The organism is Trichocoleus sp. FACHB-40 (assembly GCF_014695915.1).
GTDB classification, from domain to species: domain Bacteria; phylum Cyanobacteriota; class Cyanobacteriia; order Cyanobacteriales; family FACHB-T130; genus Funiculus; species Funiculus sociatus.
This window is the reverse complement of sequence record NZ_JACJPF010000052.1, coordinates 57,672-166,426: the sequence shown is the minus strand read 5'-3', so window position 1 is coordinate 166,426 and position 108,755 is coordinate 57,672. Positions and strand designations below refer to the sequence as shown.

General features: G+C 45.5%; 93 protein-coding genes, 2 tRNA genes, 3 pseudogenes, 1 CRISPR repeat array and 1 other annotated feature (1 of these 100 only partly in view). Of the genes and pseudogenes, 44 read left to right on the top strand and 54 right to left on the bottom strand.

Annotated features, from left to right (window positions below):
* Positions 1-301 (bottom strand): annotated as a pseudogene (locus H6F63_RS11900) (IS1 family transposase); the annotation flags it as partial.
* Positions 302-760: 459 nt separating this feature from the next.
* Between H6F63_RS11900 and H6F63_RS11895 the strand changes: the two are divergent.
* From H6F63_RS11895 to nblS, 5 genes are all read left to right on the top strand, one after another.
* Complete coding sequence (locus H6F63_RS11895) at positions 761-2,212, top strand: deoxyribodipyrimidine photo-lyase (RefSeq protein ID WP_190637578.1); 1,452 nt, start codon at positions 761-763, stop codon at positions 2,210-2,212.
* A 440-nt stretch (positions 2,213-2,652) separates the two neighbouring features.
* Complete coding sequence (locus H6F63_RS11890; protein WP_190637576.1) at positions 2,653-3,057, top strand: hypothetical protein; 405 nt, start codon at positions 2,653-2,655, stop codon at positions 3,055-3,057.
* A 313-nt stretch (positions 3,058-3,370) separates the two neighbouring features.
* A complete protein-coding gene (locus H6F63_RS11885; RefSeq protein WP_190637574.1) occupies positions 3,371-7,333 on the top strand; it encodes a DUF2157 domain-containing protein in 3,963 nt (1,320 codons plus the stop codon).
* Between the two features lie 407 nt (positions 7,334-7,740).
* The gene (purD, locus tag H6F63_RS11880; RefSeq protein WP_190637572.1) at positions 7,741-9,021 is read left to right on the top strand and encodes a phosphoribosylamine--glycine ligase; all 1,281 of its coding nucleotides are present in this window, start codon (positions 7,741-7,743) and stop codon (positions 9,019-9,021) included.
* A 198-nt stretch (positions 9,022-9,219) separates the two neighbouring features.
* Positions 9,220-11,211, top strand: a complete 1,992-nt coding sequence (gene nblS / locus H6F63_RS11875) for a two-component system sensor histidine kinase NblS (protein ID WP_190637570.1) — start codon at positions 9,220-9,222, stop codon at positions 11,209-11,211.
* Here the strand turns inward: nblS and H6F63_RS11870 are convergent.
* Together H6F63_RS11870 and H6F63_RS11865 are read right to left on the bottom strand one after the other, a co-directional pair.
* The gene (locus H6F63_RS11870; protein ID WP_190637568.1) at positions 11,208-11,582 is read right to left on the bottom strand and encodes a zinc ribbon domain-containing protein; all 375 of its coding nucleotides are present in this window, start codon (positions 11,580-11,582) and stop codon (positions 11,208-11,210) included. The two genes, nblS and H6F63_RS11870, sit on opposite strands and share 4 nt — an antisense overlap.
* A 150-nt stretch (positions 11,583-11,732) precedes the next feature.
* A complete protein-coding gene (locus H6F63_RS11865) occupies positions 11,733-12,041 on the bottom strand; it encodes a TIGR03792 family protein (RefSeq protein ID WP_190637565.1) in 309 nt (102 codons plus the stop codon).
* Between the two features lie 204 nt (positions 12,042-12,245).
* Between H6F63_RS11865 and H6F63_RS11860 the strand changes: the two genes are divergently transcribed.
* Together H6F63_RS11860 and H6F63_RS11855 are read left to right on the top strand one after the other, a co-directional pair.
* A complete protein-coding gene (locus H6F63_RS11860) occupies positions 12,246-12,569 on the top strand; it encodes a phasin family protein (RefSeq protein WP_190419814.1) in 324 nt (107 codons plus the stop codon).
* A 174-nt stretch (positions 12,570-12,743) separates the two neighbouring features.
* A complete protein-coding gene (locus H6F63_RS11855) occupies positions 12,744-13,289 on the top strand; it encodes an FKBP-type peptidyl-prolyl cis-trans isomerase (RefSeq protein ID WP_190637563.1) in 546 nt (181 codons plus the stop codon).
* 67 nt (positions 13,290-13,356) lie between these two features.
* Here the strand turns inward: H6F63_RS11855 and dnaB are convergent, their stop codons facing one another.
* From dnaB to gloB, 3 genes are all read right to left on the bottom strand, one after another.
* Positions 13,357-14,709, bottom strand: coding sequence for a replicative DNA helicase (gene dnaB, locus H6F63_RS11850; RefSeq protein ID WP_190637561.1), 1,353 nt, complete (start codon positions 14,707-14,709; stop codon positions 13,357-13,359).
* A 167-nt stretch (positions 14,710-14,876) separates the two neighbouring features.
* The gene (gene rplI, locus H6F63_RS11845) at positions 14,877-15,335 is read right to left on the bottom strand and encodes a 50S ribosomal protein L9 (RefSeq protein WP_190444449.1); all 459 of its coding nucleotides are present in this window, start codon (positions 15,333-15,335) and stop codon (positions 14,877-14,879) included.
* A 93-nt stretch (positions 15,336-15,428) separates the two neighbouring features.
* Positions 15,429-16,202 carry a hydroxyacylglutathione hydrolase gene (gene gloB / locus H6F63_RS11840; protein ID WP_190637559.1) on the bottom strand — a complete coding sequence of 258 codons (774 nt, stop codon included), beginning with the start codon at positions 16,200-16,202 and terminating at the stop codon, positions 15,429-15,431.
* 168 nt (positions 16,203-16,370) lie between these two features.
* Between gloB and H6F63_RS11835 the strand changes: the two genes are divergently transcribed.
* The 9 genes from H6F63_RS11835 to H6F63_RS11795 all read left to right on the top strand — a co-directional run bounded on the left by H6F63_RS11835 (position 16,371) and on the right by H6F63_RS11795 (position 26,049).
* Positions 16,371-16,580, top strand: coding sequence for a hypothetical protein (locus tag H6F63_RS11835; RefSeq protein ID WP_190637557.1), 210 nt, complete (start codon positions 16,371-16,373; stop codon positions 16,578-16,580).
* A gap of 82 nt (positions 16,581-16,662) precedes the next feature.
* Positions 16,663-17,493, top strand: coding sequence for a hypothetical protein (locus H6F63_RS11830; RefSeq protein ID WP_190637555.1), 831 nt, complete (start codon positions 16,663-16,665; stop codon positions 17,491-17,493).
* Positions 17,494-17,550: 57 nt separating this feature from the next.
* Positions 17,551-18,717, top strand: coding sequence for a glycosyltransferase family 4 protein (locus H6F63_RS11825; protein ID WP_190637553.1), 1,167 nt, complete (start codon positions 17,551-17,553; stop codon positions 18,715-18,717).
* A gap of 139 nt (positions 18,718-18,856) precedes the next feature.
* Positions 18,857-20,869, top strand: coding sequence for an ABC transporter ATP-binding protein (locus H6F63_RS11820; RefSeq protein WP_190637552.1), 2,013 nt, complete (start codon positions 18,857-18,859; stop codon positions 20,867-20,869).
* Between the two features lie 44 nt (positions 20,870-20,913).
* Positions 20,914-22,113, top strand: coding sequence for a glycosyltransferase (locus H6F63_RS11815; RefSeq protein WP_190637550.1), 1,200 nt, complete (start codon positions 20,914-20,916; stop codon positions 22,111-22,113).
* A gap of 16 nt (positions 22,114-22,129) precedes the next feature.
* Positions 22,130-23,098: a glycosyltransferase family 10 gene (locus H6F63_RS11810; RefSeq protein ID WP_190637548.1), complete on the top strand. Its 969-nt coding sequence runs from the start codon at positions 22,130-22,132 to the stop codon at positions 23,096-23,098.
* Between the two features lie 29 nt (positions 23,099-23,127).
* Positions 23,128-24,099: an Npun_R2821/Npun_R2822 family protein gene (locus tag H6F63_RS11805; protein ID WP_190637546.1), complete on the top strand. Its 972-nt coding sequence runs from the start codon at positions 23,128-23,130 to the stop codon at positions 24,097-24,099.
* Between the two features lie 9 nt (positions 24,100-24,108).
* Positions 24,109-24,996 carry an Npun_R2821/Npun_R2822 family protein gene (locus H6F63_RS11800; protein ID WP_190637544.1) on the top strand — a complete coding sequence of 296 codons (888 nt, stop codon included), beginning with the start codon at positions 24,109-24,111 and terminating at the stop codon, positions 24,994-24,996.
* 15 nt (positions 24,997-25,011) lie between these two features.
* Positions 25,012-26,049, top strand: a complete 1,038-nt coding sequence (locus H6F63_RS11795; protein ID WP_190637542.1) for an Npun_R2821/Npun_R2822 family protein — start codon at positions 25,012-25,014, stop codon at positions 26,047-26,049.
* An 82-nt stretch (positions 26,050-26,131) separates the two neighbouring features.
* Here H6F63_RS11795 and H6F63_RS11790 read toward each other — a convergent pair whose 3' ends face one another.
* The 4 genes from H6F63_RS11790 to H6F63_RS11775 all read right to left on the bottom strand — a co-directional run bounded on the left by H6F63_RS11790 (position 26,132) and on the right by H6F63_RS11775 (position 29,199).
* Entirely contained in the window at positions 26,132-26,758 is a 627-nt protein-coding gene (locus H6F63_RS11790; RefSeq protein ID WP_190637539.1) for a TenA family protein, read from the bottom strand.
* 53 nt (positions 26,759-26,811) lie between these two features.
* Positions 26,812-27,576, bottom strand: a complete 765-nt coding sequence (locus H6F63_RS11785; protein WP_190637537.1) for a pentapeptide repeat-containing protein — start codon at positions 27,574-27,576, stop codon at positions 26,812-26,814.
* 63 nt (positions 27,577-27,639) lie between these two features.
* A complete protein-coding gene (locus tag H6F63_RS11780; protein ID WP_190637535.1) occupies positions 27,640-27,837 on the bottom strand; it encodes a hypothetical protein in 198 nt (65 codons plus the stop codon).
* A 246-nt stretch (positions 27,838-28,083) separates the two neighbouring features.
* Positions 28,084-29,199 (bottom strand): PEP-CTERM sorting domain-containing protein, encoded by a 1,116-nt coding sequence (locus tag H6F63_RS11775; RefSeq protein WP_190637533.1) that lies wholly within the window; start codon positions 29,197-29,199, stop codon positions 28,084-28,086.
* Positions 29,200-29,416: 217 nt separating this feature from the next.
* On the opposite strand from H6F63_RS11775, the gene H6F63_RS11770 reads away from it, so the two are divergent.
* From H6F63_RS11770 to H6F63_RS11740, 7 genes are all read left to right on the top strand, one after another.
* On the top strand, positions 29,417-29,851 hold the full coding sequence (locus H6F63_RS11770) for a lysozyme inhibitor LprI family protein (protein ID WP_190637531.1): 435 nt from the start codon (positions 29,417-29,419) through the stop codon (positions 29,849-29,851).
* A 277-nt stretch (positions 29,852-30,128) separates the two neighbouring features.
* The gene (locus H6F63_RS11765) at positions 30,129-33,731 is read left to right on the top strand and encodes a tetratricopeptide repeat protein (RefSeq protein WP_190637529.1); all 3,603 of its coding nucleotides are present in this window, start codon (positions 30,129-30,131) and stop codon (positions 33,729-33,731) included.
* A 220-nt stretch (positions 33,732-33,951) separates the two neighbouring features.
* Positions 33,952-34,923, top strand: a complete 972-nt coding sequence (gene hemC / locus H6F63_RS11760; protein ID WP_190637527.1) for a hydroxymethylbilane synthase — start codon at positions 33,952-33,954, stop codon at positions 34,921-34,923.
* Between the two features lie 92 nt (positions 34,924-35,015).
* Entirely contained in the window at positions 35,016-36,437 is a 1,422-nt protein-coding gene (gene glgA / locus H6F63_RS11755) for a glycogen synthase GlgA (RefSeq protein ID WP_190637525.1), read from the top strand.
* A gap of 562 nt (positions 36,438-36,999) precedes the next feature.
* Positions 37,000-38,373: a right-handed parallel beta-helix repeat-containing protein gene (locus H6F63_RS11750; RefSeq protein ID WP_190637522.1), complete on the top strand. Its 1,374-nt coding sequence runs from the start codon at positions 37,000-37,002 to the stop codon at positions 38,371-38,373.
* A gap of 717 nt (positions 38,374-39,090) precedes the next feature.
* A complete protein-coding gene (locus H6F63_RS11745; RefSeq protein ID WP_190637521.1) occupies positions 39,091-40,464 on the top strand; it encodes a right-handed parallel beta-helix repeat-containing protein in 1,374 nt (457 codons plus the stop codon).
* A gap of 378 nt (positions 40,465-40,842) precedes the next feature.
* Positions 40,843-41,511 (top strand): glycoside hydrolase family 16 protein, encoded by a 669-nt coding sequence (locus H6F63_RS11740; RefSeq protein WP_190637519.1) that lies wholly within the window; start codon positions 40,843-40,845, stop codon positions 41,509-41,511.
* 76 nt (positions 41,512-41,587) lie between these two features.
* Here the strand turns inward: H6F63_RS11740 and H6F63_RS11735 are convergent, their stop codons facing one another.
* Both H6F63_RS11735 and H6F63_RS11730 read right to left on the bottom strand, forming a co-directional pair.
* Entirely contained in the window at positions 41,588-42,487 is a 900-nt protein-coding gene (locus H6F63_RS11735; protein ID WP_242019682.1) for a M23 family metallopeptidase, read from the bottom strand.
* 80 nt (positions 42,488-42,567) lie between these two features.
* On the bottom strand, positions 42,568-43,872 hold the full coding sequence (locus tag H6F63_RS11730) for a homoserine dehydrogenase (protein WP_190637517.1): 1,305 nt from the start codon (positions 43,870-43,872) through the stop codon (positions 42,568-42,570).
* A 123-nt stretch (positions 43,873-43,995) separates the two neighbouring features.
* Between H6F63_RS11730 and H6F63_RS11725 the strand changes: the two genes are divergently transcribed.
* Positions 43,996-44,208 (top strand): hypothetical protein, encoded by a 213-nt coding sequence (locus H6F63_RS11725; RefSeq protein WP_190637515.1) that lies wholly within the window; start codon positions 43,996-43,998, stop codon positions 44,206-44,208.
* On the opposite strand, the gene H6F63_RS11720 is transcribed toward H6F63_RS11725, so the two are convergent.
* From H6F63_RS11720 to H6F63_RS11665, 13 genes and pseudogenes are all read right to left on the bottom strand, one after another.
* The gene (locus tag H6F63_RS11720) at positions 44,209-44,805 is read right to left on the bottom strand and encodes a hypothetical protein (RefSeq protein WP_242019681.1); all 597 of its coding nucleotides are present in this window, start codon (positions 44,803-44,805) and stop codon (positions 44,209-44,211) included.
* Positions 44,806-44,948: 143 nt separating this feature from the next.
* Positions 44,949-46,388, bottom strand: a complete 1,440-nt coding sequence (gene gltX, locus H6F63_RS11715; RefSeq protein ID WP_190637513.1) for a glutamate--tRNA ligase — start codon at positions 46,386-46,388, stop codon at positions 44,949-44,951.
* 86 nt (positions 46,389-46,474) lie between these two features.
* Positions 46,475-46,548, bottom strand: a tRNA-Asp gene (locus H6F63_RS11710).
* A 177-nt stretch (positions 46,549-46,725) separates the two neighbouring features.
* Entirely contained in the window at positions 46,726-47,955 is a 1,230-nt protein-coding gene (locus H6F63_RS11705; protein WP_190637511.1) for an esterase-like activity of phytase family protein, read from the bottom strand.
* A gap of 153 nt (positions 47,956-48,108) precedes the next feature.
* A complete protein-coding gene (locus H6F63_RS11700) occupies positions 48,109-49,608 on the bottom strand; it encodes a TM0106 family RecB-like putative nuclease (protein ID WP_190637509.1) in 1,500 nt (499 codons plus the stop codon).
* Between the two features lie 330 nt (positions 49,609-49,938).
* Positions 49,939-51,253: pseudogene (locus tag H6F63_RS11695) on the bottom strand (IS4 family transposase).
* 798 nt (positions 51,254-52,051) lie between these two features.
* The gene (cas12k, locus tag H6F63_RS11690; protein WP_190637507.1) at positions 52,052-53,983 is read right to left on the bottom strand and encodes a type V CRISPR-associated protein Cas12k; all 1,932 of its coding nucleotides are present in this window, start codon (positions 53,981-53,983) and stop codon (positions 52,052-52,054) included.
* 171 nt (positions 53,984-54,154) lie between these two features.
* The gene (locus tag H6F63_RS11685; RefSeq protein ID WP_190637505.1) at positions 54,155-55,486 is read right to left on the bottom strand and encodes a hypothetical protein; all 1,332 of its coding nucleotides are present in this window, start codon (positions 55,484-55,486) and stop codon (positions 54,155-54,157) included.
* Between the two features lie 107 nt (positions 55,487-55,593).
* On the bottom strand, positions 55,594-55,908 hold the full coding sequence (locus H6F63_RS11680) for a hypothetical protein (protein ID WP_190637503.1): 315 nt from the start codon (positions 55,906-55,908) through the stop codon (positions 55,594-55,596).
* A gap of 94 nt (positions 55,909-56,002) precedes the next feature.
* Positions 56,003-56,320, bottom strand: coding sequence for a hypothetical protein (locus H6F63_RS11675; RefSeq protein WP_190637501.1), 318 nt, complete (start codon positions 56,318-56,320; stop codon positions 56,003-56,005).
* Positions 56,321-56,963: 643 nt separating this feature from the next.
* A CRISPR array of direct repeats spans positions 56,964-57,809; the repeat unit is 37 nt; unit sequence CTTTCAACCCACCCCAAGGCGGGAGGGTTGATGAAAC.
* A 563-nt stretch (positions 57,810-58,372) separates the two neighbouring features.
* Positions 58,373-58,762, bottom strand: a pseudogene (cas12k, locus tag H6F63_RS11670) (type V CRISPR-associated protein Cas12k); the annotation flags it as partial.
* A gap of 137 nt (positions 58,763-58,899) precedes the next feature.
* A complete protein-coding gene (locus H6F63_RS30495; RefSeq protein ID WP_277876393.1) occupies positions 58,900-59,031 on the bottom strand; it encodes a hypothetical protein in 132 nt (43 codons plus the stop codon).
* Positions 59,028-59,375, bottom strand: a complete 348-nt coding sequence (locus H6F63_RS11665) for a hypothetical protein (RefSeq protein ID WP_242019679.1) — start codon at positions 59,373-59,375, stop codon at positions 59,028-59,030. Before H6F63_RS11665 ends, H6F63_RS30495 begins: the two co-directional genes overlap by 4 nt.
* Before the next feature lie 75 nt (positions 59,376-59,450).
* On the opposite strand from H6F63_RS11665, the gene H6F63_RS11660 reads away from it, so the two are divergent.
* From H6F63_RS11660 to H6F63_RS11645, 4 genes are all read left to right on the top strand, one after another.
* The gene (locus tag H6F63_RS11660) at positions 59,451-59,966 is read left to right on the top strand and encodes a hypothetical protein (protein ID WP_190637498.1); all 516 of its coding nucleotides are present in this window, start codon (positions 59,451-59,453) and stop codon (positions 59,964-59,966) included.
* 168 nt (positions 59,967-60,134) lie between these two features.
* Positions 60,135-60,902 (top strand): hypothetical protein, encoded by a 768-nt coding sequence (locus tag H6F63_RS11655; protein WP_190637496.1) that lies wholly within the window; start codon positions 60,135-60,137, stop codon positions 60,900-60,902.
* A complete protein-coding gene (locus H6F63_RS11650) occupies positions 60,899-61,381 on the top strand; it encodes a type II toxin-antitoxin system VapC family toxin (RefSeq protein ID WP_190637494.1) in 483 nt (160 codons plus the stop codon). The genes H6F63_RS11655 and H6F63_RS11650 overlap by 4 nt, the downstream gene beginning before the upstream one ends.
* 95 nt (positions 61,382-61,476) lie before the next feature.
* A complete protein-coding gene (locus tag H6F63_RS11645; protein ID WP_190637492.1) occupies positions 61,477-61,659 on the top strand; it encodes a hypothetical protein in 183 nt (60 codons plus the stop codon).
* A 64-nt stretch (positions 61,660-61,723) separates the two neighbouring features.
* Here the strand turns inward: H6F63_RS11645 and H6F63_RS11640 are convergent, their stop codons facing one another.
* The 5 genes from H6F63_RS11640 to H6F63_RS11620 all read right to left on the bottom strand — a co-directional run bounded on the left by H6F63_RS11640 (position 61,724) and on the right by H6F63_RS11620 (position 69,919).
* The gene (locus H6F63_RS11640; RefSeq protein WP_190637490.1) at positions 61,724-62,875 is read right to left on the bottom strand and encodes a Fic family protein; all 1,152 of its coding nucleotides are present in this window, start codon (positions 62,873-62,875) and stop codon (positions 61,724-61,726) included.
* Between the two features lie 163 nt (positions 62,876-63,038).
* Positions 63,039-64,523 carry a restriction endonuclease subunit S gene (locus H6F63_RS30965; RefSeq protein WP_190637488.1) on the bottom strand — a complete coding sequence of 495 codons (1,485 nt, stop codon included), beginning with the start codon at positions 64,521-64,523 and terminating at the stop codon, positions 63,039-63,041.
* Entirely contained in the window at positions 64,520-65,935 is a 1,416-nt protein-coding gene (locus H6F63_RS11630; RefSeq protein WP_190637486.1) for a class I SAM-dependent DNA methyltransferase, read from the bottom strand. The genes H6F63_RS30965 and H6F63_RS11630 overlap by 4 nt, the downstream gene beginning before the upstream one ends.
* A gap of 49 nt (positions 65,936-65,984) precedes the next feature.
* Entirely contained in the window at positions 65,985-67,184 is a 1,200-nt protein-coding gene (locus H6F63_RS11625; protein ID WP_190637484.1) for a hypothetical protein, read from the bottom strand.
* A gap of 56 nt (positions 67,185-67,240) precedes the next feature.
* Positions 67,241-69,919 carry a DEAD/DEAH box helicase family protein gene (locus H6F63_RS11620; RefSeq protein WP_190637482.1) on the bottom strand — a complete coding sequence of 893 codons (2,679 nt, stop codon included), beginning with the start codon at positions 69,917-69,919 and terminating at the stop codon, positions 67,241-67,243.
* A gap of 222 nt (positions 69,920-70,141) precedes the next feature.
* Between H6F63_RS11620 and H6F63_RS11615 the strand changes: the two genes are divergently transcribed.
* Positions 70,142-71,269, top strand: a complete 1,128-nt coding sequence (locus tag H6F63_RS11615) for an ISAs1 family transposase (RefSeq protein ID WP_190637480.1) — start codon at positions 70,142-70,144, stop codon at positions 71,267-71,269.
* Between the two features lie 367 nt (positions 71,270-71,636).
* Here H6F63_RS11615 and H6F63_RS11610 read toward each other — a convergent pair whose 3' ends face one another.
* The 3 genes from H6F63_RS11610 to H6F63_RS11600 all read right to left on the bottom strand — a co-directional run bounded on the left by H6F63_RS11610 (position 71,637) and on the right by H6F63_RS11600 (position 74,834).
* Positions 71,637-72,140, bottom strand: coding sequence for a TniQ family protein (locus tag H6F63_RS11610; protein ID WP_190637478.1), 504 nt, complete (start codon positions 72,138-72,140; stop codon positions 71,637-71,639).
* The gene (locus H6F63_RS11605) at positions 72,140-72,976 is read right to left on the bottom strand and encodes a TniB family NTP-binding protein (protein WP_190637476.1); all 837 of its coding nucleotides are present in this window, start codon (positions 72,974-72,976) and stop codon (positions 72,140-72,142) included. The genes H6F63_RS11610 and H6F63_RS11605 overlap by 1 nt, the downstream gene beginning before the upstream one ends.
* Positions 72,977-73,073: 97 nt before the next feature.
* The gene (locus H6F63_RS11600) at positions 73,074-74,834 is read right to left on the bottom strand and encodes a Mu transposase C-terminal domain-containing protein (RefSeq protein ID WP_190637473.1); all 1,761 of its coding nucleotides are present in this window, start codon (positions 74,832-74,834) and stop codon (positions 73,074-73,076) included.
* 543 nt (positions 74,835-75,377) lie between these two features.
* Here H6F63_RS11600 and H6F63_RS11595 point away from each other — a divergent pair.
* From H6F63_RS11595 to H6F63_RS11585, 3 genes are all read left to right on the top strand, one after another.
* A complete protein-coding gene (locus H6F63_RS11595; RefSeq protein ID WP_190637471.1) occupies positions 75,378-76,571 on the top strand; it encodes an aminotransferase class V-fold PLP-dependent enzyme in 1,194 nt (397 codons plus the stop codon).
* Positions 76,572-76,740: 169 nt separating this feature from the next.
* A complete protein-coding gene (locus H6F63_RS11590) occupies positions 76,741-77,823 on the top strand; it encodes a glycosyl transferase (RefSeq protein WP_190637469.1) in 1,083 nt (360 codons plus the stop codon).
* A 14-nt stretch (positions 77,824-77,837) separates the two neighbouring features.
* Positions 77,838-78,254 carry a secondary thiamine-phosphate synthase enzyme YjbQ gene (locus H6F63_RS11585; protein ID WP_190637467.1) on the top strand — a complete coding sequence of 139 codons (417 nt, stop codon included), beginning with the start codon at positions 77,838-77,840 and terminating at the stop codon, positions 78,252-78,254.
* Between the two features lie 8 nt (positions 78,255-78,262).
* Here H6F63_RS11585 and H6F63_RS11580 read toward each other — a convergent pair whose 3' ends face one another.
* Positions 78,263-79,159 (bottom strand): WecB/TagA/CpsF family glycosyltransferase, encoded by an 897-nt coding sequence (locus H6F63_RS11580; RefSeq protein ID WP_242019676.1) that lies wholly within the window; start codon positions 79,157-79,159, stop codon positions 78,263-78,265.
* A 344-nt stretch (positions 79,160-79,503) separates the two neighbouring features.
* On the opposite strand from H6F63_RS11580, the gene H6F63_RS11575 reads away from it, so the two are divergent.
* The 5 genes from H6F63_RS11575 to H6F63_RS11555 all read left to right on the top strand — a co-directional run bounded on the left by H6F63_RS11575 (position 79,504) and on the right by H6F63_RS11555 (position 82,928).
* Positions 79,504-79,728, top strand: coding sequence for a hypothetical protein (locus H6F63_RS11575; RefSeq protein WP_190419875.1), 225 nt, complete (start codon positions 79,504-79,506; stop codon positions 79,726-79,728).
* A 327-nt stretch (positions 79,729-80,055) separates the two neighbouring features.
* Complete coding sequence (locus H6F63_RS11570; protein WP_190637465.1) at positions 80,056-80,430, top strand: Mo-dependent nitrogenase C-terminal domain-containing protein; 375 nt, start codon at positions 80,056-80,058, stop codon at positions 80,428-80,430.
* 54 nt (positions 80,431-80,484) lie between these two features.
* Complete coding sequence (locus H6F63_RS11565) at positions 80,485-81,255, top strand: hypothetical protein (protein ID WP_190637463.1); 771 nt, start codon at positions 80,485-80,487, stop codon at positions 81,253-81,255.
* Positions 81,256-81,446: 191 nt separating this feature from the next.
* Positions 81,447-81,707 carry a hypothetical protein gene (locus H6F63_RS11560; RefSeq protein WP_190424941.1) on the top strand — a complete coding sequence of 87 codons (261 nt, stop codon included), beginning with the start codon at positions 81,447-81,449 and terminating at the stop codon, positions 81,705-81,707.
* Between the two features lie 27 nt (positions 81,708-81,734).
* A complete protein-coding gene (locus tag H6F63_RS11555; RefSeq protein ID WP_190424938.1) occupies positions 81,735-82,928 on the top strand; it encodes a murein transglycosylase A in 1,194 nt (397 codons plus the stop codon).
* A gap of 112 nt (positions 82,929-83,040) precedes the next feature.
* Here the strand turns inward: H6F63_RS11555 and H6F63_RS11550 are convergent, their stop codons facing one another.
* Together H6F63_RS11550 and H6F63_RS11545 are read right to left on the bottom strand one after the other, a co-directional pair.
* Positions 83,041-83,913, bottom strand: coding sequence for a DUF5895 domain-containing protein (locus H6F63_RS11550; protein ID WP_190424936.1), 873 nt, complete (start codon positions 83,911-83,913; stop codon positions 83,041-83,043).
* 455 nt (positions 83,914-84,368) lie between these two features.
* On the bottom strand, positions 84,369-84,548 hold the full coding sequence (locus H6F63_RS11545; RefSeq protein ID WP_190637461.1) for a hypothetical protein: 180 nt from the start codon (positions 84,546-84,548) through the stop codon (positions 84,369-84,371).
* A gap of 161 nt (positions 84,549-84,709) precedes the next feature.
* Between H6F63_RS11545 and H6F63_RS11540 the strand changes: the two genes are divergently transcribed.
* Entirely contained in the window at positions 84,710-86,647 is a 1,938-nt protein-coding gene (locus H6F63_RS11540) for a cation:proton antiporter (protein ID WP_190637590.1), read from the top strand.
* Between the two features lie 43 nt (positions 86,648-86,690).
* Here H6F63_RS11540 and H6F63_RS11535 read toward each other — a convergent pair whose 3' ends face one another.
* Complete coding sequence (locus tag H6F63_RS11535; RefSeq protein WP_190637459.1) at positions 86,691-87,377, bottom strand: cytochrome b N-terminal domain-containing protein; 687 nt, start codon at positions 87,375-87,377, stop codon at positions 86,691-86,693.
* A gap of 285 nt (positions 87,378-87,662) precedes the next feature.
* A complete protein-coding gene (locus H6F63_RS11530) occupies positions 87,663-88,364 on the bottom strand; it encodes an alpha/beta fold hydrolase (protein WP_190637588.1) in 702 nt (233 codons plus the stop codon).
* 27 nt (positions 88,365-88,391) lie between these two features.
* Between H6F63_RS11530 and H6F63_RS11525 the strand changes: the two genes are divergently transcribed.
* The 3 genes from H6F63_RS11525 to rfaE1 all read left to right on the top strand — a co-directional run bounded on the left by H6F63_RS11525 (position 88,392) and on the right by rfaE1 (position 92,109).
* A complete protein-coding gene (locus H6F63_RS11525; RefSeq protein ID WP_190637457.1) occupies positions 88,392-89,111 on the top strand; it encodes a precorrin-2 C(20)-methyltransferase in 720 nt (239 codons plus the stop codon).
* 232 nt (positions 89,112-89,343) lie between these two features.
* Positions 89,344-91,008: a TonB family protein gene (locus H6F63_RS11520; protein ID WP_190637455.1), complete on the top strand. Its 1,665-nt coding sequence runs from the start codon at positions 89,344-89,346 to the stop codon at positions 91,006-91,008.
* A 93-nt stretch (positions 91,009-91,101) separates the two neighbouring features.
* Positions 91,102-92,109, top strand: coding sequence for a D-glycero-beta-D-manno-heptose-7-phosphate kinase (gene rfaE1 / locus H6F63_RS11515; RefSeq protein WP_242019674.1), 1,008 nt, complete (start codon positions 91,102-91,104; stop codon positions 92,107-92,109).
* A gap of 52 nt (positions 92,110-92,161) precedes the next feature.
* On the opposite strand, the gene H6F63_RS11510 is transcribed toward rfaE1, so the two are convergent.
* Entirely contained in the window at positions 92,162-92,746 is a 585-nt protein-coding gene (locus H6F63_RS11510) for a CatB-related O-acetyltransferase (protein WP_190637452.1), read from the bottom strand.
* Between the two features lie 70 nt (positions 92,747-92,816).
* Between H6F63_RS11510 and rfbB the strand changes: the two genes are divergently transcribed.
* Positions 92,817-94,016 carry a dTDP-glucose 4,6-dehydratase gene (gene rfbB, locus H6F63_RS11505; protein ID WP_190637450.1) on the top strand — a complete coding sequence of 400 codons (1,200 nt, stop codon included), beginning with the start codon at positions 92,817-92,819 and terminating at the stop codon, positions 94,014-94,016.
* A gap of 248 nt (positions 94,017-94,264) precedes the next feature.
* Here the strand turns inward: rfbB and H6F63_RS11500 are convergent, their stop codons facing one another.
* From H6F63_RS11500 to rpaB, 4 genes are all read right to left on the bottom strand, one after another.
* On the bottom strand, positions 94,265-95,368 hold the full coding sequence (locus H6F63_RS11500) for an acyl-CoA desaturase (RefSeq protein ID WP_190637448.1): 1,104 nt from the start codon (positions 95,366-95,368) through the stop codon (positions 94,265-94,267).
* 118 nt (positions 95,369-95,486) lie between these two features.
* Positions 95,487-96,026 carry a DUF456 family protein gene (locus H6F63_RS11495; RefSeq protein ID WP_190637446.1) on the bottom strand — a complete coding sequence of 180 codons (540 nt, stop codon included), beginning with the start codon at positions 96,024-96,026 and terminating at the stop codon, positions 95,487-95,489.
* A 69-nt stretch (positions 96,027-96,095) separates the two neighbouring features.
* Positions 96,096-96,767, bottom strand: a complete 672-nt coding sequence (locus H6F63_RS11490) for a cofactor assembly of complex C subunit B (RefSeq protein WP_190637444.1) — start codon at positions 96,765-96,767, stop codon at positions 96,096-96,098.
* An 81-nt stretch (positions 96,768-96,848) separates the two neighbouring features.
* A complete protein-coding gene (gene rpaB, locus H6F63_RS11485) occupies positions 96,849-97,577 on the bottom strand; it encodes a response regulator transcription factor RpaB (protein ID WP_190422928.1) in 729 nt (242 codons plus the stop codon).
* 263 nt (positions 97,578-97,840) lie between these two features.
* Here rpaB and radA point away from each other — a divergent pair, with 263 nt between their 5' ends.
* Both radA and H6F63_RS11475 read left to right on the top strand, forming a co-directional pair.
* A complete protein-coding gene (gene radA / locus H6F63_RS11480; RefSeq protein ID WP_190637442.1) occupies positions 97,841-99,370 on the top strand; it encodes a DNA repair protein RadA in 1,530 nt (509 codons plus the stop codon).
* A 78-nt stretch (positions 99,371-99,448) separates the two neighbouring features.
* On the top strand, positions 99,449-99,913 hold the full coding sequence (locus tag H6F63_RS11475; protein ID WP_190444496.1) for a DUF2141 domain-containing protein: 465 nt from the start codon (positions 99,449-99,451) through the stop codon (positions 99,911-99,913).
* A 304-nt stretch (positions 99,914-100,217) separates the two neighbouring features.
* Here H6F63_RS11475 and rplL read toward each other — a convergent pair whose 3' ends face one another.
* From rplL to H6F63_RS11420, 11 genes are all read right to left on the bottom strand, one after another.
* Complete coding sequence (gene rplL / locus H6F63_RS11470) at positions 100,218-100,616, bottom strand: 50S ribosomal protein L7/L12 (protein ID WP_190637440.1); 399 nt, start codon at positions 100,614-100,616, stop codon at positions 100,218-100,220.
* An 80-nt stretch (positions 100,617-100,696) separates the two neighbouring features.
* Positions 100,697-101,251, bottom strand: coding sequence for a 50S ribosomal protein L10 (gene rplJ / locus H6F63_RS11465; protein ID WP_190637438.1), 555 nt, complete (start codon positions 101,249-101,251; stop codon positions 100,697-100,699).
* Between the two features lie 44 nt (positions 101,252-101,295).
* Positions 101,296-101,475 (bottom strand) — a sequence feature (ribosomal protein L10 leader region).
* Positions 101,476-101,558: 83 nt separating this feature from the next.
* The gene (gene rplA, locus H6F63_RS11460) at positions 101,559-102,275 is read right to left on the bottom strand and encodes a 50S ribosomal protein L1 (RefSeq protein WP_190444499.1); all 717 of its coding nucleotides are present in this window, start codon (positions 102,273-102,275) and stop codon (positions 101,559-101,561) included.
* Between the two features lie 150 nt (positions 102,276-102,425).
* Complete coding sequence (rplK, locus tag H6F63_RS11455; RefSeq protein ID WP_190422940.1) at positions 102,426-102,851, bottom strand: 50S ribosomal protein L11; 426 nt, start codon at positions 102,849-102,851, stop codon at positions 102,426-102,428.
* A 9-nt stretch (positions 102,852-102,860) separates the two neighbouring features.
* On the bottom strand, positions 102,861-103,520 hold the full coding sequence (gene nusG / locus H6F63_RS11450) for a transcription termination/antitermination protein NusG (protein WP_190422942.1): 660 nt from the start codon (positions 103,518-103,520) through the stop codon (positions 102,861-102,863).
* The gene (gene secE, locus H6F63_RS11445) at positions 103,517-103,741 is read right to left on the bottom strand and encodes a preprotein translocase subunit SecE (RefSeq protein WP_190444501.1); all 225 of its coding nucleotides are present in this window, start codon (positions 103,739-103,741) and stop codon (positions 103,517-103,519) included. Before secE ends, nusG begins: the two co-directional genes overlap by 4 nt.
* Positions 103,742-103,997: 256 nt before the next feature.
* Positions 103,998-104,070 (bottom strand) — tRNA-Trp (locus H6F63_RS11440).
* Between the two features lie 91 nt (positions 104,071-104,161).
* Positions 104,162-104,524: a 50S ribosomal protein L19 gene (gene rplS / locus H6F63_RS11435; protein WP_190422946.1), complete on the bottom strand. Its 363-nt coding sequence runs from the start codon at positions 104,522-104,524 to the stop codon at positions 104,162-104,164.
* Between the two features lie 272 nt (positions 104,525-104,796).
* Positions 104,797-105,891, bottom strand: a complete 1,095-nt coding sequence (gene pstS, locus H6F63_RS11430; protein WP_242019672.1) for a phosphate ABC transporter substrate-binding protein PstS — start codon at positions 105,889-105,891, stop codon at positions 104,797-104,799.
* 462 nt (positions 105,892-106,353) lie between these two features.
* Positions 106,354-108,330, bottom strand: coding sequence for an iron uptake porin (locus H6F63_RS11425; RefSeq protein ID WP_190637434.1), 1,977 nt, complete (start codon positions 108,328-108,330; stop codon positions 106,354-106,356).
* Positions 108,331-108,515: 185 nt separating this feature from the next.
* Positions 108,516-108,755, bottom strand: partial view of an alkaline phosphatase PhoX gene (locus H6F63_RS11420; RefSeq protein ID WP_190637432.1) — the 3' end only. Its footprint extends 2,025 nt past the window's final position; the window shows 240 of its 2,265 coding nt (coding positions 2,026-2,265); the start codon falls outside the window, past its right edge — the gene reads right to left on this strand; it ends in the stop codon at positions 108,516-108,518.

Genomic DNA, 108,755 nt, shown 5'->3' with positions numbered 1-108,755 from the left:
TATGTTTGCTTGAAACCTTTACCTGTTGAGGAACTGAAGCATATTTAGTATTAACGTAATCTTGAAGCCATTTTTTAGAAACGCTAGTTACCCTAGCAATTCCTGCTAAAGAATTTTTCTCCAGTAACATTTTGTTAATGTAATCTAACGTATGCTTATCAATGCTCTTATTGTTAGGGTTTTCAACAAATTGCCTGCCGCAATCTTGACATTTATATTTAGGTTTTTTATTGTGAATTCTGCCATTTTTAACAATATGGTTAGAACCACAACGAGGGCAGTCAGGTCTAGAAGTAAGCATAATTACTGAAAATCTTGATGTTTTTTAGGAATTCTAGCATTTAATAGGAGATAAGCTTTAAAAATAGATTTAAATTAATAATTATGCTAATTGTTAAACTAACCGCTTGCCAAGGCAAATAAATAGCCACCGCAAAGTGGAAAATTGAAAGTAGTTTTAGTTTATATATTTACCTTTTCACTACATATTTACCACCACCAAATAATTAACAAGGTATATTGCTGAGATAAGCGATTGGGAAGGGTAGAATGCGGCTTTGAATATTTATTCAAATATAGATTTCGTGATGTTTTTTAACGCTTTAGATAGAAAAGTTACACACAAATTAGATAGCAAAGTTACACACAAATAAAGATTGATTCTGAGGGTTGCATAAGGAATAATTCGCAAGACTGATAACACGCACGTTGCCAGCTTTTAAGCTGAAAGAATAAGCCTCTGAAATAAAAGATTTAATAAATGTCTGACCTGATTTTGTTTTGGCATCGTCGCGATTTACGCATTTCGGATAATATTGGACTGGCTGCGGCACGTAAGCGGAGTCAGAAGGTTGTAGGTGTTTTTTGCCTAGATCCGAATATTTTGGAAAGGGATGATGTGGCACCTGCCAGAATGGTATACATGATTGGCAGTTTGCAGTCACTTAAAGAGCGTTATCAGCAGGCTGGTAGCCAGTTGTTGATTCTGCACGATAATCCGACTCAAGCGATACCTGCTTTGGCTGCGGCTTTGAATGCTAAGGCAGTATTCTGGAATTGGGATGTGGAACCGTACTCGAAAGAACGCGATCGCATTGTTACTGAAATTCTCAAAACAAAGGGTATCGAAGTACAGAATAATTGGGATCAGTTATTACACTCACCAGAAGATATTTTCACAGGTTCCAATAAACCCTACACAGTTTACACTCCTTTCTGGAGAAACTGGAGCAGTAAACCCAAAACCGAACCAGTAGAAGAACTCAAAGATGCTGAAAATTTAACCCCAGCCGAACAAGAAGCAGCGCATCAGTCTGGAGTGGTGGAATTGCCTACAGCAAACAATTTGGGATTTGTCTGGGATAATGAATTGGTGACACAACCGGGGGAAGCTGCGGCGCAAGAAAAGCTGGAAGAATTTTGTGACTCTCATCTGGGCGAATACAAAGAACAGCGCAATTTTCCCGCAGTTCATGGAACATCTCAACTCAGTGCAGCCTTAAAATTTGGCGTTATTGGTATTCGCACAGTTTGGAAAGCTACCGAAACTGCTTTAGAGAACAGCCGCAGCGATGAAGAACAATCTAGCATCCGGGGATGGCAACAGGAACTGGCGTGGCGAGAATTTTATCAACACGCGATGTATTGGTTCCCAGAATTAGCAGAAGGTGCTTTTCGCGAACTTTTACAAAATTTCCCTTATGAAAACAACGAGGAAGACTTCCAAGCGTGGTGTGAGGGGAGAACTGGCTACCCGATTGTAGATGCAGCGATGCGGCAAATGAATGAAATTGGCTGGATGCACAACCGTTGTCGGATGATTGTCGCTAATTTTCTCACCAAAGACTTGCTCATCGATCCGCGTAAAGGTGAAAAATACTTTATGCAGAAGCTTTATGATTGGGATCTTTCGGCCAATAATGGTGGTTGGCAGTGGAGTGCTTCGAGTGGCATGGACCCGAAGCCAGTAAGAATTTTCAACCCAGCTACTCAAGCTCAGAAGTTCGATCCAGACGGTGATTATATCCGGGAATGGGTGCCAGAATTGCGCTCTGTAGATACAGAATATCTGGTTACTGGAAAAATCCCAGCTTTGGAGAGTGAAGCTGTTGGTTATCCTGCGCCAATTGTGGATCACAACAAGCGCCAACGCCAGTACAAGGAACGCTACCAACAGCAGAAAGAGCAGTTTGATAAGACATTAACTACGTAATACTGGCGTTGCATTCACATAGCGTAGGTGGGGTTAAACAACGAAGCCCAGCAAGGCTTATGTGTTGGGCTTCGTTCTAAGGGGTACATCCCAGTTTGGCAAAAATACCAGGACAAAAGGAAATCGCGGTTACGCCAACCCCCCCGCTATCGCTAAAGCGAGGCTAACGCCAACACCTAGGCTTCGCCAACAAGAAGAAAGGGGGCAGAAGTTGCTTCGCGTCTCTTCAACCAAGTCCGCCTGCGCGGACTCAATTAGTCCTGGGTCGGTAGGCTTTGTCTGTGTAGCCAGAGACTGGAAGGCTATAGGCGATTTGCAAATACGGGATACTCCCGGTTTCAAGTTCCCAAACTACTAAGTCTAAAAACTTGCGGCTTTCTGATTTTGTCGGCTTTAATTGGACAGAAACAAGCAATGAGTTTTGTCTGGAGAAATCTAACGTGTCTAAATTGTGCCGCGATCAAGCCAGAGAAGAATTAATCTTGATTATGGGTGCAGGTGTAGCAGCAGGTGTAATAGATATACCGTTTCTGTTCGCAGCTGGGATGACTTTTGCCGAGATAGCTGTTGTAAATCGAATTGCCAGAATTTATGACGTTGATGTTGTCGCCGCAGGCGGAGCATCTGCCTTAGCTGGGGCAGTTATGGTGGGAGGAGGGGCTGATGCGCTGTATAAAATAGCAGTCGAAGTGTCTTCTAATATACCCTTCATTTCCAAACTAATAAAGCCTGCACTCGGAGCCGGAGCAATTTGGAGTTTTGGGGAAGCAGCGATCGCATATTTTGAAACCCAGTATCCCAGTAAAGTGTACAGCTCCCACACCAACGAAGTTGAAATGAACTAGCGCTAAAGGTCGAGCGAAATTTTTCTTATTATCTTTCCTTCCTTGTCCTTTGCCTTTAAAGCGCGATCGCGCATGGCTTCGCTAACGCTAACCCTAATGCGGTTCATTTTTCTTATCCTCTAACCTACATATCCAATCCCCCCAACCCCAAGGATAAATTGGGGGGCTAAACATATACCTAGTAAATATTTAGTGACATGGGATAAAACAACCCTAAGTTATCGGATTATAAAGTGGCACATCAGCACTAGGCAAACCATCTCAATCAAAAGCAGGATTGAGAAAACATAAACGTATTCTATGGGGTCTACTGATGCCTTCTCCACTTGACCGCCCCATTACCATTGAATTAACCGTAAAAGCTTCCCAGCCCGAATTATTAGAAGGACTGGATGTCTGGTTGCGCTTAGGCTTGATTTCTCAGGTTCAAGTCAAGCGCTTGTCTACAAAATACCTTTCCTGTCCCTTACCAGAACTGGAAATAACCACAGCGACACCTCAAGACACAGTATTTGCTAACCCTCCATTTCATGAAGAATCGTCGGATTTAGTTCTACAAACAACTCAGAAGAAACCCCCCAACATTTTAGAAGGGATGTTTCAGTCACTAGTGGCAGAATTAAGCGTCCGCTGGCTGCTGTTTTTAGGTGTGTTTATGGTCGTAGTATCCTCCGGGGTACTAGCCGCAAGTCAATGGCAGAGATTTCCCGCTGCGGGACAGTATGCGGTTTTGTTGGGTTATACCTCAATTTTCTGGGGAGTTAGTTTTTGGGCGCGTCAGCAGCCTAATTTGCAATTAACAGCGCAGACGTTACAAATTGTCACGTTGTTGCTGGTTCCTGTCAACTTTTGGGCGATGGATAGCTTCGGGTTGTGGCGCAATCCCGTGGATTGGATTGTGGTAGCGATCGCAACCATTACTCTCACATTTATTACCTTCCGGTTATTAAAAAATATCCTCCCAACTTCTGGTTTAGGACGCTTACAAAATTTACCTTTTTTAAATATTCTGGGACTGAGTTACCTGCACTGGGGTTGGAAATTTCCAGAATTTCCCCTTATCGCCGTTTATGCAGGAATGGTGTTAACAACCATCGCTACCGTTTATCAAATTCGTTACCGAAAATACCCGCAATCTGGAAGCCTGGGTCTAGACGAACAAAGCCTGTCTGCGCGGGCTATAGAAGAAAATAATAAAACTGGATTCGGTATCAATTTAGCAGCAGGATTAGTAATCTATGCCTTATTGTTGCTGCTGTTTCGGGCAATTTTTGTTGTCAATATCCCAATTACACAATTAGGTTTAGCCCTGGGAATTTGTGGTTGGTTGGTAGCATGGTTATCGCAACAAATGCCGCAGCCAGCAAGAGGAAACAGGAAACAAGAAGATACCCAATTACCAATTACAGATTACCAATTTCCCTTAGAAAATATCGGCGGAGTTTTAATATTGCTAGGCTGGGTAGTTTCGTTAAGGACTGAGTTTCCTTGGCAAGCGACTGCTGTTAGCGGCTTAGGTTTATGGTTCTTTATCAGGCGCTTGCAACGGTTTGAAAAGCGTCAGGATTTGGCAGCAATTTTCGTAATTGGGTTACAGACAATTTGCTTACTTTGGCTATTAGTACCCGCTTCAGTACAAGGGTGGGCGATCGCAACTGGTAGTCAACTCACTGGTTCTCAAAACTCTCCGTCAGCGTTGCTGAGTCTGGCTTGGTTTCCCTACTTGATTTTGATGGTAGCAGTGAGCGATCGCTTATATCGAATGAACAAACCCGATTTAGCCCTTTTTGGTGAACAGTTAGCACTCAGTTTTGGGGCTTTACTAACTCTGCTGAGTTTGGCAAACCCAACATTGCGATCGCTAAATCTACTTTTATCCACCCTAACTCTCTTCGCTGTAACCCAACGCCGTCCGCTCAAAGTTAGTTTAGTTTATCTAACACATATTATCGGCTTGCTGACATTTTGCTCTTTCATTGACCGCTTTTTCCCCTCTTTAAGTCAAGAAATCTGGGCAAGCATTTTGTTAGCTGTGATGGTAGCAGAATGGACGTTTAGCCTTTTAGCTTCACACTCAACATTGTGGCAGCGCAGCGCATGGCACCTTGGGTTAGGACTTGCGGCAATAAGTTATCAATTACTGTTGCCAATTACTTCTTTATCCTGGGATAGCGACATCATTAGCCGCCAGCAATGGAACATTATCTGGTTAGTTACACCCCTAGCTTTAACTGGAGTTGCCAAGCAGACTAGTCAACCACAACGACAATTAGCTAGTTGGCTGAGTGTGACAGCTTTGGGAATGGCACAACTCCTAACCTTCACTTTACCAGGAGCCAGATTAATCAGCTTAGGCGTGGCAACTGGCTTGATGTTAGTAAATACGCGCTATTTGCGGCACCAAGCAGCAGCAATAATTACAATCGGATTTGGCTTAAGTTTCGCCACAATGCTGCTGTGGGAAGGCGTACCAGGAGTAGCGCGACTCTCAGCACCCGGTTGGCTAATTGTAGGAGCGATCGCATCCCTTAGTTTATGGCTCTCTAGCAGCTGGTTGAAGCGCCGTCACGGGACTTTAGCCGCCCTTTACGCAAAATCTGCGGATAGTTGGGCGATCGCGCTGTGTAGCCTAGAAATGGTTTCGCTGACAGTTCACTCACTGTATGTTTACTGGGCGCTGGTTTCCCCATCTGTGAGTGTTCTAGTCGCCGTTATTTTGACAATGGGCGCGATCGCTTATCGCAGTTACTTACAACCCAACAACTGGGCATTTTATGGGCTGGGGTGGTGTCTGGAATTGTTGACTGCCGAGGCGTTGGGCTTTGTCGGGCGTTCGGTGATTAATTTAGCGATCGCCAACATTGCTTTAGGTTTAATGACGCAGCTTTTAGGAGAAATTTGGCGACGGCGATCGCGACTGGAAATCCGCAGTAGCTGGCACATTTTGCCGCTATTGTACGGCGTATTGGGTGCGGTGTTACGCTGGGATACCTTTACCAGTTGGACAGGCTTATCTACACTAGCGATCGCCTTAATTGTCATTGGCGTAGGGCGACGGCAGCAAGAATTCAAACCCCTTGTCTACTTAGGATTACTTGGAGTATCAATTTCTGCATACGAACTCCTCTTCTACCAACTCCTACAAGCATCGGGAGGAGGCTTGGGCGATGGCTTGATTGCCATGTCCGCCCTCGGCACCAGCATCATGTATGCTTATCGCGTCCTCTCCCCGTGGCTGATAAATTACTTACGCCTGACCGCCCAAGAACTGAAAGTTGTATCACATCTGCACTGGGCTTGGAGTAGCGCCTTATTATTATCAGCCATTGCTACTCCCATTGAAATTAACCGCCTTCTAGGATTAGGCATTGGCTTATTTTTGATCAGGTATGCCATCTATCAGGGTAAGCGATCGCCCCTAGATCCCCCCTTACCAACTGTGGCGGGGCGGATCAGCACAGCAGAAACCTGGGTTTATTTGGGTTTATTACAAATCGCTGGTATCCGAATCTTTTGGATTTATACAGCCATCGGACAGCTATGGGCAGGGCCATTACTTCCCTGGAAAGCCCCAATATCCTGCATTTGGGCTTATCTTCTCTACGCTTTACCTTGGGAAAGGTGGGGATGGCCCAAACGACCCTGGCAGCAAGCCGCATACATCCTACCGCTAATTATGCTCTGGGAAAGCAGATTAGAGATTCCCTCAATTGGCTTACTAATCGTAGCGGCGTTTTATGTCTTACTCGCAAAGCTAACAAAGCAAATCCGGTTTACTTATCTGACTGCGGCATTAGTTGATTGGGCTATTTTCCGGTGGTTTTTCGACTTACGACTCACCGATGCCCTCTGGTACATCACACCAATCGGATTATCCCTGCTTTATATTGCCCAAATCGATCCCAACCTGAAGTTGCCAACTCAAAGGGAAACTCGCCACAACCTCCGGTTACTCGGTACTGGCGTAATTTGTGTAGCGGCATTTTTCCTGCATCAAGAAACAGGCATACAGCCGGGAATTTTGAGTATAATCGTCATCTTTGCGGGATTAGCTTTGAGAGTGCGGGCTTTTCTTTACGTTGGTACAGCAACTTTTTTACTGACTGTTTTTTACCAGTTAGTAATTTTTATCTTCGATTATCCTTTTTTCAAATGGGTTATAGGCTTGCTAGTCGGCATCGCTTTTATCTCAATTGCTGCTAACTTTGAAACCCGTCGCGTTCAGCTGAGTTCTCTGCTGCGAAACTGGCTGGCAGAACTAGAACAATGGCAATAGTTGCAACTCATTGCTGATAGTTCATAGTTCCAATACGGTTCGCTTAACGTTGCTTCCAACACAAACTATCCTCCTAAGCGCCAATACGTTTCACTGAAAGCTAAACATCCCAAACCTACTTAGTTAGCCAATAAGCTTCAGCTTACTTTAGCTTCTCGGCGTGAAATTTATTTCCTCTTATCCGTGAGTCAGTGGTATTGAATCCAGTTTTTCGATAATTGCATGGCATAATGGAGTGCATTTGCTTGACTTATACGATTTCAACTTTAGATTTATCCGTTTCAGGAGTTAAATCGTCACTGAGAACAAGCGGCTGGATTGAGGCGCTGCCCCTTGCAGGGCGAGCGTAAAGCCTGCAATACCAGCAATGGTGAAAAAAGTTCAATCTTCAGGAGCGAGAGGCTATAGTGAAGGTTTTGGTGGTGGGCAATGGGGCTAGAGAACACGCTCTCGCATGGAAACTGCTGCAATCCCAAAGTATTCGGCAGGTGGTGTGTATTCCCGGTAACGGGGCTACAGCGGCTCTGGAGCGTTGCCAGAATCTCGCCTTGAGTGTTGATGATTTTGAGGGAATAGGACGATTTGCCCAGGTTCACAACATCTCTCTGGTGGTTGTAGGGCCAGAAGTGCCGCTGGCTTTAGGAATTACAAATTACCTCCAAAGCCAACATGTCAAAGTGTTTGGCCCTACCAAAGAGGGAGCGCAAATTGAAGCGAGTAAGTCTTGGGCAAAGGCTTTGATGGAGGAAGCTGGTATCCCGACGGCGAGATCGGCTGTTTTTACTGAGTTAGAGGCGGCAAAAGCTTATGTGACACAACAGGGTGCGCCGATTGTCGTTAAGGCAGATGGTTTGGCTGCTGGCAAGGGTGTTACAGTTGCGGCAACTGTTGAGGAGGGACTCGCGGCAATTCAGGATTTATTCCAGAGTAAGGTTAAAACCGTTGTGATTGAAGAGTGTTTGACGGGGCAGGAAGTCTCCGTTTTAGCTCTCACGGATGGCTTGACGATTCGTCCGCTGCTCCCAGCGCAGGATCATAAACGGATTGGTGAGGGCGATACTGGGGCAAATACAGGCGGTATGGGAGCTTATTGTCCAGCTCCGATTATGACACCAGAGCTATCCAAACGAGTGCAGCAGGAAATTTTGGAGCCAACGATCGCAGCGTTGAAAAAAAGGGGCATTGATTACCGGGGCGTTCTCTATGCTGGGTTGATGATTACCCCCGAAGGCGATCCGAAAGTTCTGGAATTCAACTGTCGTTTTGGCGATCCCGAAACTCAGGCAATCCTGCCTTTGTTAGAAACACCCCTAGAAGACTTGCTGCTTGCCTGTAGCCAACGGAAATTGGCTCAGCAGCCGCCGATTGCCTGGAAATCGGGAGTCGCCGCCTGCGTAGTCGTGGCGGCGGGTGGTTATCCCGAAACCTATAAAAAAGGTCAGGAAATTACTGGCATTGAGCAAGCTGAGGCAATGGGAGCCACTGTATTCCATGCTGGTACGAGTAGGCGACAGCAACAGGTGGTGACAGATGGCGGTAGGGTGTTGGGCGTGACGGCAGTTGGGGAGAATTTTGATAATGCGATCGCTTTAGCCTACGCCGCTATCAATTGCATTCAGTTTGAGGGGATGTACTATCGCCGGGATATAGGCTATCGCGTCACTACAGCCAGCTCGACCAGGGAATAAAACCTAGAAGCTAGGGGAAGCGTGTAGAATTGTTTGTAACTACCACACAGAAAGGAAATTCCGCCTCTGTTTCTCCTTGTCTCAAGTGAATAAGGCTCGGATAGGTAGAGTAAAACAAAAAAATAGAAAGGCAAAATTAAAAATTCTAGAAAAATTTTTAATTTTCGATTTTAAATTCATCTAGCCCCTAGCCCTACCTTGCTGGCTCTACTGAAAACCATTCGAGAAATCCTAGCTCATTGGTGGTCGGAGTTTACCCTCCAGACCCGTCTGATGGCGGCTGCTACCTTAGTGGTCTCCTTGGTGATGAGTGGTCTGACCTTTTGGGCAGTGAATACGATTCAGCAGGATGCCCGACTGAATGACACTCGCTTCGGGCGCGACTTGGGTCTGTTGCTGGCGGCTAATGTCACCCCTCAGATTGCGGAAAACAATCTGACTGAGGTGGCTCGCTTTTCCCATCGCTTCTATAGCAGCACCTCCAGCGTCCGTTATATGATCTACGCTGACGCAGATGGCAAAATCTACTTTGGCATTCCTTTCTCTGAATCTGAGGTACAAAATTCCCTCACCATTCAGCGGCGGATTCAACTCCCAGAGGATTACGCCGATAATTCCGAGTTGCCAATGGTGCGCCAGCACATAACTCCTGATGGGGAAGTGACAGATGTTTTCGTTCCCCTGATGCACGACGGCAAACACTTGGGCGTTTTGGCAATTGGTATTAACGCCAATCCTACAGTGGTTGCCTCTTCCCATCTGACGAGGGATGTGACGATTGCGGTTTTCATTTCTATCTGGGTGATGGTGATTTTAGGCGCTGTTATTAACGCTCTGACAATTACTCAGCCAATTAGAGAACTTCTTGTCGGGGTAAAAAATATTGCCGCCGGTAACTTCAAGCAGCGAATCGACTTGCCGCAGGGAGGCGAACTCAAAGAACTGATTTACAGTTTCAACGAGATGGCAGAGCGGCTAGAGCGTTATGAAGAGCAAAATATTGAGGAGCTAACGGCTGAAAAAGCCAAGTTAGAGACGCTGGTTTCTACTATCGCAGATGGAGCGGTGCTGCTAGACACCAATTTTCACGCGATATTAGTCAACTCGACAGCGCGACGCATTTTTGGTTGGGATGGCGTTAATGTAGTGGGAAGTAACGTTCTGCATTATCTCCCAGCACCCGTACAAGTGGAGCTGACGCGACCGCTGTATCAAATCGCGGCTGGCGAATGCGATAGCGCCGAGTTCCGAGTGACGCTGTGCCAACCCGCAGACCGCACGGTTCGGATTCTCCTGACAACGGTTCTCGACCAGTATCGGGAGAGCATCAAGGGAATTGCGATGACCGTGCAAGATATTACTCGCGAGGTAGAACTGAACGAGGCAAAAAGCCAGTTTATTAGTAATGTCTCTCACGAATTGAGAACGCCTCTTTTCAACATCAAATCTTTTATTGAAACCCTCCACGAATACGGTGAAGATTTAAGTCACGAGGAGCGGCGGGAGTTCTTGGATACTGCCAATCGGGAAACAGACCGCCTGACTCGTCTGGTAAATGATGTGCTGGATTTATCGCGGCTGGAATCCCACAAGCGCTATCACTTTGATGCGGTAGACATTGCCCAAGCTGTGGAGCAAACGCTGCGTACTTACCAGTTGAATGCGCGCGATAAAGAAATTGAACTGCTGCAAGAGATTCAAAAAGATTTGCCGGCTGTGTTGGGCAATTACGATTTGTTGCTGCAAATATTTGCCAATTTGGTCGGCAATGGGCTGAAGTTTACTCAGCCAGGGGGACGGGTGGCAATTCGCGCTTACCTGCTGGAGCCAAGAGTCACGAAAAGCGCGATCGCTTCCTCACATTCTCAAAATCGCCCCCAATTAGTACGAATTGAAGTCTCTGATACGGGAATTGGTATCGATCAAGAAGACCAACAGGCAATCTTCGATCGGTTTTTCCGGGTGGAAAATCGGGTTCATACCCTCGAAGGCACTGGTCTGGGACTTTCTATTGTCAGAAATATCATTGAAAAACATCACACCACTGTACACTTGGTGAGTGAAGTTGGCGTAGGTACAACTTTTTGGTTTGATTTAGCTGTTTTTAAAGAAGCGACAACAGTTGAGGGCTTGCAACTAATGGAAGGAACACAGGAGATAGAAACCACCGTGACTGCTGAAGTTATCTAGCGTCCCCTGGTAGAATAGAAGGCTACTAATAAACTCACGACGATCAGACTTGCGAACATAAGCAAACCCTGGTTGCGTTGGCACCAAAGCTGAAGCGAGTGCTGCCAGCCGAGTCCGTAGCGCTTTGTGGTCGTTTTGTCAAGTTGTTGAGAGCGATCGCTATAAAGCGTACACTCTTTTGCATAAGGGCGCTTGGCAAAGGTACAAGTATCGTCTTCGTGGTAAGTACAGGTGTCGCACAGATACTCTTCCCCAGTTGCTCGGTGTAAGGGTATGCCAGGATGACCGTAGGCTTTCAGCTCACAGCGACAATAGGGACAGGTAGTTGCTTCGGCTTTAATTAGTTGATGGCACTTGGGACAAGTCGGCATTTATCGCAACAAAGTTATTTTTAATCTAGAAAAAGACCAAATACTTCTGGGCTAGGGCTAGATCCCCCTAGCCTCCCTTAAAAAGAGCCATTGAGGTGATCTCCAAAGGCTGGACACCATCAACCGAAAAGTATTCCTCTAAATCCCAGTTTAAACTTGGGGAAACTTTCGGACTTGATACTCCGCTGAATCAATAATTGGATAGCTATCTCCCATCGCTTGATCAAACTGCTCCTCAACCTGTTGCAAGCGTTCTGAGCTAATGGATTTCCAATGTTCGCGTGTCTCCCAGCGAATCACCAGAGTAACCGCTGTTGGCTCGTTAGGATTGAGCCAAACTTCTTTACCGAGAAACCCCGGACAGGTGGCGAGAAACGCCGTCCAGATTTCGGCATCCTTCTGGATGTATTTTTCCCGGATTTCGGGGGGGACTTCTATCTTCAGCCACTCGATAACCATTTGGGTCTTGCGATCGCTTCTGGGCGAGTATAAATAGCTTTGAATCTGCCTTATGTAATTTTGCCATCATCAAAGCGCGTCAGGTAGGCAGCAGTTGTCGAGAGAATGTCACAGAATAGAACTGTAGGCGGAAAGACGAAACAACATTGCTTTATCGTCTAGGTTCAGCCACTTTTTGAGAGCGACAGGTGACAAGAAGGCACTATGGATAATAACAACTGGCTTAAGCAGCTACTGATGCTCGGTGTGGGTACGACATCTATGGCAGCAGAGAAAATTCGGGAAGTTAGCGATGAATGGGTTAAGGAAGGCAAGATCAACCCTGAACAAGCCAAAGGGCTTGTGGATGATTTGATGCAGCAAATCAAGTCAGATCAGGGTAACTTGGAAGTACAGATGCAACGGCAGATGCGTAATATGTTGCAGGATCTGGGAGTTCCCCGCCAGTCGGAAATGGATGAATTGCGGGGACGCATCGACAGGTTGGAACGTCAGGTGCGTGACATGGAAAATAAGCTGTGGCGGTGATAAAAGCTGATAGGATTTGAGAATCCAACGGGACAATCGATTTTGGATTTTGGATTTTGGATTGAATCTAAAATCCATAGTGCTTTGTGCCTATACAATGGCATCGGCGGCAAAGGAAGTTCGACCTTTGCAAAATCTAAAATTTTGAAGTCTTAAAGGTATGGAGGAAAAATTTTGAGAGAGATTTTAATCAGCGTCGGGGTCATGTTTGCCTGCGTGTTGGTGATAATATTGGCTCAAGTTAGCAACTCTCCACAAGAGGCGATCGCTTCGGAGCTAAATTACTCCTCACCTACACTTACACAAACCCCAAGCAATAACCCAGATGTTGACAGTACAAGGCTTATTACGATGAATACCAACCCAGAAAGTGACGAGAAGGTTACGACAACGCCCTCTGGTCTCAAGTATATTGAGTTAAAAGAAGGCGACGGTGCGACTCCAAAAACTGGTCAGACAGTTGTAGTGCATTATACTGGCACTCTAGAGGATGGCACGAAGTTTGATAGTTCGCGCGATCGCAATCAACCCTTCTCCTTCAAACTCGGCGTCGGACAAGTAATCAAAGGCTGGGATGAAGGACTCAGTACCATGAAAGTCGGTAGTCGTCGCCAGTTAATTATCCCCCCAGAATTGGGTTATGGATCTCGCGGTGCAGGTGGCGTGATTCCTCCCAATGCTACGCTGATTTTCGATGTAGAACTGCTGAAAATTAGCTAAATAAATCTGACGAAACCCGGTTTCAAAATAAACCGGGTTTTTGCTTTGTATATACCAATTTATTGAATCATCCCCGATTAGAAGAGGCGAGATTTCGGAAGCGCGTAAATTGCGGATCAAATAATAACTTTATGGTTCCCGTCGGCCCATTTCGATGTTTAGAAATAATTACCTCAGCAATACCTCGATCTGGTGTATCGGGTTGGTAATACTCTTCGCGATATAACATCATAATTAAATCCGCGTCCTGTTCGATCGACCCCGATTCTCTTAAATCAGACATCATTGGGCGTTTATTATTACGAGCTTCCACACCTCGACTCAGCTGGGATAAAGCGATAATTGGAACGCTGAGTTCGCGAGCTAAACCTTTGAGACTTCGGGTAATTTTTGACAGCTCTTGCACCCGATTGTCGCCGCCGCCCTCCATCAATTGCAAGTAATCCAGCAGAATTAAGCCCAACTCGCCACGCTGTTCCGCTTGAAGACGACGAGCTTGCGATCGCATCTGCATCACAGTCATATTCGGAGTATCATCAATAAAAATTGGCATCTCCGAAAGAGTGCCAAGGGCGCGACTTAAACGTTCCCACTGATTTTGTGCAACTCGCCCAGCCCGCAAATGGTTACTTTCAATCTCAGCCTCACTAGCAAGCATCCGCTGCACTAGCTGTTCTTTCGACATTTCCAGGCTAAAAACAGCTACTGGCAACTTATGAAACTCAGCGATATTGCGAGCAATATTTAAGCAGATAGCTGTTTTTCCCATTGACGGTCTACCCGCCACGATAATCAGGTCGGAACGCTGAAAGCCCCCAGTCATCGCGTCGAGGTCATAATAGCCACAGGTAAGACCGGGTAGCGCTAGATCCTGATGGCGAGTTTCAATATCCTGAAATGTATTTATCAGCGTGTCGGAAATAGGAACCAGACCCTGCTGAGGACGATCTTGGGTGAGGCTGAAAACTTTCTGTTCCGCCTGGTCGAGGATAATTTCCAACTCCGTAGCCGTCTCGTAACCCAACTGAGCAATCTCGCCCCCTGCTTGGATTAACTTACGGCGCAGGTACTTATCTATCACTAGCGCCGCGTACTGGTCGATGTTGACGGCTGAAACCGTGCGATCCACCAGTTGAGCTAACTTTGTTTGTCCGCCAACCTTCTCCAGCAAGCCTCTGTCATACAGCCAACTGGTAACGCTCATTAAGTCGGTGGGTTTACCTTGGCTGTGGAGGGTAAGGGCGGATCGGTAAATCTCTTTGTGAGCAATGAGAGAAAACGCCTCTGGCACAAGCAAGTCAGTTACTCGACCGATGGCTTCTGGGTCTAGCAAAATGCCTCCCAAGATGCTTTCTTCAGCGTCGAGGTTTTGGGGTGGAAGGCGATCGCTTGAAGAATGAAAATTCAGTTCGTGAGCCATAACAGAGGTCGTTTTAACAAGGAGCCGCCACGACTATGATAATGGGGGTTGAGTAGTCGCTGCGATCCGACACCCAACCCCCTTTTTTTGCCTGAAAAAACTGCTTCTACCCACGCGGAAAGTGTAGAGACATTGTATGCAACGTCTTCAACGCCTCTGCACTACGCTTAGCTAGGCACAACCTGAATTTGTACAACCGCTGTGATTTCCGGGTGTAACCTTATTTCTGCCTTGTAGGTGCCAGTCTCTCCGATATCAGGGAGGCTGATATTCCGCCGATCGACTTCCTTACCAGTGGCTTGTTGGATGGCTGTTGCCACTTCTGGAGCGGTGACAGTACCAAAGATGGCATTTTCTTCACCCACCTGCTTAGCAATGGTGAAGCTGCCCACAGCCTCTATAGCAGTCCTCAGCTCTGTAGCTACCTGCTTCTCTTCCAAAAGGCGCTGCCGCTCTTTTTCTCTACGCCGTTCGACTTGCTTGAGCAAGCCGGGAGTGGCAGGAACTCCCATTTTTTGGGGAATTAGGTAATTGCGAGCATAACCGGGAGCGACTTCTACTAAATCGCCAGATTTTCCCAGTTTGCTGACATCTTGATTCAAAACTAATTGCACACGTTTCGCCATAGTCTTTTTTCTGCTACAGACAACAGAAGGAGTAATGATAAGCTAGAACACTCCATCTTACAAAAAGATAGTGAGCGATCGCAATCTTTTAATCTAAAACCGATCCTTCATCCCCCGCAGCCTGGCAAAAGTCTGCACAGGGTCTAGACTTTTCACTGCTGATTGCAGCACAGGAGCGTCCCAGCGCAAAAATGGATTAGTGCGCTTTTCTATACCAAGTTGGGATGGCACTGTCGCCTCAGAACGGCTACGGGCAGCTTTTACTTGAGTCCAGCGGGCTTGTAACTCTGGGTTATCCCCATCTACAGTTAGGGCAAATTCAAGATTTTTCAGGGTGTATTCATGGGCGCACCAAACTCGCGTGCTATCGGGTAAAGCCCGCAATTTGCCCAAGCTAGACACCATCTGCGTTGGCGTGCCTTCAAATAGTCTGCCGCAGCCTCCAGCAAAAAGGGTGTCGCCACAGAATAATTCTCCCGGCTCTTCGGTTGTTGCTGGGGGAAAGTAGTAGGCGATGTGGGCGCGGGTATGGCCTGGAACAAAGAAAACTTCGCCGACTCTACCAGCAAATTCTACCCGCGAGCCTTCCTGCAAAAACACCTGTTGCCCCGGAATTCTACCTTTGTCCTCAGCACCTCCATACACGCAGACACCAGAAAAATGCTGCAAAAGCTGCTGGTTTCCGCCCACATGATCGCTATGATGGTGAGTATTAAAAATCGCTACCAACTCAGTGTCAATTGCTTCGAGGTGCCGCAGCACAGGCTGCGCTTGGGCTGGGTCTACCACTGCTGCTATTTTCTGAATCGGATCGTGGAGCAAAAAAATGTAGTTGTCCGAAAGTGCCGGAATTCGTTGAACCTGCATTCAACACTCCCTCTGTATGAGCAATTATCCCATCGTGGCATAAAATTTATTATTTCTTTACATTATTCTTGCAGTAACTTTAGCTAAATGCCAACCAATATGAGACAGATAATCTTAAATAGAGAATAAAGCGCTACATTGCCTTAAACCAGGAGTGACCAACCACCTATGGCATGGACACGAGATCGTCAGCCAAAAGAGCAAATTCAGCACATGGTAGATCGCATCCTTTCATCTGGTCAACTCAGCCTTAACGAGCATCTTCAGCTGACAACCGCCATCCTCTCTGATTACAATGTTACCGACGGAGAACGTCGCCAAATTAATCGTATATTTGACGAAATTCAGACAGGCAGACTGAAGCTAGTTGCTCGATAGCATTTTAAAATAAGTTTGCCCCCTCCTAAATCTAGCTACCAGTAATATAAATAACCGATTAGAGTTGAAAGCTAAACTAATTATGACATCCCAAACAAAGGGGATTATTACAATTTTAACACTCCTGTATTATTTCCAATACTGCATCCATTTTCTGGCTTCAGTAAGAAAGTTTCATCTAGAACAAATTCTCATTCTAATAGATCGAATTCCCAAAATCTTAGAACCTTGGCTCAAGGTTGACGGTAATGTAATATTGCAACAGGCACTTGCCAACGAAAATACCGTTTTGTCCTCGCGTAAAGCAAAAACTTCCCTATATGAACAATCGCCTTTTGATAAAACAATTTTTATCGATTCAGGTATTTGTTTACTTGCCAATATAAGTGAAATATTTGATTGTCTACACGAAGTAGATACAGTTATAACAGAAGACGTGCAACCTGCTATCACTAAAAACTCAAGCCTCCTGATAGTAAAGCAAGATGTTGTGCCAACTCTTAAATTTCTAGGGCTACCCCTAAAAGAAAATAGTATTCAGCACAATACCGGATTTATTGGCTTTAACAAATCAGAACTTAACAAAAAGCTTTTCGCGAAATTTAAAAATTATTTTGATGAAATTGTTTTCAAAAATCAGGATGTATTGTTGTTGAGATATCAAGGAGCTTTTGCTGCTAAGATGGAAGTAGTAAAGCCAAAGTTGAAAATATTACCAGCCAGTGATAACTTTTTGACTAAATGGAAAGATTCCTATGGTGATGTTACTGAACCAATAAAAGTTCTTCACTGCACTTATCCTGTCCGCCCTCAGTCCGTCAAAGCCGTTATCCATTTATTTTATACTAAGGCGCTTAACATTGCTAAATTTATGCTATCAAATATATCGAATTTAAAACTCCTGCTGTGCTAAATAACACAAGGCAAATGTTCACGACATATTGTTTATTCTTTGTAAGAGAATCCTTATATGAAAGATGTTGGCAAAATTTCATTGTTAGTTTGGAATCTGTCTACGAATGACGGAATAATGCGGGCATCTTTATTAGGAGAAGCGCTCCTAAAACTGGGATACAAAGTTGAAATATTGGGATTTGTTTTTGGTAAAAAATTATACGGGGCAACTCCTTCAAGAATTCCTATTTATGCTGTTCCTGTCACTAGCGATAATATTGACTTCAAGCCAGTCAGGGATATTTTGCAGAAAATTGATGGAGATGTAATCTATGCAATTAAGCCTCAACCTGCAAGTTTCGGAGTTGCACTTTTAAAAAAGCTGTATACGCGCCGCCCGCTGATTGTAGACATTGATGATTGGGAACTAAGCTGGCATGGAGGCGATGAATGGCATTATCGTCCAACCCCCAAACAGCTAGCCAGGGATCTGCTTAAAAAAGACGGTGCTTTGAGACGTCCGGATCACCCTTTGTACTTAAAATTGATGGAACGCTTAATTAGTCAAGCAGATGCTGTCACCGTACACACCAATTTTCTAAAAGAACGTTTCGGTGGTATATCGGTTCCGAACGGCAAGGATATTTCGCTATTTGATCCTGCTCGTTACGATCCAGAGGAAAGCAGAGTTCGCTATGGTTTGTCTGGGTATCGAATTTTGATGTTTCCGGGAGCGCCAAGACCTTACAAGGGTTTAGAAGATGTTCTTATGGCGCTGGATCATTTGAATGAGCCTGATTTAAGACTGGTTATTGTAGGCGGCAGTCCCTATGATAACTATGATGATAAACTCATTGAACAGTGGGGACGCTGGATTATCAAACTGCCTAGCTATCCGGCTGAGGTCATGCCTGAAATAGTAGCCGCAGCTCACATCGTAGTTGTTCCACAAAGAGACACTCCTGCAACTCGCGCCCAGTTTCCTCTGAAATTGACAGATGGTATGGCAATGGCTAAACCTGTTTTAGCTACACGAGTTGGAGATATTCCAGAAATTTTAGGTGGAACTGGTTATCTTGTCGAGCCGAGTTGCCCGAACCAAATCGCCGAAAAGATCCAATGGATGTTCCAGTATTTAGAAGAAGCTCAGCAGCAAGGAAAACGGGCAAGAGAAAGATGTGTAGAATCGTACAGTATTGGTGCAATGGCAAGTATACTCTCACAGGTAATTGCCAATTTATAGTCAATCAACCTTGTTGAGTCTAAAAGGAACATCTGAATATACTTAACAATAATTTATAAATTGGGTTTTGGTCAGACGGTTAGAGAATAAATCAAGTGTCTCTTTTGATTACCAGTAACTTTGTAGCAGGAAGGGCTGTATGTCTTCAAGTAAGCTACTCCTAAAATTTGCTCGCCGATATCCTGCTTGGATTGTCCTAACGATTATTTTGGGCTTTTCTGGGGGATTGTTTAACGGGGTGAGTACAGCCCTAATTGCACCTATAATTTTGAATTTTTTAGGTCAACAAATAGATTTAAAGAGCGGACCGCCGATTCTTAAGTTTATTATGTCGCCCTTTGATGGAGTTCCTAGCGACTATCGGCTGATAGTAATGGCAGCCGCTATTGTGGCGATCATTGTTTTGAAGAACCTTGCGACCTATGGCAGTTCGTTAGTATCGAGTTCTCTGTCGCGGGCCCTCACCTCCGACCTGCGGGAAGCAGGAGTGCAGATGTTGCTAGAGGTGGACTTAGATTTTTACTCCCAGGCGAAAGTCGGCGATCTGATAAATCGTTTGGGTGGAGAAGTCAGTCGGGCTGCTACGGCAATTAGCACCGCACTCAAAATGGTGATCACCGTAATTACAGTGTTGGTGTTTGTGGCTTTGCTGCTAGCTATCTCCTGGCAACTGACACTGGCTTCAACAGTTTTACTGGCTGTAGTTGCGGTAGTCAATCAATACTCGATTTCCCGTGCTAAGTATTTTGGCAAGCAGCTCTCAGAGATGTCTAAAAGTTATTCTATCTCTGTACTAGAAGCACTTAGTGGGATTCGGCTGGTTAAGGCAACAGGGAACGAAGCCAGAGAGTATCAAAGAATTCATGAATTAATTCGTGCTCGCGAAAAAGCTGATTTCCAATCTCAGGCAAACTCGGCGGCTATCGGCCCAGTTAGCGAGGTTACTGGTATTGTTGGTTTGATTGCGATCGTCTTTCTTGGGCGGACTTTCTTTGCTGATGAGATTGAATCTCTTTCGGCAGTGCTACTGACTTACTTATTGTTGCTTTTCCGGTTACTGCCCTTTATTACACAGTTAAATAGCGCACGGGGAGCTTTAGCCAATAGCGCTGCTAGTGTAGAGATAGCTAATGACTTCTTGCGCCGAGATAATAAGCCGTTCATGGGCAACGGTTCTGTAACTTACAAACCTTTGCAAGAAGGGATTCATTTCAATCAGATATCTTTTGGCTACCCCAGTCAGGCGGATATGGTACTAAAGGATGTTGATTTGTACCTGCCAAAGGGAACAACTTTGGCTTTGGTGGGGTCATCGGGTGCTGGAAAGTCAACTTTGGCTGACCTTTTACCGCGATTTTATGACCCAACGATGGGCAGCATTAGCATAGACGGGATTGATCTGCGGGAGTTCGATCTCAAGACTCTCCGAAGAGAAATGGGGATTGTTAGCCAGGATACGTTTCTGTTCAATACCACGGTTCGCAATAATATTGCTTATGCCCGGCCAGATGCCACGGACGAAGAAGTTACCGCCGCAGCGAAACGAGCAAATGCTTATGAATTTATTATGGGATTGCCAAAAGGATTTGATACTCTTATAGGCGATCGCGGTGTTCTGCTCTCTGGAGGTCAACGCCAACGCCTTGCGATCGCTCGCGCTTTAGTGCAAGACCCAGATATTTTAATTCTTGATGAAGCAACAAGTGCGTTAGATACTGTTTCTGAACGCCTTGTACAAGCAGCAATCGAGGAGTTGAGCCGTTCGCGGACTACGCTCGTGATTGCTCACCGCCTCTCGACTGTGCAAAAAGCCAATCAAATTGCTGTGCTAGATAAAGGACGTGTTGTGGAAGTGGGGACGCATAGAGAGCTTTTAAGTAAAGGCGGCTTCTATGCGCGTCTGTACGAAATGCAATTCTCTCAACAGCCTCAAGGTATATCCACCTACCATGAAGAAATCCGTAATCGTCTTTCTTACGAAGCTCGTACCCGCCTTAACTCTATAATTGGTTCCCTGCGTTTACTGGCTGACGAACTAGTAGATACTCCCGAAGAGCAAAATGAATTACTTGAAGAATCTTATAGCTCAGCCATCAGCATTCTCAATACCATCGAGTTTTTTGAAAATAGCGCTAATCTGCCGCTTAAATAACAATGGCTTCCCTTTAATTTGAAGGAATAGTTTTTAAAGCGCCCATGACCAAACACTATATATTCTTTACTAGAAATGTATTACCTCAACCTAATGCAGCTCACCTAGTTCAAGTTGCCCATTCTGCTAATGCAGCCGCCAACTTAGGTTACTCAACAGTTTTAGTTTATCTTCGTAATAGAGAAGACTCTTCCAATCCATTCGAGTTATTTTATCCCTTTCGTCCACAAACACCAACGTCAGAATTGGCAAGATTTTATAATCTTCAAGACAAGTTAAAAGTCGCACCTCTGCCGATGCCGTGGCCCCTTTCTCCAAGAGGTGGAAAGTGGAATAACTCCAGCACAGCAGTGTCGAAGTATTATTTCCCTTTTCATATCCAGCCGTCTACTCAGCTCGTACACACGCGAGATTGGAACTTTGTGAAGGCGGCTATAAAACAGGGTATTCCAGCAATTTACGAACATCACCATCACAACGCCAAGCAATTTGAGCCAGAAATTGTTCGTCATCCCCTATTTCAAATTGCAGTGACAGTGGTGGATACAGTCCGTGAAAGTATGATCCAAAATGGAATGCCACCGGATAAAGTAATTAAACTTCATAATGGATTTAATCAAGTATTTCTCCTCAGGCAGCCAGAAGGGGCTCAGGAATGGCGACAGAAACTGCTAGTGAATGGATGCCAGCATTTAGTTGTCTATTCAGGCGCGGTGAACAAATTTAAGGGCGTTGATCTGCTGATAGATGTTGCCAAGCAATTACCACAGATTCAGTTTGCGATCGCTGGTGGTAATGAGTCACAAGTACAAGCTTATCAGCAGCTAACCAAGGAAAAGGAAACACAAAACGTCACTTTTTTAGGCTACTTACCGCAAAATGAGTTAGCTACTTTACTCCAAGCTGCTGATATCTTGGCGCACCCTCACTGTTCCGGTGAAGCGGCAACTTTCACGTCTCCACTCAAACTTTTTGATTACATGGCATCTGGTACTCCCATCGTAGCCACAGAAATTCCATCGTTGATAGAATTTAAATCTACCAATGCGATCACGCTTTGGTGCGAACCAGATCGTCCCACTCAATTTGCCCAATGCCTTAAACAAGTTTTGGAAACCCATCCCAGAAAACCCGACGGATATTCAAACAGCATAGATTTTGTGAGGCAGTTCTCGTGGGAAAATAGAATTGCCAAAATTCTAAACTACGTAGACGATTCTATGCGTCCATCCCCAGTTAATTAGCTAGGAAGGTAACTTTATGAGTAGAAAAATTGTGGGGATGCTTAGCAGCTATTCAAGTCTTAACCAAAGAGATTGGTTGTGGCAACAAACTCCACATTCTTTAGGAGCTTGGGGTAGCATTCAAATGCTGGCACCAGCAACAGAGCCAGACTTTTTACTGCTGTACAATTTTAATGATTTCCCTAATTTATCCCAAAAGAAGCCGGGGTGGGGAATCTTTAGTCGCTCTAAAAAGCAGCAGGGAAACAGCGAACAAGATATGCTCAAATTGCTGCGGGGAGTTCCCAAAGAACGCATAGTTTCTCTGGTGCGGGAGCCGCCCTTCCCTGAAAAAGAACAGAGAAGAATTGCTGAATACCAAAATGCTCAGCTATACTGTGGCTATGTCTCAGGGCCGGATGACTTTGCGCCAAATCCTGATTATATGCCTGCCATTTGGTATCATGCAAATTCCTTCCGAGATCTGAATGAGATGGGTGCGCCAGAAAAGGAGCGCCCGTGCTGCTGGATAACTTCTGGTATCGACCGAACTGGTAATCATCGCAAGCGTTTGGCTTTTTTGAAGCTCTTACGAGAAAACCGTTTAGACTTTGACTTGTATGGGCGCAATTTACCTGAGTGGGCGGGTGGATATGGACAAGTTAATAATAAATGGAACGTTACCGCACCCTACTACTACAATCTGGCTGTAGAAAACTATGCCGATAATAATTGGTATGTGAGTGAAAAGCTGTGGGATGCTATTTTGGCGTGGTGTTTACCAATCTACTATGGTGGCCCTGCTGCTGATAAATTATTACCACCGGGAAGCTTCCTGAGACTGCCCAGTTTGGATGAAAAAGGGATAGGGTATATTAAGGAAGTGATAGCGACACCTGATGCTTGGTATGAGGCTAAGGAAGCGATCGGCGAGGCACGACAAATCATCTTGCATGAATTAAATCTGCTAAACTGGATGTCCAAATTTGTAGACAAAGCTCTGTAGATTAAAAACCTGATTCTTACTTAGTCACTATGAATGGTATTTGCACACTGGGTAATGACAGGGTTTACGACCAAATAGTTGCTTTGCTCAATAGCATTGAGGTCGTACTAGGTCCCGAAACTCCTGTCTGTATTTATCCGTTTGATGAGCATACAGAGATGATTGGCGCTGAAATTTCCAAGCGACCAAACGTTTTTCTTTACGACGATACAGAATCAATTCAGCGCTGGGATGAATTCATGCAAAGAGTTCGTCCTGATAAAATGGATCGGAGCAAAAGGCTTTATGGCGCTCATCGACGATTTTGTGCATTCGATGGGCCTTTTGACAAATTTATCTATATGGATGCGGATACACTAGTGATGAAATCACTAGATTTTGTTTTTGATAAATTAGATGAATATAATTGTGTAGTATATGATTTTCAGTATGTGCAACCAGAATATGTTTATAATATTAAATCTACAAAATTATTAGAAGTTTTTAATAAAGAAAAAATCAACAAAGAGATATTTTGTTCTGGATTTTATGGCTCGAAGCGGGGAGTTTTTAGCCAAGAGCAAAGAGATTGGTTAATTTCCCAACTTCAAGCAGGAGAATCAGAAATTTTTAAACCTGGCGGTCACGATCAACCAGTTATTAATTATATGTTTATGAGGTCTGGCATCCCTATTTATAACTTTGCCCATCATTGGCCTGAAAGTGAAGTAACTGGATGTACAGTCACGTCTAAACAATTTGAAGAGAAGGATAATATTCTGTATGATAAGGGCAAAAGACTGACATACATTCATTACATTGGAATTTCCCCCCGTGTCCCAGCAGCGGTATGTGCAGGAGAAAATATAGACTTTCCCTATCGAGATATTTTCCTGCACTATCGTTATCTTCATGAACCGGAGAAACGTCCAGTTTTTACAGGTGTTCCAGTACCTTACAACTACAAGCCACGCCCTAGTTTGATGAAAAGAGTGCTAAAGAAATTAAAACTAACTCGTTGAGGAACAGGTATGAGTCGGGGAATTTATATAGTTGCTAATGACCGCGTGTACGATAATGCGATCGCGCTCCTTAATAGTATTCGTTCTTACGATCCCGAAGTACCCGTTTTTCTCATTCCATTTAATGAAGAATATCAGAAAGTCGCCGATACTATCAACAAATTACACAATGTTCAGCTTTTTCCTAACTTAGAGTTTATAGATCAATTTACCAAAAAAATTGGAGAGATATTTGACCGGGATTTTTTAGCCTTACCAAATAAAATGCGTAAATTAGCGGTATGGTTCGGCCCGTTAGATGAATTTCTTTATATTGATACTGATATTATCGTATTCAATAAGATTTCAGATGTCTTAAATAAACTATCTGAAGTAGGTTTTATCTGTTGCGATTATCATCATGCTAACGAAGGCTTGCGGAACATATTTTCCCCCTATGTGAAAGAACACAACATCTTTACTGAAACGGAACTTCAAGACGTTTTTAATAGTGGTCTTTGGGCTTCCAAAAAGGGAGCAATTACAGAACAGCAAATGGATGAAATACTACGCGAGTGTGCAACCCACCGCGAGTATTTCGATTTTACTCAAGGAGTAACAGACCAGCCAATTCTCAACTACATGGTGCTTAAGCTTATTCCCAAACGTTACAATCTTGTTAAAAGTCCAGAAGGAGAGCCTGGTAGTTGGGCTGGTTCTAAACACTTTCAGGAGAAAGACCATGTCCTTTACGATCAGGATAAACGTCTAATATATCTCCATTGGGCAGGTACACCGCTTAAACCGGGTGGTGCATACTGGGACTTATGGGAACATTATCGTTATCTACATGAAGGCAGACCCGCATGGCAGAGAAAACTTCTCCGCCTATTTCCTTTTGTTGCAACGCGCACTTAGGCAAAGGATCAGACAATGACAAATGGTATCTATACGTTTGCTAACGATATGGTTTATGACCAGCTGGTTGCTCTCTTAAACAGCATAGAACTTAATGCTGGTAAAGAAATCCCAGTTTGTGTTATTCCTTACAATACTCAATTAGACAAGATTCGTGCTGAAGTAGCAGCCAGAAAGAATGTCACTCTGTTTGATGATGCAGCCTCTATTGCTTTTTGGGAAGACTTCATTACTCAGGCATGGAAAGCTCACAAAACAGCTCAGAAAGTTTGGCACAAAAAAGGCTGGCCTGAAGTTCGCAGGGTGAATTTTGTTAGAAAATTATGTAGTTTTGATGGAGCATTCGATAAGTTTATTTATATGGATGCAGATACTCTTTTAATGGGACCCATCGAGCAGATTTATCAGAAACTTGATAATTATGAATGGGTAGTCAATGACTTTCAGTATAAGTCTGATATGGATTATATTTTTAACCCGGAAGCAGAGAAACTAATTGAAAAAACTATCGGCTTAGAAAAAGCAAAATCTCAAATATTCTGTGCGGGTTGGTTTGCTTCTAAAAAAGGGGTGTTTAATTCTGTTGAGTTAGCGGATTTATTGGAGAAATTAAAAGCTGGTGAAGCGGAAGTAATGTCATTACGAGGTTCCGATCAACCGCTGTACAACTACCTGGTATCACGTAGTGGCATTTCCTACTACAACTTCGCTTATCACGATCTAGAGCAGGCAACAGGTAGTCACTGGTCTTCTAAATTTGATGTAGTAGATCATGTGCTTTATGACAAAGGTCGTCGGCTTACTTATATTCACTACATGAGTATCGCTTCTTCAGAGTTTACACAGCTTTGTGCTGGTGAAGATATTAATATTCCCTATCGAGATGTGTTTTTGCATTATCGGTATTTGAACTCACCTGAAGAACGTCCCAAGTTGGTTCGTCCAAGTTTGCTGGTTCGCGCACAAAGAAATGCCAAAAGCTTTGTTAGCCAAAACATTGGTAAGATCAGATCCAAATTAGTTAGCACGGGTGTGTTAAAACGTGCTAAATAAACTAAAAAGGTTGCCACAATATCACCTGAATTGATTTAAAAGCTTTCCTCTCAGCCTTGAGCTAGGTTGGCAGGCATTATTATCAAGACTCCACTACCCATGCCGCTTGAAAAAAGTCTCGTTCGCACAACATGGCATAGCGATAAGTTGATGTTACAGATGCTGTGGCGCTGGCGTAGCGGTCAACTAGCTTTTCCAGCTTTTCAGCCAGATGGTCAAATTCTTGGCTGCTGTAGGTGCGAATCCAGTCAGAGTATCGATGGTCTGGAATCCCCTTTTGAGCGAGTTGCTGACCTAAGAAAAGATAAAGACGCATACAGGGTGCCATTGCCACAGCGATCGCGCCAATCTCAGAACCCCAAGCTGTAGCCAGCAGAAAATCAGTATAACGGCGCGTCGCGGCTCCCGGTTCTACCGCCGCTAAGTTTACTCCCCACTCTCGCGCATATCCTTGATGCAGGCGAAGCTCATCCAAAACACCGCCGGCGAGGGTGTGGAAGATGTTAAATGCCTCCGAGTCGGGAGCCTTAGCTGCGGCGATGCTATAGGCACGGGCAAAAGCTTCTAAGAAAAAAGCATCTTGCCCCACGTAGTAGGCAAATCGCTCTTGAGGCAGCGTACCGTCAGCAATGCCCTGAACAAAGGAATGCTTAAGGCAGGCTTGCGCTAAATCTTGATTAGTCTGCCACAAGTCGCTGGATAAGGTCATAAACTGCTTTGAGAATATTGGGCGGGCGATGCCCCTAGCCTACCCCACAAGTCTTACAAAAGCATTTGCAGTAGTAGCGAACCAATCCCTCCCAGGAAGTTCATCAGATTTCCACCGCCGCTACCTGGTTGTTTTGGAGGTGTAGTAATCTCTTTAATGAAAAGTTGGGCGGTTTGGTAGCCCTGCATATTCCCCTGGACTGTAAAAATTTCTGCGGCCCGCTGGGAATCCAGCACCGCCCCTTGGCGATCGCCTGCTTGATAACGAGCTACTCCACGAGCAAAATAGGCGGCAGCAAACTGAGGTTTAAGAGCTAGAGCCTGATTGAAATGAGCGATCGCTCCTCCTTGATCCCCTTTCTGACCTTCTACCACGCCCCAAGTATAGAACTCTTCAGCTGTGGCTGCGTAGTTGGGGATACCTACAGCAGCCTGAAAGTTAGCACCGTTGACATTGGCACTAACCATACTCGCATTAACTAAATAACTTTCTCTCAGGTCAGCACCAGTCAGGTTTGCACCAGTCAAGTTAGCACCAGCCAAGTTGACACCAAACAATGAAGCACCACTGAGGTTAGCACCAGCCAGGTTTGCACCACTCAAATTAGCACGACTTAGGTTGGCACGGCTCAAGTCAGCGCCGCTCAGATTTGCTCCCGACAGGTCAGCTAAAGCAAAACCTGCTCCACTCAAATTGCACTGCGGACATTGTTTAGTTGCCAACAGCTGCCTGAGATGTTGCACATCTTCAGCTATTGCGGGAACTGCTAGGGAAATTGTTGCCAATAATGCTGCTGTTGCGGCGATTTGGGATTTCATATCGAGTCGTACAGCCGTAACGCTCTATTTTCCCCAGCATAAACCATTAAGGAATTCTCTGCGTTATCGTGCAGAATTATTATATCGATCGGCACTTTCCGGAGCCTGATGATTAGCCAGAGGCAAAAGACTGACAATTTGATCTGCGGTTTCTTTCAAGTTGATTTTTGAATAGGTCAGGGGAGCATTTGACCAGCTGTGTCCTAAAAACAGGTTGAGCGAAAATGTCAGCGTGGCGGCTACCATAAATTTTTCTAACATTTCAATCTCCCCTTCCCCTCACCAGATGATTTACATACTGTAAATCTGTATTACTAATATGGTTAATTTATTTTTAAGCTAGGGTGATCGAAACATACAAAAAAACGTGACAGTCTTCTTCCTTAGGAGTGATTTTGGTCACTGACACCAGAAATAGTATTTACAGAGGCGATCGCTACTAGCAAAATGAACCGGGAAAAGAATGCGATCGCCCTCAAAGGCTATTTTTGGTTAATTGTTCCCTACTTACTTAACAACTTGACGTTGGCGTTGTTGCCGCCAAGCAGGGAATAAAGCGCCCAACGTCAATAAGCAAACCGTCGTAGCAGGTTCTGGGACTGAAATATTAAGCGGTTGCGAAGTGTAAGCTATACCGATAGGACGTAATAACTTATTACTGGTGGGTACAAAAATAGAGCCATTATTACCCGGTAAGGGTAAGGGTTCTCCTGTAACTCCGTCATAACGAAGGATTGCGCCAAAGTTAGTATTTATGTCAAAGCCTACAGTGTAGAGAATATCATCAACGCCAAAGGTCAAGTTACCGATGAAATTGCTACTCGGAACTGTCCCCGTGTAATTGGTTGATAAAACATCAATCTCCGTCCCTGTGTTCAAGTCATAACGTCTGATGTCGTTAGCGAAATCACTGACAAAGAGATCGCTATTAGAACCAAAAGCTAATCCCAGCAAACTAACAAAGCCAAAACTGTCTGGTGATGGTGTTGGCTGTTCGATAAATACCGTAGAAGTTTTTGTTTTCAGATCAAACCGCAGCACTTGGCTGGGGAGTCCCGGAAAAGTGGGATTGCCGTTAACAGCAATACTACCCTGAGTAGTGACAAATAGGCTGCCATCAGAACCGAAAAGTAAGCCGTTCGGCCCGTTTAATCCGCCTGGTTGACCATTTCCAGAGGCGAAAACATCAATAAAATCTCCCGTTTTTCCGTCGTAACGCAGGATTTGGTCACTGAGGAAACTACTGACGTAGAGATAACCATCGGGGCCAAACGCATTACCATAAGGACGAAATAAGCCGCCGCCAGAGGCGAAAACATCAATAAATTTCCCCGTCTTTCCGTTGTAGCGAAGAATGGCAGAAGTTTCAGGGGTGTTTCCACTAGAGACGTAAAAGTTGCCATCAGGGCCGAAGTTCAAGTCATCTGGTGCAATTAATCCACCTGTACCAGGAGTGATAAAATCTCCAAGATATGCTCCACTCTGTTCGTCAAAGAGCAGTACGTTGTTACCTGTGGTATTGCCGACTAATATAGCTGCATTGGCAGAAGATAGACCCAGAAAAAAGGTAGTGAAGGCACTGAGAACCAGTGAAGCTTTAAGGACAGCAAGCTTTTCGTACATGGATGGTACACCTTTTTATGATTTATTACAAATAATTTCTACAATATCGGGAAATTACCAGTATAAAAAGTTTTTTCTATACAAATGATGTTTAAGTACAAACCGAACCAAATTCAGAGGAAGCATAAAGACGTAAGCGTATCGCGACCACCTATAAGAGAGCGATCGCATTTGGGTTATGTTATGACTACACTTACACTGAGTTAAAAATTTGGCTATGCGTCAGTTATTACCTGTATTATCCGCGCTCGTAAGTGTAGCAACTCTGATCAGTTTAGGCACTACCGCCCCAGCAATGGCAGATGCAACAACTAATTTAACAGGCGTACACATAGCTCAACGCCCTAACTGTAACAATCCTCAAACTCAAGCAGAAATGAACGCTTGTGCTGGGTTGTCCTACCAAGCCGCTGACAGAAGGCTCAACCAAGTTTACCAGCGACTTCTACCAAAGTTGACAAGCTCCCGCCGCCAGAAACTGATTACTGCACAACAGGCGTGGATCAAGTTTCGAGATAGCAGTTGTGCTTTTGAGAGAAGTGAAGTTGAGGGGGGAACAATGGAACCGATGATTTACAGTGGATGTCTTGCAGAGACGACAAGACAGCGTACAGCACAATTAGAAAGTTATCTTGTTGATACAAATAAGTAAATTGAGAATGCGATCGCACTACTTAAATGAAATAGGTGAGGAATGCGATCGCGGTATTAGAACTTTTTTTGCAACGCTCCTAGCAACTAATCAGATTTTTACATAACTCCAGTTCAGATAAGCTGTTCGTCATTTAAACCTGATTGTCAAGAATTGCCGAATCCTTGTAGTGCGACCATCTTGGTTGGGACTAATAACCAATTTAAAGGAGTAACAGCTTAAAGATATAGATGATGGAGCGACCAAATCTACCAACCAGCAGCTGGAGAATTTGCCAATGCACTACTGTCTCAAATCTCTCAGCCTTGCCACTGCTACTCTACTGCTTTCGCTGATGTCTCCTCTTTTACCGCTTACCTTGAAGTTTGAGCCTCTGGTAGCACAGGCGCAAACGACTCAAGACAGAAAAGCTGAGGCATTGCGGTTGTACCAAGAGGGAAGCCAACAATTCAACAGAGGGCAATTTCAAGAAGCCTTGCAGGCAGCCCAGCAGGCTTTGGTCATTTTTAGAGAAATTGGCGATCGCCAAGGAGAAGCCAATTCTCTGATGGGTTTAGGTGGTGCTTACGGCTATTTGGGGCAATATCAGCAGGCAATTGAGTCTTATCAACAGGCGTTAGCAATTCAACGGGAACTTGGTGACCGCCGAGGGGAAGCGTACTCTCTGGGAGGTTTAGGTAGTGCTTATGGTTCTTTGAGGCAACATCAGCAGGCAATTGAGTCTCATCAAACTCATCAGCAGGCAATTGAGTCTTATAAACAGGCGCTAGCAATTCAACGGGAACTTGGTGAGCGCCGGGGAGAAGCTTACTTGCTACAGAATTTTGGTAGAACTTATCAAATGATGGGGCAACACAAAGAAGCGATTGCAGTTTATCAGCAGTGGTTAACGATTGCGAGGGAAATCGGTGATCGCCAAGGAGAAGCCTACTCTCTAGGAAGTTTAGGTAGTGCTTATGGTTCTTTGGGGCCACATCAGTGGGCACAGGCAATTGAGTTTTATCAACAGGCGCTAGCAATTCAACGGGAACTTAGTGACCGCCGGGGAGAAGCTTACTTGCTACAAAATTTTGGTAGAACTTATCAAATGATGGGGCAACACAAAGAAGCGATTGCGGTTTATCAGCAATGGTTGACGATTACGAGGGAAATCGGCGATCAACGAGGAGAAGCTACTTCTCTGGGAAGTTTAGGTAGTGCTTACAGTTATTTGAGGCAACATCAGCAGGCAATTGAGTTTTATCAACAGGCGCTAGCAATTCAACGGGAAATTAGCGATCGCCAAGGGAAAGCCTCCTCGCTAAGGAGTTTGGGTTGGTCTTACGTTTCTTTAGGGCAATACAGAGAAGCGATTGAGATCCATCAGCAGTCGTTAGCCATTACACGAGAACTCGGTAACCGCCAGGAAGAAGCTCACTCTCTGAGGGAGTTGGGTCAAGCTTATAATGCCTCGGGACAATACAAAGAAGCGATTGAGGTCTATCAGCAGGCGTTGGCTATTGGTCGAGAAATCGGTTACTGGGACCACTCTGCTCAATTGGGTTTGGATAGTGCTTACGTTGCTTCGGGGCGAGATAATCGCTCTCGTCTCTACAGAGATCAGATAGAACACAAACAGCAGTTTTTGGCTGGAGCCAGAGCCAGTGGCGATCGCCGAATGGAAGCCGGTACTCTGGTCGAATTGGGTAAGATTTACACTACTTCGGGGCAATACAAAGAAGCGATTGCGGTCTATCAGCAGTCGTTGGCTATCGTCCGGGAAATTGGCGACCGTAGGGGAGAAGGTTACATTCTGCCTAATCTGGGGGATGCTTACTATTCTCTGGGGCAATACAGGGAAGCGATTGAGATTTATCAACAGTCGTTGACTATTTTCCGGCAGTTTAGAGACCGCCTTCGTCCCTTTGAGCGCCTCAGTGCTCATTATGTGGAAGCCGGAACTCTAGGGAATCTAGGGGATGCTTACTATTCCCTAGGGCAATACAGAGAAGCACTTGAGGTCTATCAGCAGGTGTTGGCTATTGCCCGAGAAGTTGGCGATCGTTTTACGGAAGGCGACAATCTAGGGAATCTAGGGAATGTTTACTACGCCTTGAGGCAATACCCTGAAGCAATTGAGTGTTATCAGCAGTCGTTGGCTATTGCTCGAGAAATCGGCTTTAGCGACGAACCACAAGGAAAATTGCTTAGTTATATTGGTATGGTGCTGGCCCAACAAAACCAGCCAGAACTAGCGATTGTTTTTTATAAGCAATCCATTAGTATTCGAGAAACCATTCGGCGCAATATCCGGGAAGCGCCACAAAAGGATCAGCAGACCTACACGGAAACCGTCGCAGACAGCTACCGCGCTCTAGCTGACCTCCTCTTCAAGCAAGACCGAGTCCTCGAAGCGCAACGAGTCCTCGACCTCCTCAAAGTTCAAGAACTCAACGACTACCTGGACAACGTGCGCGGCAACAACAACACCGCTCAAGGCTTACCGAATCTCCTACCCGAACAACAGACATGGGAGAACTATCAGGCAGTTCTTAACAAAGCGATTGAAATTGGCAAAGAACTCACCCAACTGCGACAGCTGAAACAAAAGGGCATGCTCACCCCTACTCAAGAACAGCGTATCGCCCAACTGGTGAAAGCCCAAGAAACGATTAGGGCAGAATTTAACAACTTCACCCGAAGTCCAGAAGTGCTGGCACTGGTGACACAGCGAAGTCCCGAAACCCTATCTCAGGATTTGCTGCTGCGGATGGGAGACTTCAACGCCTTACAAGATAACCTGAGAAATCTGCAACAAAAAGCAGTCCTCCTCTACCCCTTAATTCTGGATGACCGCCTTGAACTCATCCTCACCACCCCCGACTCTCCGCCGATTCGGCGCACCGTCCAAGTTCCCAAGAAACAACTCAATGAGACAATTGTCGCCTTTCGCAGCGCTTTACAAGACCCCGCAGCCGACGCCAAAACTCCCGCACAACAACTCTACAACTGGCTGATTAAACCCCTAGAAGCCGACCTCAAAGCCGCAGATGCCCAAACGATTATCTACGCACCCGACGCTCAACTGCGTTACATTCCCCTAGCCGCTTTGTACGACGGTCAACAATGGTTAGTGCAACGCTACCGCATCAATAATATTACTGCCGCATCCCTCACCGACCTCAACACCAAACCGCAACGCCAAATGCAAGTCTTAGCCGGTGCCTTTGCAACGGGACGCTACAGCTTCACCGTTGGCGGACAATCCTTTGACTTTGCCGGGTTGCCCTTTGCTGGAACCGAGGTGGAGAATTTAGCCAAAACTATTCCCGCTACAACCCAACTCATCGATAAAGCTTTCACTCCCCAAGTCACTGTTCCTAAAATGGATGACTACACCGTCGTGCATCTCGCCACTCATGCCGCGTTTGTCGTAGGGACACCGGACGATTCCTTTATTCTCTTTGGAAATGGCGATCGCATCACCCTCCGAGATATCCAAAATTGGAGCCTCAAGAACGTCGATTTGGTAGTTCTTTCTGCCTGTGAAACCGGATTGGGCGGAAAACTGGGGAACGGCGAAGAGATTCTCGGCTTAGGCTACCAGATGCAGAGGGCAGGGGCAAGGGCTGTGATCGCTTCCCTGTGGACGGTTGACGATGGCGGGACTCAAACCTTGATGAATACCTTCTATGCAAATCTAAAAAAGAGCAACACCACAAAAGCCGAAGCTCTTCGCCAAACCCAAATCGCCCTGATTACTGGCGATTCTACAGCTTTGGGTCAAGCGCAGGGCATTTTTGCCGTCGAACATGTTCGCAATAGTTCACCTAATGTAAGCGCTCACCTTAGCCACCCCTATTATTGGGCACCGTTTATCCTGATTGGCAATGGCTTGTAGTCAGTAGTTTTATTTGCGGCAAGAATGCGATCGCTCTATCAATTATGCTGTCACTGCTAGACGTAAATCAGCGATGACTGCCTCGCTTCCAGCATCAGGGAGAATTCATATTACTTAACTTAGATTGAGAGCGTTGACATCAAACTCCAGGCTTATTACAGTCACGCCTGCGGTAGTCTAGATAAAGTGACTTTATTTGCTGTGTTCAGGCGATCGCTATATGTCCCCTACAGTTTCCAGTCCTACCCGTACCATCCGCATCGGTTCTCGTAAAAGCCAACTCGCACTCGTCCAGACTTACTGGGTGCAAGCACAACTCCAGAAACACTTTCCAGATTGCACCTTTGAAGTCCACACGATGGCGACTCAAGGTGACAAAATTCTAGATGTTGCCTTAGCCAAGATTGGTGATAAGGGACTATTTACCAAAGAACTCGAAGTGGGAATGCTCAACCACGAGACAGACTTTGCCGTGCATTCCCTGAAAGATTTGCCTACCAACTTGCCAGAAGGATTGGTTTTAGGATGCGTCAGCGAACGGGAAAATCCGGCTGATGCCCTCGTGGTGCATGAAAAGCACAAAGACAAGCAACTCGACACCCTGCCTGAAGGTGCTGTAGTGGGAACCTCTTCCCTGCGGCGGCTGGCACAGATGCGCCACCACTATCCTCACCTATCCTTTAAAGATATTCGGGGCAACCTGAATACTAGGTTGGCAAAACTAGATACTGGCGAGTACGACGCAATTATTTTAGCTGTGGCTGGGTTGCAACGGCTGGATATGAGCGATCGCATCCATCAAGTCATACCTGCTGAAATTTCTCTTCACGCCGTTGGACAAGGCGCTTTAGGCATTGAATGCCGCGAGGGTGACACCGAAATTCTGGATTTACTCAAAGCACTAGAGCATAAACCCACCGCTCAACGCTGCTACGCTGAAAGAGCCTTTCTCCGAACACTAGAGGGCGGTTGTCAAGTACCAATCGGGGTTAATACTCAGATTGACGGCGATACCCTCACCTTAACGGGGATGGTTGCCAGTTTGGACGGCAAGCGGATGATTAAAGATACCGTTAGCGGTGCTGCCAGCGATGCCGAACAACTAGGGATTCAACTTGCCCATCGGTTACGGGAACAGGGAGCTTCTGCAATTTTAGAAGAGATTTTTACTGAAGTCGGACGCGGTCATTAATCCAAAATCCAAAATCCTTGCATCCAAAATCGGGTAGCCGATCCCTAGACTCGGTATGATGTAACAAAATATTTCAGGAAACGCCAGTAATCATGCGAATTCTGTTTGTTGCAGCTGAAGCAGCCCCCGTCGCCAAAGTTGGTGGGATGGGCGATGTAGTTGGTGCCTTACCAAAAATTCTGCGAAAAATGGGGCATGATGTGCGAATATTCATGCCCTACTACGGTATGTTGCCCGACAAAATGGAGATCCCCAAAGATCCTATCTGGTCGGGTTCTGCCATGTTCCAGTCTTTCGACGTTTACGAAAGCGTTCTGCCTGGAACCGATGTGCCGCTTTATCTATTTGGCCATCCTGCCTTCATGCCTCGCCGCATTTATTCTGGGGAAGATGAAGACTGGCGGTTCACCCTGTTTGCCAACGGTGCAGCAGAGTTTTGCTGGAACTATTGGAAACCGCAAATTGTCCATTGCCACGACTGGCACACTGGCATGATTCCAGTGTGGATGCACCAAGATCCCGATATCACCAGCGTCTTCACGATTCACAACTTGGCTTATCAAGGGCCGTGGCGCTGGTATTTAGAAAAAATTACCTGGTGTCCCTGGTATATGCAGGGTCACAACACGATGGCAGCAGCGGTGCAGTTTGCTAACAAGGTGAACACCGTTTCTCCCACCTACGCCCAGCAGATCCAAACTGCGGCGTATGGCGAAACTTTGGAAGGCTTGCTGTCTTTCATCAGTGGCAAGTTATCCGGCATTGTCAACGGCATCGACACCGAGGTTTATGACCCCGCCACTGATAAATACATCGCACAGACTTTCACCATCGATACCCTTGACAAACGCCAAGCTAACAAGATTGCACTGCAAGAAGAAGTCGGCTTAGAAGTTAACAAAAATGCCTTTTTAATTGGCATGGTAACGCGACTGGTGGAGCAGAAGGGCATCGATCTGGTGATTCAGATGCTCGATCGGTTCATGTCGTATACTGACGCTCAATTTGTGCTGCTGGGTACGGGCGATCGCTACTATGAAACCCAAATGTGGCAGATGGCATCTCGTTTCCCAGGTCGCATGGCAAACTACTTACTCTATAACGATGCCCTCGCCCGACGCATCTACGCTGGCTCAGATGCCTTCCTGATGCCCAGCCGCTTCGAGCCTTGCGGCATTAGCCAAATGTTATCTATGCGTTACGGTTGCGTACCGATTGTGCGGCGCACTGGTGGCTTAGTCGATACGGTTTCATTCCACGACCCGATGCAACACGCTGGGACTGGTTACTGCTTCGACCGCTACGAACCCCTTGACCTCTATACCTGCATGGTACGAGCTTGGGAAGGCTTCCGCTTCAAACCCCAGTGGCAGGAGTTGCAGAAGCGGGGAATGCAGATGGACTTCAGCTGGGATACGTCCGCCAAGGAGTATGTCAAACTTTACAACTCCATGTACGGCATCACCGAGGAGCCATCGGGCCCAGTTAAACAGCCTGAGTTAGTAAATACGTAGTCCCAAAAAGCACCCAACAAAAAACCCCCTACTCTAGGGGGTTTTTTGTTGGGAATGTAGTGATCGCGATCCCCACCCCTGACAAACTGGGTGACAAAGCCTTCAAAACCTTGCGATCGCATAGGATGCACTCTTTGTCAGAGTAACGCACCAGTCCTAAAATCTAGTCATAAGTTAAGGTTATCCCTAATAATCCTTGATTTAGGGGCAATAAAAAGCTCTACAAGCGCCATACTTATTTGGGTTACACCTGGTTGGAGCTGGGTAGCGATCGCTTATATATATTGTTTATATGAAGTACAGTTTACGCACTCTTGCTTAGATTCTGTGTAACATTTTTTCAAACGCAAGCGGTGACTACAGAAACAGCCTAAAAATAAAGCCAGTTTTTCTTGAAATTCATCGTTTCTTCCGAAAGTATGCCAGTAGAATCGCGGATCTCAATAGGTATTAACTACAGCTAGGATTTAGCAGACCGATTTTATGAAGTTCTTATGAAGCTTTATAAAATCGCCCAGCAGAGTCATGTCTAGCTTTCTTGTTCTTTTCCGAAGAGGAAAAAATGTCTAAAATACAGTCTTCTGGATCGCGACTGCTGTTGATTCTTGCCGCCCCCGTTATTAGCCTTGGGCTTGCAAAACCAGGACTAGCTATAACCACCTACTACGTTGCAACCAATGGTAGTGATAGCAATTCTGGGAGCCAAAACAGTCCATTTGCCACCATCACCCACGCAGCTACCAAAGCAGACCCAGGCGATACGGTATATGTCCGGGGAGGCACCTACAGGTTTTCTCAAGAACAATACATCGGCAGCATCGGCACCTCCAGCAATCCGATAAGCTACCAATCCTATCCAGGGGAGAAAGTAATCCTAGATGGCTCTCGAACACCAAGCAACACCAACATAGTGAACGTAGCTGGCAGCCATAACATCTTCAAGGGCTTTGAACTAGACAACGCTAAATTTGTCGGAATTGTCTCCTGGGGTGGCAAGAATATCCAAATCCTCAACAACGTCATTGAGGACTCTTACCGCAACGCTATCTTTGTCGGTTACGACAAAAATATGACCACTGCCTCAAACATCCAGATCAAAAACAACACTGTTTACTCAAATTGCCTAGTTAATAAGAGCCGTAACACAGATGGTGGATGGCCGCAAGCTATCGGCAGCAGTATGGCGAGTAACATAACCATCAGCAATAACCATGTGTATGAGAACTATGGTGAGGGAATCGGCATTGTTCTCACCGACGGCGGTGTTGCCTCTGGTAATAAGGTGCATGACAACTACAGCGTGAATCTGTACCTGGATAACGCCACTGACATCACAGTAGAGAGAAACCTCATTTACACCACCAACAATTCGGAATTTTACCGTTACGGTAAACCAGCTAGCGGGATTCAGGCAGCTAATGAACCTTATGGATCTTCCAATCCAGTTAAGGACATCACAATCCGCAACAATATTGTCATCGGGGGCATTACAGGCTTCGCTTACTATTCAAGCTATGGCAACGGTGGGGGCATGAAAAACTTTGTCATTGCCAACAACACGTTTTACAAAGCGGGGCGAGCCATGCTTCTCATCGAAGATGATAAAGGGCATAAGAGTAATCTAATTGCCAACAACATTTTCTACCAAACTGGCGATGGCGAGATGACGGAAATGTCAGACAAAACTAAATCGACATTTCAGAATAACGCTTGGTTCGGTGGCAGTGCGGGTTTTGCTGCGGGTAGCGGCGACGTGAACGCAAACCCGATGTTACTAAATCTGGGATCTACGGTGGCAAGTGACTACAAGTTAAAAGCTGGTTCGCCATTAATTGAGGCTGGTACTAGGCTTAGTGAAGTCCCTAATGATTATGCGGGATCGAGCCGACCGCTAGGGCAACAGTATGACATTGGGGCTTACGAATTTTTTAAGTAGACAAGAATAATTTTTTAATGCAAACGATGCAGAAGTAATCGCTCTCAATGTGCAAAAAGATTTCTTTGCATATTGAGAAGGTTTACGAAAGCGCTCTTTGCATTAAAAAAGCCTGCGGCGGAGTGGAGTCAGGTAGCTTTTTATCTACTCCTAAAAACTTGTGCTGCTGGAAGCGATCGCTACTAAAAAACTTGGAATAAGCCTGCCAAGGAGTGCATCGGACTATACAACTATCAGGGAAGAGGCACACAAAGTTTTACAACCTTGCGATCGCTGAGAATCCTCTGTCTGTGAGTATTATGCCCCAGAAAAGGAATTCCACCATGATTTGAACTAATTGTCAATAGTTGGCAATTTGGTAAAAATAACGAGTGCTAAAACGCTTAAATTCTCTGGGATTATACCTGGCTAGAGTTGGGGTTGCGATCGCTTATCTGCGTTTTTTATCGCTTAGAGCTTGGGTCGTCTTTGCCAACTTCCAAGAAATTATTTTTCCAATGTAAGTTGCAACTACAAAAAGACGCTGGAAATCAAAGGGAGTTTGTACTGAAGTTCATCGTTTCTTTAAAAAGCATGGCAGTAAAATTGCGGATCTCAAGCGGTATTAACGACAGTTAGGATTTAGCAAATCGGTTTTATGAAGTTCTTATGAAGCTTCATGAACACCCACAGCAGAGTAATGTCTAGCTTTCTTGTTCTTTTCCGAAGAGGAAAAAAATGTCTCAAATCAAGTCTTCTGGATCGCGTCTGCTGTTAACTCTTACTGTCTCCATTGTTAGTCTCGGACTTGCAAAACCAGGACTAGCTATTACCACCTACTACGTTGCAACCAATGGTAGTAATAATAATCTTGGAAGTCAGAACAGCCCCTTTGCCACCATCACCCACGCAGCTACCAAGGCAAAGCCAGGCGACACAGTATATGTTCGGGGAGGCACCTACACTTTTTCTAACGAACAATACATCGGCAGCATCGGCACCTCCAGTGCGCCAATTAGTTACCAATCCTATCCAGGCGAGAAAGCAATCTTAGATAGCACTCGAACTCCAAGCAACAGCAACCTGGTGAATGTAGCTGGCACATACAACATTTTCAAAGGCTTTGAACTCAAAAACGCCAAATCTATAGGCATTGTGTCGTGGGGTGGCAAGAACATCCAGATTCTCAACAATGTCATTTACAACTCCTACAAAAACGGTATTTTTGTCGGTTTCGACAGAGATATGACCACAGCATCAAACATCCGGATCATTGGCAACACCGTTTACTCAAATTGCCTGGTAAATAAAAGCCGCAACCTTACTGGTGGATGGCCCCAAGGGATAGGCAGCACTATGGCAAGCAACATAACCATCAGCAACAACCACGTGTATCAGAACTATGGCGAGGGAATCGACTTTGTTCTCACCAACGGCGGTGTTGCCTCCGGTAATAATGTACATGACAACTTCAGCGTGAATCTGTACCTGGACAACGCCACCAACATTACAGTAGAACGCAATCGTATTTACACCACCAACAACACAAATTTCTTCCGTGAAGGTAAACCTGCCAGTGGTATTCAAGCAGCTAATGAATACTATGGATTTTCCAACCCAATCAACAATATCAAAATCCGCAACAACATTGTCATTGGGGGGAATACAGGCTTTGCCTATTTTTCAAATTATGGGAGAGGCGGAGGCTTGAAAAACTTTGTCATTGCTAACAACACATTTTACAAAGCAACACGAGCCATTCTCCTAATCCATAATGATTCTGGGCATACAAATAACCTAATTGCCAACAACATTTTTTATCAAACTGGCGGCGTTGCGATGACAGAAATTCCAGCCAAAACTGGATTAGCATTTCGGAATAATGTTTGGTACGGTGGTAGTGCTGGTATTGCTGGGGGTACTGGCGATATCACCGCGAATCCGCTGCTTGTTAATCTGGGAACTACGGTAGCAACTGACTACAAGCTGAAGCTTGGTTCACCAGCAATTGAAGCGGGTACTACGCTTACTCAAGTCACCAATGATTATGCAGGATCGAGCCGACCTCTAGGGCTGAAGTATGACATTGGGGCTTACGAATTTTTCAAGTAGAAAAGAGCGTCTTAACGCAGAGGATGCAGAAGTAATTGCAAAGGACAAAAGAGTAACTATAACTCTTTGCATACCTTTGCACTTCCTGCGCGGATATTTGCGTTTAAAAAATGCCCTATATTGAGATTCTGCAAAATAGAAATTTATTTCTTATGGCAGATTTATTGGGCAATTTCCGGTAAAAATTAACCAAATTAGAAAGGTTAATTAGACTGTTGTTTGCCGTCGAGAAACCGTTAACTATTTCTAGGCATGAAAAAACAAAGAGTTTTCCTTATTCTGCTTTTTTCTCTATTTTTGGCCGTTTCCATATTTAGTGGAACAGTTTCGGCACAGGGTTCAAAAACCAGAAGCAATCGCAACATTCCTGGCTGGACTATGACCTTTAGCGATGAGTTCAAATCCGGTACCCTCGATAAATCGAAATACGTCCGATACTGGGGTAAACCAAGTACAGGGGGGGCGGTTTCGTGGTGGAATGGAGACTCAGCACTCATCGTACAAGACGGATATTTGCGCCTCAAAATTGCCAAAGAAAACGTAACCAAAAATGGAATTTTGTATCCTTACACTGCTGGGGGTTTTACCCAACTAACAGCACAAACCTACGGGCGTTGGGTAGTTCGGGCGCGTATGCCTCAAGGGGCAGGCACTCAAGGCTACATTTCACTGTGGCGAGAGGACTTTAAATGGCCCCCGGAAATTGACTTTGCTGAAGTCAGAGGAAGCCTGCCTAACGAAAACATCTTTACGCAGCATTATTCAGCAGAAGGTAAACACGAGACTGAAGTTTCTAAGCTGTACGAATCAGACTACACCAACAAGTTTCACGAGTACACGGTGATTTGGGAACCCGGAAAATTGACATGGCTTGTCGATGGCGTGCAAAAGTTTACTACCACACAAAAGTTTCCAGCTTCCCCAATGGTGCTGGCAGTCGGGGATCTTGTCGGTGACTGCGGCAGCTTTTCAGGATGTCCTCAAACAACGAATGTGTTCCCGACTTACTTAGATATTGACTATATCCGCATCTATAAAAAGGCGTGAGATGCTTCTTAGGCGTGCGGGGTTTGGTAATTGGTAATGGGTAATAGGTAAAGTAGCTCTGAATACGCATTACCTACTATCTATTAACAGCTACTGGCCGAAGGAAAGGTTGTGGATCTTGTGCCACCCAGCCTAAATTAGAATTGTAGCGCAACTCAAAATGCAGATGGGGTTGGTCTAAATCAGGGAGTCCTGTGGAACCCACTGTTCCCAGGACATCTCCCTGGTTAACTTTTTCGCCAAGACTTACATCAATTGTGGCAAGGTGGGCATAACGGGTTTGACGACCTCCGGAATGATTAATGACTACTAAATTTCCGTAATTTCCGCGATCGCCAGCAAAGGCGACAGTCCCCGGATCTACTGCCAGCACAGGTGTCCCAGTTTCGGCTAACAAATCTATACCGCTATGGAAAGCCACTTCATTACTAACAGGATTTATCTGCCAGCCATAACCAAGCGCGATCGCTGCCGTTGTGGGTAAGGGATACTGGGCTAGTTTCCGGTTATTAGGTCCAGCGAGACTTGCAGGCGACCAATTTACCCCAGGTACGAATACAACTCTAGGATTTTTCTGGCAACCATTCACCTCATATAGTACATCGGCACGGATTCGGTAGGTTTTGGCTACATCTTCCCAAGTTTGCCCGGTAGGAACTTGGACGCGAATGCCATTGTAGGGAGGAATCAAAATTTCTGCCCCTACTGGTGCTTTGCCTTGTCGTAAAGACGGGTTCATGCCCATGAGGGTAGCAGAGATGAGATTGTATTTACTGGCAATGCTTTGCAGAGTTTCACCAGCGACAACTGTATGACGAGTCACGCGATCTAGGGCTGGCTTTGGGCAAAGTGATTCAGTTCCCCCAGGTGTTCCCTGGATTGACGGGGGGGGTGCAGGGAAAATCTCATCAGCTACAGCTGATTTTTCCGACGCGGCTAGAACAAGGCAAAAAGCCATTCCTACGAAGGTAGGCATCTTGCCCATCCTACAATTTTGAAGGGAAACAGGAAAAAAAAGCCGGAATTTTTGCCTGTCACTTGTTGCCTGTTGCCTATTCATAAAACTCGTAAAATGCTGGGAATACTGTCTATGGTATCCAGGGTGCGAATTTCATCTAGGGCTTGTCTAAAATTTCCTTCTCGGACATCGTGAGTAACGACGACAATTTCGGCAAGTTCGTTGTGAATGCCAGTCTGGACGACGGATTCGAGGCTAACATTGTGGTTGCCGAAACTTGTTCCCAATTTGCCAATTACGCCTGGACGATCCAAGGTGAGAAAGCGGGCGTAAAACCGCGTTACTAGCTCGTCTATCGGCGCGATCGCGCAATAATCTTGATGGGAACAACTTAATAGTGGATGAAGCATCTGCGCGTTGGGAGCGCTTTTCAAAACGGCGGCAATATTTAAAATATCCGACACAACGGCGCTGGCAGTGGGGCCAGAACCCGCACCCCGTCCGTAAAACATTACTTGCCCAATCGGTTCGCCTTCTACGAGGATAGCGTTGTAGACACCACTGATACTGGCGAGGGGATGCGTCTTCGGGACAAGGGTGGGATGAACTCTTACTGACAGAGGAGATGGCTTTGATTCTTCCCCTAGTCCCTGTTTTGCGATCGCTAGTAATTTAATTACAAACCCCAATTTTTCTGCGTAAGCAATATCTGCTGCACTTACCTTAGAAATTCCCTCACAGTAAACCTCTGGCAGTTTAATCCGTCCCCCAAACGCCAAGGAAGCCAGAATCGCTATCTTATCGGCGGCATCTAAACCATCTACATCAGCAGTTGGATCGGCTTCGGCGTAACCTAGTTGCTGGGCATCTGCCAAAATATGGCCAAATTCTCCCCCTTCAGTTTGCATCCGGCTGAGAATGTAGTTAGTTGTGCCGTTAACAATGCCTGTGACCGAGTGAATTCGGTTGACACCTAGCGCCTGCTTCAGGGGTTGAATCACCGGGATGCCGCCGCCTACAGCTGCCTCTAGCATCACATAAACACCCGCCTGATTAGCAGCGGTATAAATTTCATCTCCGTATCGGGAAATTACTGCTTTATTAGCAGTGACTACGTGCTTACCACTGGCGATCGCTTTTAAAATTAGCGATCGCGCTGGTTCCAATCCCCCAATTACCTCCACCACAATATCAATATTTGGATCGCTGACTATACTCTCTAAATCCGTTGTCAGGAGGGCTTCTGGCAGTTGTACAGGTCGGGGTTTGTCAAGCGATCGCACTCCCACTCGATAAATCTCTATTTCCGAAAGCAGCGGATGACGCGATCGCGGATCTAGCAAAATCTCCGCCGTACCCATGCCGACTGTCCCCAGTCCTAATAAACCAATTTTGAACGTCACAGCTCTTTAAACTCAAATTTATCTCATATATAGCCTACAAGCGTTCATCAACATTCTGGAATATTGCTCGCGAAAAATGTGGTTAATATCGCCCAGGTGCCTTCTTGCCAAGCCAGCAAAAATATGCTTAAACAGATGGGTTGGGCTAGTTTACTGATTACAACGGCTGGAGTTCAGGCACCAACAGTGACACTCCCAGCAGTATTAGTTCCGACACTAACAGCAGTAGCTGGAGTTCAGATGTCAGTAGTTACAGCAGTGACTGTCGCAGCAGCGATTTTGGCGGCGGCAGTAGTGGCGGAGGCGGTAGCGGTGGCGACTGGTAGCCGTAGGTAATTAACGCCGGAAGGGGCCTGGATTGAGCAAGTTTACTTCACTAATTTTGATGATGTAGGGGTGAAACTTACTTTTGTCGTAGGAACCCACCCAAATTCCATAAGTACCAGGTTGCCATTGTCCAGCAAGCCCAGGATTTTTCCCTTGATACTCATCGTTGCACCAGCTGCCACCAGGGCCTTTGATGACTATGGTTGTGTCTTCGGGGCTTTGGACTTCGATTGCTAGATAGTTAAAAAACGAAGTCAAAACCACTGTATGGTCAGGCTTTTCGTCTGTAAAACCAACACAAGGCCCGGTGGCGGTTTCTTGGCGACCAGCGATTTTTGCTGCTGACACTTCACCGCCACTGATGCCGCGAATGGTCAGGGGGTCGGGAGAAAACCTGGGGCCAAGGGTCACATTCTCGAATATGGGCGGAGATTGTACTGACTGGGCTTGCACTTTGGAAAGGCTAATTAGCCCAAGTGTTATCAGGGCTAAGCTGGTAATGGTTGCCCTGACAGGCTTCCGTAGTAATCTTTCCCTTAGATTGGGTACGGATTTGTACATCCTCACTACTCTACCAAAGGCACCTTGGTTATTAGACTTATTCATAAATTGGTGTAGTATTTTAGCGGGACGGGGGTTTCAATACCTATTAAGGATTGAAATTAGCAGTGACGCGCCTCTCCCATACTGAGTTCCGCAGAAAAAGGCAAAAAACAATTTCTTTCTGTTGCCTTTTGCCTTTTTACTTTTTACTTTTCCAGCGCTTGGTTTAAGCGCAACTTATCCAGTCCCCGTTGATTCAATATCGCCCAAGATTCCATCAGGTCGGGGCCGTGCAGTTCTCCGGTAAGGGCGGCTCTGAGACTTCGCATCACTAACCCTTTCTTCAGGTTTTTCTCTTTTGTCACCTGTTTGATGATGTCTTGAGCTACCTCTACGCTTAGAGATTGATGATTTTCTAAGGCATTCAGAATCCCAGAAAAAGCGGTATCGCTGCCTTCTTGCTGTAATTGAGTTAGTGCTTCTTCGCTGTAAGCGACGGTTTGGCTAAAGAAAATTCGACTCATCTCGACTGCATCTTGCAACCGAACCAAACTTGCTCCCAACAGGGAAGTCAGCTTTTCTAGCCAAGGGCGATCGCTTACTGGATCGAATTCATACCCCGCTTCTTGCCAATAGGGAATCAACTGCTCTAACAGCTCATCCACTGGCATTTTGTGCAGATACTGACTGTTGAGCCAATTCAGCTTATCCCAGTCAAACTTCGCCCCAGCCTTGTTGACGCGCTCAAAGCTAAACTCTTTAGCAGCTTCTTCCAGGGTAAAGATTTCCTTAGTCGAGTCTGGCGCTGTCCATCCCAGCAACGTCATGTAATTGACTAAAGCGGGAGCAGTGTAGCCCATCTTTTTGAAGTCGAAAATGGAAGTCACTCCATCTCGTTTAGACAATTTTTGTCCGGTTTGATTCAAAATCAAAGGGGTGTGGGCAAATTCTGGTACAGTCGTTCCCAGCGCTTCATATAGCAAAATCTGTTTGGCTGTATTGGCGATATGATCTTCGCCTCGGATGACATGGGTGATTTGCATATCAATGTCATCCACCACTACTGCCAAGTTGTAAAGCGGCTGGCCAATAGGATTATCTGACGCACGCGCAATCACCATGTCGCCGCCAAGATCGCTGGCTTTCCAGCTCACTCTTCCCCGCACCTGGTCATTCCAGGCAATTTCCCTGTCATCATCTATTTTGAAGCGAATCACCGGGCGGCGGCCTTCTGCTTCATAGGCAGTTTGCTGCTCTGGTGTCAGGTTGCGGTGGCGGTTGTCGTAGCGAGGAGCTTCTTTTCTTGCTTTCTGAGCTTCCCGCATTTCCTCCAGTTCGCCTTCGCTGGTGTAACAGCGATAGGCAAAGCCTTTATCTAGCAAGGTTTGAATGGCTTGCCGATAGAGGTCGAGGCGCTTTGATTGAAATAGTGGCCCTTCATCCCAATTCAGCCCCAGCCAGCTCAAACCATCAAGGATGTTCTGAGTATATTCGGGGCGCGATCGCATTTCATCTGTGTCTTCGATTCGTAGGATGAATTTGCCGCCATGATGTCGGGCAAACAGCCAGTTAAATACAGCCGTTCTCGCCGTACCAATGTGTAAATTTCCAGTAGGACTTGGTGCAATCCGAACTCTAACGGTCACAGCTTACTTCTCTTGTTATCTTTCTATATCTGTTCTACCTGATAATAAGCGTAGGGGTGGGTTTATTTCCCCACCCCTACTTTTTACGGGACTGACGGGGCTCGAACCCGCAACTTCCGCCGTGACAGGGCGGTGCTCTAACCAATTGAACTACAGTCCCTTATTTGGCTTCGTTTTTCAAGCCAGAATCTATTATTGCAACTCTAAACAAGTTTGTCAATAGGCTGAAAAAAGATTTTTTAGCCGCAGTCCGGAAGCCTTCCCAAAGCCCGTCCCCGCCTCCGGGGAGGAGGCTTTAAGAAAGAAGAAAGGCTCTCTTTTCGTCAACCGGGAGGGTTCACGAGCTGTGGACGCGGCGCTTGAGTTGGAGTCCGACAAGTGTCAGAAAAGCAAAAGATGCGATCGCGCTCGGTTCCGGAACTTCACGAGGTGATCTGGTCTTGACACCAAAAGCTAGGATCTGAGTGAACTGAGTATCGCTAAAGTTGTTGTCAGCGACAACAATCAACGACTTTCGCCCATCTGCCAAATCTGGGCCAAAGGTCAGACCTTCAATATTATCTAAAGTCAATTTTAATTCCGAGAAATCAAGCAACAGCTCTTTCTTTGCGGTTTTGATGGATTTAATGTCAATCTGGCTGAGGCTGTTAATATTGCTGATGTCAGTAGCTTTTTCTAAAGATACCTCAAACAGCTTAATAGTATTTCCCACTCCCACCGAGAAAGACCGTTCTAAACTGAGGAATGTATTATCATCAACAGCTAGTAAATCAACTAATCCATTAGTTTTAAAATCTGTAGCCGGAATCGGTGCTGCTGCCACTGGCTCGGTTACATATAAAAATTCTGCTACTGGCTTTCCTGCACTCAGGTCGTACTTTAAAATCCGGGAAGGGCTGCTAATATTAATGTCAGCGGCGGCACCATCCTGAAATAGAGCATTCTCTGTAGCTGTAAACAAGTATTTTTGGTTTGGTGTCAGCGTCAGGCTTTCAAAAGATAAATTGTTGCGAATACCACTACTTTTATCGGCAGTGGGAAAGAACTTTTCAGGAACAGGCAAAGCCTTTAATTGCTGTCCAGATAAGGAAAACTCGTTAACGAAGGGATTGATTAATTGATTGGCATCTCCTTCAGAAGAAATAAACACAGTTCCATTGCTAGTAAGGGCTATACCTTCTGGATCGAGACTTAAAGCGGGAAAAGGCTGATTATTTTGATTTAACAGGGTTGTCACTTCTAAAGGAGTTACTTCCCCCTGTTCCAAAACCCCATCACTGATATCGATCTGGAGCGTGTAGAACCTAGCCGGATTAAACTGACTGCGGTCATCGGAAATACTGTAATAAACATTTTTAGTTGGGTCATAAGTAATTCCCGATAACCCTCCCAATTGTGTTTCCTGAAAAAAGGTTTGAGTAGGAAAGGTCGATTGTCCTAAAAAATCTACTCCTGTAATCGTAACCGCCTCAGAGGGATGCGCTGCGATTATGGCAGTGGTGAATCCACCGACTAAACTCAGAGAAATTTTTCTTAATGGCTTCAAAAATCTGGTAGTTTTCTGCATGACAGTATGGTGAAAATGTGTTAAGCAAATCACCCAGTACCTTATCAACATAAAGATAAGATTTTCTTAAGAAGAGGTTATTGAATAGACAGCTATACCAAATCTTTAAATTTATGAGGATTTTGTAAAGGAGTAGGATGGGCAATACCTACTCTACAAATCCTGCAAAAAGTTTACCAGCCAATCTTTAAGGTGATGGGTGGCGCGGCAATCATCTTCGTTGTAGCGAATAATGGTATCAAGAAAAGTGCGATCGCCTGTTTTTAACCATTGGTCATACCAATATATGGACAACTGTCCATTAGCTCCAGGATCGCGCCACTCAAAGCCTAGCCAATGGGCAATTGGTTTGAGGGCGTAACTTTCCACAGGCATTGTCACCGTAGTTGTTACCCACAGATGGATGTCAATAAAGCGGGACAAGATAGTTTCTCTCACCTCTCGCGGCGTGTTGTAGCACTTAGCTAGCCGCTTCACGGTCAGGACTTCGTAATCGCAGAAATGGAAAATGGGAGCTTGAGGATAAGCTGTCACCAAATCTAAAAATTGTTGCCAGATTAAGCCTTCCGAAGCTGGTTGTTCTGCTAAAAAGGGATGAAATGTTTCAGTTTTGGCTTGGCGATCAACAACCAAGACTCCTAGCAGATAGTCAAGATCCAGTCCCGGCTCTGCCTCAATATCAAAATACAATTCTATGGGGGAAGCGAGTAAATCTTTGGGGATAGTAAACTGTTGGGCGGAACTTGTCAAAGGCATTGCTTGATTTGCGATCGCGCATTGCGCTTGGCAAATCAACAATTGTGCCGCCTCTTCCCCCAAAACAGGCTCTAACTCAGTAAAATCAGCATCAGCCAGCAACTCTACACTCGTTAGTCCAAGCGATCGCAAATACTGGTAGCGGCTAGGCGTAACACCCGCAAGTAAAGAGATGTGCTGTTGAGATTTCGCCACGCCATAGCACTCGTTCAACCAAGGACAAAGATTGCACCGATGACGAGAAATAAACACCTCTGGCTCTTGCTCTTGAAGCAGCATTTCGATACATTCAAGGCAAACCGACTGCATCTGAGGCAGGCATTTACTCAAATTTACCGTATAGTGAGGGTTTGGGCGACGCAACATTAACCAAGCTTGACTCGGTAAAACTCCCTGCATAGTTGCCAGTAGCAAAGCGTGATAAGCAGCGACAACTTGATATTCTTGCTTAGGACGCTTACCCAGATGAATGTCAACGGGGACGTAAATCCAATCTCCAAAGATAGACTGTCCTGGTTGTTTAACCAACAAATCGGGACGACTTATTAGAGAAATTCCCGGCGGTAATTGGTAATTGGTTTCCGCCGTTGTCTCGACAAAATACTCCTGTGCTTCCCCAAAATCTGCCAGCAGCACTCCTCGGTAAATTAGTTCAACGCCTTGTTGCATCAATACCTTAGTGGCATTTGCACCTGCGTCCCAATCTCCGTAAGGAAAATTTGGTTTATCATAAGTGCGCCCTGCCAGAATAGTTTGCTGTAGAGCATACCGATCCTGTTGCAGTTTGGCGCGAAAATCATTCTGAAAATCCTGTCCGATAGGATCTCCGTATACATCTAAAAAAGCTCGGCGACTACAGCGTTGGTAGTGCCGCAGCATCTCAACAGTTAGCAGCATAACTTCAAGCTAACAGAGATTAAGCTGGCTGCGTTTCCTGACACAACTTTTTTATCCCAAAAATAGTAGATTGATGACAACCCAATACTTTGCCGTCCTTACTACTGGTCTTTTCTCCCTTGTCCTTATGTCGATTAACACATTATTTGTCGTCGTTAACAGATTAATGTCGTCATTAACGCATTAATGTCGCTTAATGTGGTTTTTAACAAATTCGTGTCGTTGAATTAGTTCCGACAACCGTTAACAAATTAATGTCGTCCAGCGACTTTAATTATAAGGCAGGCGCTCCTTAATTATAAGGCAGGCGCTCCTTTCAACCTATTAGTGTCAACTTAATGTTTCAGCCCAGATGTCAAGCGATTGGGCTTGAAGGAGCCGATGTCGCTGACGCTGGGCTTTGACAAGACCAAAGGACTTGTGAAATTTAACCAAAAACGGCACCAGTGCCTCAGCCCGTCCCTGTTGGCGGGCGCGACTAAAGTGATACAAACTGCGAAATACCATTTCTACAGAAATGCGCTTCTTTGGGTTTGTCCAATGCAACGGCGACTTCGGCACACAGGTCGGTCAAGACCGCATAAAAAATCCAAGTGGCATACATTTGAATCTGCACCCCATTGCTCCCACCTACCCACAGGTAGGCTAAACCGAGCAACCGCTTGGTGAGCAAAAACGCTTCTTCAATGCGCCAGCGTTGGCGATAAACCTCTGTGACCTGTTGAGCGGACAACTCGCTCGGGTCGAGGACATTGGTAAGATAGGTGTGCCAAGTTTTGCCCCACAACACCGAGACTCGACGCACCGGATAGCGACAAGGATTAGAACGATACTGTCCCAGGCAGACGATTTCCGATGCGATGACGCTGCCCGTGGCTGAGGACACGCATCACCTTGAAGGCAGTTTTGTGTCGCCAACGAGTCACAAAGTATTTTTGAGCCACCGTGAACCCATCAAACCAGACAAAGTTGAAGAATCCTAAGTCGAAAATCAGCAAGCCGCCTTTGGGCAACCTTTCAATCAGGGCGTCGCACCAATTCTGGTCGTGGGCGTGAGCATCGGCACTGTACCACGCCCCTACCGGGCGATGGGAAAAGGCTTCAACTATCATCATCATTTTGCCGCCTAATCCTGACGCTGACGCGGGGAGCGAGTCGAGCCTTTTGGCAACCGCTTCTAAGGTCGAGCCATCAGCTAACCACACTGCCCCAAACCTTTGCTGCACAACCTGCCACGCGGGTGGCACCATCACTGCTTGTCTTTGTTGCTGCATTCGCGCTATCACCTGCAAGGGACAGTTGGGCAAATAACTCTGCCGGTAGGGTTCGCAATCGGTTTGACAGCGCTTGTTTGCTGACTGGCTGGGCTTCGACCCACATCAATCCCTCTTGTTCGAGGACTCGTAACACCTCGCTCAGTCCGCTCAGAAAGCCGATACACCAGACTTAACACAATTGCTACCATCACTGGTAAATTCAGCACCCGGTTCCGTAATTGCCGGGTCTTGTCGCTCACCGTTTTGAGATTGGCAAAGCTGCCTGGAGTCAGCCAGTCGCGCAGTCGCGCTTCCATTTCCTCATTGCTTGGTGCAGGCACGGTCACTGCCCGTCTTAAGTCCGGATTGCCATTGCGCGGGTTGCCCATAAGCCCAAAATCAATGCTGCCCTCCTCAGCTTATCCTCAGCTTGAACAACCCCTTGACAAACGCTGCTTTTTCTTAAGTTGTCATCAATCCTTTCAACCCTCCCCTTAAATTTCTGACACTATCTACAATTATTATTCAAATTGCTGGCGCAGCTTCATAACTTCAAAATTGCTGCCGCAGCTCTATAATATTTCAACCTACCTCAAGCCGGGAGGGTTGATAAAACTTGTCAGTGGTATTGTTTGAAATAATTGTATTAGTCTTTCAACCCACCCCAAGCCGGTAGGGTTGATGAAACCGCGCCCGTCTAGACCCTTGTCCAGTAAGGCTTGCAGAAGCAACTCTGGTAAGCCTCTTCAAATTCTTGTTTACTCTTGCCTAAAACAAGAAGATTGATTTTCCTATAAAAGGGTTAGAGCCAGACTAAGTAAGGATTTTCAGATTTTCGTCAGCCTCTTGGGGTTTTCGCCCTAGCTTCGGGTTACAAAAAAAAAATTGGGAGGGTTCCCCCGACGAAGGGGGTGATTCAGTAGCCACCACTGCGGAAATCCGCACCTTTGTTGCCAAAGGCTATTGCCATCAAGCATTACTTCTTATTGCTGGGAGCGCACCTATTCCATCTATAGATAAATATCTACAGACAGCAGCATCAGAAGCGGGCAGCTACCAGGGTACAGAAAGCAAGACTGTCTTACAACAGTCAAACTAACCCAGATTTTTCACAGTACAGCGGCTCTTAAGAGCATGAACTGCGGCGCTATTATTTTTGTATTATATTTTCAAGGTTCAGTATTTGCTTAGATCGCCGCAGCAATGCGACATTGGTAGGCAGAGATCGCTAAATCCCGTGCTTTTTCTTGTGGGCTGCCTTGAAATGGTTGTTGACCAAATTCAACAGCAATTCCAGCCTTAGCCACTTGCGCCTGAATGTTAGCAATCAATCGACCGTAGCTCCAGCGGTGAACCCTGACACGATGCTTTTTGGCATATTCCTTTTGACGTTCCTTGCAACCGGGAATTTGTTGCTCGGCTCTTGCTTGAATTTCGCTTTCTACTATTTCCCTTATATCGCCGAGTTTAGGGAGAACTATACTGCCAGCCGAGTAAGTTTTTGCGATCGCAACAATGGAACCTGCCAGCAATCTGTCTACATACTGTCCCAGCTCGGATTCACTAAACGAGTTTGGTGAACCCCGTTTTTGAGCTTTATGACGTTCGTGGGCGTTACGTTGCTGTTGCTGTCGTTGGCGGTTGATTAGCTTGTAGTTGTCGCCGAGTATCTGTTTAACACTGCGATATGCCAATACTTTGTTATTGGCAGCATCTACCACAGCAACGGTTGCTGGCTTGTCCAAACCAAAGCTAACACCAACGCAGATAGACGGTTGACCCTGATAAAGAGGTTTACTAGGACGAGGAAATGGGTTGCTAATTCTAGCCAGCGTTGATTCCTGGCGCGTGACAAAAGCTTTTTGTTTCTCGTTGAGGTCAGGGTTATCTTTTGCCTTGGTTATGGTTTTGCCAACACGAGTGGCTTTTGCGCTAGCAACTTGTTGAGTTCCTTCGAGCGTCCACAGACGAGTGTCAACTGTACAGTAAAGAATCAGACGATGTACATTCCACGGTTCACCTTTACCAAAGCGTTCTTGCCAATAAATCCGTCCACTTCGGAGAGTAAATAAACTGCTTGAGTATTTGTTTTTACTATTACGTTTAATTTCTTGATCTTGGACAAAGCGTTGGAACCAGTGGAGCTGGCGAGAATCGCAGTATACCTCAAAGGTAAGCTTACTTAAACCATTGAAGCGAACAAAAATGCGCTCTTTGCCCTCTTTGTTTTTTTTGAACCAAATCATATCTTCGCTGGTTTCATAAGCTACGGGAAATGGCACATGGCTTGATTTTCTTAAGAGTCTAGAGTTCCATGCTTTAAATTCATCTTCATTTTTAGGAACGTTAACGGTAGCAGTTTCTAATGCTTCTAACCATTCTTCGCCTGTCAAATCCCGACCTTTAGGTATCCGACTTTCTATTTGTTTTTTAAGACGTTCGATTTCTATTTCCTTGGCGCGCCGACGTTTGGCAAATTCTTTTGGGTCTTCATCATCTGTGCTGACTTGACACTTATTTTTTAACAGGTGGGCAAGGGCACAACTCTCAAGAGTATCTTGCGTCTTGTGGTAAGCCTCGAATAAGATTTTGAACAGTTCAGAGCTTGAAATGTTAGCCTTACCTGTTTTGGTCTTCTTAGTTTTTTTACTATTGGTGAGTTGAGGTTCATTTTGAGGCGATTTGGTTGCCACTGACCTAATAATTTCGGCAGCTTTGCTACGAATCTCATCTAAGCTACAATTACTCTCCTCTTCCAGCTCTACGTCACTTTTGAGCATCTTTAGCCAGCGCTCTTTGCGTTCTAGTTTGGGCATCTGTCGCTGCTGGAGCGCCAGCCAAGACTTGTATATGTACTCCACTAGAGAAGTTGCTGAGCTGTAAAAACGACCGGGTTGACCTACAAAGCGTTCTTCAGTTTTAAGAGACTTACAAAGTTTTTTGATAACATCAGCAGGTAGTTTACCTTCTTCTACCCATTTCTCAAAGTCCAGATGTTTGGGAAGCCGTGACAATAATTCGTTAATAAGCGGCGTGTTTTTATCAGCCATCAGTTCCCATAAGGAGCGACAGTTTTCTTCATCAGCGGCTAAGCGACATTGAATAGTGATAAGGCTCATAAAATTAAGCAGGGCGGCTCTATATAAAGAGAGAACAATACAGATATTCTACCTAATGAAGGAATATAGCGGTTCAAGGTTATGTAAGGTACATTCTCAAAACTGGAAAGCTTGATAATCGGGAATTTTTGCGTACCTCACCCATGTAGTAACCGCTATAAGCTTTTTTAGTTAAGTTTCACGCTTAACAATATGAATGGAATCCTCAATTGAGGTGAGCGCACTCCTAATTTCATCCTTCAATGTCAAAGCTTCTGCCTTTATTCCATCTGCATGAGTGCGTAAATGTGTTAAGTGGGTGTTGATGTTAGTAATGGAATCCATAGCTGTTTGAATCCGCATAAGCTGAGCTTCTATTGCCCGACAGTCAAGCTTAGACAAATTGGATTGTTGAGTAGCTAATTGTTGCCGAACAATTAAAAATTGAATGCCTATAGTCAGTAGATCGTGTGTAGTCGCGACCCACAGACCGTATTCACATTCCCCAATTGCCCAATTACCTATTTCTTGCGCTAGACCGTTAAGAGAACAACTGAGGAAAATGGCAGCATTGGCTTTATGCCTAGCCATCGCTTTATTTAATTGGTCAGCAATCTGCTTACGCCCCCAAGGTTTTGACTCTCGGTTTCGCGCTTCAATGACGATTGATAGTTTTGTTGCTGCTACCGAAGTGGGGGCAAGCTTGATGAGAATATCGCCTGGTTGGTTTTGTTTGGCGACATAATGAACTTCAGCTCCGCTAAATTTTGACCAGGCTTGGGCTTCCACTAAAACGGTTTCTTCATAGCTGGTGCCTTTGGCAACGGTTTGTTGAAGAATTGATTGAGCAACCTCTTTTTCTCGGATTTGTTGACCCAACTTGTCTACTTCATCGGCAAGTGGTTTAATAGCCTCTAGGAGAACTGTTTTAACTGTTTTAGCTAAAGTCCCATTTTCTGCTGTGACATTTTCTAAAGCATTGGTAAATATTGTAGGCACTGAGTTAGATATGTCAGGATTTAACATATCCTTAATTTTATTCAAGGCAGCACCAAGCACTGAAGAACTTTTTGAGGGATCAATATCCTGAGCAAGTAAAACTCTTACCGCATCCACTTGCGTTGTAAGGACAGCTTTAGTCAAATTAATTTCGGCTTTTATTGGGGCTAATACTTGACCATTCTCTGCACCAATTTGACTGACTAACTTTTTCTCAAGGGTTTCAGGTATTGCTCCAACCGCTTTATTAAATTCGCTTAATAGTGTCTCCATTTGCCGTTTAACAAATTCAATCTCAGTACGGTTTTGGACTCTTTGTAAGCAAAATAACCCCATTTCAAAAGCTCTCAGGCAAGTCTGTTCGTATTCATCTGGCGGAATTTGTTGTAGGTAATGGACAGCATCAGGCAGAACAATTTCTAGATCATGGATTTTTATCTGGTTATTCAAAACCGAAATTTTGGCTGGGTATTTAGTAATACTCAAATCAGAGATGGAGTTTTTTCCATTTTTCGCTGTTGCCATTGGTCTACACTCCTAGATTTTTTTTCAGTCGGCTGTTAGCAGCATAAATTTGCATTCGTAATGGAAACAAGGGGTTTTAAGGCGAGTTGGTAGTGAGTCACGATCGGTTATTCAAAGGGGAAGTCCGGTGGTAGGGTGATAATTCCAGTTACAACCAGTTGTTTGAATTGGTTAAGCAGGTCAGCTTGCCGCAAGATCCGGGTAACGTATTTAGGACGGCGCTGAAAGTCGGGCCCCCAGTCTTTGACGGTTTTGGGGCTGGCGCCTGTAATTTCTGCAATCGCATTAATACAAACTTTCCTATAGTTCAGACCCGGTTCTTGAGTGACCCAACGGCGGCAATACTCCATCGGTTCCAGGGGCAACTGGCGGATGCTATCAATCCGATTTCCATTCCAAGGGGAACTCCTCCCTATCTGCATTCTTAGGCGCGGTAAGTGAATTACTGCTTACTGAATCCAAATTAGGGAATCTCTAGTCGCAAAACAATAGTTTTAGTCATGAATCACGACTAAATTATTCTTGAGGATAATCAGCAGGTAGGATTATTTTTCGGATTTGGTTGAGCATATCTGCCATGCGTAAGATATGCAGGACGTAGTTGGGTCGCCTCTCGAAGTTCTGTCCCCAATTGCCGATAGTCCTAGAACTCAGCGCCGTTGCTTCAGCTAGGGCAGTAATGCAGGCTTTTCTATACCCTCGCTCATCTGAGGACATCTCAACCCATCGTCTACAGTATTCCAAAGGCTCCAAGGGCAGGTTACTGAGTGCGTCAATTCTATATTCAGTTGTCTGGCGATTGCTGTCTATTACCCTGCGCCTTCTAAATGCCATTTTTACTCATGATTCGTGACTGTATATTTAACGGATATCATGAGTTGAGATGCGATCGCTTAATTACGAAATGAATTGGCTGGGCAGACCCTACTTGATGCTCGAACAGTCTCAGCCGAATGGATTAATGAGCTATCACAAATCGCCCCTCTGATGCCGAACTCCAAAAACTCGCACAGCGACTGCTTAAACCTGATGGTGAAGCGTGGGAGGAGGGGGAACTGGTGGATATTCGACTGGCGGAGGATTTGAAGCAGAGACGACAGTAGAAGCGTTGGCGATAGGTTAATTGCGATTGTGTCCCAGTTTGGAATATATTCTTTCAACCCACCCCAAGGCGGGAGGGTTGATGAAACCAACTAAACCAGGGGAGCAATAGCATCACATCCGGGTCACTTTCAACCCACCCCAAGGCGGGAGGATTGATGAAACTCGACAGGTTAGTTAGGTGCCAATGGCACTTAACTTTACTTTCAACCCACTTTCCGCACCCTAAAGTGTCACACTACGAATTTTGGCTTTTTGGGTATTTTGGTTTTGCGATCGCAAAACGGGTTTTCCAGTTCTTCGTATCAAAAATAACTCCATTAGGTCGGTAAATCCCGTAAAAACCGATTGTGACAGTAGGGGGTGCGGAATGTGGGTTTCAACCCACCCCAAGGCGGGAGGGTTGATGAAACTCAACGGCGACTGGCTTGCGATAATGAGGAACTAGCTTACTTTCAACCCACCCCAAGGCGGGAGGGTTGATGAAACCGAGTTGAACTGTTGAGCCGCGTTGATGAGGTCGTTCTTTCAACCCTCCCGCCTTGGGGTGGGTTGATGAAACTCAAGCTCCTCGACAGTAGCAATTGCAGTGGCAACTTCCAACCCACCCCAAGGCGGGAGGGTTGATGAAACTTTAATAGAATTAAAGAGCAAATGAATAGCTTCATCTTTCAACCCACCCCAAGGCGGGAGGGTTGATGAAACTTACTTGCTGCTACTTATTTCCGCTACTTACCTCTACTTTCAACCCACCCCAAGGCGGGAGGGTTGATGAAACTTACGATAGAGCCGCACTTGAATTATATAGTGAAGGACTTTCAACCCACCCCAAGGCGGGAGGGTTGATGAAACCACTGTAAGGGAGACAATAAGCAGAGTTTATGAAGTCTTTCAACCCACCCCAAGGCGGGAGGGTTGATGAAACTGTACATACTCTGACCAGTTGGCTCAGTGTAAATATAACTTTCAACCCACCCCAAGACGGGAGGGTTGATGAAACCGCGTATTGATAAATCGCACCCACTGACCGCAGCTTCTACTTTCAACCCACCCCAAGACGGGAGGGTTGATGAAACCCAGCAAGAACCCTTTGGCAAATTGTGTAGTTGCTTTCAACCCACCCCAAGACGGGAGGGTTGATGAAACCTAGCACCAGGGAATTTAAACTTACTCGTGTCCAGATAACTTTCAACCCACCCCAAGACGGGAGGGTTGATGAAACCGCGCCCGCTGAAACACTTGTCTACACAAGCTGACAAATACATTTTTGTCGGCTGATTTTAAATTGCTCATTTCAGCTCTTTCCCAAGGAGAAAGTTGACTGAAGTGAAAGCCTAAAACCAAGACTGGACAAGAGTTTTGAACTACTGACGGCAACTCAGGGATTTTGCCCCCGCTTTGAGCCGTCAAAAAAAATTAGGGAGGGCTCCCCCGAAGGGGACGAGTTCGGAGCCACCACTGCGGGAATCCGCACCCTTGTTAACAAGGGCTAGGGCTTTGGGAAAATTTACCTTCTCCCTCAGCTTCACCCATTTCGCTGGGAGCGCACCTTTCCCGCATACTATATACTCCAGTATTCATACACGGAATTTCTCGACCTATGAAGAAGGTATTCATCGGGCCAGCATCATGGGCGGGTAGCTACCAGGGTTCAGAAAGTAGGACTGTCAAACGAGCAGTCAAACAAACCCTAACTTAATCGCTGTACAGAGGCAATAAGCATGTACAAACGGCGCTATTAATCTCTTATTATATTTATATTGTCAAGGTTCACAATAGGTTGACCTAGCAAGCTGATACTTTACGGTGTTCACAAGCAGCTAGGACTAAATTCTTTGCTTTCTCTTGAGGAGTGTCCCCATGCGGTTGCCGTGCTTTTTCTGTGGCAATCCCAGCTCTTTGGGCTTTAACCTGAATACACTTAGCTAACCTGTTGTAACTCCAACGGTGAATGCTGGCACGATAATTCTTGGCGTAGCAATCTTGACGCTTTTGATAGCCGGGAAATCTTTGTTCGGCTCTGGCTTTCACTTCATTCTCCGCCGCTTCCCGGATATTTCTCAAGTCAGGTAGGACAATACTGCTAGCTCGATAGTGTTTTGCCACTGCCACAATCACTTTTGCCAGCAGTCTATCCACATACTCCCCTTGTTTCAATTCTCCAAAGTTACAGGGAACACCATTTTTTGAGCGTTATGGCGTTCGTGGCTGTTGAAGCGTTGTTGCTCTCGCTGACGCTTGAGTTATTTATACTGAGTCTTTTTCTTTTTAGTTTTCCCCCCTGAATTGGCTTGCTCAGTAATTGCTTAACATCACGGTATACCAGAACTTCGCCAGTTCCACTTGGCTTTAAAGGTACGGGGAGACATCCCTAACTGGCAGGTGGGGTAGAAGAGATGAATTAACTCCAATTCTCGTTGTCCGAGGGGACGAGGAGAGGTCATGAGTTTGTCTCCAACGGCAAAGGTTCGAGGTGTTCTTCCCAGCAGGTATCAGCGACACAGAACTGAGCGCCGGGAGATTCGGGATCTATGAGAATCAGATATTTCCATGCCCACTGGTAGCGATGAGAGGCAAAGGTGTAGAACCGCCCAATGACGATGCCCCTGTCAGTTTCGTCTGTATCAGATAGCGGCTTCCACTGGAGGTGATCGCCATACAGAAAACGCGGTATTGGGGCGCTATCTGGGAAGTTGGGGGGGAGGCGGACTGATGGAGGCGGTGCATCCAAACCGATTAAAGGCAAGTCCGGAATCACGATTGCTGGGGGTTGAGTGAATACAATCAAAAATACGCGATATACGCGATATACGCAATAATAGCAATATTAGCGAAAATAGAGCTTTTGCGAGTTTGTGCGAGAATGAAGCCTGAAACTCCCGTGTATAGCTTATTTGTGGTTGATAAAAGGAAATCTACGAATTATCAGGAGTTGCGGGGTTTTGTCCCTAAGACGCTTTCCTTGAAGTTCAAGGGAATTTGTAAAAGTTTGGGTCAGGATATTAATGTCGGTTTAGAGGAAGCGATCGCTAGCTGGATCGAAAAACAGCAACAGCAGGAAGACTCGCCACTGTCTGAGTCTTCGGTAGTAATGGCTGCATCGCCTGCACCGCTAGCAGTACCCACGATCGCATCTCTGATTGACGAAACTCTGAGTAACCGCGACTGGGCGCTTGGGAAGCTTGCTGCTGATGCCCAAATGCCTGTGGAACGGATTAATGAGTTACTAGAAGGCGATCGCGCCTCGGATGTAGAACTCCAAAAACTCGCCCAACAGCTTGTTAAACCGGATGGTGAAGCATGGGAGGAGGGGGAACTGGTGGATATTCGACTGGCTGAGGATTTGAAGCGGAGGCAAAAACAGAAGCGATCGCGTTGACTATCTTGCTCTCTTGTTGTTTGAGCAGTTTGAGTAGCTGTCGGGGAATTACGCGACCTGATTTTCTGTGTGGTACTGTTCATGAGCCTTTGTTGCGAAAGTCTAACGCTTCACACCAGAAGTTGCCAACTTAACTTAGATTAATAAGGGAAATACCTTGCTTCATAGATGGAACGACAGGAGCTAACCTGGTCTGGAGAACTCCATACGAGCCTGACTGTGGACATTGATGGCTCGTCGCTTCCATTTGACAAGTTCCGTAAAGCACAAGAGGAAATCGCAACCCTACTGCGCGAGGTAGAGCAGAAGCTCGCTGAAGATAAGCGTTCATCTGTAAGTTGGGTTGTCTCATCGATAACAACTGGTAGCGTTCACTTGACGCTTGAAGGCATACCTACAGATGAGGTGCAACCCTATAACATCAATGAAGTTATTACAACAGTCGAGACAGGTCTAGCTAATTTAGAAGAACGTCCAGAGCGACCACTATTCTTTTCTGACCGTGCTTTAGAGAGTGCTAAAGCGTTAGCTGAATTAGTTGGGAAAGATATTGTAGGGATTCAAGTTGGGTCTAATTCCCATAAGGTTAATCTCACTAAACATTTAGTCGCTAATGTAGATGAGTTAATCGGTGCGCGTTATAAAAGTTTTGGTTCTGTAGAAGGTGTGCTTAAGTCTATCACCATACACAGAAGACCAGCATTCAGAATTTATGATTTACTAACTGACAGAAGTGTAGCGTGTTACTTTCCCCCGAATTTTCTTGACAGGATAAAGAATGCTTTTGGTAAAAGAGTATCTGTTTATGGACTGATTCGTTCTAGGGAAGATGGTGAAAAAGTCAGTATAGAAGTTGAAGAGATGGAGGTTTTCCCTAGTAAAGGAGAACTTCCAAGGATTGAAGATGTAATTGGAATACTGGGAGGCGAAGATTGAGCCGTTCATCCAAGCCACTTCATTACTGGGATTCATGTGCATTCTTAGCTTTACTTAAAAATGAAGCTGATAAGATTGATGAGTGCAAACCAGTTATAAAGGCTGCTAATGATGGCAAACTAATAATTGTAACTTCGGCATTAACATTTATTGAAGTTATCAAACTCGAAAAAGGAAAGCCAAAGCTATCTAAGGATGTTGAAGAAAAAATTCGTTCATTTTTTAAGCATGAATGGATTTATATATACGACGTGGATCGAAAAATTGGAGAATTAGCCAGAGATTTAATGTGGCAGTATGAATGGTTAAAACCAAAAGATGCTACCCATCTGGCAACAGCAGTTCAGGCTAAGGTAGATGTTTTAGAAACCTTTGATGATGATCTGCTTAAGCTCTCTGGTACAGTTGGCAATCCTCTCCTACCTATCAGAAGACCGTATTTTCCCAGCCAGTTGGAGCTTTTTGAAGATAATACATAAGGGTTCTGCTGCTTATAAAAAGCCATCGCATCTCTAATTGAAGAAACTCTGAGTAACCGCGACTGGGCGCTTGGGAAACTAGCGGTTGATGTGAAATGCCTGTGGAACGAATTAATGAATTACTGGAAGGTGATCGCGCTTCAGATTTAGAACTCCAAAAACTCGCACAACGGCTGGTTAAACCGGATGGTGAAGCATGGGAGGAGGAAAAACTGGTGGATATTCGACTGGCTGAGGATTTAAAGCGGAAGCAAAAACAGAAGCGATTGTCAGCATGACCCGAAAACCTGCCTAATTTCTCTAACTGCTTAACTGCGGGGTTCTCACATAAGTTCACATAAGTTAATTAGCAGCCGCTGAAATAGCTGGTTCAAAAAGAGCTAAGTAGGGTTCGTATCGGTAACGCCGATTTCGCTGCCAGCCAGTGAACTCACGTAATAGGCCTAATTCTGCAAATTGCTCTACTATTTTACTAGCAGTAACGTAAGCACATTGCAGGTACTCTTCTACCAATCGAACATTAACGATCGGCTGTGCAAAGAGCAAGTCTAGCAAGCGCAATCCATAATTACTACCTCCAGTCAGATGGCCAATTACTTCACGATGTACTTCACGCAGGTCAAGAATGGAACGGGCGGTAGCAGTTGCTGATTGGCTTACCTCATAAATTCCTCGGAGAAAAAACTTTAACCATCCTTCCCAATCTCCATCAGTGCGGATCGCCATGAGTCGGTCATAGTATTCAGTGCGATGGAATTTGAGGTAATGGCTGAGGTACAACAAAGGACGCTGTAGAATACCCCGTTGGCAAAGCAGGAAGGTAATCAACAACCGCCCAATACGTCCATTCCCATCTAGAAAGGGATGAATAGTCTCGAATTGAGCATGAGCTAATCCACACTGGATTAGTACAGGTAGAGATGTTGTATCGTGTAAAAACTTTTCTAGATTGCCCAGTGCTTGATGCATCTCTGAAACTGGTGGTGGTACAAAAGAAGCTTTAGCTAAGTTGCAGCCACTTGAACCGATCCAGTTCTGGCTTTTACGAAACTCACCTGGGGTACGCTCACTCCCTCGTACTCCTTCAAGTAACTTGGCATGAATCTCCTTGATGAGCCGCAAGCACATGGGAAGCTCTTTGAGGCGTTCCAAGCCATAACGCATGGCATTAACGTAGTTGACTACCTCTTGGATATCCTTCGGATGTTCCTGACCATTGGCATCGATTTCAAACTCAAGTACATCTTCTAATGTGCTTTGGGTACCTTCAATCTGTGAGCTGAGTACAGCTTCCTGACGGACATACATGGCTACGAACAAGTCAGGGTTAGGCAAAATGGAGGTAGCTCCATCAAGCCTGCCTAGAGAGCGGTCAGCGTCAGACATCAGGCGGATAAGCTCTGCATCCATTGCGATTGGTGGGTCTGGAGGTAAGGGAGTCGGAATAAATGCCCTGTATCCTTCAACTTGTTTTACATATTGACCAGTTCGCATAATATGACCTAATGGTTGAGGGTCTTATTACAGTCCAATAAAATAAGACTGCAAATGTCACTTCTTATTTTAGTCAAATCCTATTTAGCAAAATAAGAGGTGGCGCTTGCCTCCCTTCTTACCCAGAAACTGGTTCTGTTGTTTTGGACAAGTATTCGGTATCTTATTCTAACCCTGGCAACTCTAGCTGAATTGGTTCTGAGCCTTGCGGTTTCGGCTTCCTGCCACGTCGCCCACCTTTTTTGCCTGTGGACTTCTTTGCGGCTTTGGCTTCCGCTTCTCGTTTTGCCTGTTCTGCGCGAATTTGCTCTAATAACACGGATGCAGGCTCATCGTTGGGGTCTTGGGGAACCAGTTCACCCCGGAAGGCTTTGGCGAGGATGGATTGGGTGAGTTGGTCAACGTAGCCTCTGGCTTTTTGGTAGCGTTGTTCGATTTGGTCAGCAGTTTTGAAGAGGGTTTGGACGCGGCGGACGATTTCTTGTTGTTCGGAAAGTGGCGAAACAGGAATTTTAAGTTGTTTTACTTCCTGACTATTAATATTATTAACTCCACTTGTAGACCTAGCTGGTATTTCAATTTGTAATCGAACATCATAACTAGATAAGACCATATTTAAATAAGTTGGGTCAATTAACTGAGGATTAGGACGCAGCCGAATTAAATAACCTGCATAGGCGAAATCTTTGTCAGCTTTGCCTATAAGTGCTGACTTTCCAACTAATGAGACGCTACCATTTGACCTAATCAATAAAATATCACCTGGAAATAGCTTGAGTTCTTCATATTCTTTTTCGGAAAGTTCTGCATATTTTAAATCAGACTGATCTATAGCTCCCTTAGATACATTAGGAATGCGTAATACAGGAACACCATTTGAATCATAGCTGCATTTTTGAGAGGTTCCATATTTTAAACTTGTGATAACATCGCCAACTGAAACTAAATACCAATTCAGTGGTAACTCACTCGAACTTTCTTTAAGGTTTTTGCGAAAAAGTTCCTCAGCGGATTCTACATCAGGATTATTTTCTCGCCAATCGGCGGTGAGGCGACCGGAACAAGCAGCAGACAGGACGGATTGACGGAAACGCTTGAGGATGCCGGGGATTTTGTCTAGTCGCTCTTTGCAGGTATCGACTTTAGCTAGTAGTTTTTCCAGCTTGGCTACAATGCGGCGTTGTTCGTTGATGGGTGCCAGGGGAATTTTTACCTCTGCTAATTTTGAGGCATTTACATTAGGGACAGCGATGCCTGCTGTAAAGTCTGAAATAGAACGCCAATAACTTTCAGACTTTAAATAAAACTCAATATACTTGGGAATTATCCACTCTAAAGGTTTGAACCTGATTAAGTATGAGGCAAACACGGCATCAACAGGAATTTCCTCAATTCTATAGCTAATTCCGACTGACCCAGCACGGGAAACAAGAATATCATTCTTTTGAATTCTGTACTTTTCTAAATTTTCAGGAACATCAAGACAGAAAGGAACTCGATCCCAGTTAATTCGGCCTGATGAAATATCGGTTGTACGAATATATCTTAAAGTTCCAGTACTACTTGCAGAACAAGTCCAGCCATATTGAGGTTTAGAACATATGTCTCCCAGTGTCGTTCCAGCCCACCCATTAGGAAGATTACTCACTCTTCGTCCTCTCTATCAACTTCCATTAACTGCAAAATATCCCGCAAATCATCCACAACAGCTTCTAACTCAGTAATCGCCTCACTCGCCAAAAATTGCGGCTCAGGTAAACTGTCTCCATCCTCCAAACTTTCATCTTTCAGCCAAGTAATATCAAGCTTATAATCCCGATCCTTAACCTCACTAATCGAGAACTTTCTAAACCGCCCCTCAAGCCCTAAATCAGTTCTGATACTCTGCCCATTTGGATCGTCCCCATAACATTGCTCAAACTCTTCAAAATGCCAAGACGTTAACGGACGATCCTTTTTAGTCACTCCAGGCACATTAGAACGAGCATCAAAAATCCAGACATTTTCTGTAGGTAAACCCTTTTGTAAAAACACCACATTTGCTTTCACCCCTTGCGAATAGGGAGTAAACGTGCCTCTAGGCAACCTCAAAACCGTGTGTAAATTGCAATCTTGCATCAAGATTTTGAATACTTCCCCCGCCTTATCCTCAAATAAGCAATTATCCGGCAAAACCAGCGCCGCCCTACCTCCAGGCTTGAGGATAGTCATAACGTGCTGAACAAAGTTCAGTTGCTTGTTACTCGTCTCAATCGTAAAATCATCCCGATCCGGCGCTTGATTCGCGCCCCGCGTGCCAAAAGGAGGATTAGTTAAAATGCAGTCATAGCGATCGCCCGAATCAGCCTCATAAATCGCATCCCCCAGATAAATCTTGGGTTCCAGCCCTTGCAAAAATAGATTCATCAGCGCCAGTCTACGAGGACGCGGGACTAAATCCTCACCATAATAGGTTTGGGTTTTAATCCGCTTAATGTCCTTACGGTCAAATACCCCACCAGTGATATCCAATAGCCACTGATAAGCACACACCAAAAAACCACCCGTGCCGCAAGCTGGATCACAAATCTTGAAATGAGGGCTACTTAAAGGATTAGGCTTCATCACCCGGACAATCGATTGAATCAGCACCCTTGGCGTAAAATATTGCCCTGCACCCTTCTTACCTTCACTGGCGGCTTTTTCCAACAACCCCTCAAACGCTGCTGCCTTGACATCCACACCCAGAGAACTCCAGTCTTCCTCATCAATCATGGTGATGATCCGCTTGAGATTGACGGGATTATTGAAACGAGGCATCGACTGAGCGAAAATATCACCTAGCAATCCAGGAGATTCCCGGAGTGTGCGGAGTACATCCAGATAATGATCGGTTAATTCGGTGCCTGAGCGTTTCTTTAAACTCTCCCACTCACACTCGGAAGGCACATCAACACCCTTTTCATCCGCCATTTTGAGGAATAGCAGATAAGTTAATTGCTCGATATAGTCGCCATAATCTATCCCGTCATGACGCAGCGTATGACAAAAGCCCCAGAGTTTATTTACAACGTCAGACATAATTGCTTTACTTTACTTTTTTGGCTAGGGTGTTTTACTAAAATACTATTCATGGCTCATTTAAGTTAATTAAATTAATTTCTCCAGTTTCTAAAAGTTTTTCGACTGAAAGTATAAATGGTAGGGGTTTGTCCTTTTTATAGTATATTTGTTTCCAGTTTTTCCATTTACTTAATTCCTCATGTTTCCAACAAACAATTAGAGGGCATTTTTCGTGAGTTTCATAGTGTCTATGACGAGTGTAGTTAAAACTTTCAAATTCAAATTCGACAGAGATTTCTGTTGTTGCGTATATGGTTAAATCTTGATTGCAAATAGCAAAATCAATTATAGCATCAGGAAACCGTGTTCTAATTCCTTTGATTTTCAAAAAATATAGTTGATATTTTAGGGGAATTTCACAAAATCCCAAAAAATCTGAATCTTTAATAGTTAATTTTTTGCTTTTGATTATAGGGAAAATTGTACAAAATAATCCGACTAGCCCTTGTTCATCAATAGGTTTTTTGGAATAAATATCTTCAATTTCTGGAAAGCAACTTGTTTGAATATCCTGCCCCCATATATCTGCCCTTGCGCTCTTTTTTTGTTCACTTTGGCTCTCATAATCTAATATTTCAGTTTTAAGAGAATCTATAAAGTCAAAATCTATTTCGGTGGATTTCTGATTCTCATTGCTTTCACTGTTGTCATCGCTAAAAAGCGATAAATTTTTATTATTGGATTGGTTCTGTAAATGTCTTTGGTGTTTGCTTACTACTGAAGCTATAATTCTTTCAGTATAGGGTATGTTATTTTCTTTATTCTTATTTTCAATTTTCAATAGTTCATTTAATAATTTTTCTATAGCTTTTTCATCCTTTAAACGAATTACTTGTTCTAAGTGTGAAATACCCATTCTTTTGCTTATTAAATTAGGATTTTTTATCCATTTAAAAATTTCCAGTCGTATATCTGTTTGGGCTTTTGATAAACCAATTGTGTCAGATATAAAAATTTCAAACTCCAGAGAAAACATAGCTTCCAAAAGTTTAACACTATAACTATCAGGTAAATGTGTTTTTTCAAATTCTTCTAATCTTTGCTTTTTTAAGTAAAATAAGTTTCTTCCTATTTTCCAAGCTGTTCTTCCTTTTTCTTTATCTTGCTTGATTAGTTTAGTTAATTCCTCTATTAATGAACTATTTTCTGATTCTTCTTGATCGGTTTGAGGAGAAGGAAATTCTTGATTATCATTCACATTATTCATTAACTAATCTCCGAGTATCTAATTTCTGAAATGCCCATCGTAAAATGTTTACTTTCCTAAGCTGCGATCGCAGCATTAATCGCATCAATCAGCGCCTCTAGTCCACCTGAAAAGACTTTTTTTGCCTTACCTTTCCCTCCGACTCGTTCAAAAATCGGCGCATACTCAAAATCATCCATTTCAATGGTGAGATTCTGCACTAAATGCTCTTGGATATAACCTAGCCACTTTAGCTGCTCGTCATTAAACGACTTGCCAACCATAACAGATGCGATCGCTCTCTCGATCCGCTCCGCCGCCGTATAAATTGGCTCATCAGCACGGGCAGCGCATTTCACCATCGAGATAATATCAGCCAGGGCTTTATTGTGTACCAACTGAGTCGCCCTTTGCAGTTCCGGTTCTCGAAACTGATTTTGTCCCAGCTTTTCCCGAAGTTCGTTGAGTGCCTGAGTTTTCCAATCTCGCGGGCGTTCTAGTAAGATAGCGATCGCTTCTATCTGCTCAGGATTTTCTCGCACAAAGCGGCAGAAACTGTCTAGATAATCCTCTGGTTTTTGCCCCCTAATCATCACCTCAGAGGAGACAGTATCCTCTTGCTCGTAAGCGACTAAAAAATTCTGTTTAGCTCTAGGGTAGTTTTCTAACAAATCTTGAAAGCCGTGATCTTGCAGTAAGTTGAGCGTGTTTGTAAAATCCCGCTCAATCCTTTCTGTCAATTCCCCTGCAAACCTGCCCATATCACCATCAGGAATATAATCAGCAAACCGCTCCCTTGCTTCATCACTCATTCCTCGATCAATCCGTCGCAGACGCTTAACCAGAGATTTAAGGTTGTAATCTCGGTCAAGATTCTGGTAAATCTTCTTAATGACCTGCCCAACTGGTACTGGGTCTTTGCGGGGTGGCTCTATCTTTAAATCGATAGTGTTGGCAAAGTATTCAATCAGAGAACCCCCGAAGCAATCAAAGATTTTAAAGTGAGTTTTGTTAATCTCATCACACAGGCGAGTACCTCTACCTAGCATCTGCACCCAGAGAATTCGAGATTTCACTGGACGCATAAACACAACAAATTCCAGACTAGGGATGTCTACTCCGGTACTGAGCATATCCACTGTCACTGCTACCTTGGGTTGAGGACGATTGCGAAACTCCCGAATCTTTTGCAGGGGTCGATCTACACTAGGACTGCCTGTAATTTTCTGAACAAAATCATCCCCCCGCCCAAATACTTCTTTGCAGATGCCAACAATCTGATCCGCATGGGATCTATGAGGCAAATCATTGACTGCAAAAATCAAAATTCTCGGAAAACGCCCCGTTTCTTCCTCATGCCTGTCGGCATATTTGGCAATATCTTCAATGATTTTGCGGTTGCTATCGGGTACTGTAATTTTACGCTCAATATCGGTAGTCGAAAACTCCCGCTCATCTTCTAACTCGTCGTAAATCTCCTCTCCGGTTTCAGTATCAACTACGCCAACCTGTTCCCCTTCCCGCAGAAAAGCTCCATTCATCCGAACATTTGAATAAATGTAAACTGACTCATAATCGACCAGATAGCCATCTGCGATCGCTTCTTCAGTGCTGTAACGGTAGACCACCTCTTTAAATAAAGACAGCGTATTCACCGCTGGAGTCGCCGTCAGTCCAATCTTAATAGCATCAAAATAGTCGAGAGTATTGCGCCAAGCACTTGTCTCTTTAGCGGTATATCCCCGATGGCACTCATCGGCAATAATTAAATCAAAAGCGTGAATGGGAATACTTAATTCTTCTGCATCGCTTTCGTCATCAATATCACCATCTTCTGAGACCTCAACACTTGCTTTACCAAACAGATTGATGGTCATTCGTTGGATGGTGGAGACATAGACAAAGGTATGAGTAGATTGGGGGGCTGTTAGATAGGAACTTGGTAACACTTGGGGGTCAAATGCTTCTTCCTCACCAAAGTCCTCTCGCCGAAACCGCTGGCTATAGACCTCGTATTCTTGATTAAACTTATTTCCCCTCGGCGTGTTGAACGAAGCAAACGTTCTCACTGCCTGCGCTGCCAAGGCTCTGCGGTCAACCAGAAACAGAATCCGTTTGGCTACCTTAGATTCCAGCAACCGATAAATCTGAGCAACCGTGAGAAAGGTTTTCCCGGTTCCAGTTGCCATTGCCACCAGCATGGCGCGTTTACCTTTGACAAGGGCATCTTCAGTGGCAGCGATCGCATTTTCCTGGTAGGGGCGAAGCCTCTCAATTAGCTCAATTGGACTATTCTGTAACCGAGCGTAGCTGGCAGCTTGGTCATGCTCAAACAGTTCTGTTAAGGCATCCGCCGTGTGAAAATTCGCAATTTTACGAAAGATATTCTGTTCGCCTCTGACATCGAGGAAATAAATAATTTCTCCATTCGTGGAGTAGAGAAAAGGAAGTCGGTAGTCTCGCCAATTCCCAATCCCATCAAACGCTGTCCGCGAGTACCGTTTTGCCTGTTCCAAAACATTTTGTGCGCCGACTGACACTTTTTTGGCTTCAATGACCCCCAAAAATCGCCCTTTCACAAATAGGGCATAATCAGCAGGTCCACTAGCTGTAGGGTATTCCTCAACCGCATGGCATTGAAGTGCAGAAGTATCCAGCCCCTCTCGATACTTGATAATATCCCACTTGGGATTGAGCGACCTAAGCTTAGTGTTAATCCGCTGTTGCCTGGTCTTCCACTCCGATTCTTTGCTCATTTGTGCCTACGTCTTGTCTTGTAAAGCCGGAAGTTAAAAGCAATTCAAAGAGCGCGATTGCTTTGCTCCACGCTCTACTCTCTTAGTGTTCCCACTTATTAAGTCGCAAATCACAGCTAACCATTCTGGCAGGGCAAACGCATCTTAATTTTCAGCAGACAAGGAAAGAAGATATGGGTTGCAGAGGCGGAAAATTAGAACGTTGCCGTTGTAAACCTACTCATGAAGCTGAAGCCCAAATACAAGTTGGTTGAGCATCTTAGCGAGATTGACGACCCTCGCATAGAGCGCAGCAAACGTCACAAACTCATCGATATTCTGACAATTGCCATTCTAGCGGTCATTTGCGGAGCAGATAGTTGGGTGGCAATGGAAAATTTCGGACAGGCAAAGTTCAAGTGGCTAAAGCGCATCTTAGAGCTACCGAACGGCATCCCCTCGCATGACACCTTTGCCCGTGTGTTTGCTCGCTTGAATCCTCAACAGTTGCAGCAAAGTTTCCTGGAGTGGGTTCGTTCTCTAGTTCGTCTCAGTGGTGGACAAGTGATTGCGATTGACGGCAAAACCCTACGCCAGTCCTATGATTCTGCGGACGGCAAAGGAGCAATTCATATGGTCAGCGCTTGGGCAAGCCACAACCGTCTGGTGCTGGGACAATGCAAAGTGGATGACAAGTCCAACGAAATCACGGCTATTCCCCAATTGCTCAAAGTGCTAGAAGTGAGTGGGTGTGTCATTACGATTGATGCGATGGGTTGCCAGAAGGAGATTGCCAAACTCATTGTCGAACGGGGTGCCGATTATGTCCTGGCGCTCAAAGACAATCAGGGGAATCTCTTTGAAGATGTCCAGCAGATATTTGCTCAGGCTCAAGCCATTAATTTTGCTGGCATTGAGCATGATTTTCACCAAACGTTGGACAAAGGACATGGACGGGTAGAAATTCGTCGCTGCTGGACGATGGGACAGGTAGAGTTTTTGATCGATGCCGACAAGTGGGTAAAGTTCACCAGCATTGGGATGATTCAGGCAGAACAACGCATCAATGGCAAAATCGAACGAGAAACTCGTTACTACATCAGTAGTTTGACCAGTGATGCACATCGGCTCTCAAAAGCAGTTCGCAGCCATTGGTTAGTGGAAAATTCACTCCATTGGGTCTTAGACTTGGCATTTCTGGAAGATGCTTGTCGCATTCGGAAAGATTATGCACCAGAAAATTTGGCTCTGGTGCGTCATGTTGCCCTCAACCTGCTCAATCAGGACACGACTCTCAAGATTGGCATCAAGAATAAACGGTTGCGGGCGGGTTGGGATGAAGACTACTTGCTCAAGGTGTTGCTCGGATAAGATGCGTTTGCCCTGACCATTCTGGCTTCTGAATTGACTTTCAGCCAGCAATGTGAAATCGATTCTCTTTCAAAGTCTTTGTGGAAAGGTAAAAGGCGATTATTACCATCCTGTGTCCAACAGTTGGACACATCAATCACATTGCTTCTTGAGTGTAAATTTTGTACGAGGTCTAACTGAGATTGAGTTGCTTGCCCAGCCAGTTACGGAAGCTGGAATGATAGAGACTGTAACAGGTTGCTCCACCGATTTGCTGTTGCTGTAAGAATTCAATCCAATTTTCTAGCACTTCCTCTCATCAATGATTCGGCAATTAGAGTGTAGTCAAGCTGAGCTAAGTTAAAAACACGTCACTCGCGATCCCTTATCAAACTCGCTTCTGTCGTTTCGCCATCTTCGCGAAAGGCAGAAAACAATGCAGGCATTCACCGTGTACCCACAACGCAGGGACAGGGAACGGTGTCTCGCAGTTGGTGCATTTTGCTAACAAACGCAACTGATGGCGAGCGCACCCCCATCGCTCCTTAAACTGCCACTCAAGCCGATGATAGGGGTTCTCCCCATAACAAGCTGCACATAACAGAATCGGTTTAGGCTGCATTACCACACCCTGAGAGGGCAGCATTTGATACAGCCTTTCAATCTCAACCCCCACTATAGAGGCTAAAGCCTCTAACTCTTGCCTTGTGGGAAAGGGATTCAAGTAAAACTTTTCCCATCGCCCCACAATCGAACCAATTCCTGCGAGTCTACCTAATTCCCCAGGAGTCAAATAATTATTCCGGCGAAAGCGCCCTAAAAAATGGCTGATACTTTCGCCTTCTAAAGGTTCTACTTGGAAAAACCAAGGTTTATCCTCAACTGTTTCCACTACTCAAATCGCTCCACCACTTCATGCAACGTCACTTTATCAATAGATTTCAACCCTTTCTTTAAAGATAAAATTGCTGCTTTTCTGATTACTTTATCTAATAAACCAAGTTTACCTCCTGTTTTTAGATACAAAAGCTTTAAAGTTTCTTGTCTGTTGAGATTCGATGGCGCTGGTAAGTCAGCAATCTCCCGTTCCCATATTTCTACTATCTGGGGGAATTTCTTTTCCGATATGACATCAAAGCGGTAACACTCTATGAAGCGATCGTGAATATACTCATTTCGCTTGATTAAATTATCTAGTCCATCTGTACCCACAAGAATAATTGAAATCTTTAACAAATCGTAAATACGGGCAATTTCGCTGAACGTATTCAGCTTAAGAAAATTGGCTTCATCAATAATAATCATCTCTACATGAGATTCTTTCAGAACCCGTTGAACCCTTTTTCTAAGTTCGGTTACTTTCCCCGTAGTTGCACCATACTTAAGAAGTTCAAGAATTAATACTAATAATTCTCCTACGGAACAATCTCCAGGGGCTTGCAAATATAAAACGGGTACAATATCTCGCCTACCTGGTTTTTTATGTGGCTTATTTAGAAGCCTGTAAACATCGCAAGTAATAGACTTACCTGTTCGCGGAGGAGCCACAATTCGCCCTGGTTGCTTCGATAGGCGCTGCATATCCAACCATTCATGGATCTGTTGCATATATTCCATTTCTACAACGAGTGGAGTAATTAATCGCTTAATTACTGGTTGCAATTCCTCAGCGATTGGCTCATCCCCCCATAATTTTTGCACCCATTTCTGCAAATTAGTATCTGTCATTATCAGTATTGTCTTTCTTGTTTCATCTTAAACACTAGGAATATCGTTTAGGTAAATTTGGGCATTTGTGAGCAAGGGATATCCAAGAGTTTAAAAACTATTCATCGTAATCTGCACTGAGTTGGTCGAGGTTAAAAACTCTAGGACGTTGCGGTTGAGTTTCAGGCTGTGTTTCGGAAGATTCCACCGCTTCTAATTGAATATTTTTAGGTGACTCGTAAATAGGATGCACTTGAGCTTGTTCTGATTTTTTGCGTTCCTGTCGGCTTTTTTTCTTTTGCTTGATGAAAACATCCCGGTCGCGGACTTCTGCCAAGATAGATTTATTATTAATATCTTTCCCTGTCTTACGCAGTTTACGACTAGCCGCTTTATTATCTTCAAAAGAAAGTTGCTCGGTTTCTAAATCTAGAGCATGGGCAGCAGTTAGAAATACATCTTTCCCCATCTCCGAACGGTATACCCAAACGGTGGTGATATCTCTAGGGTCAAATCGGAGGACTACAGTTTCGCCAGCGTAAACTGGCAGGCTATCACCCCGATACATGATATTTTCAAAGCTCAAATACCCACCTCTGTAGATACTGCGGCGAGTTTTTTTCATCAGGCAGATATCTAATTCCCGCTCCTTAATTACAGGTGGCAAAGCAGGCAATCCTGCATCCCACCGTTGAAAACGAGTCTGATCTTTTGTTCTGGCATCAATGCGCTGATTATACCTATCAACGATGTAGCGCACCAATAGCAGATGTAGCTCTCGTAGCGTTAAGCAAGCTTCTTCCTCAGCTTTCTCTGAGCGTTCCTGCACGTTTGAGCCTAAATATCCGTATAATCCCGCTAGAAAATCAGTATTAATTGTCCCAAATCCCCGTTCTTCTATACCCCCTTCAGAAGGGCGATCACGCAAATGGCACTCAAAGCCAAGTTCAAAAGCAATTTGCTTTACATGCTCCGAACGAAAATCCTTGCCACCATCAGTGAACAAGTTTTCTGGAATGCCATAAGTTCCCCACTCACACTGAAGGTTAAATTCAGAACTGTAGTGCTTGGGTAAAATTGCATGGCGCAAAGCTAAGGCAACAACTTGAGAACTCGGTGCATCGAAGCCTAAATGAATGCCCATGATGCAGCGAGAATAGCTGTCGGTGATTTTGGTTAGCCAAGGACGAGCCAAAGGTTGATCATATTGATCCACCAACATGATGTCTAGTTTTGTATGATCGCACTGCCACACATCATTGCTATGCCGCACGTCCAGAGTTTGCCCATCGCGAGTCTTATGGGATACTCTTGACCCTCGCCACCCAATATTTCGTACCTTCTGTTTCTGTTCTTGTCGGTCAATTATAGGATTAAGAACCCTATACACACTCATGTGGCTAGGGTATTTCTCGCAACCTAGCTGATCCGCTTTAGCTTGTACCCTAATTGCCACCTGAGCTGGAGTCATCTTTTTACTACCTTTATTCCCCTCCTTACCTTTATTCCCCTCCTTAAAGGTTTTAATAATGAAATCTTGCCAGTCAGGATCAATTCGGTAATTGCCTTTATCGGAGCGCTCGGTGTCAGTAATCGCCGATAAACCTTCTTTCTGATACTTGTTAACGAGTCGCTGTACTGTCCGAACCGTTTTCCCCAGTTTGTCCGCTGCTTCCTTCAATTTTTGCCCATAGGTTTTGCGATCGCATGGTGCAATCAGGCTTTGAATCACTTCCATCCTGAACTTTGCTTCGTCTGACAGTTCAGTTGCGATCACAATTTCTTCTGTTACTTCTTTCTGATGGATTTCTTCTCGGTCATTGTCCTCGTCAGAAAGAAAAGATTCAACACCAGGATCTATCAGTGGCATTTCTTCCATAGTCGGGCTTCTATGTCAAGACATGAATTAGTAGCGGTGTAGCATCGCCGAGTTTAAGCGCGACACAGCTAAGTATCAGCACTCTCGTTCTCACCCTACAGAGGTAAAGAAGTAGCTAGACCTAAATACACAGTGCATTTTAGTACATTCGTACCATGCGCTTAAGTAATATCATACTTGTTTATTTCCAAAAAGCGACACTTTATTTGTTAAAGAATGTAGAAAATTTAGAAAAGGTTAATTTCAAAGAAGCGACATCTAAATTGTTAATTTTTTAAATAACGACAAATAAGTTGTTAAAATCAATTTTGGAAGAAAACACATTAAAAACGGCTAAAGCCTTTTAAGGGTAAAGGTTTTAGCCATAATAGCTTCGACGACAATAATTTGTTAAGACGACAAATAATGTGTTATTCGACACCTTAGCGTCTTTGCGGTTCTTTTTTTTATAATCTGAGCTTATCTAGCCAGAAAAGTACAGAATGAAACAACCCTACCTTAAAAGGTGGATAACTCTATAAAGTTATATAGTGACGCAAACTCATGTCCAATTTACAGAAAACCAAGGACTCGCTGGAGAGTCATCGCCAGCAATTTCCAGCCTTGGCGAATAAAGCGTATTTCAATTATGGCGGTCAAGGCCCGATGCCCCAAGCGGCTTTGGATGCAATTTACCAGTCCTATGAATACGTGCAGCGTTCGGGGCCATTTTCCACAGAGGTCAACGCTTGGGTTATAAAGGAGGCGAATGAAACTAGAAGCGCGATCGCCAAATCCCTCAACGTTCCGCCAGAAACTATTACTTTAACTGAAGATGTCACCGTAGGCTGCAATATCGCCTTGTGGGGTATCGACTGGCAAGCAGGCGATCGCTTACTCATTTCTGACTGCGAACACCCAGGCATTATCGCAACTGTACAAGAACTCCAGCGGCGTTTTGGCATCGGAGTTGACTGTTGTCCCCTAATGGCGACATTGAACGAAGGCAATCCAGTAGCAGCGATTAGCGATCATCTGCACCCGAAAACCAAAATGGTAGTGCTGAGTCATCTTCTCTGGAACACCGGACAAGTCCTACCCCTGGGTGAAATTGCTGAGGCGGTACGCCAGCATTCCCATAATCATCAGCCTGTAAGAATTTTGGTAGATGCGGCTCAATCTGTGGGTTCTTTGCCACTAAATCTAACAGAATTAGCTGTTGACTTTTATGCCTTTACTGGCCACAAATGGTTGTGTGGGCCAGAAGGTGTGGGCGGTCTTTACGTACGACCGGAAGCCTTAGAAAACTTAAATCCCACCTTTATTGGTTGGCGCAGTATTGTACCCAGTAAATCTTTACCCTACAGTTGGCAACCGGACGGGCGAAGATATGAAGTAGCAACATCCGCCTATCCACTTTACGCTGGGTTAAGGGCAGCGATCGCGCTACATCAGCAATGGGGAACCCCAGAGGAATGTTATCAACAAATCCGAAATTTGAGTAAATATCTCTGGCAACGTTTAGCTGAAATTCCCAGCATCCAATGTCTGCGAAATGCACCACCAGAATCAGGTCTTGTCTCCTTCAAACTTAAAGACAAACCAAACCATCAAAAGTTAGTAGAATTTTTGGAAACACAAGGCATACTTGTGAGGACAATCAACAATCCAGACTGCGTTCGTGCCTGCGTTCACTATTTCACCATCCCTGGAGAAATTGATCGCTTAATTGAAACAATTCAAGAATTTGATGGCTAATAGCTAATTATCAATTTCCAGTCTGGACTTAATCAATAGCAACCCTAAACCGTTTATGAAATCTTCCCTTTTTCTTCTTTCTCTTTCTAAGTCTCAAAGCACAGGCTCCGCGAAGGCGGTTCATAAACTTTTACAATTCCTGCATGAATTGCCATATTAGCCATTCCCAATGACCCATCCAATTTTATACGTAGCGATCACGAATCACGGCTTCGGCCACGCAGTCCGGGCGGCATCCGTCGCAGCGGAAGTACAAAAACTGTATCCTGAAATTCTGCTAATTCTAGTAACAACAGCACCACGCTGGTTGCTAGAATCTTACATTACAGGAGATTTCATCCATCGCCCCCGTGCTTTTGATATTGGCGTTGTGCAAGCTGATAGTTTCGCGATGGACAAAGGCGCTACCCTGGAAAAATTGCGGGAGATTCGCGCCCAACAAAAATCTATAATTGCTGGAGAAGTAAGTTTCATTCGCCAAAATCGAGTAGGTTTAATTTTGGCAGATATTCCCCCTCTAGCAGCATCAATTGGGAAAGCTGCGGATATTCCTTGTTGGATGCTGAGTAATTTTGGCTGGGATTTTATTTATCGGGCGTGGGGAGGGGAATTTCTGGAAATTTCTGATTGGATTAGCGAATGTTATGCAGGATGCGATCGCTTATTTCGCTTACCCTTCCACGAACCCATGAGCGCTTTTGGCAATATTACAGATGTTGGCTTAACCGGAGGTAATCCCCGCCACAATTCCGACGAACTGCGAGCTAAATTTGGAATTACAGCACCAAGAGAGCAAACTATCTTACTCACTTTCGGCGGCTTAGGTTTGCAAGAAATTCCCTATGACAACTTGCAGCAGTTTCCCGATTGGCAATTCATCACCTTTGACCGAAATTCGCCCGATTTCCCTAATTTACTCAAAATTACAGACCAGTCTTACCGCCCAGTAGATTTTATGCCCCTGTGTGGGCGAGTGGTTTCCAAACCAGGATACAGCACCTTTGCCGAAGCTTTGCGGCTGGGAGTACCCCTAGTGACGTTAACACGAGAGGGCTTTGCAGAAGCGCCCTTGTTACTTGAAGGCATTCAAAATCATGGGTATCATCAAATTCTGAAACCTGCTGAGTTTTTCCAGAGTAACTGGGAGTTTCTGCGTCAGCCTTTGCTTACACCCCGCCAGTCTCAGATGGTAGCAACGGATGGAACGGAAGCGATCGCGCAGACCATCGTCAGCTATTTCCAAAATCGTTAATACTTTTTCCCGCTATGAAGCAATACCAACAGCTGCTTAAATTTCAAACCCCCGGCAAATCTTTGCACAAAATAACGCCCAAAATTCAAGCTATTGTCGCCGATTCGGGCGTACAAACTGGACTTTGCACCCTGTTTTTACTTCACACCTCAGCCAGTCTACTCATTCAAGAAAATGCCGATCCAGATGTTCTCAAAGATTTAGAAAACTTCCTCTCCAAACTCGTTCCGGAAAACAGCCACTACTTCCACAGCACTGAAGGCCCAGACGATATGCCAGCTCATATCCGCACGGCGCTGACTCATACTTCTGAAAACATACCCATTGCCAGAGGAAAATTACTACTAGGAACGTGGCAGGGAATTTATATTTGGGAACATCGACAGCGCAGCCAATATAGAGAGGTGGTTGTTCATATAAACGGGGACTAATAACTGTTTTAAAGTCGGCGATCTATTGCTTGCTCTGGGTGTTCAACAGTGCCACTTTCTACAGTTAATTCCTCGTCAATAGGTAGTAATTTTACAAGCTGTAAAGTCAGGAGAATCAGATAGAGAGGATTGAGCAATAAGTAGCGTTTCCAGAGGCGTTTTGGTTCCTTACAAAGGCGGAACAGCCATTCTAAACCAGCCCATTGCATCCAAGCTGGAGCTTCTGGAATGTTGCCTGAATGAAAATCAAAAGCAGCACCCACAGCAATTATGGGACACTTTAGCTGATAGCGATGCTCAAAAGTCCATGCTTCCTGGCGAGGACAACCCAAGGAAACAAAAACAATTCCTGCCTCAGATTTGCGGATTTCTTCGGTGTATGCGGCATCTTCTTCTGGTGTCAGAGGACGGAAAGGAGGGGAAATAACACCAGCAATTATTAATTCAGGAAACTTTTGTTTAAGCTTAATTTGCAGACTCTCCAAAACTGTTTCTTTGGAGCCATATAGAAAAATACTGATTCCTTTAACAGCAGCTTGTTCGCAAATTTGTAACATCAGTTCTGGCCCTCGGACTCGGTCTGCAAGTACCTCTTCGTCACTATCACGAAGAAGATTTAGCGCCCAGCGCACAGGTTGACCATCAGGAGTAACAAGGGTAAAACGCTTCAGCTGTTCCCCATAACCATCGGGATCTAGATAAGCGGAGGTAATGCTATGGACATTAGTGGCTGCTACTGTACAAGATTGATTTAATTGGGCGCTTTGAATAATAAAATCTGTGCTTTCTTTATAGTTAGTCCTGCTAACGCCAATTCCCAATACATTAGTCTTACTTGGAGGTGATATAAAAGTGCGGATGTTCATCTTCGTCTTGAAATTATAGATATTTTTCATGGCAATCATAATTCACCTCTGTATTTAATGTTTTGCTTACTGCAACGTGAGTGACATCTAATATTTTTGATTTTTGATAGGTTTATTATCCTCGATATACTTGGGTAAGTAATCCAGCCGCTTTTGCTATGGATGGAAGTAATTTCCAGTGTTTATTAATTCATCGTTAGTATATATAAATTATTAGCTATACCTTTCTTATTTACATCGGCAAAATTGCTGAAATTAGCACTGTTAAACGAATTGCCGATATAAAATTTTACCTTTAGAAAAAAGCCAGATAACATTACCTGAATTTTGTATTGTTTTAGGAAAAAAAACTTTACTTTTAGTGCGCTACGCGCTGCGTGTAGATGAGCGAACAACCTAGCTTAGGACGGTATATCCGCCAAGCAACAGCGATCGCCTACGCAGAGGCTTCTAGCCAAGTAGAAAAATTAAAAATTAGATTACACCCTCTTCGCAGACAAGTTTACGCGAGATGGCAGAGGCAAGATATGCGTGAAATCACTGAATCTGTCCAGAAGCGATCGCAAAGATTCAGTGATGCTCCCCACGCAATCGAGGATAGATTTTAGCGAGGATGATAACAGGCAGTCTAACAAAAGCTTTTTTAGTCCGGATCGGCATTTTGGCTTAGTGATCGCTGCCCCTGGTAATGAACTGCATCGATCTCATGCCGTTTCTACATCAGGTGTTGTCCAAAGGTGGTTGCTTCTCAATCCTGAGGAGTAGAGAACAAAAAACTGTAATCGCCAGTCTTTATTGAGTGAACCTAAACATCAAAATTTCTCAAGCTATCCACAACTCTTATCCGGTAACAGCAGATCGACAGTTGTAGATACAGGACAGACAGTAAGCTTCACTTTTTTGGAAAAAAGGATTCACAACACAGGAGCAGTATCATGAATGTATCTGAGTATACAGTAAGAAATATTAGTCTGGCAAGCTGGGTTTCGATTCCGCAACAAGAAGTTACCGTCAACAAAGCCCCCAAAGCGAAAGCAACTGCCAAAAAGCCTTTTGAACCCCTCAAACCATTACGCCAGTGGATGGATAACTTACAAGTGCGCGATGCAAAGCTTGCTCATCGCCTCTGCAAAATGATTCCCGCCCAGTGTCCGTTTGAGCGCGATATCAAATTATTCAGTAAAGTTCTGTTCCACATTCCGCCCATGTGTAAGCTAAACCCGCTTTATGATGAAGTAGTGGGTCTGCGTTTCCGGGCGCTGTGCTATCTGGCAGATGAGTGTGGAGAAGATATCGCCGCATACTGCTAAGATTTCATGGGACTGGAAAAAGGCACCATCGGATGTGCATAGTGACTGGATATCATGGCTATCATTGCCCTGAGAGGCTGGTATCTCCAAGAGTATGAGCCGATCAAAGAATTAGAGAAACGTCCCCACGATCTGCGGCTGAGCAAAAATAGCTTGCTGAAGTCGGGACTACGAGCAGATTTTTTAGAAGACAGCCAAGATGTAAAAGGCTCAGAGTGGTTTAAGCGCTACCTAGAAGGAGAAACAGTCGAGTTTTATATCGAAGGTAGCGGTGGCTATACAATCTCTAACATTGACCTAACGAGCCACGAGATTTATTTCACCAAGCAAGCGGCGATGGCGAATTTGGAACCAACGATCTTCCTGTGCCATCAAACCGAATATACGGCATCTAGCGTTGCCCTGCGCGAGGGACTGGTTGATGCCCTGGAGACATTAAACACGCGATCACGTCTACCTTTGACACTGGAAGAATCTGGTCGTCCCACGGGCGTCCCACATCGGCTCAGCAACACCCAGATGCGAAAAATCCGCAAATGTCTGCTATTTGTTGCCGATGGGACACCAGTGACTGGCATTTCCAAGGAAGAGACGACGTTGTTAATTCCCAGCCCCAATGTTTGTGTAGAAATTGGTTACGCCTTGCAAAGCAAGCGTTCTGAACAACTTTTGTTAGCTCAAATGGAGCGAAATGACCTAGCAGGGGAGTTTCCTTTTGACTTTCCCAACCATCAACAACTGTTATTCACCACAGCTTCGGAACTACGTCAAACTTTGCCCCCACTGCTGGAAACCCTGCTACATCGGTTTAATTTGTTTTCCTAATAGTATTTCTTTGTCTTGTTACTAGGGGTCGCCTCCCAGCCTTGCTCTCCGGGCTTGCGCTTAGAACAAGAGTAGAGATAGAGATGTAAGCCTCAATAAGGTCTTTCTGACAACTTCCGTAGAAATCAGGTGTAATTTTCGACCGTTCTCGGCACATAATAATCAGGATGGATTGAAAATCGATCGACCATATGCCGAGAACTCCCACCGAATACGCCGTATACCTAATGATGGAAGGCGGTCATAAAGCTGAAGTGCGTTTTGCAACTATTCAAGAGTTTCAAAAATGGTACAGCGGCGAACTGATGCCCAAAGCCTCTTCAACAGACTTCATCAGTGTGCCGATAAAAAATGTCCAGGGTGAATACATGGTCGTGCGTCCGGTCAGCATTCGGGCAATCCGGGTGGAACCTGTCTTCGCCGGAAGTGTCGATAGAAGTGACTACGAATAACTATCGATTTCCCTTTTGGTGTAAGTAATGAGAAAGACATTTGCTTTGCTTTCCCTGAGTTTTGGTATGGCTATGGGAAGTCTCAGTTTGCCTGTCTTGGCTAATGTTCCCTCCCTCCCCCTGCGCCCGATAAACCCAAACTTGCTGAATCTCACCTGTTGTCGGTCAGATGCGCTGGGGTTAGATGACCAACTGTGGGGAAGGAACGGGAAAGCAGGAGACAAAAAGGCGCTCATCGCCTCTCTTGACAACAGTCTGCGCTATCTACAGACAAACGATGCAGCTGTTGCTTACCAGAAGTATCCGGTTCCGGGAATTACGCTTTCTCGCGTCCGCCGCTCGTTGGTACGCTTTCGTCAGCTGGTTATCAATTCCCGAAACCCCGCCGAATTGCAAGCTGCTGTGAAGCGCGAGTTTGTCTTATACCAGTCTGTAGGCAAGGACGATAAAGGTAACGTCCAATACACGGCTTACTACGAACCAACCTACACAGCTAGTCGCCAGCAGACGGCAGAGTATCGCTATCCTATTTATGGGATGCCGTCGAACTTCCAGTCTTGGCCCAAACCGCACCCTACACGGGTTGAACTGGAAGGGGAGGATGGTTTGCTGGGGGAGAAAAGCCCACTAAGAGGGCTGGAAATAGCTTGGCTACGCGATCGCTTAGAAGCATTCCTGGTGCAAATCCAAGGCTCTGCTCAACTCCAGATGACCGATGGCACCATAATGACAGTCGGTTATGCGGGGGGAACTGATTATCCTTATACCAGTGTGGGGAAAGAACTAGCCAAAGATGGCAAACTGCCTCTATCAGGTTTAACCTTACCTGTGCTAATCAAGTATTTCCAGCAAAATCCCCTGGAAATGAGTAACTATATCCCGCGCAATAGTCGCTTTGTCTTCTTCCGGGAAACCAACGGTGCGCCAGCAATGGGAAGCATTGGGGTGCCAGTAACAGCGGAGCGTTCAATAGCTACAGATAAGTCTCTCATGCCACCGGGAGCCTTAGCGCTAATTCATACGCGAGTTCCCTACTTTAATAGTCAAGGTCAGATTGAGCAGCGCCTAGTGAGTCGCTATGTACTTGACCAGGATAAGGGAAGTGCAATTCTAACTCCAGGTCGAGTAGATTATTTTATTGGGACAGGAAAAAAAGCAGGCGATCGCGCTGGTGTTACTGGTGGCAATGGGCAACTATATTACCTACTACTTAAACAGTAAGTAGGTTGGGTGGAGCAATAGCGAAACCCAACAAGCGAATGATTAAGGTTGGGTTTCACGCAACGACCCAACCTAAAATGTGGCTTTATTTTTGCCTTTTGCCTTTTGATTTTTAGTAGGGTGGTTCACCATACTCAAATTCATCATCGTGGTAAACAAAAGAACTGGCAACACCCGCCATTTCCATCTTGGAAGTTTCCGCTTTCGGTTTTTCCTTCCCGAACTCTTCGTACTCCTCAAAAGTCTTACAAATAATCGCCGACTCCTCAGAACTAGAAGCAATCAGATAATCAGTTAAAGTTTTCGCTGTGGGATGCTCATAATCTACCGTACTAGCTACCAAAGCCGTATTTGAACCACTACCCCTTTCTTCCATCTCAATCAAGGGACAAAAAACGCCGTGAGCATGAAACAGCGCCCCTTTCGGTGTTAGAGGTTGTTTGCGGTACTCAGCATAAGCCTTTTCCAATTCCCCAATAAATCCGCCTACTACTTGACCTTGCTTAATGTCACAGTATGATTTGCTAAAGCTAGCACCAGCAACACCATTCAATGTTAATTGCAGGGGTGATTGATGGAGGAAGTTTTTGTTTTCACCCACTAAAAAAATCAGGTGACGAGTGAAGGTCTTAAACTTTAGCTTATCTGCCAAGAAAGCGTCATAGTTATCTTTTAGAGTACCCAGTTTCGCTCCACTTTCCCGATCTTTAACAGATAATGGCCCCCGTCGTACTATAACTATGCGTGGGGTGGTCGTGATTAATAGCGTTTCGACTCCGGTGCTAAATTCATGCTGTACTTGCTGCCAATTTGCATCTGGAGTAAAGCCCACGGCGTTAGCATTATCCAGCTTAATTGCCAATCCGTGAGGTTGAATCCCACTTTTGCTGTACCGAGGATTGATCATCTGGCACCAAGGCAGCACTTGAGAAGGGGGGGCGTTGAACTTGTCGTCGTCGAAGTCGAAATTCGCAGATGCGTTCATTGTCTTAGGCATCGAAGTCTTCTGCTGATCAAGTTTACAAGTCGGTGAAATGTGACGGTGTGCCAAAGGCCACTTCAGGAATTGGCAATATAGCACAATTCTCTGGCACTTAAAGTAGACGATTCGATGGTAGCGCGGCGGGAGCTGCACGCCAACTTTGAGCCTCAGCCGATGGCAGAATACTCCTATGATTGACCACCATCACCTGTTGAAAGAACTCCTCTCCACCTTTTTATCAGAATTTGTGGATCTGTTTTTGCCGATGTCACAGCACACTTAGTTGGTAACTCCCTGATTCTCCTAACTCTGGAAGTGTTTACAGATGCCACTTTTGGGGAGTGATACGAAGCTAATTTAGTTTTGCCAGCTCAACTTAGAGAGCAACAGTCTCTTTTTATCATTCATGTGGAACACCAGGGGCGTTAGGAAACGGATTTTAACAAGCGAATGTTCTGCTAATTCTTCCAACTGTACGCGCCCTGCCTATAGCCGTACTCAGTCGATTGTATGGGGGGATTGCCCTCCCTGCTACAGGAAGCGTTACAGTTTAACTCTTCGGGAAGCTTGACGCGATCGCTTCTTTCTCCCAATCGCGATCGCACCCATACTCCCAAAAAATTATTTTTCCTGAACATAATTACCTTCCCAATTTATAGTATCATTTACTACAGATATTTTTGCCAAAACGTCCTATACATGGCCAGATTAAACGTGACGTGACAGCAAAGAAGAGTTAATATTTACTATCCTTTACAAAAGATATTGATAAAACGTGAGTTTTATCAATATCTACAACATGGAAGCATCATTTGAAATTACCCTGCAAATGGTTTTAACCGTTATTGCAGGAATCAGCGCCCAGGTTATAGCCGAATATCTCCAGGTTCCCAGCATCGTCTTTTTGTTGCTATTTGGTATTTTACTGGGGCCTGACGGATTGAGCGTGCTACACCCTAACCAGCTAGGAACTGGTTTAGAAGTCATGGTTGCCCTGTGTGTAGCAATCATTCTCTTTGAAGGCGGGCTTAACCTGGAACTTAAAGAAATGGGTAAAGTTTCCGGTAGCCTGCGAAATCTGGTGACGCTGGGGACGCTTATAACGCTGCTTGGAGGAGGCATGGCGGCTCACTGGTTGGGCGAATTTCCCTGGCCTATTGCCTTTCTCTACGCATCCCTGGTAGTGGTAACGGGGCCAACAGTAATCAGTCCCCTACTCAAACAGGTGCAAGTAGACCGACAAGTGGCAACGCTTTTGGAGGGAGAAGGCGTTTTAATTGACCCAGTGGGGGCAATCCTTGCGGTCGTCGTGCTAGACACCATTGTGAACGCGGATACTGATCCCCTGGAAGCTTTCATCGGTCTTATCGTGCGTGTAGGCATCGGCGGCGGTATCGGCGTTGCTGGTGGTTGGTTGCTGGGTTTGATTCTCAAACGCGCCAAGTTTCTTTCCGAAGACTTGAAAAACCTGGTAGTTCTGGCTGGGTTGTGGGGTTTGTTTGGTCTGGCGCAGACAATCCGCAGCGAGGCGGGATTGATGGCAACAGTGATGGCGGGAATTGTCCTGGGTGCTGCCTCTATCCCAGAGGAGCGCCTGTTACGGCGCTTTAAAGGACAATTAACCATCTTCAGCGTCTCGGTATTGTTTATTCTCCTGTCTGCTGACTTGTCCATTGCCAGCGTGTTTGCTCTGGGGTGGGGCAGCTTGTTCACCGTGTTGGCGCTAATGTTTATCGTGCGCCCGATTAACATCGGCTTGTGTACGTTGAATAGTGGGCTGAATTGGCGACAAAAGTTATTTTTATGCTGGATTGCTCCCAGAGGGATTGTTTCTGCGTCTGTTGCGTCCTTGTTTGCCATTTTTCTGACGCAGTATGGCATCAATGGCGGCGATTCCATCAAGGCGCTGGTTTTCCTCACTATTATAATGACCGTATTTTTCCAAGGGCTGACGGCGCGTTGGGTTGCCGCCTGGTTGCGAATTAACCCTCAGAACGCAACTGGGGCTGTAATTATTGGTTGTAGTCCCTTAAGCCGCTTGATTGCTCGTCTATTTCAAGAGCGGGGAGAATCTGTGGTGCTGATTGATACAGACCCTGAAGCTTGCAAAATCGCTGAACAGGAAAATCTGCGGGTGTTCTTGAGCAGCGGTTTGGATATGGAAGTTCTGGAAGAGGCGGGACTCGCCTCTATGGGAACTTTTGTGGCGATGACGAATAATGGGGAGGTGAATTTAGTGTTGGCGCAACGAGCCGCAGAAGAGTTTCGTCCGCCTCGCGTTTTGGCAGTCTTCCCGCAAGCCAATATGGCGACTAATAATACAAAGGTTCACCAAGCTTTTATTCCTCAGCTGTCGGTAAAGAATTGGAATCAGTACCTTAGCGAAGGGCAGGTAAAGTTAGGTAAAACGACGCTTAGAGAGGATGGGTTAGCTTTTCAACAAGCTCATCTACAAGCCTTAATTCGTGCTGGGGAGCTAGTGCCATTATTGTTTGAGAGAGAGCAGCTTTTCCAGGTGGTGCCAGCAGCAGAAGAGTGGCAGCCTGGAGATGAGATTATTTATCTGCTGCATGACCCTAGACCTAAACTGTTGAAGCGGTTATCGGGTGGGAGTCCCTCTTCTCGTCTGGCGTTGGAGAAGTTGCCAGAAGTGGAGGAAGTGCCGATTTCTGCGGTAGGTGTTGGTGTGGGGGAACTCAAGGTTGAGAATGCTGTACAGCCTCCTGTTTCTGGATAAAGACGAGAGACGAAGCGAGGCTGAGCCTAGTAACCAGCATTTTTTAATTTTTGTTGGTGAAAGTTAGGGAGTTTGAATCAATTTCTGCTTGAGTTATATCTGGCTCTGAGGTTGAAGATATGGCTTTTAATTCCATTTGAAGCCGCGTTTGCTGTCTTTCCTGCACCAGTAGTGCGCCGAGATGAGTGATGGCGAGCGCGATCGCGCTCACAGATAAAATGTAGCTGTGTATTGTATATAGGTGTTCCACGGTTGCTGTGGTTATCCCGCCGCCACCAGTAAGGATGTCTCGCAACTGGGAACCAATAAAAGGAATCGCTTCGATGGTTTGCAATTCGATGCTTAAACGCCAGTAGCCTAGCTGACTCCAATCGAGTATCATAGCTGTCCATGCTAGCGCGATCGCATTTAAAGTAAAGAAAATTACGCTAATCCACCCAGTCAACCAGCTTTTTGTAAATTTCCTCCCTAGAAACATCACTACTATTTCGATTAGGGAGACTACAATTACCCCATTTCCAGCAATGTCGTGAACGTCACGAATTAGCGAACCATTGGGAACTTCAGTTGCAATATTCTTTAAAGATTCGTAAGCGCCTCCCGCAGACGGTTCGTAGTAAAAAGCCAACAAAATACCCGTAAAAGCTGCACTTAAGCTTAATGTAAGAATAGAGACTGCCAGGATTGTCGCCAGTCGCCGGAAAATGAATTCATACTTCTCGGTATTCATCGTTAAATTTACTTTTCTTAACTAAAACTTTACATTTAGTAATATATTAACGATGGCATCCAGGGAAGTAATTGTTCTAAGTGCGTATATCTTCAGACAGAGTTTGAACAAGAGTAAGTTTAGGTTGGCCCTTGGAAGGAAACCCAACCCAATAAATGGGATTAATTATTTGTAGGATGGGTTAGCGATGGCGTAACCCATGCAGATGTTAGGTTTCCTACGTCAACCCAACTACAATTATTCTCAACTTTCATCTTTGAGAAACCCATTTTCTCAAAACTGGCATCACGCCAAATACGGCACCCAAGTCTTGAAAGGCTCTGGGGAACCGTACCAAATGCCGGGGGTTCTGGGAGAATGTTTCACACCTTCAATTACCAGATTGGTTGCTCCCTCTAGATGAGCAGCTTCAATCGGGGTAATCCCGTCTCCCCAGGTGTTACCGACTCCGCAAGTTAATTTATAACTGCTGTATGCTAGCCACTGACCTGGACGCCTTGCACCGTAGATGGACTTACCAGCGACACAGACATAGCGCACCTTTGGGTAAAAGGCTCCCGGATAGTTGATTTTGACAAAATCTAGATTTTTTTTAGTCCAGCGTTCGCCACTGATATGAGGCGTTCCCAATGTTAGTAAAGTGGCAACATAGGGGTGAGCGTGCCAAAGTCCAGCGTCATCGGTGACATCTTTGTGAATCGAGTAAGGTGTTTCTCCCAGATATATGCGGGAAATCCAGCCGCCTGCTGAGTGACCGATTAGGTTAATCTGAGAAACGTTGTATTGCTGCAACATTTGTTTTACCGTGCGGTCGAGTTGCCGCAAAATGGGAATCATCGACCGACCTCCCACGGTGGGGAACCAATCCCGACCGCGCAAGGGGACTGTGACGGCGGGAAAACCCAGCTGTTGTAAAGATTGTTCTAGTTGACGGTAGGCGATCGCGCCTTCCAAATATCCGGGCAAAATGACTGTAGGCAACACGATGTTAAATTTTGGATTGTAAATTCTATTGTGCAACCAGGCATACTCTACGGTATTGGCGTTGGCCCCGGCGACCCTGAATTGATTACTGTTAAAGGACTCGGTATTCTGAAACGAGTGCCGATAGTTGCTTTTCCCGCAGGCGTACAAGGTAAGCCAGGAATGGCTCAGCAGATGGTGGCACAATGGCTCAATTCCAGCCAAGTGCAGCTGGCTTTGAGTTTTCCTTACGTGCAGGATAATGACATTTTGACCCAGGCTTGGCAAGCAGCTGCCGAACGAGTTTGGCAATATTTAGAATTAGGTCAAGATGTCGCCTTTGTCTCGGAAGGCGATGTGAGTTTCTACAGTACGTTTACCTATTTGGCGCAGGCGCTGCAACAACTGCATCCGAAAGTCGTGGTACAGACTATTCCGGGAATTTGTTCGCCAATGGCGGCAGCGGCAGTTTTGGGCATTCCTTTGACGATTCGCGCTCAACGCTTAGTTGTGTTACCAGCGCTCTACACTGTAGGAGAATTGGAAGCGGTGCTGGATTGGGCAGATGTGGTGGTGCTGATGAAGGTGAGTTCGGTTTACGAACAGGTTTGGAAAGTGTTGCAGCAGCGCGATTTGCTGGAGCAAGCTTATGTGGTGGAACGAGCAACATTACCAGATCAGGTGGTTTATGCGGGGTTAAGACTTCGCCCTAATTTGAAGTTACCCTACTTTTCGGTATTAATTGTCCAAGTCACTAAATCACCTAATTGAAGGCAGCTGGCAACTTCTGAGCATTGGCGGCGGTCTTCCCTATAGAGCCGGAAAATAAAATTAAGATTTCAGGTACCCTGGACTTTAAACATTGAGATTCAAATTCAAAATCTGAAACTAATATAAAAAGCGTGTGCATCTTTAAGAGCGCGATCGCCTGCTATATAAGCGCGAATCATTTGACCTGATTCCCAGCCTATCCCATCGCTGAGGAGTGTAAAAAAAACCTGCTATGTCCCATCTATCATTCATTAAAGACCTGCCTGGAAAGGTTTCTCAACCGCCTGTGATTGCCGCCTTGGCTTCCGTGGGCCTTCACGGACTATTGGCATACACTCTGCCCAGTTTATCTGCATCGTCTAAGCCGGAGGAGCAGAAGCCGCGAGGAACTGTCAAAGTAGTGCAGTTAACTCCGGCAGAACAAAGCCGTATCCCGCAACTGGCACCGCCGCCTGTAGCGCTGCCTCTTCCTAACCCAACCGGGATGTTCCCGCCTTTGCCGCCGCCGTCGTCTGACGCGCTGCCGCCTATCCCTAATATTCCCAACAATTATCCATCACTGGCTGACGCTTTGCCGCCGCCTAGTATAACAATCCCGTCTGATATTTTGCGGATACCGGGCGCACCGCCTCAGATAAGGACAAAGGGGGATTCTTTCAAAATCTCAGCGGCTCCCTCGGCTGTACCTCGTTATACACCGCCAGATCCCCGGAAGTTTGACTGGCGCGATCGCATTCGTCAGTCTGAAAGGTTGCCCTCTGGTGTCCAGTCTGACAAGTTCGACCCTTCCAACCTTCCGCCGCCACCTCCTTTTTCCCAGCCACAACCTTCTACTACTACTGAGGCACAATCTTCTCCTAATCCCGAACCACAATTTTCTCCTAATCCCCAACCACAGTTTTCTCCTAATCCCGAACAACGTTCTGCGACTACTGAACCACAATTTTCTGCTAATCCCCAACCACCATCTTCTACTACTACTGAACCACAACCTTCTGCTACTCCTGAACAACGGACATCCCCGCAAGAGCTAGCGCAGGCGCGGGTGCCGCAACTGCTGGCAGATCAACGACTGCTACGACAAGATTTTAAAGAAGATGAAATCAGCTCCAGTGATAATGACGGAAAAATAAAAGCTGGTCGCTGGTTGACAGAACGGGGAAAACGTGCATGGCAAGAGATGACAATCGTTGCTACCTATCCTAAAGATGCCTGCTTCATGCAGCGCGAAGGCACTGCTAAGGTTGCAGCTTTGGCGGATGCTAATGGAAACCCAATCGGACAGCCGGATCTGCTTCAGAGTTCGGGCGATCGCATCTTGAATAAAAAAGCCCAGGAGGTTGTTAAGAACTATAAATTTCAACCAACGGGTGAAGAACAAGCTTACATGGTGGGTGTGAAGTTTGACTACAACAAGGAAAGTTGTCCCCAGGTGAGTTCTGTACCACGCGATCGCACTTCTACACGAACTCCAGAATCGTCAAAACCGCAAGCTTCTCCAAAACCGGAAACTTCTACTAAACCAGAAACTTCTACCAAACGAGAAACCGAAGCCAAACCTGAAGAGTTAAGCAGACCCAACGAGTCGCGCAAACCGGAAAGTTCTACTAAACCGGAAGCTTCTCCCAAGCCAGAAACTTCTACTAAACCGGAAGCTTCTCCCAAACCGGAAGAGTCGTTTAAACCAGAAGCTTCTCCCAAACCAGAAGCTTCTCCCAAACCGGAAACTTCTACTAAACCAGAAGCTTCTCCCAAACCGGAAACTTCTACTAAACCGGAAGCTTCTCCCAAACCGGAAGAGTCGTTTAAACCAGAAGCTTCTCCCAAACCGGAAGCTTCTCCCAAACCGGAAGAGTCGTTTAAACCGGAAGAATCGCCAACTCCAACGGAGAATTAAAAGAATCAGGGGTTAAGCATTTATTTAAGAGCGACATACAGCATAATAAACTCTTGAACTTTTGCAACTTCCTCTATGGTGGATGCTTCATTTATGCCTCAGCTGAAGTCTTCAGCTAAGCGATTGTTCGATTTGTTGGATCAATTTACCCAGGCGCGAGTGCTGGTAGTTGGTGATTTAACTTTGGATGAATTTCTTACCGGACAGGTAGAAAGAATTTCCAGAGAAGCCCCAGTATTAATTCTCCGCCACGAAAACACCCGGCAAGTGCCTGGAGGTGGAGCCAATGCTGTCTATAATTTGGCGAAGCTAGGGGCGCAGGTGAAGGTGGCTGGACTGGTGGGGAAGGATGACCAAGGACAGGCGCTACGTCGGATTTTTGAAACGGCTGGAATTGATACGAGTGGAATGTTACTCGATCCCCCGCGTCCAACGGTAACTAAAACGCGGATTTCTGGCCATGCGCGACAGTCGGTGACTCAACAGATTGTAAGAGTTGACCGGAAATCCGATGAGTTACCTGATCCAGATTTACAGATCCAGCTTGCTGAGTATATTCGGCAACAACTGGAAACGGTGGATGCTGTGGTTTGCTCGGATTATGGGGATGGCGTGTTTACCCAGCCTGTAATTGAGGCGGCGTTGTCTCATCAGCAAACGATTGTGGATGCCCAAGTAAGTCTCCAAAGATACCAAGGGGCAACGCTGTTTACACCGAATTTGCCGGAGGCTGAGCAGGCTGTGGGATATGCGATCGCTTCTCCCACAGCCGTCACCCAAGCAGGGCGCGACCTCCTTAACTTGACGCAGGCGAAGCAAATGCTGATTACTCGCGGTGAGGAGGGAATGAGCCTTTTTGACCGTGATGGAACACAGCAGCACATACCCGCTTTTAACCGTACCGATGTATTTGATGTTACTGGTGCTGGCGATACGGTGGTGGCGGCGCTGACGTTGGGTTTAGTTTGTGGGGCCTCTTTTTGGGAGGCGGCGGTGTTGGGAAATTTGGCGGCGAGTATTGTGGTGCGTCAGTTTGGGACGGCGACGACAAGCCCGGAGGAGATGAAGGCGGCTTTGTTGGGGTTGTTGGAGGAGGAGTAAACCAACAAGAGAGGGAGGAGTTTAGAGAGGGGTTGGTGGGTTTGGCTGGGGTTTAGAGGAAGTGAAGGTCTTGGGGCCAGTTGTCGGGATTTGTGTAAAGTAAATCCATGTTGGCTGTTATCTTCTGAATATCCCAGTCCCACCATCGTAATGCTAAGAGACGCGCTATAGTTTCGGGTTTGAATCGATAACGGATAACTTTGGCTGGGTTGCCAATTGCGATCGCATAATCAGGAATATCTTTGGCTACAACTGCTTTTGCTCCTATGACTGCGCCATTACCGATTTTGACCCCTGACATGATTGTTGCTTCGTAGCCAATCCAAACATCATTTTCAATGACTGTGATGCCTTTAGTTGTTCCGTCTAAATTGCGGTCATAAGATTTAGTTTCAGATAAAAACCATTGCAGGGGGTATGTTGTAGCTCTGGAGATAAAATGCTCTCCTCCCCCGAAAATTATCACATCTTTAGCAAAAGAGCAAAACTTGCCAATCTGAATTTTTTCTTCGGGGTTCCACAAGGCAAATTTAATCCGACTGCTGGCATAAGTATGATCGCCAACTGTAATTCGACTATCATCGATTTTTGGTGCTAACCATTCTGACGAAGGTGATAAATACTCGTAATAGGTCATAAAGCTCTGAGTAAAAATGTCAAATTTGGCAATTATACTAAATTGAAATAATCAGTATTTAAAAGTAATTATGCCTGTAAAAAACCATCGCAGCTTATTAGTGACTGGTGGGGCAGGTTTTATTGGCTCCAATTTTGTGCATTATTGGTGTAATGCTTACCCAAGCGATCGCGTGGTGGTTCTGGATGCGCTTACTTATGCGGGGAATCTGGGTAATTTGGCTTTGGAGGGAGGAAAAAATTTTCGGTTTGTTCAGGGAGATATATGCGATCGCGCTCTCGTTGATACTCTACTACAAGAAGAAAATATCGACACAATAGCCCATTTTGCCGCTGAATCTCACGTTGACAGGTCTATTCTAGGCCCAGGTGCATTTGTTCAAACCAATGTAGTTGGCACTTTCACTTTATTAGAAGCCTTCCGCCACCATCGGTTAACGTCTCCCCGCCAGCCGCCACAACGGGGGGAACCCCCGCAAGGCGCTGGCTCCCCAACCTCACTCCAACAAGGAGAGGAGCTTATTCCCCGTTCCCTACAAGAGAATTCTAAATCGTTCGATTTGGCTTATCCAAACGGGCAGAGGGGGATTTTCCTCCACATTTCCACCGATGAAGTCTACGGAAGCCTCGCGCCCGAAGATCCGCCTTTTACAGAAACCACGCCCTACGCCCCTAACAGTCCTTACTCAGCGTCCAAAGCAGGAAGCGATCACTTAGTCCGCGCCTATTATCACACCTACAAACTACCAACCATCATCACAAATTGCTCTAACAATTACGGTGCTTATCAGTTTCCAGAAAAACTCATTCCCTTGATGTGCATCAACATCTTAATGGGGAAAGAATTACCTATTTATGGAGATGGGCAGAATCTGCGGGATTGGCTTTTTGTAGACGATCATTGTCAAGCTTTGGATATCATAATTCATCGCGGAGAAATAGGCGAAACTTACAACATTGGTGGCAATAACGAAGTTAAAAATATCGACTTAGTTAAGATGTTATGTCAGCTAATGGATGAATTAGCTGCCGATTTACCAGTGCGTCCCTCTAGCAATTTGATTACTTTTGTTAAGGATAGACTAGGACATGACAGGCGTTATGCAATTGATAGCACTAAACTAAAAATTCAGTTAGGTTGGACACCTTCTGTAACTCTTGAAGCTGGTTTGCGTCGCACCGTTCAATGGTATCTCACTCGCCGCGATTGGTGGGAACCGTTGCTGTCTGAAGAATATCAGGAATACTATCACCAAGTTTACGTATTATAGGTTTATAGGAATAATTTCTCTGTTAAAGATAAGTATTAGATTAACGAGATTGAGTAGGCTAAACTTAATCTACAAATTTACTAATTTCGGAGCTGGAAGTAACTATAGCAATTCAAGGGTTGGGCGCTATACATTGGTAGGGACATGGCAATGCCATGTCCCTACCAATGTAACAAAATGTCAGAACCGCGATACATTCCACCTAACTGAGAAACGCTATAGGTAAAGCGATCGTCCTACATCCAACCTTAACTCACCCCACTGGTGGCCTCAGCCATTTTAGGCGGAGTTCCCATTGCCTTCAACCAACGGTAATTGGAAGCGATCGCTTCGGCTAATGTTTCATGAACCTTATATTCAATTCCAAATTCACCGCATACTTCTTCGACAATTTCTGCTAGTTTCGGGTAATGAATATGGCAGATATGGGGAAAAAGATGATGAACAACTTGAAAGTTTAAACCGCCGAGATACCAGTTTAAAACCTGATTCTTTGGGGCAAAATCTACTGTGGTGCGTACTTGGCAAATCGCCCACTCATCATCTATTCTTCCTGTCTCAGGAGATGGTGTTAAGAAATCTGCTGTGTCTACTACATGGGCAAGTATAAATACAAAACCCATAATTACACCAACCGTCATGTAAGTTGTAACAACACCCAAAATTACTTCGATTGGCGAATATCCCAACATTAAAGGTACACCTATAACATAGGCTACCCAAAAAGCTTTAAAGCTAAAAAACGTTATTAAATCGCTCTTTTTCGGTGTAGGGATTCCATGATTAATGTAGTTGCGCTTGATTAGCAGAACATAGAAATCATAGATAAATCCATGAAGAGGTACAAACCCGTATAGTATCCAAATGTAAAACTGCTGAAAGCGGTGAAACCATCGATACTCCTGTTCGGGAGACATTCTCACCAAGCCTTCACCATCTATGTCCACATCATGATCAACTATATTTGTATAAGTATGATGAAGAACATTATGACGATATCTCCATAAATAACTGGAGACTCCTAATAAATCGGTAGCTAAACTGAGTATCTTATTAACATTTTGGTTATTCGAGTAACCACCGTGATTAGCATCATGCCCAATATTAAAGGCGATTGCCGCCATTGAAATTCCAAGAACTACACATCCAAGGAGTTTAATCCATGAATCGCTAGGTACGAAGATAATAAATGCCCAAGTGGAAATCATCCATGTTAGGCAAATTACGCCTTTGAAATACATGGCGAAATTATCTCGCTGTTTAATACTTTCCGATTCAAAATAAGCTTCAACTCTTCGATTGAGTTCTTTTCTGAATCCAACTGCTTTTGAGAAAGTGACTTTTGACTGCATTCAGTAACCAATTATGCACAAATAACCGTAACAGTATAACGTCTTTTACGATGACGATGCAGCCAAAAATCTGGGAAAACTATTAAGATTGCCCTAAAGACATACATTACTAAATTTATTATGCTCCAGCAGCAAAAGGCCAAGTTGTGAAGAGGAAAACGACAACTGTGGCGATCGCTAACAATCCCTGAATCACATTCCCAATCAGCGAACCTACCACAATGCCCACACCAGCTTTCAGCGAAAGCTTAAATCTAGGCTCTAGTTCCAAGTCGCGGCGATAGAGAAATTCCCCAATAATTGCCCCCAGTAATGGCCCAACCAGAATCCCCACCAATGGCCCTGCGACCAGGAAAGCGGGCAATAATCCCAAAAAACCGACCACCAAACCGACAATGGCACCAATTTGCCCCCACTTGCTAGCGCCAGCTCGCTGCGCCCCCAAATAGCTAGCGAAGAAATCAATGCCAATGCCCAGGATTAACACCACGATAGTAACGCCCAGCGGCACAGCCACAGTACTAAAACCTTGAATGGCTCCCCAGATTAGAATGGCAATTAAAATCAAGCTGGTTCCGGGAATGCCGGGAACCACTGCGCCGACAATGCCAACAACCATGACAGCAACAAGTAGCCAATAAAGAAGTGGTAGGGACATTTTAATTCCAGGGGTTGCGACATTTTTTAAGAAGGGTGTTTATAAAGATGCCTGGTATAGCCGCGAATTCTATTCGCTGGGGACTTTATAAGCATTATCTAAATGAGAGCTGAGAGTGAAATCTAATTTTTCGGCAATCCCAGCTATCCAGTTTTCATCTTGCTTGGTGTAACTCCGAGGAGCATTAGCACCTAAAATCAGCACACCGCGATCGCCTATAGGCTGGCAGATTACACCTTGGGTATTCTCTGGAAGATAGTCAAATTCAATCTGTCCAGGGTATATCTTTAGCGACACTAGATAAACTGGCTTTTGTTTTTCCAGCACTCGCTGCAAAATCGCTCCCGGTTTTACTTCCGGGTTGACACCCAAGATACCCCGACGCAATAGCACTTGTCCTTCGTACCAAACGACAAGCGATCGCGTCACCGTATTGGTCAGCAGCAGATGCGAAGCCCAAGCCAACTCTGTTTTCACTGCTTCCGGCAAGTCTGGCGCTAGTTCAAACCCCTCCTTACCGATCAGTTCAACAACATCAGGCGATCGCGGCTGCACCTGCTGCCATAATAAACCCGTCAAAATCAGCAACGCACTAATAATCACACCCAGCGCATCGGAACGAGCTTGGGATTCCGTTAGCTGGGGTGTCAACAAACGGTTAATCAGCAGCAGCACGCTCGCCAACCCACCGACAACAATGGGCAGCTGCCGCAAAACCTGATTTTGATCTGGTTTAGCCATACTTGCTTAAGGGTTGAAGGTTAATTGAAGCGTTAAAAGTTTGAATAACTTTCAACTTTCCAACTTTCCAACTTTTCAAATTCACAGTTCATCTGGCTCAATGATTCGCTGGAACAGATAGCCAGTGCCTCGTGCCGTCAGAATCAACTCCGGATTACTGGGGTCATCTTCCAACTTAGCTCTCAACCGCGAGATATGTACATCCACCACGCGAGTATCTACGTGGCGTTCTGGCGTATAACCCCAAACCTCCTGCAAAATCTCAGAACGGGAAAAAGGCTCTCCAGAACGGCTGACTAACAATTCCAGCAGGCTGAACTCCATCCCGGTCAGCCGAATTCGCTCATCGCCTTTGTAAACTTGTCGCTTATTGGTGTCAATTTTGATATTCCCCACATGGATGACACCAGAACTAGGAATACCAGTTGCCCCAGTTTTATCCACTCGTCGCAACACCGAACGGATACGTGCTTCCAGCTCTTTTGGCGAAAAGGGCTTCACAACGTAATCATCTGCTCCCAGCTCCAATCCAGTGATGCGGTCAGCAACATCACCTAAAGCAGTTAGCATAATAATTGGCACATCAGATTCCTTCCGCAATTCCTGACAAACGCCATAGCCATCGAGCTTTGGCATCATCACGTCCAAAACTACCAAGTCAGGCTCGGCATTGCGAAAGGTATCCAGTGCTTCTTCTCCATCGGCAGCAGTCACGACATCGTAGCCAATCATGGAAAGGCGTGTTTCCAGAATGCGGCGGATGCTGGCTTCGTCGTCAACTACCAGGATTTTTTCTTTATGGCTTTCCAAGCTCGTGAACGCTCCTTCCTTAAGTCCGATTTCTAATCGTAAATTTGAGTGCTATTACATTAAGATATCATTCAATTTAGTCAGTTTGTAACGGCTGAAATTCGCACTGTTACAGCTTTTCATACTTTCTTAATATTACGTAATATTAAGATTCTTTAACAATAAATATTTGAGTTTGGACGTTAGACTTTGGGCAGAGGCAAAATTTGGGTCTCTACCAACTTTATTTCCTGGCTCCTAGCTGTAGCCTATAGTTCCTAAAAATGGCAAAGCCTAAAACCAACTATGTCTGCAACGAATGTGGGGCAGAAGCTTCACAATGGTTTGGCAGGTGTCCCTCCTGCGGCACCTACAACTCTCTAGAAGAACAGTTCTTGCCACAGTCTGCTTCCCATCCCAGTCGGGGTTTGCAGAGTTCGCAGCGCAACGGCAAATCAGCCGCCAAAATCCCCCAGGCCAGAGCATCTCTGACATTCGCGCAAATTACCGACAATCATCAGGAGCGATGGAGTTCTGGCTATGACGAATTAGATCGCGTACTGGGCGGGGGAATTGTTCCTGGCTCTTTGGTGTTGATTGGTGGCGATCCTGGGATTGGTAAATCAACGCTGCTGCTGCAAACGGCGAATCAGCTGGCGCAGAGGTATCGCATTCTATATGTCTGTGGGGAAGAGTCGGGACAACAGGTGAAGCTGCGGGCTTCTCGCTTGGGTGTCGCAAACACCAATCCGGATGAAGAAGAAAATGGTGGCGCATCTGTCGAGGTGGAGCCTACTGTATCTGTAGAGGCTCCTGTGAAATCGATCCCTGGTGCGGCTGCGGATTTATATGTGCTGGCGGAAACGGATTTAGAAGAGATTATCAGGGAGTTGGAAGCTCTAAGACCGAATGTGGCGGTGATTGATAGCGTTCAGACCATTTACTTACCGTCTCTGACTTCTGCGGCTGGTTCAGTGGCTCAGGTGCGAGAATGTACTGCGGCGCTGATGAAGGTGGCAAAAGGCGAGAATATCACGCTGTTGATTGTGGGACACGTAACGAAGGAGGGTGCGATCGCAGGCCCAAAAGTTTTGGAACACTTAGTAGACACCGTACTCTATTTTGAGGGCGATCGCTTTGCTTCTCACCGACTCCTGCGTTCAGTAAAAAACCGCTTTGGTGCAACTCACGAAATCGGCGTTTTTGAAATGATCGACCGGGGACTGCGAGAAGTTTCTAACCCCTCGGAGCTATTTTTAGGCAACCGTGACGAAGTAGTTCCCGGTACAGCCTTGGTAGTCGCCTGCGAAGGAACTCGCCCGATTGTAGTAGAGTTACAAGCCTTAGTCAGTCCCACTAGCTACAGTTCTCCCCGGCGCTCTACGACTGGCGTTGACTATAACCGACTGCTGCAAATTTTGGCAGTCTTGGAAAAACGAGTCGGCATACCTTTATCTAAGTTAGATGCTTATGTTGCATCTGCCGGAGGGCTGAATGTAGAAGAACCTGCGGTAGATTTAGGAATGGCGATCGCAGTGGTTGCTTCTTTTCGCGATCGCATTGTCGATCCCAGCACCGTTTTAATCGGTGAAGTCGGCTTAGGCGGACAAGTTCGAGCAGTTTCCCAAATGGAACTACGGCTGAAAGAAGCAGCTAAATTGGGCTTTAAAAAAGCCATTGTTCCCAAAGGGCAAAAGTTCCCAGAACTCGGTTTAGAAATTATCCCGGTGGCAAAAGTGATAGATGCTATCATTGCCGCAATTCCGCCTCAACATCATGCTGATGAAGAAATGCTGGAAGAAGATGAAGATTGATAGATGTTAGTTGAATTATGGCTAATTCTTCAAAAGCCATAATTCAATTAGCGATTAACTAATGACTTGAGGAGTGTTATGAAAAATCAAATAAAGATTGGCGGCCTTGTACTTTCCGTTTTAGGCTGCATCGCCCTGACTCAGAACGCGATCGCGCAGAACACAGGCAAGATTAATATTGAAATCGAAGGCTTACGCAATCAACAAGGCGAAGTTTGTCTCAATATTTTTTCTGGTAGCAGAGGATTTCCCAGCGATTCGGAAAAAGCTGTTAAAAAACAGTGTTTTCCAATAACAAAACGTCCTCTTACCGTAACGTTAGGAGGCTTGAAATATGGCAGCTATGCTGTCTCGGTATACCACGACCAGAACGGAGACAAAAAACTAAACCGAGACAGTTTAGGTATTCCCGCAGAAGGATTTGGATTTTCTAATAACCCCTTTGTCGGCACAGCACCCGCCAAATATAGAGAAGCGCTGTTAATTGTTGCCGGAGAAAGTACCAATATCAAGATTATGATGAAATATTCGATCAATAGTTAAATACAGAGCAATAGGGTCATTTAGAAGCTCAAAGTCCCAAATCTGCGTAAACTACAGCTATTTGGGGTGACACAAACAAAGCCTGCTTTTGCAGGCTTTGAGAGTCATTAATCTCGCACAACGCAAGACTTCTTTTGTTCGCCCTTGACTTCAGGATTCTGTTGGCGTAACAACCTAACCCTGGCCCCGCAATCCTTACAAGGCTTGCGGAAACCGGAACCTCCCCTATTAGGAGAGAAATCTTATCCGGAAGCCGTCAACAGTATCCTTTAGTCGTCGGCGCTTATGGGGTGGAACGCAAATCTTACTTAACAGTAGCCTTCGCGCCAGCTTCTTCCAGCTGCTTTTTGATATCAGCAGCTTCTTCCTTGGCAGCGCCTTCCTTAACTGGCTTAGGAGTGGATTCCACTAAATCCTTAGCTTCCTTCAAACCCAGACCAGTGATAGTCCGCACAACCTTGAGGATGGCAATCTTCTTATCAGCTGGAACATCATCCAGAATCACGTCAAACGCAGTTTGCTCTTCCACTGCTTCCGCAGCAGCACCACCACCAGCACCAGGAGCAGCCATCATCATCATGCCGCCAGCGGGTGCAGCAGCACTCACGCCAAAGGCTTCTTCAATCTGCTTAACGAGTTCAGCAGCTTCCAATAGAGTCAGTGATTTGAGTTGGTCGAGAATTTGATCGGTTGTAGCAGACATGAATAAACTCCAGTAAAATTGATTTTTTTGAAGTCCGCGCAGGCGGACTTCCTTCGCCCTTGACTTTAGTCGTCAGGCATCTATGCAGCAGCATCGCCCTCGGCGTTGCCACCTTCTTGCTTGTCGGACACCGCTTGTAAACCTCGTGCCAGCGAAGCGGGAACCTCGTTGATACCGATGGCAATCTTGGCTGTCAACGAATTGATCGCCCCAGCAATTTGCGCCATGAGTTGTTCCTTCGAGGGCAAGTCACCAAGTGCCTTGACATCAGCTTCACTAAGAGAGCGACCTTCCATGACACCGCCGCGAAGTTCTGTCTTCTTGGTGGCTTTTTGGAAGTCTTGATAAGCTTTGATAGCGCCGCTCAAGTCGTCTTTTACTAGCAGGAAGGCGGAAGACCCAGTGAGCAATTCCGTCATTGGTTGCCAGGTATCGTTACCGTCCACGGCAATTCGCATGAAGGTGTTTTTCGCCACCTTGCACACTGAGCCACTTGGGCGCAGTCGCCGCCGCAAGTCAGTAATATCAGCAACGGTTAGCCCTTGGTAGTTAATCACAAGTGCCAAGTTGGACTGATCCAAAGTTTCTTTGAGATCAGCGACAATCTCGCGCTTATTTTCTGGCGATCTACCCATCTATGTTTCACCTCCTTACTAAGTGCAGAATGCCAAACTTTCAAAAGCCCAATAAAAAACCCCAGTGGTAAAGCCGGGGTAGGAGCGATCGCATCTTTAATATCACTTCTGCCATGCTACTTGCGGCTAGAAGATTGATACTTGATGCGATAAAGGCGCAAACCTAAGCAGGAAATTAAGCATATGATCGCTCCTGCTGTCTCCGGCGCGTACTTATTCAGTTTATTGGGCTTAAATCTTGAAATCTTTCTCCTTGTATCCTTCCTTTCCTAGGCTGGGAAGAAGCCCACCCTAGGAAATCTAAATTTTAGGCAGCATCACCGAACTTAAAATCGCGCAGAGCGTTGATGTCAAGTTGAATTGATGGCCCCATTGTCGCCGATACGTACATCGTGCGCCAGTAGCGACCTTTGGCTCCGGTTGGACGGTTGCGGTCAATCGTTTCCTGCAATGCTTTCAGATTCACCAGCAAGTCGTCAGTTGGGAAGGCAGCTTTGCCAAACATAACGTGAACGATGCCAGTGCGGTCTGCTCTGAATTCTAGCTTACCAGCTTTAAACTCTGCGATCGCACCCGCCAAATCAAATGTCACCGTCCCCCCTTTGGGGTTAGGCATCAAACCCCGTGGGCCTAGCATACGCCCCAGTTTTGCTACCTGTGGCATCATATCCGGGGTTGCCAGCAGCAGGTCGAAATCCATCATACCTTTTTGGATTTCATCGATCAGCTCTTCAGACCCGGCGATATCCGCACCGTTAGCACTTGCTTCTTGTACCTTCTCCCCACGAGCGATTACAGCGACTCGAATTGTCTGTCCAGTTCCTTTAGGCAGAGCCACCGTGGTTCGCAGTTGTTGGTCGGTATACTTGGGGTCAATTCCTAACCGGATATGTGCCTCAGCTGATTCGGAAAATTTTGCTGTTGCTGTCTCTTTTAACAGGTTTAGAGCATCTATCGGTTGGTAGACTCGATCTTCAACTTTCTTTTGCAGTTCTTGAAGTCTGCGAGATAGTTTCTTTGTCATATTTCTCTCCTGGGGTCACTAACGAGGTGTCGCCTCTCCCCCGATAAAGTGTTGTTTGTCCGTTGTCCTTCGGCGTTTTAACGTTTTAAAATTGTCAAGTTTTTACAACCTTACAACCTTACAACTTGACAACGTTTTAACGTTCAGTGACTAATCCGAAATTGTCACGCCCATATTTCGAGCCGTTCCTTCGACAATTTTCATTGCCGCATCAATGTCGTTGGCATTGATGTCAGGTAGTTTGGTTTGGGCAATTTCTTGCAGTTGCCCCCGTGTAATTGACCCCACTTTTTTCCGATTTGGTTCGTTAGAGCCGCGCTCAATGCCAGCTGCCTTGCGAATCAAAACTGATGCTGGTGGTGTCTTGAGAATAAACGTAAAACTGCGGTCTTCATAGACTGAAATTTCTGCTGGAATCACCATTCCCGCTTGGTCAGATGTTTTGGCGTTGTACTCTTTGCAAAACGCCATGATGTTTACACCGTGCTGACCTAGAGCCGGCCCCACCGGAGGGGCGGGGTTAGCTTTCCCAGCATTTAGAGCTAGTTTTATGACCGCAACAACTTTCTTTGCCATCTTGACTGTTTAGCCTTGTTTCTGAACCTGATTAAACTCCAATTCTACTGGCGTATTGCGTCCAAAAATCGATAGTAACGCCTTCAGCTTGCTCCGTTCTGGGCTGACTTCAATTACCTCGCCTTCAAAATCTTTAAACGCGCCAGAAAGGACGATAATTTTATCTCCATTAGCCAGATAAGTTTTGACTACTGGTGCCTGTTCGGTGGTTTGTTTAAAGATCCGTTCCACTTCCGAGAAACTCAGCGGCAACGGTTTTACGTGTCCGCGCCCTCTTCCGTAGCGGCGTTTTTGTTCTGCCCCGACAAAGTTGATTACGTTTGGAGTATTTTTGACGACTTGCCAAGCTTCGTCGTCCATCTCCAGTTCACCATCTTGTCCGGGAACTAGTCGCATCCGGACTAGCACATAACCTGGAAAAACTTTTTCTTCCGAGGTTTTGCGACTGCCATCTTTGAGCGTTTTTACGGTAGGGGTTTGAGGTATCTCTACCTGTAAAATTCGCTCTGCGACATCCAGGGTTTGAATGCGCTGTTCCAGGTTTGTCTTGACACGCTTTTCACATCCAGAGGCAACCTGAACAGCATACCATCTAGACTTTACAGGCGCATTGGAGCTTTCTTCTCGTTGCTCGAAATCTTGTGTATCGTCGTCCGCTGCATAACTCATCCGAACACCTGCTTTGCTGCCCATGCAAACAAACCGTCGAAAAGATAAATCATAGTCGCCGAAAGAGTCACCATTAGCAGCACAGCCGCAGATTCGCTGATCAACTGCTGCCGACTGGGCCAGACAACTTTGTTCAGTTCTTCTTTGGTTTCCTGAACAAAGTTCGATACGTTAAACCCAGGATTTTTTTCTGTGCTTTCTGGTTCGTTTTTCTTTGCCACACTATCTCTCCCGTGAATTCAGATGTAGGTTGTCCCTTGGCGTTTGAACGTTTTAACGGTTGAAATGTTGTTATAACCTTTCAATGTTTCAACTTGAAACGAGAATGACTACCCACACAACATAAGTCTACCCGAAAGTTTATATCTTTGAGGCTGGCTATCCAACCCTAAAGATCCCTTCGGGCAGAGCTTTGTAACTAAGGTCTTGAGTTTTTCACTTTTTTACTCAGTCCTCAGTCCTGATTTGTGCTGAGAGCGCGCCCTGGAGGACTTGAACCCCCGACATCAGGTTTTGGAGACCTGCGTTCTACCAACTGAACTAAGAGCGCACAGGTGGAAGCCAGAGCGATCGCCTAAACTTCTCTAGTTTCCAGTTTAACCCCTTGTGGCATCAATCGGAAATCACCTTTCCAATTTCAACTACGAGTTGCGGTCAAACCGTTGTTTAACCCTAGTAGCTTTACCAATGCGATCGCGTAAGTAATACAGTTTAGCACGACGCACCTTACCACGGCGAATAATTTTGATGTTTTCTATTCTTGGAGAATGAAGCAAAAACACTCGCTCAACGCCTACCCCTTGGAATACTCTCCGCACGGTAATCGTGGAGTTTATGCTGCTACCGCCTTTAGCGATAACAACACCTTCGTATGGCTGCGTCCGTTCTTTGCCGCCTTCTTGGATAATTACCCCAACCTTAACAGTGTCTCCCACATAGATTATGGGTAGCTCCTTTTTCAGTTGCTCCGCTTCAATGGAGTGAATTATTTCCTGAGCATTCATTGGTTTTGTAAAAAACTCACAGCCTCCTAGCTTATCTTAATGCCCGGTTGTTTGTCTATAGCTAATTCCAACTTTAAATGGAGCGAGCATTTAGAAAAAAAGGTAGAAGGTAAAATTGAGGAATTTTTCAATTTTACCTTCTACCTTTTTAAGGGCAGTAGCGGCATATGAAGACTTTTCGCTTAAGACTTGATCGCCCCAACTCCCCTTTGTGATTTGGAAATTAGCCCCCCAATTTACCCTTGGGCTGGGGGGAGCCGATTAGAGCCTTTTTACGGTTGAATGCTATTAACCGCTGCTTGAACCTTCTGGACGACTGGCGCGGGAAGAGGCACGTATCCTAGCTCCTCACTGTATTTTTGCCCCTCAGTTAAGCTCCAGTTGAGAACGTTCTTCAAGGCTTGTGCCTTTTGGGGGTCTTCATAGGTTTTGTAAGCCATGATCCAGGTATAGGTAACAATTGGGTAAGAATTGTCCCCTTCTGGATCGGTGATGGAAACCTGTAAGTCGGCTGGTAGAGTCGCTGCGGCTAGAGTGTTGGCAGCAGCTTCGCCACTGGGATCAATAAACTTGCCTGCTTTATTTTCCAAAGCTGCTACAGGGATATTTTGTTGCTTGGCATAGCCGTACTCAACGTACCCGATTGCGCCTTCGCTTTGTAGCAGCTGGGCGGTGACACCTTCGTTACCTTTAGCACCAACTCCCACAGGCCAGTTGACAGTTTTACCTGCGCCGGGGCCGCCTTTCCAATCTGGACTAATTGCACTCAGGTGGTTTGTGAAGACGGCAGTGGTGCCGCTACCATCAGAGCGATGTATAACCGTAATCGGTCTGTCTGGTAATGTCAATCCAGGATTGGCTTGGGCAATTCTCGGGTCATTCCAAGTCTTAATTTTGCCCAAGAAAATATCGGTGTAAACTGCGCGTGGTAGCTTCAGTCCTTTGACATCCGGAAGATTGTATGCTAATACAATGCTTCCAGCTGTCATAGGTAACAGTACAGCACCTTTGGCAACCTTGGCGATTTCCTCTTGCTTCATGCCTGTATCGCTGGCTCCAAAGTCCACGGTTCCCTGGGTGAACTGTTCTACCCCAGCGCCACTACCCACGGATTGATAGCTGACTTGGACGTTGGGATTTTGCTTGTTGTATTCAGAAAACCACCGCTGATATAAAGGAGCAGGGAAACTAGCACCAGCACCAGTGATGCTGGCGTTGCCACCGCCGCCCCCAGCGTTGGCGGCAGGAGCAGGGCTACCACCCGTTGCTGCTGGCGGAGAAGCTGGTGGGTTGTTTGAAGGACAACCACTCAAACTCATGGAGAGGGCGATCGCAGAAAATACAAAAGCCTTTCGTGTTGAACGCATTGAAGAAAACATACTAATCTTTGAGTTTTGGTAAAAGCTGACGCTGAATGATTGCCAAAATTTTTCGAGTGCATCTAAAAAAGGTGGTGATAACCTCTGGTGTACCACCGACGCACCAGTAGCGGATGAAAGCCGATCCCACACCCCACAAGAGTTATGTATTTACAAAACTCTTGATGCTCCCATTTTCCATCCCATGCTAGTTGTGCAAGGTTATGCAAAGGTAAATTATTGGTAATATCAAGGTTAAGCAATCAGGATGGGGATGATTAGAAGGCTTTAGCCAAGCGGACTTTTGAAGTTTAGAGTAACCTCACAAACTTCTTAATCTCAGCAAATCTCTGATTTCTCGTTCCCAGCCGAAACTAGAAACGAGAAAATTTGATTACCAATCAATGAGAGGCAATCATCTAAAAGAAAAAAGGCAAAAATGAAAAATTCTTTTTTTGCCTTTTTTCTTTTTTAGAACGTGAAGGTTGTCCGAATCGTTCCAACGTAGATGGAATCGTTGTTATCGTTGTGTTCTGGATTCAGAATCACGATCAGACCAGGGGTGATAGCGATGTTAGGAGTCACCCGCAAGCGATAGAAACCTTCTAGATGGTAAGAGGTATCGTTATCTTCACGACCATCCACCTCGTTATCGGTAACTTTAGGTGGTATACCGAAGACAAAACCCAGCAGGTTGCCTCGTTTACCCAAGTCTGGGAAAGCCACGTTCACAGCAGCGTTGAAAATGTCTGCATTAGATCCTCGCGTTGCCGGGCCTGCGGGACTGGTTTCAGCAACGGCGTTGGTATAACCTACCCAACCGCCAAGGGAGAAGCGAGGGCTGAGGCGCAGGTTAGCTTCCAAACCGTAGGAATTCGATGTCGTAGCAACTCCACCACCAAAAGGCGTATTAGCAAAGCTACTGCCTGTACCTGCTGAGACGCTGACATCGTTATTACTGCCAGAATAGTAGCCGTGGACATAAGTTAGACCTAAGGAGAAGGCGTTACTAGGTTGGAAGGTCAACTGACCCAGAGCAGCATATGTACCGTCAAATAGACCGCGACCTTCGCCTGGGTCGTTGGAACGTCGGGCAAAGTAACCCCCAGACAAGGACAAGGCGTTGCTAATGCTGTAGTTAAAGGATGCGCCACCGCCGCCACCTGCGCCAGTTGGGTTCCCAGACCGATAGATGGGGTTAAAACGACCGAAGCGGGAGATGGAGCCACTGCCGCTGCTCTCAAAGTAGGGGTTGACAGTGGGGATAACCGTGTCGTTGAACTCACCCCTGATGGCATCAAGTTGAACAGTTAGTCTTTGACCGACGGGGAAGCGATAGTAAAGTTCGTCAACGGCAACATCGTTATCAGTATTGACCGGACCTGTTCCCTCAAATCCCAAGCGGGTCATGTTGGTGCCAGTTAGACCCGAACCAAACGAGGGGATGTTGGCAGCTTCCAAGCGAGTTCTCAGGCGATCGCGTCCGGTGAAGCTGGTGTCAAAGTTCAGACGTACCCGGTTGGCTAAAATGGTATTTGCTTCTATGTCCTGATCTGAATCAGGCTGACCAGAAGCTACAGCTCTGTCTTCGCCAAAGGCATCAGCAATTGCGAAGATAACTTCACCAGCCAGTTTGGTAGTGGTAGAAAACTGATTTTCTTCTAGGAAGTTGGTGCGAGCTTCCAGGTTGTCTACCCGCGTCCGCAGGGTTGCCAGTTCTGCCCCAAATTCATCAATTAACCGCTGAAGTGTTGCCAAATCTTCTTTGGTAACGAAATCTGCGGTGGAAGCGGCAATCAATTTTTCAATTTGCAGCAAACAAGCGTTTAATCCGGCGGCAAATTCAAACCGCGAAAGAGCGCGATTGCCACGATAGGTGCCATCGGGATAACCTGCAATACAACCGTAACGCTCAACTAGGCTTCGCAGTGCTTCATAAGCCCAGTCAGTCGGTTGCACGTCCCGCAGCTGGGAAATGTTGGTTACTTGATCCATCGAATCAGAGGAACCAGTTTCACCGTTGTAGCGGTTGATTTGTTCTAAAACTTCTGTGTTTTGAACTGCTGGAGCGCTATTTACGGGTGTTTGTGCCACGGTTGTGCTTTCTGCCACAACTGGCGCTGGACTTGCGTTCTCGGCTACTGGTGTCTCAGCTACCGGAGCAATGTTGATATTTGGTTGGGCAGCTAGTTGCTCAACTTGGGGCTGCTGAGTTTCTTGGGCAACAGGCGCGATCGCGATTTCCTTTAACTGTTCCTGAGCCGCTTCGCTCGACTGAACAATCGTTTCTTGTGTACCAGCTGCTTCACTCTCGGCAGCTGGTGCCATTGGAGCGATCGCGTTTTCGGCGGCAGGTTTCTGGGCGGCGAGGGTGCTAGTTGCAATTAATAAAGATGCACCCAATAAGGCTGGCCCCAGTTTTAGAGCATTCCAGACAAAATTAAACATTAGTTTTTCCTCACACCTAACTGGACTCACCGAGAACGTTCCGGATTTAATGGAACACTTTTGAGAACGTTTTACAAAATTTTACCTTACCACCAAACTTGTTACACGTCTGTTTTCAGGATTACACTGTTTATCTCCTCCCTATCCCCCATTTTACGGATACTCATAGTAATTATTAAGTCGGCTCATACTGAGGTAATCGGTTGAGAATCCGACCGACTAATGGCAACCACCGCAGGCTTGGGCGGGTCATTGGCATTTTTCCCAGGCCAGTTAGAGCCTATTGGCACTGCCCGATTTTGGATAAAATCTTGACCCTCTAAAGTTTTCATGGCAAATTGACGAGTTTCTGTAGCCTGGTTTTTGCGAATGCCATTGGCTTCGCCTGGGTGTTGCACCGCGAGAAACAATGTCTGCTGGTCGCG

Bases quoted from the DNA above. Each gene is read 5' to 3' on its own strand.
- H6F63_RS11895 (WP_190637578.1), top strand. From the start codon at position 761: ATGTCTGACCTGATTTTGTTTTGGCATCGTCGCGATTTACGCATTTCG.
- H6F63_RS11885 (WP_190637574.1), top strand. From the start codon at position 3,371: ATGCCTTCTCCACTTGACCGCCCCATTACCATTGAATTAACCGTAAAA.
- H6F63_RS11870 (WP_190637568.1), bottom strand. From the start codon at position 11,582: ATGCCGACTTGTCCCAAGTGCCATCAACTAATTAAAGCCGAAGCAACT.
- H6F63_RS11865 (WP_190637565.1), bottom strand. From the start codon at position 12,041: ATGGTTATCGAGTGGCTGAAGATAGAAGTCCCCCCCGAAATCCGGGAA.
- H6F63_RS11860 (WP_190419814.1), top strand. From the start codon at position 12,246: ATGGATAATAACAACTGGCTTAAGCAGCTACTGATGCTCGGTGTGGGT.
- dnaB (WP_190637561.1), bottom strand. From the start codon at position 14,709: ATGGCTCACGAACTGAATTTTCATTCTTCAAGCGATCGCCTTCCACCC.
- rplI (WP_190444449.1), bottom strand. From the start codon at position 15,335: ATGGCGAAACGTGTGCAATTAGTTTTGAATCAAGATGTCAGCAAACTG.
- gloB (WP_190637559.1), bottom strand. From the start codon at position 16,202: ATGCAGGTTCAACGAATTCCGGCACTTTCGGACAACTACATTTTTTTG.
- H6F63_RS11835 (WP_190637557.1), top strand. From the start codon at position 16,371: ATGGCATGGACACGAGATCGTCAGCCAAAAGAGCAAATTCAGCACATG.
- H6F63_RS11830 (WP_190637555.1), top strand. From the start codon at position 16,663: ATGACATCCCAAACAAAGGGGATTATTACAATTTTAACACTCCTGTAT.
- H6F63_RS11825 (WP_190637553.1), top strand. From the start codon at position 17,551: ATGAAAGATGTTGGCAAAATTTCATTGTTAGTTTGGAATCTGTCTACG.
- H6F63_RS11820 (WP_190637552.1), top strand. From the start codon at position 18,857: ATGTCTTCAAGTAAGCTACTCCTAAAATTTGCTCGCCGATATCCTGCT.
- H6F63_RS11815 (WP_190637550.1), top strand. From the start codon at position 20,914: ATGACCAAACACTATATATTCTTTACTAGAAATGTATTACCTCAACCT.
- H6F63_RS11810 (WP_190637548.1), top strand. From the start codon at position 22,130: ATGAGTAGAAAAATTGTGGGGATGCTTAGCAGCTATTCAAGTCTTAAC.
- H6F63_RS11805 (WP_190637546.1), top strand. From the start codon at position 23,128: ATGAATGGTATTTGCACACTGGGTAATGACAGGGTTTACGACCAAATA.
- H6F63_RS11800 (WP_190637544.1), top strand. From the start codon at position 24,109: ATGAGTCGGGGAATTTATATAGTTGCTAATGACCGCGTGTACGATAAT.
- H6F63_RS11795 (WP_190637542.1), top strand. From the start codon at position 25,012: ATGACAAATGGTATCTATACGTTTGCTAACGATATGGTTTATGACCAG.
- H6F63_RS11790 (WP_190637539.1), bottom strand. From the start codon at position 26,758: ATGACCTTATCCAGCGACTTGTGGCAGACTAATCAAGATTTAGCGCAA.
- H6F63_RS11785 (WP_190637537.1), bottom strand. From the start codon at position 27,576: ATGAAATCCCAAATCGCCGCAACAGCAGCATTATTGGCAACAATTTCC.
- H6F63_RS11780 (WP_190637535.1), bottom strand. From the start codon at position 27,837: ATGTTAGAAAAATTTATGGTAGCCGCCACGCTGACATTTTCGCTCAAC.
- H6F63_RS11775 (WP_190637533.1), bottom strand. From the start codon at position 29,199: ATGTACGAAAAGCTTGCTGTCCTTAAAGCTTCACTGGTTCTCAGTGCC.
- H6F63_RS11770 (WP_190637531.1), top strand. From the start codon at position 29,417: ATGCGTCAGTTATTACCTGTATTATCCGCGCTCGTAAGTGTAGCAACT.
- H6F63_RS11765 (WP_190637529.1), top strand. From the start codon at position 30,129: ATGCACTACTGTCTCAAATCTCTCAGCCTTGCCACTGCTACTCTACTG.
- hemC (WP_190637527.1), top strand. From the start codon at position 33,952: ATGTCCCCTACAGTTTCCAGTCCTACCCGTACCATCCGCATCGGTTCT.
- glgA (WP_190637525.1), top strand. From the start codon at position 35,016: ATGCGAATTCTGTTTGTTGCAGCTGAAGCAGCCCCCGTCGCCAAAGTT.
- H6F63_RS11750 (WP_190637522.1), top strand. From the start codon at position 37,000: ATGTCTAAAATACAGTCTTCTGGATCGCGACTGCTGTTGATTCTTGCC.
- H6F63_RS11745 (WP_190637521.1), top strand. From the start codon at position 39,091: ATGTCTCAAATCAAGTCTTCTGGATCGCGTCTGCTGTTAACTCTTACT.
- H6F63_RS11740 (WP_190637519.1), top strand. From the start codon at position 40,843: ATGACCTTTAGCGATGAGTTCAAATCCGGTACCCTCGATAAATCGAAA.
- H6F63_RS11735 (WP_242019682.1), bottom strand. From the start codon at position 42,487: ATGCCTACCTTCGTAGGAATGGCTTTTTGCCTTGTTCTAGCCGCGTCG.
- H6F63_RS11725 (WP_190637515.1), top strand. From the start codon at position 43,996: ATGCTTAAACAGATGGGTTGGGCTAGTTTACTGATTACAACGGCTGGA.
- H6F63_RS11720 (WP_242019681.1), bottom strand. From the start codon at position 44,805: ATGAATAAGTCTAATAACCAAGGTGCCTTTGGTAGAGTAGTGAGGATG.
- H6F63_RS11705 (WP_190637511.1), bottom strand. From the start codon at position 47,955: ATGCAGAAAACTACCAGATTTTTGAAGCCATTAAGAAAAATTTCTCTG.
- H6F63_RS11700 (WP_190637509.1), bottom strand. From the start codon at position 49,608: ATGCTGCTAACTGTTGAGATGCTGCGGCACTACCAACGCTGTAGTCGC.
- cas12k (WP_190637507.1), bottom strand. From the start codon at position 53,983: ATGAGCCTTATCACTATTCAATGTCGCTTAGCCGCTGATGAAGAAAAC.
- H6F63_RS11685 (WP_190637505.1), bottom strand. From the start codon at position 55,486: ATGGCAACAGCGAAAAATGGAAAAAACTCCATCTCTGATTTGAGTATT.
- H6F63_RS11680 (WP_190637503.1), bottom strand. From the start codon at position 55,908: ATGCAGATAGGGAGGAGTTCCCCTTGGAATGGAAATCGGATTGATAGC.
- H6F63_RS11675 (WP_190637501.1), bottom strand. From the start codon at position 56,320: ATGGCATTTAGAAGGCGCAGGGTAATAGACAGCAATCGCCAGACAACT.
- H6F63_RS30495 (WP_277876393.1), bottom strand. From the start codon at position 59,031: ATGACCTCTCCTCGTCCCCTCGGACAACGAGAATTGGAGTTAATTCAT.
- H6F63_RS11660 (WP_190637498.1), top strand. From the start codon at position 59,451: ATGAAGCCTGAAACTCCCGTGTATAGCTTATTTGTGGTTGATAAAAGG.
- H6F63_RS11655 (WP_190637496.1), top strand. From the start codon at position 60,135: ATGGAACGACAGGAGCTAACCTGGTCTGGAGAACTCCATACGAGCCTG.
- H6F63_RS11645 (WP_190637492.1), top strand. From the start codon at position 61,477: ATGCCTGTGGAACGAATTAATGAATTACTGGAAGGTGATCGCGCTTCA.
- H6F63_RS11640 (WP_190637490.1), bottom strand. From the start codon at position 62,875: ATGCGAACTGGTCAATATGTAAAACAAGTTGAAGGATACAGGGCATTT.
- H6F63_RS11630 (WP_190637486.1), bottom strand. From the start codon at position 65,935: ATGTCTGACGTTGTAAATAAACTCTGGGGCTTTTGTCATACGCTGCGT.
- H6F63_RS11625 (WP_190637484.1), bottom strand. From the start codon at position 67,184: ATGAATAATGTGAATGATAATCAAGAATTTCCTTCTCCTCAAACCGAT.
- H6F63_RS11620 (WP_190637482.1), bottom strand. From the start codon at position 69,919: ATGAGCAAAGAATCGGAGTGGAAGACCAGGCAACAGCGGATTAACACT.
- H6F63_RS11615 (WP_190637480.1), top strand. From the start codon at position 70,142: ATGAAGCTGAAGCCCAAATACAAGTTGGTTGAGCATCTTAGCGAGATT.
- H6F63_RS11605 (WP_190637476.1), bottom strand. From the start codon at position 72,976: ATGACAGATACTAATTTGCAGAAATGGGTGCAAAAATTATGGGGGGAT.
- H6F63_RS11600 (WP_190637473.1), bottom strand. From the start codon at position 74,834: ATGGAAGAAATGCCACTGATAGATCCTGGTGTTGAATCTTTTCTTTCT.
- H6F63_RS11595 (WP_190637471.1), top strand. From the start codon at position 75,378: ATGTCCAATTTACAGAAAACCAAGGACTCGCTGGAGAGTCATCGCCAG.
- H6F63_RS11590 (WP_190637469.1), top strand. From the start codon at position 76,741: ATGACCCATCCAATTTTATACGTAGCGATCACGAATCACGGCTTCGGC.
- H6F63_RS11585 (WP_190637467.1), top strand. From the start codon at position 77,838: ATGAAGCAATACCAACAGCTGCTTAAATTTCAAACCCCCGGCAAATCT.
- H6F63_RS11580 (WP_242019676.1), bottom strand. From the start codon at position 79,159: ATGATTGCCATGAAAAATATCTATAATTTCAAGACGAAGATGAACATC.
- H6F63_RS11575 (WP_190419875.1), top strand. From the start codon at position 79,504: ATGAGCGAACAACCTAGCTTAGGACGGTATATCCGCCAAGCAACAGCG.
- H6F63_RS11570 (WP_190637465.1), top strand. From the start codon at position 80,056: ATGAATGTATCTGAGTATACAGTAAGAAATATTAGTCTGGCAAGCTGG.
- H6F63_RS11565 (WP_190637463.1), top strand. From the start codon at position 80,485: ATGGCTATCATTGCCCTGAGAGGCTGGTATCTCCAAGAGTATGAGCCG.
- H6F63_RS11560 (WP_190424941.1), top strand. From the start codon at position 81,447: ATGCCGAGAACTCCCACCGAATACGCCGTATACCTAATGATGGAAGGC.
- H6F63_RS11555 (WP_190424938.1), top strand. From the start codon at position 81,735: ATGAGAAAGACATTTGCTTTGCTTTCCCTGAGTTTTGGTATGGCTATG.
- H6F63_RS11550 (WP_190424936.1), bottom strand. From the start codon at position 83,913: ATGAACGCATCTGCGAATTTCGACTTCGACGACGACAAGTTCAACGCC.
- H6F63_RS11545 (WP_190637461.1), bottom strand. From the start codon at position 84,548: ATGTTCAGGAAAAATAATTTTTTGGGAGTATGGGTGCGATCGCGATTG.
- H6F63_RS11540 (WP_190637590.1), top strand. From the start codon at position 84,710: ATGGAAGCATCATTTGAAATTACCCTGCAAATGGTTTTAACCGTTATT.
- H6F63_RS11535 (WP_190637459.1), bottom strand. From the start codon at position 87,377: ATGAATACCGAGAAGTATGAATTCATTTTCCGGCGACTGGCGACAATC.
- H6F63_RS11520 (WP_190637455.1), top strand. From the start codon at position 89,344: ATGTCCCATCTATCATTCATTAAAGACCTGCCTGGAAAGGTTTCTCAA.
- rfaE1 (WP_242019674.1), top strand. From the start codon at position 91,102: ATGCCTCAGCTGAAGTCTTCAGCTAAGCGATTGTTCGATTTGTTGGAT.
- H6F63_RS11510 (WP_190637452.1), bottom strand. From the start codon at position 92,746: ATGACCTATTACGAGTATTTATCACCTTCGTCAGAATGGTTAGCACCA.
- rfbB (WP_190637450.1), top strand. From the start codon at position 92,817: ATGCCTGTAAAAAACCATCGCAGCTTATTAGTGACTGGTGGGGCAGGT.
- H6F63_RS11500 (WP_190637448.1), bottom strand. From the start codon at position 95,368: ATGCAGTCAAAAGTCACTTTCTCAAAAGCAGTTGGATTCAGAAAAGAA.
- H6F63_RS11495 (WP_190637446.1), bottom strand. From the start codon at position 96,026: ATGTCCCTACCACTTCTTTATTGGCTACTTGTTGCTGTCATGGTTGTT.
- H6F63_RS11490 (WP_190637444.1), bottom strand. From the start codon at position 96,767: ATGGCTAAACCAGATCAAAATCAGGTTTTGCGGCAGCTGCCCATTGTT.
- radA (WP_190637442.1), top strand. From the start codon at position 97,841: ATGGCAAAGCCTAAAACCAACTATGTCTGCAACGAATGTGGGGCAGAA.
- H6F63_RS11475 (WP_190444496.1), top strand. From the start codon at position 99,449: ATGAAAAATCAAATAAAGATTGGCGGCCTTGTACTTTCCGTTTTAGGC.
- rplL (WP_190637440.1), bottom strand. From the start codon at position 100,616: ATGTCTGCTACAACCGATCAAATTCTCGACCAACTCAAATCACTGACT.
- rplJ (WP_190637438.1), bottom strand. From the start codon at position 101,251: ATGGGTAGATCGCCAGAAAATAAGCGCGAGATTGTCGCTGATCTCAAA.
- rplA (WP_190444499.1), bottom strand. From the start codon at position 102,275: ATGACAAAGAAACTATCTCGCAGACTTCAAGAACTGCAAAAGAAAGTT.
- rplK (WP_190422940.1), bottom strand. From the start codon at position 102,851: ATGGCAAAGAAAGTTGTTGCGGTCATAAAACTAGCTCTAAATGCTGGG.
- nusG (WP_190422942.1), bottom strand. From the start codon at position 103,520: ATGAGTTATGCAGCGGACGACGATACACAAGATTTCGAGCAACGAGAA.
- rplS (WP_190422946.1), bottom strand. From the start codon at position 104,524: ATGAATGCTCAGGAAATAATTCACTCCATTGAAGCGGAGCAACTGAAA.
- pstS (WP_242019672.1), bottom strand. From the start codon at position 105,891: ATGCGTTCAACACGAAAGGCTTTTGTATTTTCTGCGATCGCCCTCTCC.
- H6F63_RS11425 (WP_190637434.1), bottom strand. From the start codon at position 108,330: ATGTTTAATTTTGTCTGGAATGCTCTAAAACTGGGGCCAGCCTTATTG.